Genomic DNA, 110,962 nt, shown 5'->3' with positions numbered 1-110,962 from the left:
CGAGAAGTTTTCGATCGCGCTGCGCGATGTCACCGGGACGATTCCCGCAGAAGATGCCCGGCATCTGCTCGCCGCTGTGACAGCGCTCTGCTCTGCTTCGGGATGGGAGAGCATGAAAGATAACTGGAGCCTGTCGGGCGCTGAAGCCGCGAAGGCCGCGCAATGGGCCGTGCAGGCCCTGATCGACGATGCACGCCGGCGTTCCCGCGGGACCGAGGCCCGCCAGCCGGCAACAATGGAAGGAGACGCGCGATGATTCATCACATGTCGTTCGGCGTGCGCGATCCCGGTCGCGTCGCCCGGGTGCTGGCGGAGCTCATGGAGGCGACCGCGCTGCGGGCGCCGACCCCGCCCTTTCCCCATGACGCCTGGCTCGTCGTATCGGGCGATACGCAAGGCTCCTTCCTCGAAATCCTGCCCGCAACCGCGGTCTTCGATCCGGACGCACCGCTCGGCATCCGCCAGCGCCCGGCGACCTTCGAGCCGGTCACCGCCCACGTGCTGGTCAGCGCCGCGGTAGACGCCGCGTCGATCGAGACTGCCGCCGCCCGCGAAGGCTGGTGCGCCGAGCAGGTGGAAACCGGCCTCTTCCGGATCGTCAAGCTCTGGGTCGAGGACAACGTCCTGGTCGAATTCCTGGCAAAGGGTGAAGCCGATCGTTACATCGAAGCCTTCGGCCCCGCGGGCCTTCCCTCCCTCGACGGCAAATTGCGGGACCTCGAGGCAAAGCTTGGCGATGCCCTCGCGCAGAAGCTGCCGCCTGGCGTGCTGGAAAAAGCGCTGGGACATCCGCAGGCGTAGTCGTTGCCGGACCTGCGTCACGACGGATTGCGGAAGGCAGGCCCCGACATAGTTTTGGCGCCACCGATTTCAACGAGGTTTGATGTAGCAATGAGCAATCCGGATAGCACCGATCTCGCCGCCGCCGGGATAGACGCGATTCGCCAAGCAGCCGAGCAAGGCGATGCGCAAGCACAATTTGAATTGGGCCACATCACCGCACGAGGTGAAGGTGTCACCCGCGATAAAACAGAAGGCGCGGGATGGCTTCAGAAAGCCGCCGAACAAGGTCATGCCGACGCGCAATTCCTCCTGGCGGGCCTCTATCTCATGGGGGACGGAGTTGCACAGAGCGCGCCCGAAGGCTGCGAGTGGCTTGACAAATCCGCCAATCAAGGCCACGCCGACGCGCAATATTTGCTGGGCTTGATGAGAGAAGACGGCGACGGTTGCGATATCGATGCAGCAGACGCTGTCAGATGGTACAGCCAAGCCGCAGATCAGGATCATGCTGGTGCACAGTACAGGCTAGCCCAGTTGAAAGAGCACGGCGTGGGCTGCGAGATCGATCTGACAGAAGCATTCAAATGGTACCGTCGTGCTGCACTTCAGGATTACCCGGATGCAAGGGAAGATCTACTCGGATTATGCCGTGCACATCCAGACCTGCCGCTACCGGTGTCAGAATTGCTCGATGGCAAAGGTCGCTCCTGATACCCAGCTCTTTTTCCCGGGCGGCGCAGCGTCCAGACGTCGTCACCGGCCAACTATCCCCCGCTCTCACAAAGCATCCAGCGGTATCTTCAGATACCGCCGGCCATTCCCCTCCGGCTCGGGCAGCCGTCCGCCGCGGATATTCACCTGCAGCGCGTGCAGCATCAGCTTCGGCTTCGGCAGCGTGCGGTCGCGTGCCTGGCGCAGCGCCACGAAACCGGCCTCGTCGATGCCTGCAATATGCGGATTGGAGCGCTTCTGCGCCGCCACCGTGCTTTCCCAGCGTGGGTGCCGGCCGCCCGGCTGATAATCGTGGCCGGAAAAGAGCCGGGTTTCCTCGGGCAGCGACAGGATGGCCTGGATCGAGTGCCAGAGGGCGGCAGCACTGCCGCCGGGGAAATCCGTACGCGCCGTGCCGGAATCCGGCGTGAACACCGTATCGTGCACGAAGGCGGCGTCACCGATCACATAGGTGATCGAGGCGAGTGTGTGCCCGGGCGAAAACATCACGCGGACTTTAAGCGCACCGATCTCGAACGTGTCGCCATCGGCAAACAGCCGGTCCCATTGCGAACCGTCGGTTTTAAGGGCCGGCCAGTTGTAGATCTCCTTCCAGAGCTTCTGCACGTCGGTGACATGGGCGCCGATCGCCGTCGGCGCGCCGATCTTCTCATGCAGATAATGCGCGGCGGAGAAATGATCGGCATGCGGATGCGTGTCGAGGATCCATTCGACTGTCAGCCCTTCACTTTCGATATGAGCGAGGATGGCGTCGGCATTGGCCGTTCCCGTCGCCCCCGACATCTCGTCGAAATCGAACACCGGGTCGATGATGGCACAGCGTCTCGTCGCCGGGTCGGAAACGACATATTGCACACTGCAGGTGCGGGGCTCGAAGAAGGCCTTCACATGAGGCACCTGCCCTGCCCGCTTCTCGAGAAAGCGGCGCGCGCCGGCAAGATCGAAACCCAGGTTTTGACCGAAGGCTTCGACATCCCCGGGCTTCATCCGCCCATCCAGCACCTCGCCCAGCACATAGAGCATCAGCGCCCGCGTGCCGCTCTTGCAATGGGCGACAACCGGCCCCTTCGCTTGCGCCATCGCCGACTGAAAGGCGCGGATATCGGCTTCGGTGATCTCGGTCCCCTTCACCGGCACGAAACTGTAGGAAAGCCCGACCGCGGAGGCGGAAGCCTTTTCCACCGTATTGCCCGGCTGCTCCGGCTCCTCGCCGTCAGGCCGGGCATTGATGACGGCGGCAAAGCCTTGAGCCGCGAAGGCAGCAAAGCCTGCGGCATCGGGCTGCCCCGCCACCGATATCAGCTCATTGACCTTCACGGATGTCATCGAAGTCCCCGCGCTGCCTTCGTCGGGCATTATCGCATGTATATCGATACAATCTCACAAGTATATTGCCGAGCGCAAGAATAGGCGCTTGGTATTCCTCCGCGCCTGTCGCCGGTCCGCAAAGCCTGACGACGCCGGCGGGAGACGCCGCCCGAACTCCCGCCCATCCCGACGGTGTATCGTCAAAACGACAGCGTTGCAGCACCCTCCTTGATCTCGGCATGCATGGCGCTGGCGCCGACGATGACGACGCCGTCGAGCATGTCCTCCTGCGTGTAACCGCGAGAGGCGACGCAGGGCGGGCAGGCCCAGATCGTGCCGCCGCGCTGCTGGAAATTCTCGATCAGGCTCGACACCGGATCGAGCGGCGGCACATGCGTCATGCGCTGGCCGCCCTTGCGCACCAGGTCGATCCCGGTGCTGGTGAGGAACACAGAAACCTTCAGCCCGGCGGTGATGCCGCCATTGGCAATGGTGAAGGCGACGGAGGACAGTTCGGATTCGATGCCCTTGGTAACAAGCACGACCAGTTTGTCGCTTTGAGTTTGCATAGTATTCTCCCAGTGAGTTGACGTGAACGCTCACTACGAGCGAGCGGGAACACCATAGGAGGGTGCGCGGGGCGCGTATTTGGCCGGAATGCGTGAAGCCTTGTCCGAAAATCCAGACGCTGCGGGTGTTGCGCGCGACGACGTGCTGTCGGCGCTGCTGTCGACGATCCGCCTTTCGGGATCGCTGCAGTTCTGCTTCATGCCGACGGGCGACTGGCAGACCGATGCCGCGCCGTCGCTGGCAAATCTTTCGGCCAAGGCTTCGGGCACGATGCCGTTTCACATCGTCGTGGAGGGCCGCTGCTGGTTGAAAACGGAAGGCGAAGAGAGCGAGCTGGAGGCCGGCGACGTACTGGTCTTCCCCTTCGGCACCGGCCATCAGCTCGGCGCGGGCAGAGACGGCACGCTGGTCCTGCCAACCCGCGACCTTCCGCAGAAGCCATGGCGTGAGATTCCCGTGCTGCGCTATGGTGAGGCGGCTCAAGGGGTGCGGCTGCTCTGCGGCTATCTGCAATGGGACGGGTTGAGCTTTGCGCCGCTGCGTCAAGCGCTGCCCAAGCTGATCCATGTCAGGACACGAGCCGCCAATGACGGCGACTGGCTGCGCGCCACCATCCGCCAGATGGTCGAGGAGGTCGACAGGCCTCGCGCCGGCGGCGTCTCGATGCTGCCGCGGCTGACGGAAATCGTCTTCATCGAGATTCTGCGCCATCAGATCATGATGGCCGAGCCGCGCTCGGTCGGCTGGCTGGCAGCGCTCGCCGACCCGGCGCTGTCGCGCTGCCTCTCCCTCATTCACGACGATCCCAAACGTGACTGGTCGCTGGAGGACCTCGCCGCCGCCGCCGGCCAGTCACGCAGCGCCCTCGCCGACCGCTTCCAGGCAATGCTCGATACCTCGCCGATCCGCTATATCAGGGACTGGCGGCTCTACCTCGCAAGCGTCGCGCTCGCCACCTCAGGCCAGACGATCGCGACGATCGCTTACGAAGCCGGCTATGCCACCGAAGCCGCCTTCAACCGCGCCTTCTCCCGCGCCTTCGCCACCCCGCCGGCAGCATGGCGGGCGATGGCGCGGGCGTAGAGGGTGATCGGCACCCGAGGAGAGCCTCGTTCTGAGGCGCGCCGCAGGAGCCGCGAAAGATGAGGTTGGTTGCAGAATGCCGCGACACTCATGGGTGGAAAGAATCAAAGGATGCGCTAATTAGAAAAACCATCAAATTCTGGAGCGAGCCTTGGATTCCGAATCCCCTAAGCCACTTACAGCTCGCTTTCCTGTCGGTGGCGGGGAAATTGGCCGGCTGATCCAGACCCGCGACTGGAGCAAGACGCCGCTCGGTCCTCTCGACCTCTGGCCGCAAAGTCTGAAGACGGCCACGAATATGCTCCTGCTTTCACCCGTGCCGATCGTTCTTCTCTGGGGCGAAGACGGTGTGATGATCTACAACGACGCCTACTCCGTCTTCGCAGGCAGCCGCCATCCGGATCTTCTCGGTTCCAAGGTCCGCGAGGGCTGGAGCGAAATTGCCGATTTCAATGACAATGTGATGAAAGTCGGACTGTCGGGGAAAACGCTCGCCTACGAGAACCAGGAGCTGACGCTGTTGCGCCATGGCAGTCCGGCTCCCGCTTGGATGAACCTCGACTATTCGCCCGTCCTCGACGAAAGCGGCAAACCCGCCGGCGTCATCGCGATCGTCGTCGAAACGACGAAAAGCGTCCTTGGCCAGCGCCGACTGCGCGAGAGCGAAGAGAGGTTCAGGGCGTTCACGACCGCGACGACCGACATCGTCTATCGTATGAGTGCCGACTGGAAGGAGATGCAGCAGCTCGACGGTCGTAACGTTCTCGCCGACACGGCCGATCCGACTGTCGCGTGGCAGGAGGCCTATTTATTTCCCGAGGACATTCCCGCGATCCAGGCGGTGATCGACGAGGCCATATCAAGCAAGGGTGTTTTCGAATGCGAGCATCGCGTCCGGCGGGCCGACGGCAGCACCGGGTGGGTGCTGTCACGGGCTGTTCCACTCCTGAACGACGCAGGCGCCATCGTCGAATGGTTTGGGGCCGCGACCGATATCACCGAGCGGCGACGCAAACAGCAGCAGTTGGAACTTGTCGTTCATGAGCTCAACCATCGCGTAAAGAACAATCTGGCGATGGTGCAGGCTTTTGCGTACCGCACCTTCCGGGATGCCGAAGACATCCCTCGTGCACTGGACAGTTTCACGGCGCGGCTGGTGTCGCTCGGCCGTGCCAATGATCTGTTGACAGGCGAATTGTGGAGCAGCGCCTCCTTGAAACAGACGCTCGACCAGGCGACCGTTCCACATCGGCCGGACGGCGGGCGGTGGGAGTTGACCGGAGACGAAATCCGGGTTTCCGCAAAGACGGCGCTGGCCCTGACCATGGCCTTTCACGAACTCGGCACGAATGCCGTCCGCCATGGCGCATGGTCGAATGATGGCGGCGCCGTCAGCGTTAAATGTTCCCTCCAAATCATCGACGGAACGCAACGCTACCGCATAGACTGGAACGAACATGGCGGACCGCCTGTCGAACAGCCGAAGCGAAAGGGCTTCGGCACGGTCCTCATCCAGCGCGGCCTTGCCGCGGAGACGGGAGGCAATGTGGAGATTTCGTTTGCCGAAACGGGTTTTTCCTTCAGCCTCGATGCTCCGGCAGACCGTCTTCGGAACGAATGACATGGCCAAGCGTGTTCTTGTCGTCGAAGATGAAATGACCATCGCCATGATGATCGAGGATATGCTCGTCGACCTCGGTCACGAGGTCGTCGCGACAGCCGCGCGTTTGCCTTCGGCGCTGGAGGTTGCCGCCGATGGAAATCTTGATTTCGTCGTTCTCGATGTGAACTTGGCCGGACATCAGTCATTCCCGGTGGCCGCAATCCTTCAGCAGCGCGGTATCCCGTTTGCCTTCGCAACCGGATATGGGCCAGCGGGTATCGATCCCGCCTTTGCCGGCCGACCGGTGCTGACTAAGCCGTTCACAACTGCCGATCTTGCCGCTGTCATCGAAACTGTCGGCTGAGACCCAAGAAGGCCGACGCCCAAGCCCAAGAGCCGCCCGAATGAGAGGTGTTGTGGCGGGCGATGGCGCAGGGCTGAACTGGATCCGATCGACACCCAGATGGACGATCAGCGCGGTTGCGGGCCTGTCAATCCGAGGGCCAGCGTGATGTCGTTGATGATCCCCAGTCGCGCTTCGATCACCGCAATTTTCTCAGGCGTATCGGCACCAAAAGCCTCGATATCGATGAACATTTGCTCGCAGCCGCCTGGCGTGACCGTGCCGAACATCTGGCCGGGTTCGTCGCCTATGTTTCGCCAGCTGTGCGGTACATGTGGCGGCAGAACGACGACGGTTCCCACAGGCGCGTCGAACGCCTCGTCGCCGCATTGGAATCGATAGAGCCCGCGGATGACCCGAAAGACTTCGATCTCCCGCGTATGCGTGTGCGGGGCCGGACCATGACCGGGCGGCGTGAAGGTTTCCCACATCCCGAACGCGCCGCCGGTCTCGGCGGCCGTGGCATGGATGACGATCCTCGCGCCAAAGGGCGTCCTCGCCACGCGTTCCTTGCCGGGTAAAGAGACGACGGCGTTCCTGAAACTCGACATATCTACCTCCCCTCGATTGCAATCTTTGGGCGGAGCCTGCGCCTCACCCTTGCGTCGCCGGCTCATTGAGCATCGCTTCGATATTGTATCCGTCGGGATCGAGAACGAAGCAGGCGTAATAGTTCTCTTCATATTCCGGCCGCGGGCCGGGCGCGCCATTGTCCCGGGCGCCGGCTTCGAGCGCGGCCTGATAAAACGCCTCGACCTCCGCCCTGCTCCGAACCCGGAAGGCAACGTGCAGCCGCGTCAGAGGCGGCTTGTCGTCGGTGTGCTGGATCTCGAACAGGCTGCCGCCGACATCGAAGGCCCAGAACACGCCCTCCTTCCCGAAGGAGAGGCGATAACCCAGAGGTTCGAAAGCGCGCTCATAGAACAACTTGCTCTTCTGCAGGTCACCCACTGCGATGGTGATATGATCGATCATGCCGTGCCCTCCCTATCGTTCCAGCGCCCCATCATAGTTGAATCCCGGCAGCGGAAAAACAGACGACTGATGGCGAAGGGTGAATGCCAAATCAGCGGTCCCTGCCCAGACAGAGCGGACTCGCCCACACCTGCAGCCCACCTGCCCGCCAGACAGCAATAGCCCCGCCAATCATTAACGGGGCTGTGCATGCTGAAAATCGATCGGCATTACATCCTGGGTGGAACGCAAGCCCGGGAAACGATCGCCCGCCTGTGCCTGATGGACCCAGCCCTCCGACTTTCCAATCTCGCCGACGTCCTGCCACCATTCCGGCGACCGGACGATCGCAATGGATATATCGAGGCTCTCAGGATGGCGGGACTACCGGAGTAGCCGCCGCTTCAGCGGCTTCTTCCGAACGAAGGGGTCATGCCGGGCTATTGCCGACCCCCCTATCGGCTAATTGCGAAACGATGCTGCTTCGTGCGAAAATGCCGCGCAATGGATCACACGGGCGAAGTTCTCATTCTCACCGGGCCGCCGGGCTCCGGGAAAACCACGACGGCCGAGGCGCTCGCCCGCGAGCCCGGCTCGCCGAAGGTTCATCTTCATTGCGACGACTTCTGGCACTTCATCAAGAACGGCGCGATCCCGCCCTATCTGCCGGAAGCGCATGAACAGAATGTCGTCGTCGTCGATGTCTTGACCAAGGCGGCGACAGGCTATGCCGGCGGCGGCTACTTCGTCGTCGTGGACGGCATCGTCGGGCCGTGGTTCCTGGAACCGTTCCGGAAAATCGCGGCACCCCTCCACTACGTGATTCTGCGTCCGCCGCTCGATGTTGCCATCCGGCGCTGCCGGGAGCGCGGCGGCGACACGCTGACCGATCCCGGCCCTATTGCGGCGCTCTATCAGCAATTCTCGTCACTTGGCCCGTTCGAACAACATGTCGTCTCGACGGAGGGGCACGACAGGGAAGATACGCTGCGCACGGTGATCGAGGCTATGAGCAGCGGCACGTTTCGCCTGGCGTCATAACGCCAGCCCCTCGGCTTTTGGCGCAAGCGGCAGACACTGCCGGGATTCTCTTACCCGATCCCGGTTCGTCCTCTCCGAGCGAGCCGGGAAATTCATGAGCGGACCTCATAAGTTCATGCCGATATCCCCGGCTAATCGCCTCCGGACTTTGCCCTATCTTGGGATCAAACCTGGGAAGGAGGACTTGAAATGATCAAGCGTAAGCTCGGCCAAAGAGGCCCTGACGTATCGGCGATCGGCTTCGGCTGCATGGGGCTGAATTACCATCGCGGGCCGGCGATGGAGCGAGGCGATGCCATTGCGCTCCTGCGGGCGGCCCACGACGGGGGTGTCACCTTCTTCGACACTGCCGAAGCCTACGGGCCGTTCACCAACGAGGAACTCGTCGGCGAGGCGCTGGCGCCGATCCGTGATGAGGTGGTGATCGCGACGAAATTCGGCTTCAAGGATGGCCGGCCGGAAGTCGGCCTGGATAGCCGGCCGGAACGCATCCGTGTGGTCGTCGAAGAAGCCCTCAAGCGGCTTCGCACCGATCGCATCGATATCTTCTACCAGCATCGGGTCGACCCTGCCGTACCGATCGAAGAGGTGGCAGGCACGGTGAAAGATCTGATCTGCGCCGGCAAAGTGCTGCATTTCGGCCTGTCAGAAGCGGGCGTCGAAGCCATCCGCCGCGCCCATGCCGTCCAGCCGGTCACCGTGTTGCAAAGCGAATATTCGCTGTGGTGGCGCAACCCGGAACGGGAAATCCTGCCCATCGTCGAAGAACTCGGCATCGGCTTCGTGCCCTATAGCCCGCTCGGCCGCGGCTTCCTCACCGGCAAGATGGACGAGAACACCAGTTTCGAAGGCGGCAACGACCACCGCAAGACCAATCCACGCCTTTCGGCCGAAAACCGCAAGGCAAACCAGCCGGTGGTCGATGCGATCGAGGCGATTGCCGCCCGCAGAAATGCAACCGCAGCCCAGATCGCCATCGCCTGGCTGATGGCGCGCAAGCCCTGGATTGTCCCCATTCCCGGCACCACCAAGCTGCACCGGCTGGAAGAAAACATCGCCGCCGCCGACATCGCCTTCACATCGGAGGAACTGGCCGAGATCGACGCGGTCTTCTCAGGCATCGAGATCCACGGCGACCGCTACTCGGGAACGTCGGCAGGCCGCGTCACGCGCTGAGCCGACGCCCCCAGTCGCCGACGTTAAATCCCCATGACAAGGGATCGATCAATTCAGGCGGCGGGAGCATTTCCTTCAGGTCGAGAAGATGGCGTCTCGACGGCGGTGTACGGCCTCCGATTAACCCGCAAAACCGCCCGAGAGACGCGCGCGGCTGCATCATCGTGTGGCACCCGCCTCAAGCGCGGATGATCAGTCCTGCCCCTGCAGGCGGTCCATGACCTGGAGCAGCAGATCGGCGCAGGCCTTCATCGGTTCGTCCTCGGCGCATTTGAGATCGATCCGGGTATTCCCGTCCCCGATCCGGAAATGCGCTGCCTTGGACGGCGGTGGCGGTGGCGGGCGATGACCGCGGAAACCACGGAAGCCCATGTCGCCTCTCCGACCATGCCAGCGGTAATCCGGGCGATCTCCCGGCCTCGCATCCGGCCGGTCCGTCATCTGCTCATCGTTATCAGGAGCGGATGGAGACGGCGGCGGAGGCGGCGAGCCGGGTTCGACCGCGGCGGGCGGAGTCCCGGCGGATGGCGGAGCCGGCGGCTGCTGGGCGAAGGCGGTGCCGGCCAGTGCTGCAAGGGCAAGGCCTGATAGCAGAAGTCGTTGCATGGAAGCGTTCCTTTCGGAGTTATAGAGAGGCGTGTCTGTTAACACCGCAGCGCGGCTTTGGTTCACGCCCGTCACGGCCTGTGATCGAAATCTGCAAATCGTCTGTGCGGCGGACCTTTCGGCGGACGCAGCGCTTCGGTTCGTCCATCCTGACGAACGAGGTAGCTCGCATGCACGAAGCCGTCGTCGAAGCGGCCCTGGACGGTGACGGCTTCATCCTGGGTGACGAGAGCGCCACCCTCGCCGGCCCGGCCGGTTTCAACAAGCGCCTTGCCGCTCTCGTCCTGCAACACGAACTTGTTGCCGTAGATTTCGGCGACCTTGCCCTTGATGGTGACGAGGCTCGATGCCGGCATCGCCGAAATCGCCACCGGCGTCAGCGGCGCCATTTCGGGCGTCGGACGCATCATCTTCACGGCGCTCGCGCCCCCGACCGCACCGATGACAAGCGCCACGGCGGCAGCGATCACGGGGATCGCCAGCCGGCGCCGGCGCTGTCCTTGCGGCACGGGCGTGGCTGCGCCCTCGGTTTGTTCGTTGTCCTGGTCTTCATCAGGCATATATCTGCTCCTTGCTTCAGTAATAGTCGCAATCTAGCCGCCACACCCCCTCGCCTGCCTGAACCTCTCCGTTCAGATTGAGTTAAGCTCGGGCCGATAGTTTTGGCCCGTCCCCAGAGATGCCCTGCGATGAAAGCCCTGCCCCATGCGCGTACTGCTCGTCGAAGATGACGAAGACCTGAGCGGCCGGATCGCCGCCGTGCTGCGATCGGAGAACTTCGTCGTCGATATTGCGCGCAACGGCGAGGACGCCCTCCATGCGGGGCTGACCGAACTCTTCGATGTCGCAATCCTCGACCTCGGCCTGCCGAAGATCGATGGCGTCAGCGTGCTGAAGGGCTGGCGCGAGGGCGAACGCAACCTGCCGGTTCTGGTGCTGACGGCGCGCGACGGCTGGCCGGACAAGGTCTCGAGCTTCAAGGCCGGCGCCGACGATTTCCTTGCCAAACCTTTCAAGGTGGAGGAACTGGTGCTGCGCCTGCGCGCCCTGGTGCGCCGGGCGTCCGGTCACGCCGCCTCGCGGCTTACCTGCGGCGCGCTCGTCTTCGATGCGCAACTCGGCACCTTCGAGCTCGACGGCCTGCCGCTGAAGCTGACGGCGCTGGAGTGGCGGGTGCTCTCCTGCATGATGCTGCGCAAGGAGATGATCGTCGACCGGCGCGAACTCACCGAGCGCGTCTATGACGGCGATGCCGAAGTCGACTCCAATTCCATCGAAGTCATCATCGCTCGCCTGCGCAAGAAGCTCGGGGGTGAACGCATCGAGACGATGCGTGGCCGTATCGAGACGGTGCGCGGCCGCGGCTATATGCTGACGGCAGCGGCGGCATCATGAAAACGCCCTCCCTCAAGCCGAGATCGATCGCCGGCCGGCTGCTGATGTTCTCCGGCATCTTCGTGACTCTGGCGCTTGTCGTCGCCGCCATCGTGCTCTGGCTGGCGCTCAAAACGGTGGTGCGCGAGCAGGTCGACCAGCGTTTGGACATCCAGATCGGCGCTCTTGCCGGCGCGGTGACGCGTGACGCTGAGGGACGGATCGCCCTCTCCGCGCCGCTCGATGCGCCGCCCTTCGATCGCCCTTCATCCGGCTGGTACTGGCAGATCGACGACGGGCAGCAACGCCTGACCTCCCGCTCCCTGATGAACGGCACGATAGACGCGCCGCCGCCCCGGCAGGACCTGCGCCATGTGCTGATGGGCATGCCGACATCAGGCAGCGGCGGTGATCGGGGAAGAGGACCGCTCTACCTGCGCCAGGCCGTACGCAGCATTGACGGCATGACGCTGACGATCACCGCGACGGCGCCGATGATCGCCCTTGTCGGCCCGGCGTTCCGCGCGCTCTTCTGGCTGGTGCCCTGCATGCTGCTGCTCGGTCTTGTGCTGATGGCCGGCACGTTCTGGCAGATCCGCTTCGGCCTGCGCCCGCTGAAATCCATGGCGGCCAATATCGATGCCATCAACCGCGGAGAACGCGCCCGCCTGCCCGACGAGGCGACCAAGGAGCTTGCCCCGCTCGCGCTAAAAACCAACACGCTTCTTGAGACAAACGAAGAGCGGCTCGCCGCAACCCGCATGCAGTTCGCCAACCTCGCCCACGGCCTCAAGACGCCGGTGGCGAGCCTGCTGCTGGCGCTCGACGAGCAAAACGATCCCAAAGGCGCTTTGCGCGGCCTCGCAGCCCGGATCGACAACAGGATCAAACACCACCTCGCCGCTGCCCGCCGGGTGATGGCCTCATCGAACAATGTCGCCAGCACCGATGTGGCGACTTCGGTCGCCGATCTGCACCGGGCGATCGGCCAGATTCATGCCGAACGCAAGATCGCCTTCGACACTGATATATCAGGGGGCCTGCGAGTGGCCTGCGACGAAAGCGATGTCGAGGAAATGCTCGGAAACCTGATCGACAACGCCTTCAAATGGGCCGCCTCCCACGTCACCCTCCGCGCCCACCGCGACGGCCCGACCGCCCGCATCACCATCGAAGACGACGGCCCCGGCATCCCCGCGGACCGCCTTGCTGCCGTGCTACTGCCCGGCGTGCGAGAGGACGAACATGTGCCGGGCAATGGGTTTGGGCTGAGTATCGTGAGCGAGCTGGCGGGGTTGTATGGTGGGTCACTGGTGCTGGAGGCGACTGGGGCGGTGGGGTTGCGGTGTGTGTTATGTTTGCCGGTGGCGGTGGGGTCGGAGCGGTAGGATTTTGGCTGGTTCGATAGAAGGTGAAAGTGCTGCGGAGTGATCACCATCTTTTGGGTTCTCATCATTTGTCACAACGCTCTCCCGACTACGACCTCGTACGGATTACAAATATTCGTGCCTTGCTGCGAGTGACAGGAAGCAAATAGGTGAACCAAGACCGTCAACCATTCCGCCCTGCGACGGAAATACAGACCGTGAAGATGCCGTGTCGATAACCTTTCGGGATTCTCTACGTTGCCAACAAAGTTGTAAACGTCATCACGCGTTCCCATCAAAAGCGCCCGGATATCCGTGGCATCGAAATAATCATCGCCGTATTCGGCCATCGCATAGCAATAGCCAATTTTTGCAATCATCATTGCGAACGGACCAATGATAAACGGAACCCTAGTCCTGACATTTTCGAGGCCGTTGCCCCCCAAGTTGAAGAACGCCACCCGTGGACTAACAAGAGTAGCCCCTCGATCTATTCCAACTAAGAGCCCCGCCTGGCTAAACTGCACTAGCGAGAAGTGTTTCGGGTAGTCCTCTATCGGGAAATCAAGCCGTTTTCCCTCCCCGCCCATCACTGAATCGCCCGCAAAGACCTCAGGCATATGTCGCGCGTCGCGCGGTCCGCTACCTTTCGACTTGCCACGGAGACCTAATAGCACCCTGGGGACTTTAAGGTCGACATTGAGCGCTTGGTTCTCGTATTCTTGATTGGAGCGCGTAGCGCATTCCTTGCAGGAACCGTGGCGTATCACCAAGGAGCCATTGATAGCTTCGGGGATGATGTGCTCGTCAGTGAGTTCTGCCTGCGTAAACGATTTTCGGCAAAAGACACATCTTCCAGATAGTAATTCTGCTTCCGCATTGCCAAAGAGCGCATGCCGCAAGCAATACAACTTATCAGACGATTCTCATAATTGTTGCTTCGTACAAAACGGCCTTTACAGTACTCTCAAGATAGGCTGCGCACCCAATATCCAAATCGTCCCATTGACACCCGTCGATTTTAGGGACCATCGATCCACTTCTTCGAAAAGAGCCCAGAATCAGCCCTACTGACCGTCGCATCCGCCAGCCGGCCGTTTCGGGGACAAGCCGCATTCCCGCAACTGCCGTCAACCCACCACGCCAAACATAGGCCCATACCCGCCATCCAGAAACAGGGCATCGGGGCATTTCAGACGGTCGCGGAAAAGCCGCGCGAAGTCGTGGAAATTCACCCCGTCTTCACTGATCGCGAAGCGAACCGCTCCGTCGCTGCAGGTTCCCACAGCGCTCTGGCGGGTTCGGTCCGTCGAGCCGGGGAATGAAGATCGGGTTCAGCCCGTTGCCGATGACGAGCATCGGGCCGGACTGGGTGGAGAAGCGGGCACTCTGCCTACGCTTCAGAAATTCATCGGTCGGCAGTATCGAAGCGCCCGCGTCACCGATAGAGAATACGCCGTTCTGCTTCTTGTAGAAATTCGGGACCTGGCCGGCGGAGGGCTTGGCCGTATCGGCGTTCTTCCAGAACAATCTGAGGTCGGCTTTGTCAGCGTCTACAGTACAGACGACATATCCCGCCTCTTCGAAGGTTTCCTGCTCGCACTCAGCGGCATCGACCTGACGCAGGGATGTCATCGTTGCCACCAGCATCACGGCCGCGATCAGCAGGCCGTGTTTCAGATAGGTCATCAGTGCCACCCCTCTTCTTCAAACCGCCATCTATCCTGCGTGTTATTGTTGATCAGGGAATCAAAAAATGACCGGTAGCTAAACGTGGCAGAGTCGGAAAAACGTGATGACAAGTACGTGGACATATGCAATCTGGTTTTTGCCGTACCTGGCGCAAAACTGGCTATGGTGGCTGGCCCCCAAATGGGACTGGTGGACCATCGGCCTTATCACTCTCGCGCTGACCGTGATCGCCATCGCCGGTTCCATCTGCATCAACTTGGCGCGGCGGCGCTGGTGGCGTGTCGTGTCGCTCTTGATCACGCCCCTTCCGTGGCTAGTCATTATTTACATCGTTGCTGTTACCGGCATAACGCCCGACAGCGTTCGATTTGCTTTGAACAAGCAAGCGTATCTGGCAGAGATCGAACGAACCGATGTGACGAGCGGTGAGCCGCGATTCAGGACATTTGCATTGGACAGTATGTTCAAGGCGATAACATCCACGACGCTTGTGTACGATGAGAGTGATGAGATTGCCCTGCCCAGCGGCGAGCAATCCGCCGCCTGGCAACAGCGAACCCAAAAATTGTGCTTGGAAAAGAAAGAATGCGTCAATCTCTATCCTGGTTCGGACTGGCCTTTCAGCGTCAGCAAGGTTGGTGAACACTTCTATATCGTGTATCAAAACTTCATTGACGCGTTTCCCTAGCGACCGATCGTCATTGCCGGGATAGGCCCGGCTGTCCTGCGATCGGCGTCCTGCCATCGGCGCTTCTGCGTCTTCCAGTTTTGCGCTTTCCACCGCGGTTAGGCTCGCGATCGCGAGGAAGTCGTCGCAAAGACGCGCGCGAGAACAGCGGTCCGGTTTGCGTAAGGGAGTCCTGTCACGGCCGCCACCTCGCCGATGGGGGCTGGAAACGCACGATAGCGTTTTGTCTCGATGGGATGCCCGCTTTTGGCGCAAGGCTGCTTTCGCGACCTATCCCTGAAGCGTAATTCTCAGCTCCCGGCGTAACACTCCCTCCCTCAAAGCTGCAACCAAGCCCCCTTCCCGATAACCGCTCCCTGCGAGACGTCTTTCGCCTCGCCTCTGCCTTGTTGCTCGCGTATCCTGACGCACGATTCGCCGTCCGCAAACGAGGGTGGGCATGAACGAAGCATCAAAGGAGAGCGCGATGACGGACGCCAAGAGCGGCATTTCGGGACTACGGCCGCATATTACAGTCATTGGCGTCGGTGGCGGTGGCGGCAATGCGATCAACAATATGATCGCGGAAAAGCTGGCGGGCGTCGAATTCGTCGCCGCAAACACCGACGCCCAGGTGCTCGCCACCTCCAAAGCGACGCGCCGCATCCAGCTTGGCGCGAATGTGACGGAGGGTCTCGGCGCCGGTTCGCTGCCTGAGGTCGGCCATGCGGCTGCCGAAGAGTCGCTCGATGAGATCATGGATCACCTGGCCGGCTCGCACATGTGTTTCGTCACCGCCGGCATGGGCGGTGGAACGGGCACGGGTGCTGCACCGGTCATCGCCCGCGCTGCGCGTGCCGCCGGCATCCTGACGGTCGGCGTCGTCACCAAGCCCTTTACCTTCGAAGGCAACCGCCGCATGCGGATGGCGGAAATCGGCATCGAGGCGCTTCGCCAGGCGGCCGATACGGTCATCGTCATTCCCAATCAGAACCTTTTCCGCATCGCCGATGCAAAAACCACCTTCGCCGATGCCTTCATGACGGCCGACCGCGTGCTCTATGCCGGCGTCGGCTGCATTACCGACCTGATCGTCAAGGAAGGCCTGATCAACCTCGATTTCGCCGACGTGAAGTCGGTCATGTCAGGCATGGGCCGCGCCATGATGGGCACTGGCGAAGCCTCCGGTGAAAGCCGCGCGATGAAGGCGGCGGAAGCAGCAATTGCCAACCCGCTTCTGGACGACATCTCGATGCGGGGCGCCAGGGGCGTGCTGATCTCGATTTCCGGTGGTTCGGATATGACGCTGTTCGAAGTGGACGAGGCGGCAAGCCGCATTCGTGACGAAGTGCAGGAAGACGCCGATATCGTCGTCGGCGCGATCTTTGACCGCAGCCTCGACGGAAAGTTCCGTGTCTCAGTGGTGGCAACCGGCCTGGAAGGCAGCCCGCTGCCCGCATCCGCGCCTCACGCCGCCGAGCAGGTTCAGACGCGCACGCTGCAGTAAGCGCAGCGGCGCGACATATCCGAGCACGACAGCCTGCCACGTCTTTTCAGACGCGCGGCGCTGTCGTGCTTCAATGTCCTGCGCCCCGGGAATCGCCGCGATCACCGGTCGTTGATTCGCGATCACCTGTCGTTGATCGTGGGAAGGTGCGTTTCGACCTCTACGCGGCGCTTGTCATCCAACGGCTCAATGTGCTTCTGCCAGAAGGCCTCGGCCTCCGGCGTGTCATCATCCCAGTGGCGGATCTTGACAATATTGTCATCGATCTTGGCCAGCCGTTTACCGCCAAGCCGCAGGTATTCGTCCGCCAGTTGTTTCGATCGGGTCGTTTGCATGTCGTGTTCCTCCATAGGCGAACCGAAAGGCCGATCGTCATTACCGGGTTGGCTGGCAATCGGCATCCCCGTTATCGGCGCTTCCGCGCCTTCCAGTTAAACAGTACGGCGGGATCATGGTTCCAAATCATCGGCCGAAACCGGTCCACGCGGCCGGCTGAAGGCGTCGGCCGCCATCCATGTTCCACACGGCCCGCCGCTCTTGCTGCCGGGACAGCCGGAGACGCCTCGTACTGGCTGAAGAGCGGCCTTGTCCGGAACGGTAAGACTGCATACGTCGGGGCGATCTTCGACCGCAGCCTCGACGGCAAGTTCCGCGTTTCGGTGGTGGCGACCGGTCTGGAAGGCAGCCCTCTGCCTGCATCCGCGCCTCACGCCGCCGAACAGATCCAGACGCGCACGCTGCAGTAAGTGGCCACTGTTATGCTGCTCTGTTCACCACGGCACTGAGTGGATAAACGCCGCCACGCCCTGTGGAAAACGGGCGGGGCGGCGTTGGCATTCGGCCAGCAAAGACCGTCAGGCGAAGAGTATGTCCGAGATATTGTGCACCACGGAGATTTCGTCGATCCCGGTGTTGGTGATGTAGAGATTATCCGCCGCTGAGTCATAGACCACGTTGGTGATCAAGTCGTCTCCCGGTATGGCGATGTTGACGTCGACCGTTGTCTTGACCCCGGTTTCGAAGTCGAAGGCCGTGCCGATATGCTCGCTGCTGGAGGAATCGCCGAAGAAGAACGTGCCGTCGACGGCAAAACCGTAGCCGAGCCCGCCGGCCGCGAAGGTCTTGGATTCGATCGGGCTCAGCGTTTCGGGATCGATTTTGGAGACCTGCCAGGTGGAATCATTGATGCGGCCGACGACGTAGATGCCGGTCGAATCCTGCATCGTATTGACGGCCGTGAATCCACCCCAGTCGAACGTACCCGCCCCGTTCTGGCCGATAAGGCCGGGAATGGAAGCACCCTTCTGATCGAGTGATCCGTCGGCGGCATCCCACTTTGCGAGATAGGTCTGATCCGGGAAAGGGTCTTCCTCGCCTCTCGCCTCGTTGGTTCTTCCGATGATCTCGCCTCCGCGGACCGAAAAATAGGTTCCGCCGATGTCATATTCGCCCTTGTCATAGTCGCCGAGAGAGATGGCGCCGCTGGCGTGGCCGGCCTCGAATGCGGCGGCGTTGTCGTAAATGCTCACCGTGGAATCATCCGGGAAACCATGGCCGGAACTGACGTAAAATTTGCCCGTCAGCGGATCGATCGCCACCCCCTGGAGTTCGTAATGGTCATCGAAGGGGCGCAGGACATCGGCCTGGGCCTCGACATGATCGGTATTCACAGACTTCCCGTCCGTCATGCCGTCGACGGTCAGCGTGCTCACGCCGGAATCCGCGTGACCGGCGCCGTCGGAGACCTTGTACTGGAGCTTCTCCGTGACATGCTCGCCATCATTGAGACCGGCCTTCACGGCCGGATCGAGATCATAGGTGAAGCTTCCGTTCGCCGCGAAATGGAAGATGCCGAATTGCCCGGACACATCGGTCGTCTGCCCCTGCCCGGCAGAAATGTTCGTGCCGTTGACCGAGCGCAGGAAGAGCGTATCCACCTCTCCCGCGTGATCATTGGCAAGCACGTTGCGGGCCATCTCGCTTCCCTCGTGGAAGGAGAAGCCGTCATCGACCGCGACCGGGGGGCTCGTGACGCCATGAATATCGAGCTTGAAGTGACCGACATCCGTATTGCCGGCGCCGTCGGAGATCTTGTAGCCGATCGTCTCCGTCAGCGTCATCCCCTTGATGAAGCCGGCTTTGGAGGCCTCGTTCAGCGTATAGCTGTAGGAGCCGTCGGCCTTGACGTGAAACGTGCCGTGTTCACCCTCGATATCGGTGATCGCGCCATCCTTCTTGGCCAGCACCCGCTCGCCGTCGAAGAAGCTGAGAAACAGGTTTCCGGAGCCCCCGGCCAGATCATTATCCAGCAGATTGCCTGAGATCACCTCATTCTCGGAAGCGCTGCTGACATCATTGACCGTCACAGGTTTTGCAAGCTCTGTCATGGATATCTCCTTCAAGATCCATTCGCCTTGGTCTATCGGGAGGAAAGCAGCTGAAACAGGGCAGGTCAATTAATTTTCTAGCAGGAGTGGTATTTTAGAATTTCACAGCTTTGTCACTCAAGAGAGCCTCATCCTTGCGGAAGCCGAAAGCTGGAGCCCCGAAGGACGAGGCAGACGCCGGCGACGCCTGCTCCCGTCAATCGCCGACGGTGAATCCCCACGATGACGGATCGGTCAATTCCGACGGCGGGATCATCTCCTTGAGCTCGACCGGGCGGCGCTTGATCTCGACGGCGGTGTAGTTTTCCCCATGCCCCATCCCGAGAGGATGTTGATTTCGAGAGGCACGCCATCCGGCGTCAGGCATTCTTGTCTGCCCGCGTCGGCAAGGTCGGGTGTCATGTTGAACCAGGCGCAAGTTTCTCCAAGCGCGCCACCAGTCCGCTTTAAATCAACCTGGCCTGTCTTAAGCTGGAAAGTATTGTATGGGCGCTTGGGATCAAGCGGCGCACGGCCAGCGTGAAGATCATGCATGTCCTTGGAGGATATGATCGAGATTCCCTGGTTTTCGAGTTCGTTCCAAATCGTAAGTTTCAGAGTTCCGCCCTTTTCGCGACGCTCTTCGGATCGCCAGGGATAGTGCCTCAATATCCTGACCTCCGACCAACCCCCGACCATTCTGGCTTCAAAGTCGACGAGAGCTTCGGGCTCCGGATAATCCCGCAGCGGCTTCAGCCAGAACCATGGGTCGAACAGCCTCTTCGGCGGCGATATCTCGGATTCCGCGACGGCTGTTCGATCAAGCCGGACCAATTGCGTGTCGCTCATCGGCTTTCCCACGCGGAACAGAACCTTTTGCGAAACTTCAATGCCGTCAGCCGACAGACAACTGAACCAGAGCGGCGCCATCTCTTCTTTTGTGCGGATGAGTTGCCACCATTTGCAGGCTTCACCAGCCTGGTTGTCGGTCTCCCCGGTTTCCTTCGCCTGTTTCACGCTCAGGTCCAGACTCCGATCGGTCTTTTCAATGCTCATCCAGGCAAAGTCTTCGTTGCCGGTCCTGGTCGTCCGCAACACGGTGTTGTCGAAGTAATTTCCATAGGAGATGGCAGTGTGGTTGCCATTGACCGATTCAACCCGCGTCCATCCCTTGTGATGAACGACCGAACGCAACATTTCCTTCGGCTCACCGGACATGTTCCGAACGATCATCGAGGCGGTGTAGTCCGGAACATTCCGGGTGGCGGCAAAGGGAAGTTCACTTGCATTGCCGGCGCAGGCTGCAAGCACCAAGAGAGACGTCGCGATACGTCTTTTCACAGACTGCACCTCAATGATTGCTGGAAGCGGAACAAGGCTCAATCCAGAGCCTGTACTCTGCTTGACTTCTCGAAAAATTCAATGTTTGTTCAAGCAAAAGTTGAGGGTTTATAGCGAAGAATATTTTTACATATTCGATATTGGCAGTCGCAATGATTTCTCTTTCGAACTGCACGACGACGTCAAATGTCAGACACGATTCTCACCGGATGACGGCGCGCAGCGGCGAAAGGACGTCGGTGCTGCAGAACGCTCACCTCAATGGCGACTGCAAGTTTATTGACTATCCTCGTGTAGATATCGTGGAGCAGCCCAAACATGGGCGCACCGAGATTATCCACCAGCCGATTGTCGTCGATTCCGGCGGCAAGAAGATGAAATGCGACAAAGTCAAAGCGAATGGCGTTGCTGTCTATTACACATCGCACCCAGGCTACGTCGGCAGTGACAAGTTCATTCTCAGGACTCCCGAAGAGCGCGGCAGCATCGTAGAGGGCGTGGCCGAAGTGAAAGTCGTCAAATAGGGGGCGCAATCGGCGCGCCGCTGACACTAAGAATGACCGCTGACCGCTTTTGATGCGGCCACCATTGTCGCGAGATCGAAGGATTTGCGATCGTGATGTTTGCGATCGTGATGTTCATGCCAAGCCGTCTATCGATCAGGCTCATGCGCTCATTGTCTTCAACGGCCGCTCTTGGCATGACAGACTCCATTCTGCTTATTCAAAGCGCGTACGAATGATGGTGACGCACCTCACCCGACCAACCCCTTGATCTTCGCCGCATCCTCCGCCGTCGCCGGATTGTACACCACCATGCTGAGGTCCGGCCGCCCATCCACCTGGAAGGCCGAATATTCGAAGGAGAGCAGCCCGAGCACCGGGTGTTTGATGTGCTTGGCGCCCTCGCCGTGGGTGCGCACGTCGTTGTCGCGCCACATCGCCAGGAATTCGGGGCTCTTGCGACAGAGTTCGTCTACCAGCGGCTCGACCTCAGCCGCAGCCCCGGCACGGGCTGCATCCACGCGGAAAGCGGCGACGACGAAGCGGGCGACACTTTCCCAGTCGTATTGGGCAGCGCGCACGCGCGGATCGAGGAAGATGAAGCGCAGCACGTTGCGCTCCTCAGGCGGCAGCGCACCGTAATCGGTCAGAAGCACGGTTGCCGCCCGGTTCCAACCGACGACGTCCCATATCGCAGTGCGGATCAGCGCCGGGCTCGGGTCCAGCGCATCGAGCACGCCCTGCAACCTCGGCGTCACCCCTTCTTGCCTGTGGTAGTGCACCTCGGGCGGCCGGCCGAGGCCAATGAGGAAGAGATGCTCGCGCTCGACATCGGTCAGCATCAGCGCGCGAGAGATCCGATCGAGCACGTCAGCAGACGGCGCGCCGCCGCGGCCCTGCTCCAGCCAGGTGTACCAGGTCGGGCTGATATTGGCGCGGCTCGCCACCTCCTCGCGCCGCAGGCCTGGGGTGCGTCGCCTCTCCCCTGCAAAACCGAGGGCGGCAGGATCGAGCCTCACACGGCGATCCTTCAGATAGGCGCCGAGCCGGTTGTCCGAGGTGACGAATTCACCCATCCTGTTAGCCTTTATACCATGATAATGTCACTACTTTACCATGATACAGTCACGACGGATATGTGTCTCCAGCAAAAACGGAGATAACACATGCGCGTATTCGTCACTGGAGCCACCGGCTGGGTCGGCTCGGCCGTCGTCAATGAATTGATCGCCGCCGGCCATCAGGTGCTCGGCCTCACCCGCTCGGACAAGGGAGCGGATCAACTGGCAGCCGCCGGTGCCGAAGTCCATCACGGCACGCTCGATGATCTCGAAAGTCTGAAGAGCGGTGCGGCTGAGGCGGATGCCGTGATCCACACGGCCTTCAACCATGATTTCTCGAAATTCGCCGAGAACTGCGCCGCCGACCGGCGCGCCATCGAGGCCCTCGGCGAAGCCCTCCAAGGCTCCGATCGTCCGCTGTTGGTCACAGCCGGCCTCGGCTTTGCCCCCGGCCGCGTCGGCACCGAGAAGGATCCGCCGATGCCTTCGACCGAAACCTATCCCCGTGCCTCCGAAATCACCGCAGTATCGCTTGTCGCCCGCGGCGTGCGCGCTTCCACCGTCCGGCTGCCGCCCTCGGTGCATGGCCATGGGGACCACGGCTTCGTGCCGATCCTGATCGATTTGGCCCGTCGCAAGGGCGTCTCGGCCTATATCGGCGAAGGGCAAAACCGCTGGCCGGCCGTGCACCGGCTCGATGCCGCCCGCGTCTATCGGCTGGCGATCGAGCGCGCCGCCGTCGGCGGCCCGTTTCTGGCAGTCGCGGAAGAGGGAGTTCCCTTCAGGCAGATTGCCGAGGTCGTCGGCCGCCGGCTCGATGTGCCCGCCGTGTCGCTCTCACGGGAAGAAGCGGCCGAGCACTTCGGCTGGTTCGCCATGTTCGCCGGCTTCGATGTGCCCACATCGAGCGAGTACACTCGCGCCCTGCTCGGTTGGCAGCCGCAGCAGCCCGGCCTGCTCGCCGATATCGACCATCCGGCCTATTTCAGTGGGTAAGAACCGTGTCCGCATCTAAAAATGGAGCATTTCCGTGACTGGAGAAAACGGAAATGCCTCCGGGTTGGCTCATAGGAGAACCAGCGACGGCCCGAGCTAGTGCGATCGGCTCTCGTTCCTATCGGCTGGATCGTAATTGATGTCCCAATCCTTCTCAGGCTTTTTCTTGCCGGGCGGGTTCTTGTTCACCGTGGCGTCCTCAGAGCCAGTGATGACGGTCGGTTTGGCGCTGGCGACGCCGCTGCTTTTTCGGTCAGCCTGGGATTTGGCGAACTGGCCGGCTGCGTCTTTTTTGGGATCGGCCATCTCATTCGCCCTTCTGCTTCAGCGCGTCACCGATATTCTTGATCTCGGGATCGCGATTGTTTTCACCATGCGCGTCGCGGTCGCGATCCGGATCATCCTTGGCCTTCATGTAGCCGCGAGGTTTATTTTCCTTCGGCCCTTCCCAGCGGGGAGACTGGTCGGTGGTGCCGGGGGCGCCGTCTTTCGGTGTCGTCATGCCCATCTTCGTTCCTCCTTGGTTGGAACAAGGAAAACCGAAAAGATCAGCAACTGTTCCCGCGGCAATATTTTCGCGCAAAGCGGCTTACCGTAGCGAGGCAAGCGTGGCGCAGCAGAAGGCAAGCAAGGTGATCACGGCATTGACCGCGTGCGAATATTCCCATTGGGTGCGAAGGCTTTCCCAATTCTCCGGCTGCACGGTCCAGCTCTCCGTCGCCGCGTTCGCCGGCTGGGTGATGACCATGAAGATGACGAGCTTGAGCCAATTAGCGCTGCCCCAACCGTCGGACGAGAATATCCGCGCGCGAGCCGCCGCCGCCAGCGCATTCCGAAAGCTCTGCGGCGCATAGAGCAATTCCAGCAAAGTCAGCACCACCCTGCCCGCGCCGATCGATCCATCCACTATTGATCGGCGACACCTCCGCGCTAGCTTCTGTTCGCGGCCGATCGGCCGCAGGGGATACGATCTCTGGGTGAAGGCGGAGGGGCGACGTGGCATCCTATTCGATTGACGAGGCGATCCGGGAACTTGCCCCGGCTCTCGGCAAGGCGCCGGCCGGCGCCGTCAGCGGCGAATGGACCGCCACAACGATGCAGGCAGGGCACTCCTCCCGGACGGGCGGCTACCGCGATGTCGAGGGAAACTATGTCCCGGAGGCATCCAGGCATCCGCTCGATATCATCTCCGATGTCGTTGAAAAGCTCGGTGCATCAGGGATGCCCCGCTTCAATAAGGTGCTGATTCGCTGGAAGAAGCCGAAGTTCCCCTTCATGCGGGGAGAGATCACGCTCGAAACTAGCTATGACCGGACGATCGTGCCGCGAGGGCCCGACGACCCGATCTACGAAACCACCGCCGCTGTCCGGCGCGTCTTCTGGCAGAACCGCGGCAAGGTGCAGGAGGACTTTGCTGCTGAGCGCGAAACGGCCAACATTCATGCCCAGACGAAATGGTTCGGCCCGCATCGCCGTATCCTCGCCATCCATGCGCCGGAAAGGCTGACACTTGCCACCGACGGGCTGTCGACCCCTTGGGCCGGCATATCCGAGCCGGAGAACGGCGTCGAATGCGAGCTCTTCATGGAATTCGACGCCGCGACACTGGATGCGGCCGGGATCGAAAACTGGGCGAACCTGTTGATCAACATCGGAGACCTCGTGGCAGACGGTTATCGTGTCGCCCGCGATGTCGAGAAGCACGGCGCCATCCTGTTCTGCCGGCTGACCGAGGATTACCACCCGATGACCCGCATCATGCTGAGCCGCGACGCCGGGCGCATCGACGGCCTGCCTTTCGGCTCCGTGCCGCTGATCCGGGCAACGCCGATCGCCGAAACCGAAATCGACGGGCAGGACCTTTCCGACGATTGGGGCGCTGCGGCCGCCCGCAACGCCCTGACCAAACGCGGCATGGGGATTGATTGATGTCGCCGATGCCGGGCGATTATCGTCCGTCCTGCGCTATTCCTGGATGTCGGGTTCGACAACCTTGGCGAGGTTTCGCAGTGACTCCTGCCAGCCGAGATAGCAAGCCTCGGGCGGAATGACGTCAGGCACGCCTGCCTGCACGATATCCACCTCTGTACCGACCGAAACCTTCTTCAGCGTCACGGTGACTTCCATTTCGCCCGGCAGGTTGGGGTCGTCGAACCTGTCGGTGTAGCGCAGACGCTCGCCGGGGACGAGCTCGAGATATTCGCCGCCGAAGGCGTGGCTATTGCCCGTCGTGAAGTTGCGGAAGGACATTCTGAACGTTCCGCCGACAACCGGCTCCGAATGATGCACGGTGCAGAGGAAGCCGTTCGGCGGAAGCCACTTGGCAAGCGCGTCCGCCTCCAGGAATGCGCGATAGACTTTCTCCGGGCTGGTCGCCAGAACGCGGTGCAAGCGTATGGTACTCGGCATGGTCGTGATCCTTTCTGGATTTATGGAATGGACGAACCTAGGACGGGCGTGGCTTGGCCGATCCGACACCGGATCGAATTTTTCTTCAAGAAAAATTGCTCCAGAGCATGTCGCGCAAAACTGTGCAGCAGTTTTGCGATAACGATATGCGTGGAAACAAATGGCTAAGCGTCAGAAGCGAATCTGAAAAATTGCGATGCGCTTTAGGGGGCGCGGCTCAACCAGGCATACCGTCGAACTGCGGAAGATCGAGCGGCCTTGCCCAGGCGAGCCGCCGCCTGGTGAACATCTCGACTCCCGGTTTGATCAGTTCGGGCCGGTCGAGGCTGCCGAGCGTCACGAAGACGAGGCCAGGGAAGCTCTCGAGGTTGCTGCTGAACAATCTGGCGCCGCAATCGGGGCAAAAGTTGCGGTCGAGCCCCTTGCCTGAATCGGCGATGTAATGAAACGCCTTCGGGCTGCCGCTGATCACGGCGAAGTCATCCTGGGGTACGGCGAAGAACGTGGCGGCCTCGCCGCCTGTCGCCCTCTTGCAGTCTAGGCAATGGCAGTTGGCGACAAAGTTCGGGTCGGTGTCGAAGGCAAATCTCACCGCGCCGCAGGCGCATTGCCCCGTATATTTCCTGGTCATGTCAGATGCCTCCCATCCCGTGTTCGAACATTTGCGATTGGCTCTGCCTCGCCGTCGTGCCGCAGACGTCGTCGTAGCGCGCCTGCGGCCGGGATCGGCAATAGCCGAATGAGAAGATCTCGGCCTCCCGGCGGCGGCAATCGTGCCCACCGGTCGAAACGCTTAAGCCGCGGCCTGCTTTTTCAAGGCATCGAGGAGCGTCCGGGCGCCCTGCCTGGATGAGGCAGGGTTTTGGCCGGTGATCAGCAGGCCATCCTGGACGACATGCACGCCCCAATCCGCCGTCTTCGAAAACTGGGCGCCCTGCTCTTTCAGCACGTCCTCGAGCAGGTAGGGAACAAACTCGACCAGGTGCATGGCCTCTTCCTCGGAATCGGTGAACCCCGTGACGGCCCGGCCCTTGGCGATGGGCTTTCCATCCGGCGCTTTCACATTCGTGAGGATACCGGGGGCGTGGCAAACGAGCGCCACAGGTTTTCTCGCCGAAAGCATGTCCTCGATGAGCGACAGCGCATTGCGATTGTTCGTCAGGTCCCACAGCGGGCCGTGCCCACCAGGGAAGAACACGCCGTCATAGTCCGCCTGCTTGATTTCGGACAGCATCAGGGTGTTGGCGAGCGCAGCCGTTGCCGCCTGGTCTCGCTCGAACCGTCGCGTGTCTTCCGTCTGGAATGCTGGCTCGTTGCTCTTCGGATCGAGCGGAGGTTGGCCGCCCTTCGGCGAAGCGAGTGTGATCTCCACCCCAGCGTCGCGGAAAACGAAATAAGGAGCAGCAAGCTCCTCGAGCCAGAATCCCGTCTTCTTGCCGGTGTTTCCCAGTTGATCATGCGATGTAAGAACCATGAGAATTTTCATTGCTCAGCTCCTTCAAGCCAGCCGGCGGACAACGCCGTCGGCACCCGGATTTACGGTGAAATACTGCCTGCAATCTCATGCTGAAACGGGAGAGGACATAGAGCGGCTGCGCTGCGAAACAAGCTCTCCCGCGCGGTGTTTGCTAGAATTGCTTTAGCCGAAGCCTAACCAGACAAACGGCGGTCGCCCGCGACATCCGTTCGCTGGGCTGAGCCGGCAGACGCCTCAAGGGCATTTGAAAAGCCTGACCGGCTTTCCCGGCCCGCGCTGGATGATGCGCTTGGCTTCCAGATCCAGTTGAACGGCCTTCAACCACCATCCTGTTCTAAATTAAATAGTTGGAGCATGATGTCGTCCGAAAACCGCTCACACTTTTCGGCATCATGCTCTAGCGCCGCCCGGGAATTCGACCTCGGAGGGATGCGGCAGGATGGCGATGTTTGCCTGTGCTACGGTCAGTCCGGGTGCCTGCTCAGGCAGTGCGGCCAGCGGAGCGTGGCGCATTACCATGTATTTGGCCTTGTTGACCCGCTCCGTATGGTGCGGCGAGGTTATGCTTTCAATGAGGATTTTTTCGTCATCAGGCATCGATAGCTCCTTTGACAGTGATGTCGGGCACTTTGAAGCCCATCGCAATCCACGCGGTGAGAAGTCTGCCATAGAAGCCGGCCGTCGCCAGCGCGCCGGAAGGCACGTCATCGGGCACACTCGCGCGATCGGGCGCATTCTGGGTCATCGTGCGCAATTGAAGGGGCGGAAGCTCGGCCTGCTTCCAGAGATTGCCGTAGAGGCTAAGCCAGTGGCCACCCTTGAACTCCAGGAAAATGGGCGTGTTGCAGCAGGATGCCAGGACACGTCGCGTTGAAGCCTTGGGGCCGAGGCGGAACTCCCGCAGGTTTTCGGTTCCGGCCAAAAGGCTGATCCGATCCTTGCGATAAAGCACGTAGCGCGTACCGCCATGGATCGTCCGGATCGCCTCCGGCAAGGGAAGCGACTCCAGCCTTCCGGCCGCGTCACTGCAGCTCTTGCAATGACATTCCGCGCTGATGATCGGGGCGCCGCGCACATCGAGGTGAAAGGTTCCGCAGGCACAAGTCAGACGGGTTGTCTTGTTGTTCATGACATCGCTCGCTGTTGAGGATCGCTGGATAGTCGCAAAATCAAACTAGACCGTTTAGTTCCATTATAAGAACTAGACGGTTCAGTTTGATCGTGTCAAGTAGGGCTGGAGCGGAGATCGAGAATGTTGATACCGGGTATGGAAGCCGACCTTGCCCAGGGGCGGGCCGGCACTCGTTCGGAGCGCAAACAGGCGGCGATCGTCGGTGCCGCGGCCGAAGTCTTTCTCAGCACCGGTTATGCCGGAGCCAGCATGGACGAGATCGCCAGCCGGTCCGGCGTGTCCAAGCAGACGGTCTACAAGCACTTCTCCAGCAAGGAGGCGCTGTTCGTCGCCGTGCTCACCCAGATGATGGGAGAAGCAGATACCGCCGTTCACACCGGCCTCCCCCAGGTGGAGAACCGCGCTCAGCTGGAAGCCTATCTCCTCGACTACGCCGTCCGCCAGCTCACCATCGTCCTGACGCCGGGGCTGATGCAATTGCGCCGGCTCGTGATTGCGGAGGCGCAACGCTTCCCGGAACTCGCCAAGCTGCTTTACGCGCGCGGCCCTGCACGGGCGATCGAGGTCATAGGCAGCGCTTTCGAACAATTGGCCGGCAAGAAGCTGCTGCAGTTCTCCGATGCAACGGTAGCCGCATCACAGTTCAACTGGCTGGTGATGGCCGACCCCGTCAACCGGGTCATGATGCTGGGCGATGCGGCCATTCCGAGGAAGCTGGAGATTTACCGCCACGCCGAGGCGGCCGTCGCCACGTTCCTGGCGGCATTTCTGCATCCAGATAAGCGATAAACGCCACCGAAAGTCCGGGTATCACAGCGGCAATGACTTGAATTTTCCGCACGTGCCAACAGGCCGGCGGTCACAAAGCCGCCGCTCAATCGTCAGTAAATCGCCCCGTTACCGCCGCACCGTGCCCTCTTAAAGGTTCCATCGTCGCGACCTCGCCCGGCCTTTGAGTGGCTGAGCGATCGACCGAGGCGGTCTTGCTGCCGATAAAATCATGCACTTGAAGAGGAATGAACATGATCACTCGTTACACATCTGTCGCAACATTGAGCGCGGCAGTCTTCAGTCTGCTTGCTTTCAGCCCGGCATCCGCTGTCGACATGGCCCAGGCGCAACAGCAGCCGGCACAAGCGCAGCCCCCGGCACAGGCGCAGCCGCCGATGCAGGGACAGCCCGGCGGCAGCGGTGCGGCCGCCCCCGTCAGCGATCAGAAAATCGAAGCCTTCGCCGTTGCCTATCTGCAGGTCGACAAGGTGAGACAGGAATATTCGGCCAAGATCGGCGCGACGAAGGACGAGGCTGCCAAGCAACAGCTGCAGGAGGAGGCCAAGAAGCAGATGGTCGATACCGTCCAAGCTTCTCCCGACATCTCCGTCGAAGAATATTCGTCGATCCTGACGGCCGCGCAGAGCGACCCGGCTCTGGCCAAGAAGGTACTGGAAAAGATCGGCACGCCGCCGCCGGGCCAGCAACAACAGCAACCGCAGCAATAGGCTGCACGTAGCTTCAAGTCACCACGAATAGGGAGCGGATGTCCTGTCGTTCGCGCCGGCAGCAGTGCCCGCCATTTGCCGGGCTCTGCTGTCCATCTCGGCAGCCGACAAAGAGATCGGCTAGAACAGGATGATTTTAGGCCGGATCGGCCTAAAATCTGAATCCTGTTCTACATCATATAGTTAGAGCAAAACCGCTTACACTTTCGGCATCATGCTCTGGTTCAGTATTGCGACCCGCTCTTGTTGTCCAGGTCGTGCCGTTCGGTGCCCGTCAGCGGCGGGTTGAAGATGCTGACGAGAACGAGATCCTGATCCTTCCCGCCGCGCAGATAATGGCGGTCGTGCTTGTCGAGCACGTAGATATCGCCGGTGCGGATCGGAAAGACATTGCCGTCCATATCCTCCACTTCGCCCTCGCCCTTGATGCAGTAGCAGGCCTCCAGGTGATTGCGGTATTGGAGCAAGGCCTCGCTATTGGCGCGAACGACGGTATGGCACACCGTAAAGCCCATGCCATCGTCTTTGGTCAGCAGCCGGTGGCTCGTGCCGTTGCCCCAATCGACGAAACGCTCGGTGAGCTCCACCTCTTTCAGATTTCTGACGAACATCGCCGATTCCCCTGATAAATTATTGAAGATACGGTGATGATTCATTTTCATCGCCCGCAACAATTAGCTATTGAAATCACTGGCATTTTCAAATGATGATTTCTGCGTCATCTGTGAGGAAATTTTACAAATGCAATTGCCGCCGTTAAACGCTTTGCGCGCTTTCGAAGCCACGGCCCGCCTGATGAGCCTTTCGAAAGCGGGCGACGAGCTGCACGTCACTCATGCGGCGGTCAGCCATCAGATCAAGCATCTGGAAACCTGGCTCGGCCGCAAGCTGCTGCAGAAATCGGGCCGCGGCATTACGCTGACCGCAGCCGGCGGTGAATATTACCGGGCCGTCTCCGGATCGCTGGCGGCGATCGCGCATGCGACCGGCAATATGCGGCGCGATCACGACATGCGCGCCATCACCGTCGGCTGCATTCCCTCAATCGCATCGCGCTGGCTCGTCCCCGCCCTGCCCTCCTTCCAGGAAAGCGCCCCCGATCTCGACGTCAGGATCGTCTATGCCCGCGCCGAAGAACGCTTCGACGACGAGAGCCTCGACGTACTGATCACCATGGGCGAGGATCTGAGCGGCGGCAGGGAAAGCCGCCTGCTCTTCTCCCGCCGCAACCAGCCCGTCACCAGTCGCCATTACCTTGCCAAACGCAACTGGACGATCGACGACGTCTCGATCGCCGGCGCCGATCTGCTGCACGACGAATCCGTCGATGGCTGGAAGGAATGGTTCCGCAAGGCCGGCCAGAAAGCGCAGGAGCCGCTTCGAGGGCCGATATTTCAGGATTTCAACATGCTGGCGACGGCCGTAATCGCCGGCCATGGCGTGGCGCTCTGCCCTGTCGAGGTGTTCCGCCGCGAGATCGAACGCGGCGATCTGCTGGTGCTTTCCGAGATCGCCACGGCAGAGAACCAGGGCTATTACGTCATATCGAACAGCTGGGCGAAAAAGCCGGTCGGCCGCTTCATCGACTGGTTCATGACCGAGTGCGGATCGGGCGCGTGAGATCCCCTGCCCTCAGTTCATCGAAGGGTCGCCGCCGAGGCGATGGATGCAAATGGGTCGCGGTAATAAAGACGTGGCATAAGCCCATCCGTGAGCGAGTTGGGCAGAGGTTGGGGATTGTTAATCAGAAATGCCTAATGTAAATCTTGGCGTGCACAAGTTGTGCGGGGGCTGATTTGCTACAATATCTGGTTATGACATGAGACTAGGGAGGGCCTCGGACATGCGGAAAATTCATGCTGCCCCCTCGGCGCTCGGACAAACAGAGGCAAAAACTTCGAGCTCAATCGACCGGCTTTTGTTCTTTGATCGCGAATTCAATCCCGTCGAGAATTTGCTCGGCAATGAGCTGCCTGCTTCTGTCAAACCAGCAGCGTCGTTTTGGGAGCATTTTCCTGAATTGGACAAATCGGCGATTACACTCGCCCTCCGTTCATTGGGCGACAGTGCCCAACCCTTGCAAATAACGGGGGATCTTGGCGCGCCCGCGTCGCACGGACTGACGATCTATCGGATCGGAGATCTGTTTGCCGTGGTTCGGTCCGAGGAATCTATCGACGATGAGCGCGCAACTCTTTTGCATCTGGCCACCCACGATCCGCTCACTGGACTGCCGAACCGACGCCAGTTCAGCGAGGACCTCGCTGTGTTGTTACGAGAGACCGCAGGCTCGAACGAGACTCTGTCCCTGATGCAACTCGATCTTGACGATTTCAAACCCGTCAACGACACGCTTGGGCATCCGGCAGGCGACAAGCTTCTTCAGCTCGCTGCAAGCCGCATTCAAGGGTGCCTTGCCAGGGACGACAGAGCCTATCGACTGGCGGGTGACGAATTCACCGTCATATCAAGAGGCCCAGGACATCCCGCCAAAGGACACCAGTTAGCAGAAGCTTTGGTTGATGCATTCAAAAAACCCTTCACGATAGATGGCATCGCGCTATTTGTCGGTGCCAGTATCGGCATATCTGCTGCTCCACCGGACGGTACAAGTCCGGAGCAGCTGATGAAGGCGTCCGACGTCGCACTCTACGCCGCGAAGAAGGACGGGCGCGGTCGTGCAAGACCGTTTGATCCCTCAATGCTTGAGTTGCTGGAACAACGCGAACTGCTGCGCCGCAGCCTTCGCATGGCCCTGGTCCAGCAACAATTCTCTATTGAGTACCAACCCATCGCCGAGGGCGGCAGCATTGTCGGCTTCGAAGCATTGCTGAGATGGCACCACCCTCTACTTGGAAAAATCCCACCAACGGCATTTATTCCGATGGCCGAGGCCGATGGAATAATGCCGGAAATAGGGGCATGGGTTTTGGAGCAGGCATGTCGCGAGGCAATGAAGTGGCCGCAGAACTACATCGTCGCGGTCAATTTGTCCGCGGCTGAATTCTTGACAAACGGCCTCACCGATCGCGTATCCCAAACGCTGGACTTGATCGGGTTGCCGCCAGACCGTCTGGAGCTTGAGATAACCGAAAGCGTGCTGCTTGAGCGCACCGTCAACAATATCGACACCTTGAATACGCTCAACGTGCTAGGGATACGAATCTCGCTTGATGATTTCGGGACCGAATATTCTTCGCTCAGCTATCTGAAGACATTCCCGTTCGACACGATCAAAATCGACAAATACTTTATCACCGACCTCGAAAGCGATCTGAAAAGCCAGGCAATCGTCCGCTGCATCGTTAACCTCGCACATGACCTCGACATGCAGGTGACGGCCGAAGGGGTTGAAACGCCAGGTCAGGCGGAATGGTTGCGCAGTGTGGGCTGCGACAGACTTCAAGGCTATTTGATTAGCAGGCCGCTTCCGGTCCAGGCGATTGGCGAATTCATCACCCGGGCGGACACATCCGCAAGCCCAGCGCTACCACAGTGAACAACCGATTTTCGCCGTGCCTTTAGCTATGGCATGCATCACTGACGCCCCAGGCAAAAGAAGGGAGGGTGTATTGGAACAGGAAGCAGCTAGCTTCGATGACCATGCATTTGCGCCGATGGTATCGCTGGAACTGGACGTTGCGATGTTCAAATCCCGATGGCAGTTTTGCGACGGGATTACCGAATATCTCTCAGACATTCTCGGCCAAGGTCACAGCGATCCCGCTCGATATTCCAATTTTCTTTCCGTCGCGACGAACGAGTTCATCGAACTTGCTTTCCGTTCGACGAGCGAGCTGGGAAGGATAAGGTTCAGTCTCTACCGGAATGCGACATTCAATCGGCTGAGAATTGCGTTTCCTTGCGAGGAAGCATTTGGCCGAAAGCACATGGATGCGAGAGCAAGCGAACACCAGCCTGTCCCAGGCGCCGGCTCTGGATTCGTGGTCACGAAGTCCGATGGGACGGTTTTGCTCAGAGATTTGGCAGCAATATTCCGCGCCACGATCCGAATTGAGCAAGACGGCGAACAAGAGATTCAAATCATTGCGGATTTCCCCTCGGTCGAGGACTTCCGATGAGCCTGCTTCCCCTACCCTTCACTGTTCATTTTGATCCGACAAATCAGGAGCTGTTGCTGTCTGGCAAGATGCGGCCTGAAAGCGCCACTGAAATTGCCGATGCCCTCAAGCTGGTGCAGCAAAGTTTGGAAAAATACAGTGGGGTCGTTTACGTCAATGTCAAACGTCTGACGCACATCAACATGACTGCCTTCGCGGCCCTGGCCGATATACTCGCGGCAAGTTGCCGGATCAGACCGGAACGGAAGATCGTCATCATTACGTCGAGCGTGGTGGCATGGTCGACCTCGTTATTCCAAACGCTGGCGGCATCACAACCAAGCCTGTCGGTTGAAGTCTACGATTCGGCATTTTATCCGGGCCAGAGCTTTGTCGAGGATGAGACTTTCATTCCCATTCTGCGCACCCAGACGAAAATGACATGGAGGCACGAACGCGAACTGTTGCCTCGCCACGGCCTGCGCAGCGGTCTTGTCATCGCAGATATCTGTTGCGGAATTGGTGATTTCGCCGCCTTGGTTCAACGGGAATTTAGACCGGCACGCCTTGTCGCGCTGGATCATTCCGTGCGTAGCCTCGAATATGCCCGCAGGGTCGCGGCCGACTTCGATCTGCAGGGAATCGAGTACACCTATGGCGACGCTTCCCAAATGCTGCTGCGAGACAATCAATTTGACTTTGTGACCTGCCGACATTCGCTGCAGATTTTCAACCGTCCCGAGATGCTGCTCAGGGAGCTTTACCGCATCTGCAAGCCTGGCGGCCGTGTCTACATCACCAACGAAAAAAACTCGCATTGTCTGGGCGAGCCACATGCTGAATCCATAAGATGGACTTACGAAGAAGTCGCCAAACTGTTCAGGCACTTCGACATGGATGTCGAGATGGGGCCGAAAAGCCGCCACCTCCTCGCCGACGCGGGGTTCGATAACATCAAGGTCGATTCATTTATGGTCACGAATCTTGATGGGGATCCCCAGGACTTCGCAGACATCATCGAAGCATGGGAAAATGTCTACGCGGGTGAGATGGCCGTTCGACGGGGCGACTCGTCAGATTTCATTCGCAGGTTCCGGCAAGGATTCAAAGATCATATCTTTGCTGCTCTTCACCCCAAGGGTTATGCAGGCTGGCCGATCTGGGCAGCCTCCGGCCGAAAGCCGCTGTGATGGACGGGAAATCGAAGAGACCGGCAAGGCTAGGCTCATTTCGGGCAAAGTTCATTTTGGTCGTCGGTGGAGCTGTCCTCTTTGATCTGCTGGTCAGCGGTGGACTGGCGCTTTGGAATGTTCAGAGGCTGTCGCGCGACGCCACCCTGGAAGTCGGACAGGGTCTGGAAGCGGCAAGCCAGGAATACATCCGCACATATGCCGATTCCACCGCAGCACAGGTGAGTTTGCTCCTGCGGCAGGTTCACAACGACGTCAGCACCTTGGCGGGTGTGCTCCAGGCGCAGATCGACGATCCCGAGCGTAATTCCGATGTCGGCGCGGCGATCGCCCGCACATCTCCCGGCAGCGTCAGCCTGTCCTACGATCAAAAGGCGAACTGGTCTCAGAACGCTCCGGGCTCGGTCTCCGTTGTCAGCGTCTGGAGTTACTTGCTCGGAGAAGATCACAACCCAAGACCCGACGTTCAGACCGATATCCAGACCAGCGCGGTTCTAGACCTTGTCGCACCGAGCTTGCTGCAGCACGGGGCTTCAAAGCTGCAGATGTATTACATCGGATCGAAAGAACGACCAATCTTCAGAACAGCGCCCTATACCGACCAGGCTCAGACCTTCGACCGCCTTTATCCTGGTCATAACGAGGCCAATTTCTGGGACTTCTTTTTTCCCGGACTTTATGAGTCCTGGCAGGGCTGGGCCAAGGATATGAAAACGCGGCCGGTCGCGGACGATATAACCCAGACAGCGCCCTATACGGACGCCATTACCGGGAAACTGATCGTTTCTTTCTTTCAACCACTATGGACAGCCGACAGGAAGGATGTCGCCGGGACGGCTGGCGCGGACATTACGCTCGACCAGCTCGCGCAGACTGTAGAAAATGTGAAAGTGGCCCAGTCCGGCTTTGGATTTCTCGCAATGTCCGACGGAAACGTTGTGGCGATCAACAGCACAGGCGAAAAAACGCTCGGTCTGCGTTCTGCGAGCGATGCGAGCGGAAGCGGAGTGACCGGACTGGAGCGCTCCCTGAAGGGAAGCTCCCAGCCTGCGATAGCAAAACTGGCCCTTGATCGCGAACTGGGCATCCAACATTTGTTGTTGCAGCAGGAGGGTAACGAGGTCCCCTATATCGTTATCGTCAAGAAACTCCCCGCGACCAATCTCTGGTCCAGCGGCCCGGTTCGGCAAGAGGCGATGTCTCTTGGAGTGGTTGTGCCTGAACGAGAAATCCAGGCCTCCCTCTATGCGGCTCAAGCCAAAATTTCGGAAGCTACCAACCGGATCGTGATCTACCAAATCCTGGCGATCCTAATGTCACTGCTTGTTGTGGCTATAGCAGTAATTGCGGCTTCCAAACGAATAACGAGCGGAATCAGTGCACTTGCAGATGCCGCCAAACGGATTCAGGCGAAGGATTATTCAGTCAGGGTGGCCATAACAAGCAAAGATGAGGTCGGCGAGGCTGGTGAAGCATTCAACCGGATGGCCGAACAGATCAGCTATCATACGGAAAATCTCGAGCAGCTTGTCGAAGAGCGAACAGCTCAAATCGAAGATGCAAAGGAAGAGATTTCGACGCTGAATGCACAGCTCCAGCGAGAAAATCGACGTCTCGGAACAGAGCTGGCCGTCGCCGAGAGGATCCAGCTCATGGTTCTTCCGCTGCACCAGGAGCTTGAGGAGTTTCAGGCCCTTGAGATCGCAGCCTATATGAGACCTGCAGAAGAAGTCGGCGGCGACTACTACGACGTATTGAAGAACGGAAGCCGATTGAAGATTGGCATCGGCGACGTCACCGGACACGGGCTCGAAAGCGGCGTGCTGATGTTGATGGTTCAGTCCGTCGCCCGCGCCCTGCAGGAAGCCGGAAACACCGATGCAGTCAAATTTCTCACAGACCTGAACAGCGCCCTGTTCAAAAATATCGTGAGGACCAAAATCGACAAGCATCTCACACTGGCGTTTCTTGACTACGACGGCAAAGAGATGATCCTGTCGGGACAACACGAGGAAGTTGTGGTCGTGCGGGCGAACGGCGAGGTCGAGCGCATAGACACCATGGATCTGGGTATACCGATCGGGCTGGAAGCCGATATTTCTGCCTTCATTAAAACCCGGGAAATAAGCTTCGAGACGGGCGACCTCATACTCCTGCATACGGACGGCGTAACAGAAGCCGAAAACGACGCTGGAGAACTCTTTGGCATCGAACGTCTATGCCGCGAAGCACTGCGCTTGAAGGACCAGAGCGCTGAGAAAGTCGTTGCCGGAATTATAGCGACATTAATGCTCTTCATAGGATCGCAGAAGATTTACGACGACATCACGCTTCTCGCAGTGCGACATAGGTGAGACATGACGCCAACGGTATATGGTATCGAATCTCTGACGGGCATAAGCCTAGATTCAAGCACTCGCCTCACGTTAAGCGACGGACCGCTTCAGCTCGGATGGAAGCACTCAGGAATGACGTCGGACTTTATAGCGGAAGTCATGGCTCTGCGGTATTCACGTTCAAGGAAGGACTATGTGCAGGCGCATCATGACATCGGATATCTCAGCAATGAGTTGATCGAAAATGCCGTCAAGTTTCGACAGCCTGGGGAGATCCTCATTGAAGCCGGCATATTGGACGGTACTTTTTTAATAAGGGTGAAGAACACGATCGATGGCGTGACATCCTCTCGCTTTCAGCAACTGCTGCATCGCCTTCAATCGAGGGACCCCGGGGAACTTCTTCTTGAGCAAATCGAAACCAATGCCATATCGGCAGAAAGCGGTTCGGGCTTGGGGTTGCTGACCCTTCTGAGCGATTACGACGCAAAAATGGCATGGGCATTCGAAGACAATAATGACCAGCGTGTCATCCTGACGACAACTGCAGCCGTGGCAATGCCGCCCTCCTCCAATCTGTGAGCGAAGAATGGAAATCAGCGACGAAAACTTCCGCGTATGGGCTGAGAAAAACGAGGTCTATTTCGATGGCGTATTCCGGCTGGCGGGACCGGATGCCTACGCGCCCATTTACTCATTGATATCAGGCCTGCTTCATGAGGGGCACAAACAGGTCACGTTCAACCTGACGGGTCTCGAGTTCCTCAATTCCTCTGGCATAAATCTCCTGGCCAAGCTGACGATTGAAGCCAGAAAGATGGACGACCTCCTGCTCGTCGTCAAAGGCACCAGCCAATATCCTTGGCAAGCGAAATCGCTGCCGAATCTCAAGAAGTTACACCCGCTTATCGATTTGCGCTTGGCGTGATTCTCTATTGAATTCGGTTTGACGCTCTCGCAAAACCCAGCGAGGCGTCCTCTATCAAGTCCATATCTTTTCGATAACAGGCCAGCGGCTCCCGGATCGGCGAGCTGCTTCCAGTTATGCCCAAGGTATGGCCGACAAACCTGCTGATCGAAAATGGACTGCAAGACTGGAATGTATCGTGCTCGCTCAGCACGTCGTACCAAGGTAATGAAACCGTCACCAACCCATGGAAAATGATTGGTAAGATGACGTCGACTTGATGGAAGGGAGCAGAAGTGGGGTTAAAACCAGCAACGAGGCATGCGGTGTTTGGATATTCATTCAATCGGAAAGAGGTCCATCATGAGAATTTTGTTGCTGTCCGCCACTTTGGTCCTGACGACGTCAACGTTCGCATTTGCAGATGATAACTGCGGCGATAAGACAAATCAGTCAGACATGAACATCTGCGCGCTGAATCCCTGAAGAAGTCGGATGCGGAGATGAACAAGGTCTACAAAGAGATCGAAGGTCGGCTGGAGGATGATGCCGACACGACCAAGCTTCTCGTAGCGACCCAGAAGGCATGGATTGCATTCCGTGATGCCGAGTGCAATTTCCAAAGCTCGACGGTCCAGGGTGGCACCGCCTATCCGTTCGTCAACAGTTCGTGCCACGACGGCCTGACTCAAAGCCGCACGGAGGCGCTCAAGGTTTACCTGAGGTGCAACGACGGGGACCTGGACTGCCCGGTCCCGGGGGCAAATTAAACATCTGAAATATCGAAGTTACGCCTCGGCTCCGCGGTCTCTCGCCTTCCCGTCCCGTCGACCGTTCCCACCAGGAATCGTTAAGTATACGAAGCCGTGTAGGACTATAGACGGGATCGGCATCGGACCTCGGTCCGATGTGCAAGGGGCGATCGACGTCTAACCTCTCCTACCTGCTCAAGCCGTGCATCTGCCCGGCGCTTGATGATCTGGTTCGGAGGAAACGATGCGGACAGCAACCTTAGCGTCCTTGGCCTTGCTCTCGCTGGCTCTTGCAGCAAGCCCGGTAACGATTGCCGGGATCGACATGGCCGCACTGGCAAAGAGCGGGGGAAACGGCGGCGGTAACAGTGGGGGCAATAGCGGCGGCGGTGGTCATGGCGGCGGTGGTGGAAACAGCGGCAACCATGGCAGCAGCAGCCAAGGTAGCGGTTCAACCCATGGCAGCTCCAAATCGCAAGGCGTGAAAGGCAAGTCCAGCGAGGCGGCAAGCAAATCCAAGTCCGTCAAGGCAGACGAGACCAAAGTCAGCACGAAAGAAAAGAACCTGTCGGCGCAACTTGCGGGCCTGAACTCCTTGAAGCGAAACTACAAGGCGTTGATGCATACGTCGGACCCACGCATGACGGCGATCTCGGCCTACGCCATGGCCTATGCCCAGTATGAACTCGACAATGGAATCGAGCCCGCGGCCGATGACCCTCTGTTGGGGGACGAGGCGCTCGAGGACGCATTGGCTTCCGCAACAAAAACCGGTGAAGTCAGTCCGGCGGTTCTGAACCAGGCCAAAACCATTCTCGGGGTTGGCGACGCAAACGGGAAGATTGATCAAATTCGCACCTCGCTGGAGAACGCCGCGCCGGCGACATCAGACGAATAGCCGCGAATTCAGGTGCGAGCAGTGTGGAGCTGACAAGTATAGCTCCGCACTAAATTAAGAGAGCATTTCCGTTTTGTTTGAGTACGGGAATGCTCTTTTTTTGCATATTTTCGAACACAGACCGCTGCGCCAGCGAGCGAGGGTCGATTAGGAGGCTCCCGCCAAGTCGCTGTTCTTTGAAACCATCGACACGCTTGTCGACTGGAGGCGGTCCTGGTTGGACTTGTAGGCGGTGTGGAGGAGCAGCAGCCTTGCTGGGGATGGGAACTATGCGCCAGAAGGGAGACGTCACTGATCATTGTTCACATTCTGTTTTTGACTTCGGCCATATCGGCGGGGTGACTGTTCCATGATCCGCTTGAACGCCGTGCTAAAGGCGTGCTCAGACGAATATCCCAGCGACACCGAAATTTCGGCCATTGTTTCCTCGCCCTGTATCAGTTTCATTCCTGCCGACATCATTCTCCGGCGGGCAACGTAGGAGATCGGCGTTTCGCCGACGCGCCTTGGGAAGTACTGGGCGAAGCTCGTGCGGGACATCCCCGCCTTGCGGGCGAGGTCTTCCAGTGTCCAGACGTGCGATGGCCGGCGATGAAATTGCCATCCGGGGAGATATGTTGCGCAGCAGCGGCTCGCCCACTAAGACATCGCCCAAGATCGCTCAGAAAAGAAGCGAAAGTTCCGTCTTGCCCACTGTCTTCCTGCTATAGTGGAGAAGAGGAGACGGCTCAATGGGCGAGAATCGCAAGCTGGCCGCAATTCTGGCCGCCGACGTGGTCGGATACAGCAGGCTCGCGAGCGCGGACGAAGATCGTATTCTGGCGAGGTTGCGGGCACTGCGTAGCGACCTGATCGATCCAACTATAGCTATGCACAACGGGCGCGTGATCAAGCGCACAGGCGATGGGGCATTGGTCGAATTCCGCAGCGTGGTGGACGCCGTCCGCTGCGCCGTCGAGGTGCAGAATGCCATGGTCGAACGCAATGCCGGCGTGCCCCAAGACCGCCGTATTGAGTTCCGAATCGGCATCCATTTGGGAGATGTGGTCGAGGAAAGCGACGGTGACCTGATGGGCGACGGCGTCAATATCGCGTCGCGCCTGGAGGGCGTCGCAGTGCCGGGCGCCATTTGCCTGTCGGAGGATGCCTATCGCCAAGTCAAGGCGAGGCTCGATCTCTCCGTCACCGATCTCGGCAGCACACAGCTCAAGAACATCGCCGAGCCGATTCGGATCTATTCGCTCCAGGTCGGCGTCGCCGCACTGGCAAAGTCAACAGTGACCGCCTACGCCGCCGCTAGTCGCGTGCCAGCCGCATCGCCGCCGGCGCTCTCGATTGCCGTGCTGCCCTTCGCCAACATGAGCGGTGATGTCGAGCAAGAATACTTCGCCGATGGCATCTCCGAAGACATCATCACTGCTCTGTCGAAGCTGTCGCAGCTGTTCGTCATCGCCCGCAACTCGTCGTTCACCTTCAAGGGCCGGAACGTGAACGTCCAAGAGGTGGGCCGCGGCCTTGGCGTGCGCTACGTGCTGGAGGGCAGTGTCCGCAAATCGGGCAGCAGGGTGCGGATCACCGCACAGCTGATCGACGCGACATCAGGCGGCCATCTGTGGGCGGAGCGTTTCGATCGCGACCTGACCGACATCTTTGCCGTGCAGGACGACGTAACGCAGCAGATTGTCGGCGCACTCGCGCTCAACCTGAGAGAGGGCGACCAGCAGCGGCTGGCTGCGGAGCAGACCGAGAGCCTGGAAGCGTATGACTGCTTCCTTCGGGGCCGTGAACACATGTGGAGGTTGACGAGAGAGCAAAACACGCAGGGCCGGGAACTGTTGCAACGCGCCATCGAGCTTGACCCGAAATTCGTTCCGGCCTACGCGTTCCTCGCCGTCACACATGGGCTGGCCTACATAAATCAGTGGAGCCAATCGCCGTCGAAATCGCTTGATCAGGCGATTGAGGCTGCCACGCGGGCGGTGGCGCTCGACGATCAATATCCCTACGCACATTGGGCGCTCGGCGTCGTCAAACTGCACTCGCGACAGCACGACGCGGCCATCGCCGAGGCCGAACGCGTGATCGCGCTTGCTCCCAATTTTGTCGAGGGGTACGAGAATCTCGGCAACGCACTACACTATGCCGGAAGGTCGGCCGAGGCGCTCGCCTATTTCGAACGGGCAATGGCCCTGAACCCCTATTACCCGGACCTGTTCCTGCACTTCTACGCGCAGGCGATGTTTCAGCTAGGCAGGTACGAGGAGGCCGTCGTCATCCTGAAGCGGCGGCTCGTCCGTAATCCAAACACAGACGTCTCGCGAGTGCTGCTGGCGGCGAGCTATGGTCACTTGGGGCGCTTCGAGGAGGCGCGCGGTGAGTGGGCGGAAGTGTTCCGAATCAATCCCGATTATTCCCTGGAGCACAGGCGCAAAGTACTGCCCTACAAGAACCCTGCCGATTTCGAACGCATTGTGGACGGCCTGCGGCAGGCTGGCCTGACTAGCTGATTGTTTGCCGCCAGCGGCAATGGGCCATAGCTTCTGTGCGGGGTCCACCGATGCATGCTCTCTGGTTTTGGGCCGGATGGTTCGCATCAGATTGTCCGAGAGACGTGCTCATGGGGCGCTAGACCAAGACTACGCCAAAAGCGACCCAACTGCTGAGCCAGCAGCAACCGGTATCGCTCCCACGCCATCCGGGTTACGATGCGCAGCTGAGAACGAGGGCGGGCGCCTCGTCGGACCACCTACGTCAGGAGGGCAGTGTGAAATCGCCAACAGTGAGAGTTATGGCCGCGGCCGAGGAAGATCTGGCGGTCGAAACGGTCATGCTGGCATTTGCAGCGGATCCTATGGCGCGATGGACCTGGCCGCATGCACACCAGTACCTTGCGGCCATGCCGCGAATGATCCGGGCGTTTGGGAGCAACGCATTCTCTAACGGAAGCGCCTTTTGCACCGACGACTACGCCGGGACGGCGCTGTGGCTATCGCCCGGGGTGCATTCCGACGAGGAAGGGCTTGGTGCAGTGCTCGAGAGCACAGTTGCGCGCTCTCTTGCCCCCGAAACCACGGCCATATTCGAGCAGATGGCCGCGTACCACCCGACCGAACCACATTGGTACCTGCCCCTGATCGGCGTCGACCCGGCGCATCAAGGCCAAGGTCACGGCGACGCCTTGATGGCGTACGCACTCGCACGGTGCGATCGCGATCACGCGCCAGCTTATTTGGAATCCTCGAACCCGCGCAACATTCCGTTCTACCGACGCTACGGCTTCGAACCGCTCGGCGCAATCCAGGCCGGTTCGTCGCCGACGCTCGTCCCGATGCTGCGGCGGCCGCGTTGAGCTTCAGTTCGATCAGATAGTTTGTGGCATACGGGCGGCGCAGAGCGCGCGGCACAGCCGCGAAACGAAGATGGAACGGACCGGCGAGAACTTTGCCGGCGGGCGCCTGTCGGGTTATAGGCGATGCCCGCTTTTAGAAGTCGGACGATGTAGCTTTGACGGCCGACATGGCGGCGCAAAGCAGCCCTATCGAACGAAACCTCTCGACGGCCGCACCCGGGTCAAAACTGCCAGCCCGCCGGAACCCAGGCGTAACCCATGTCGGTCTTGAGCATTCGTCCGAGCCCCGGGAACGGGTAATGAAACCCGAGAACAAGGAGCTTATCGGTTGCGGCCATATCGAATATGCGGCGGCGCGACGCGAGCGCGGTATCCTTGTCTCGGTCAGGTCCGGGTCGCCATGGATAGTCGATATTGACGACCGGGTGATAGGCAAGGTCCGCAGTGAGGAGCAGTTGGTCGTTTCCTGAGTGGGCCAGGAATGTTGCCATGCCAGGCGTATGTCCGGGCGCAGCTATCGTAGTGAGGCCCGGCACGATTTCCGCACCTGCCTCGTAGAGCTCGATGTCCTCTGCGATCGGCTCGACACTCCGTTTGATCGCCGCGGCAAACCGGTCACGAAAGTCCTTTGGTACCGGCATGTAGGAGAGATCGGGATTGTTGCGCACAAAAAAATCCCAGTCTGCCCGGGGTGCGTAGACGGTGGCATTGGGAAACGCTTTTTTGCCTTCGGAAGTGCTGAGATTGCCGACGTGATCAGGATGCGTGTGGGACACCACGATCGTGTCGATATCGCCTGCATCGAGACCGATGGCGGCGAGATTGTCGAACACACGCCCCGCATTCGGTCCCATCGTGGCCCCGGCTCCCGCCTCAAGCAATATCCGCCTGTCGCCGACCTCAAGCAGCAGCGTGTTGAGTTGAAGGGTCATGTGATCGGTAGGAAGGAAAGCGCGACGAAGGACCTCCTGCAGTTCGGCCTCCGGAGCATCGTTGGCATAGACCGTCGGTGGGCCGCCGATCACGCCATCGCTCAAAACTGTCGCTTTGATCTGCCCGACCCGAAATCGATAATATCCAACATTACGGGCGTCCGGGCTCTGCACTTGCGCATTGCCTGATCCGGCTGAACCTCCGAGCAGCAGAGCGGCCGTTCCAGCAACCGCGGAAACCATGACCGTTCGCCGGTTCAATGTGAGTCGATCCATTGCTTTTCCTTTCAGTCGACAATCCGCATGTGCGGCTGAGATATTTAGATGACCTCAAATCACTGCGCTGATAAGACGAGCAAATCTACGCAGCTTGATAAGGCAGGCTTCGCAATGGATCAGTTTCGTTTGGATAGCCTGGATGTTTTTGCGGCGATCGTCAGGTGCGGCGGATTCAGGGCCGCCGCCCTGGAGCGAGGCGTTTCATCATCGGCACTCAGCCAGACAATCAACGCTTTGGAAGAGGCGCTCGGCATCCGCCTGCTCAACAGGACAACAAGAAGCGTTTCGCCGACGGCGGCGGGACAGCGTCTGCTGCAGCGCCTCGGTCCAGCTTTGACGGACATCCGTCTCGCAGTCGACGACCTTAACCAGTTAAAGGAAAACCCGTCCGGCACCCTTCGTATCAATGCGCCAGGCCCCGCAATCGATCACCTGCTCTGTCCGGCAATGTTCACCTTTATGGACACATACCCGGATATCAAGGTCGAGCTCATCAGCGACGCAGCCGTCATCGACATCGTCGAGCAAGGCTTTGACGCCGGCGTTCGGTTCGGAAAGCAACTGGCACAAGATATGATCGCAGTACCGCTGGGACCATCGCTTCGATACGCGATCGTGGCGTCGCCGGACTATATTGCAAAGCATGGCCTGCCTTTGACCCCCAATGATCTCGCCGGCCACAACTGCATTCGACGACGATTTCCCGGCGGCACGCTGGTATCCTGGAAATTTGAAAAGGGCGGAGACGCGCTGGAAGTCTTGCCGGAGGGACGATTGACGGTGAGTTCAGCACACAACGAACTGCAGGCCGCTGTCGCCGGATGCGGATTGGCCCATATCTTCGAGGACTACGCCACACCCGACTTGACGAACGGCCGGTTGACGGAGGTTCTGAAGGACTGGAGCCCCCTCTTGCCAAGCTGGTATCTTTATTACCCGAGCAAAAAACACTCCAGCGCCGCCATGCGAGAGCTGGTGAGCTTCTTGCGCTCCTACGATTGGGAGCTGTCCCGGATGCCGGCTTAATTGAACGGTCATGACCTACGCCTGACTCGCTTCGTGAGGACTCTCGCCAACTTGGACCAACGTAGAAAATACGGAAGACTCCTTCATCCGCGGTCTGAACGCGGGAACACTGTCGAGAAGGACGGCGGGTGACCGCAATGGGCCGACTGCGGGGTGTACGCACGCGTTACTCTACTGGATAATGCTGGGGACCGACCGGAGCATCTACAATGGCACCCATTCAGGTCCCGTGATATGGATCCTCGGCTCAAGGCCGAGGACGACGGAGAATGCAGCAGCAGCGCTCGCCACGTTTGGCCTGGCGAGCGCAACTCACCCCGCGAGCTCGATGATCGCGCAGCCGTAGCCTTCGAGATCGAGCCTACCGGCAACCGGCTTTTCGGCATCGAGGAGATCACGGCCAGCGGGAACGCCGCCGATGGCGGCCGGCTGGTCGGTGTAGTTCTGAATGAACAGCAGCCGGCGGTCGTCATTCATCCGCATGGTCACCTCGACGCCCTCGGGAAGGTCGCCGATCAGCGGCTCGATGCCGACGGGTGCAAACAGCCGCTCGGCAAGAGCTGCCGTCAGATCCGGGGTGAGATAGGTGCCGACATAGACCACCTGCCCCTTGCCGAGCTTGCGCGACGTCGCCATCGACTGGCCCTCGGCATAGCGGTTGGACCAGGCCGCAACCACCTCGACATCGCTTGCGATCGCCAGGTTTTCATAGAAATAGCCGCCGACCAGTTCGCGGTTGCCGATCTTGAAGCGGCGTTCGCGGCGGCGCGATTCCGCCGGCTTGTTCGGCGGAATGACAAGCCCGCCCGAACGCTCCATCACATCGAAGAGCCCGTTGGCGCCGGGAGCGGCGAGACGGCCGAAATCCTCGACACGCACGCCTGTGAGCTGCGACAGCGCGGTGCCGGGCGCGGTCTCGCGGATGACGTGATTGTCTTCGTTGCGCGTGCCGGTGCGCGCGCCGATGACGACGGTGCCGCCCTGCTCGGCGAAGGATTTCAGCCTCTCGGTCCATTCGTCCTTCCACATCACCCAATGGGGCACATAGAGCAGCTTCAGCTTGGAAAGATCGTCCTCGGGATGAATGAAACCGCAGGCAATCCCGCGGTCGTAGCAATATTGGTGCAGCAGGATCGCATCGTCCTGCGGGCTCGGCAGGCCGATCGGATAGGTCTTGTGCGCTTCCTGATTGTCGAAATCGGAGCCGGCGATGCCGACATCCATGCGCACATAGGTGCCGAGGATCTTGGGCGCTAGCGCGGTCATCTCGGTTGCGAAGCGCTTCGCCTCGTCATAGCGATGGCGGGCGACATCGTCGTGGTCGATGATGCCCATCCAATAGATCTCGGCGCCGAAATGCGCGGGGCGCCAGCGGAAGAACATCAGGCCGTCGGCGCCGTGGGCGACTGAGGAAAGCGCCATGCGGCGCAGTTCGCCCGGTTCCGGTGTCAGCGTGCAGAAGCCCGGCTGGCTGCCGAAACCCGACTGTTGCTCAGGCACGATGTAGTTGCCGGAGAAGCCGCGGCAGATATCGAGGTGCAGCGCCTGAACCTTGGCGTGATTTCCGAGCCGCTGGAACTCGTCATAGAGCATCGGGTAGATGTCGTAGCCGACGAAATCGAGATCGGTGGTGAACTGGCCGCGAAAGTCGATATCCCGGAGGCCCCCGAGATTGTGGAAGACGAACCAGGAAGGCTTCACGGCGCGCAGGATCTCGACCTGATCGTGCTGGAAGCGCGCTGTCGAAAAGGCCAGGAAACGGTGATAATCCTGCAGATGGCCGGGGCTCGGGAAGGTCGGGCCGAACTCGATCGGTAGCACCACCTGGTCGAAGCTGTCATAGGCCGTCGCCCAGAAATCGCCACCCCACGCCGTGTTGAGCTTGCCGATCTCGCCATATCTGCCGGCGAGGAAGGCCTGGAATTCGGAAAGCGTCGCCTTCGAAAAGCTCTCCGGCATGCTGGTGTTCAGCTCGTTGTCGGTCTGCCAGCCGACGACAAAAGGATTGTCGCGATAGTGCTCGGCCATCGCTTTGGTGATACGCCGGCTATGCTCGCGAAAGACGGGGCTTGCCGTGTCGCAATGCTGGCGCGAGCCATGGCTCATTGGCCGACCCTTGCCGTCGACTCTCAGAATCTCTGGATGCGCCACGGTCAGCCAGCGGGGCGGCGTTGCCGTCGGCGTGCACATGATCGTGTCGATGCCGTAGCGCCCGAGCATGGCGATGGCGCGGTCGAACAGATCGAAATCGAAGGTGCCGAGCTTCTGCTCGAGAATATGCCAGGCGAATTCGGCCATTCTGACCACGTTGAAGCCGGCCTTTGCCATGCGCTCGGCGTCGCGCTCCCAGTAGCTTTCATCGACGTGCTCGGGATAGTGTGGGGCGCCGACGAGGAAGCGGTCGGTCTTGACGGGGTTCCATACGGAGAGGGTCTTGTCGGACACGGTGGAGTTTCCTGTGATTATCTGTCGAGGATGGTTTTGCGGGCACTGATCGTGCGTCCGCCATCGGATGAAAAGAGATAGAGTTCCCGGGCGTCGAGCTTCAGCGCCACGTTCTGCTCGGCGGCAAAGGGCGCCACGTAACTGAGCTGCACCGTGATATTGCCGGTGCCGCTCTCCGAGGCGATGGTCTTGAGATTGCCGGCGTCGACATAGAGGATGGTTTCGCGGCCGAGATGCTCGACGAGCCTGATCTGGCCGTGGATCGCCCCGCCCTCGCCGCCATCGGCGACCATCGATATGTTCTCCGGCCGGACACCGAGCGTCAGGCTGGCGCCCCTCTGCAGCACCGTCGCCTCCGCCAGTTCCACCGTCACCGGCACGAGGCCAGGTGCGGAGACCGTGACATTGCGGCCGGACACGTCGTCGACGGTAACGCCGAGGAAGTTCATCCGCGGGGCGCCGAGAAAGCCCGCGACGAAGAGGTTGTCAGGGTTGCGGTAGAGTTCGAGCGGCGAGCCGACCTGCTCGATCACCCCCTGGTTCAAGACGACGATCCGGCTTGCCATGGTCATTGCCTCCACCTGGTCGTGGGTGACATAGACCATGGTGGCGCCGAGCTCGGCGTGCAGGCTGCTGAGTTCGACACGCATCTGGGTTCGAAGTGCCGCATCGAGGTTCGACAGCGGTTCGTCGAAGAGGAAAACGTCGGGCGAACGGGTGATGGCCCGGCCGATCGCCACGCGCTGCCGCTGCCCGCCGGAAAGCTGCTTCGGCCGTTTCCCCAGCTGGTCGGTGATCCTCAGGATCTTGGCTGCGCGCGCCACCGCCGCCTCGATCTCGGCCTTCGGGCGCTTGGCCATGCGCAAACCGAAGCCCATGTTCTCCGCCACCGTCATATGCGGATAGAGCGCGTAGGACTGGAAGACCATGGCGATGCCGCGATCCCCCGGCTCCTGTTTGCTGACGTCGCGGCCGTTGATCAGGATCTGGCCGGAGGAGATCTCCTCCAGGCCGGCGATCGTCTTCAAAAGCGTGGACTTGCCGCAGCCGGAGGGGCCGACCATGACGATGAACTCGCCTTGCGCTACGGAAAGATCGATGCCGCGCAGCGCGTGATAGGCGCCGTAATTCTTGTTGATCTGTCGGAGTTCGAGACTGGTCATGCGTCCTGGCTCTCTGCTGTTGAAACTTGGAGGTAGAGGAGATCGCTCATCCCTTCACCGCGCCCATCGTCAGGCCGGCGATGAAGTGCCGCTGCATCAGGAAGAACATGATGACGGGCGGCACGGCGACGACGATGGTGCCGGCGGAAATCAGGTTCCAGGCCGAGACCCACTCACCGCGAAGATTGGCAAGGCCGGCGGTCACAGGCTTGACGCTGTCGCTGACGGTCAGCACCACGGCCCAGAAGTAATCGTTCCAGATGAAGGTGAAGATGAGGATGGCGAGTGCGGCAAGCGCCGGCCGCACCAGCGGGATCGCCACATGCCATAGCGTCTGGAAGGGAGACGCCCCCTCGGCGCGCGCAGCCTGGAACAGTTCATCGGGCAATGCCGCAATGAAATTGCGCATGAACAGCGTCGCAAAGCCGGTCTGGAAGGCCACATGGAAGATGATCAGCGCTGCCGTCGTATCGATCAGATCGAGCCGGACCATCAGGTCGCGCACCGGGATCATCATGATCTGGTGCGGCAGGAAATTGCCGCCGACGAACAGCGCGAAGATCAACATGTTGCCGGGAAAGCGATAGCGGGACAGCACATAGCCGGCGAGCGTGGAGAGCACCAGCACGCCGATCACCGAGGGAATGGTGATCGTCAGGCTGTTGAGGAAGTAGCGGGCCATCGGTGTCTGTGTGAAAACATCAGTATAATTGTCGATGACGCCGATGCCGGTCGGCCATCCCCACAGATTGCCGCCCATGACATCCTCAGTCGAGCGGAACGAGGTGAGGATGATCGCAAACAGCGGGCAGAGCCAGAGCAGGAGGACGATGACGACGGCGAGCACATAGAGACGGCGCTGCCAGACGGCGGCATCGGGAATGGGACGAGGATACATCAGCCTCCCCTTTCTTCGGTATGGATGATGCGGCTGAGATACCAGACGATGAAGACGGCCATGATCACGAACAGCACCGAGGCGATCGCCGCGCCGTAACCGAAGCGGTAGGAGAAGATCGACTGCTCGAACATCTGGTAGGCGAGAACCGAGGACGAACCGAACGGGCCGCCGTTCGTCATCACCGACACCATGTCGAAGGAGCGAAGCGCCCCGACGACGGTGACGGCAATGGCGATGAAGGTAACCTGGGTCAGCTGCGGCAGCACGATGTGCCACAACATGTTCCAGCCCCTTGCCCCGTCGACGCGCCCTGCCCCGATCAGCTCTTCGCTCAAATTGTTGAGACCGGCGAGATAGAGCACCATGCAGAAGGTGATCTGCGGCCAGAGTGCTGCAATCACGATGGCGAAAGTGACGAAATGCTCGTCGGAGAGAACCGCCGGCGCCGTCACCCCGAACGCCCTGAAGATCAGCGCGAGCAACCCGAACTCCGGCGTATAGACCCAGGTGAAAACGACGCCGACCGTCACCGAGGCGAGCACCAGCGGAATGAAGAACAGCGACTTCAGGAAGCGCATGCCGCGGATTTTCTGGTTGACCAGCAGCGCGATGGCGAGCCCGAGAGGTGGTGCTGCCATGAACATCACCAGCCAGATCAGGTTGTTCTTCAGCGACACGTAGAATTGCGGATCGCTATAAAGCTCGACGTAATTGCCGAAGCCGATCCACACCATTGGGCCGAAGCCATCCCAGTCGTGCAGGCTGATCCACAGGCTCCTGACCGCCGACAGCAGGATGACCGTGAAGAACAGCACGATCGCGGGCGCGATGAGCAAAGTCGGGGTGAGCCACCAACGCTGGCGGCGCCATAACATCAACATGTCCAGAGCCTCAAATTATTTACAAGAGTGGAGCACAGCTCCGCCCGCAGCTTGTTGGCAAACCTCATTCTTTACTCGGCGTCATCTCGGCCTTGTGCCGAGGATCTGCTGCACCGTCTGCAGATGCTCGGGACAAGCCCGAGCATGACGAAAGACGAGTTGGCCGACTTTGTAAGCGGTCTCAGGAGCGGGCTGACGCCCGCTCCTAGGAGTGGAGGCACGCCCCTACTCCCTGCGTCTCCGGGAGGAGAACTAGATTTTGTAGATGCGCTTGCGCGTGCCTTCGAGGCGCGTCAGGATGGCCTTCCGCCGGTCGGGCTTGGCCATGAACTCCTGGAAGCCGACGAGACCTGCCTGCGCCATGTCGGGGTCGCTGTCGCGGTCGTAATATTGCGACGTGCCCTGCACCGTCTTCATCGTCTCGACAGCGACGTTGACGAGGGGGTCCTTGCTTGGCGGCAGGTCGTGGCGCGGCGGCACGTTGCCGCCCGGCTCCAGATAGGCCGCCAGATTCTCGGGCTTGTAGAAGTAGGCGAGGAATTCGCGCGCGCCCTGCTTGTTCTTGGCCTTGGCGGGAATGTGGATCGAGTTGACCGAGAATTCCTCGTAGTGGCCGACCTTGGCGTCGAGCACCGGGAAAGTCGCATAGGAGAGCTGTGGCAGATCTTCGGCGGTGAAAGCCGAGCGCAGGAAAGCGCCGAGGTTCATCATACCGGCCTTCTTCTGCGCCAAGAGCGCAGCGGCCTCCTGCCAGCCGAAGGACGTATGGTTCTCCGTGAAGAACCCCTTCGAAATCATCGCCTCCCACTGATCGAAAACCGCCGTCAGCGCGGGATCGAGATAGCTCATCTCGCCGTTCATCAGCGCCATATGCTTGTCGAGGCCGTTGATGCGAAGGTTCATCTGGTCGAACCAGCCGGCCGCCGGCCACAATTCCTTGGTGCCGATCGCGACCGGCGTGATGCCCGCGGCCTTGCACTTGTCGCCATAGGCCATGAACTCTTCGGCCGTCTTCGGCACGGTCAGACCATGCTGCTCGAACACATCCTTGCGGTAGAACATGCCCCAGAGCGTGCCGCCGGTGGGAAGGCCGTATTGCTTGCCATCGTCGGTGACGGCCCCTGCCGTCGCGCCGAGCACGTCCTTATATTTCTCTTTCTCGAAAAGGTCGGAGATGTCGTCGAACAGGCCGCGCTTGACGAAGGCGCGCATGCGGTTGCCCGAAAACCAGGAGCAAATGTCAGGCGCACCGGCGACGAGATAGTTGCGAATGGCCGTCTTGTGGGCCTCGTGATCCATATTGTTGATGACGACGTTGACGCCGGCTTCCTTGCTGAAGCCCGCGGCAATCGCCTTCAGCGCATCGAGTGCTGCACCATTGTTTTCGGCGGAGATCATCGTGACCTCCTGGGCCTGCGCGATCGCCGGGATCGGAAAGCTGCCGGTGACCGCTGCGGCGGAGACCATGCCCGCACCCTTTAGAAAGCTCCTGCGGGTGGTTGACGGAAATTGCTTCGAAAATGCCATTGAATTCCTCCCAGTTGATCGATCGACACCGCCTGGCCCAAGCGGCCTCCTCCTTGAAGCGCTCGATCAGGCATTCAACGCGCCGATCCATCCGTCGTCCCAGGGCGTATAATCCGCTTGGCTCAGTTGATCGGCGGCCAAACTTATGCATAGATCGAACCAGCCCGCAATAATTAATTTACAAAATTAAGGAATGCATCGTGAAGTTAAAAGGCGACCAGACCACGGCGAGAGCCATGAACCGACGCCTCATCCTCAATCTTCTCCGGCGCGAGGGGCCAAGGAGCCGCGCCGACATCGCGACGGTGATTGGTTTAAGTCCTGCCGCCGTCACCTTCGTCGTCGCCGACCTTCTGGAGGAAGGCATCGTCATCGAAGGGAAGACCGTGCCCGGCCTCTCCGGCCGCCGCCCGATCCCGGTGGATATCAACTACGAGCACGCGCTCGCCATCGGTTTCAAACTGATGGTCGATTCGGTGGAGTGCGTGGCAACCGACCTTGCCACCAACCCCGTCGCCGCCATGCGGGTAAGCCTCGACGGCCATGACCCGGATAAGGTCGCCGACCTGCTGGCGGGCACCGTTCCCCAACTGGTGAAGCTCGCCGGACGGCCGAACGCGAAGCTCGCCGGCATCGGCATCTCCATGCCCGGCGTTATCAACCACGAACAGACGGCCTGCGTGCGCAGCTACCGATTCAAATGGGACAATGTCCCCCTCGCCTCACTGGTCGCGAGCCGCGTCCATGTGCCGGTCTGGCTGGAGGATGACACTAACGCCTATGCCATCGCCCAGCAGCTCTTCGGGCTCGGCCGCCAGCATCGCAACATGGCGGTTCTCGCCGTCGGCGTCGGCATCAGTTGCGCGCTCGTCATCGACGGCAAACTCTACCGCGGCGCCAATGGTGCTGCCGGCAAATTCGGCCACACGCTCTATGAGGAGAATGGCCGGCTCTGCGAATGCGGCAAGCGCGGCTGTCTGATGGCCTATCACTCCGAAATCTCGATGCTCCGGCGCTGGCGGGAAGCGACCGGCCGCGAGGAACTCGGACTGCCGGAACTGACGGCTGCGCTCGCATCAGGCGATGCCGCCGCCCTCGCTCTCGTTGCCGATTCCGGCCGCGGCATCGGCACCGCCCTTGCCAATCTCGTCAACATCACCGACCCCGAAGTCATCGTCGCCGGCGGCGAAGCCGTCTCCCTCGGCGATCCTTTCCTGACGCCGCTGCGCGAAGCGCTTTCCGCCCGGACCTTCCGAACCGCCCCGCCCCTCTTGCCCGACTGGGAGGACAATTCCTGGGCCCGGGGTGCCGCCGCTCTGGTCACCCAGAAAATATTCGACTTCGAATCCTCCGGCGGCATCACGGACATTGCCAATCTTACCGGCGTCAGACCCGTGGACTCATCGTCGGCCGCCTAATTCAGGCAATGGCGTCACCGACGTTCCCTCATTCCTGTGCTTGTCACAGGAATCCAGCCACGGCGCGTCCGCGCCGTGATTGACTCTGCTGCAAGAACAAGTCTCCCGCGCCCAGAGACCTGGGCGCACTGGATCTCTGTGACGAGCACAGAGATGAGGGAGATTGGGTTGGCGGTCTCGCCAACCCCGCACCGCCTCTAAATAGGACCACGTCAGAGCAGCCTCACGACCGATCGCGCCGCAGATACACTGGCTTACAAAAATGCGGGTTTGCAGACACATCCCTGGTTCAATCATCGACTTAAATCCCGATGCGGCCAACCGGTCGGAAATGGTCAATTCAGGAAGGATGACGACATGAAAATGATCCAGGCTATCGCCCTCGCCCTTGTTCTCGGCGGCGCAGCAACAGCACATGCAGAACAGCCGATACAGCGCACCGATCTCATCAAGAGCGATATCGATGTGCCCGGCCACGAGGTCGTTCAGGTGCGCGTCGATTTGGCTCCAGGCGTTCTCGCCCCCAATCACTCGCATCCCGGCGAGGAAGTCGCCTTCGTCATCGAGGGAACCCTGGAATATCAGCTCCAGGGCAGAAAGCCCGTTACCCTAAACGCCGGCCAATCCCTGTTCATCCCCTCGGGTGTCGTTCACTCGGCGAAGAACGTCGGCAACGGCAAGGCGTCGGAATTGGCAACCTACATCGTTCGCAAAGGCGCGCCGCTCGTCGTGCCTGCCAAGTGAGCCATTCGTAGAAATTTCCGTCCGAATGGGGGCTGCCGCGGCAGGGATCCTCGGATCAAGGTTCCGCCCTCGCATGGCAACTCCCTTCGCCCCGTTCACGGAGAGAGGGTTAGTGCGAAGGGCTCCCCCGAGCCGAATGGCGACGGACAGCCACGCTGCTTGCGTGCGGGCCACCGTTTCGCCCTTGCGGTCGCCTTCCATTCACGGCAGCATGTCCGTGTCCTCAATCATCTGAACCTCTCACATCAGGAGGATTACCATGGCAACGTCGGAGCGCCCCTCCTTTGTCGTCCACTGGAGCGAGATCGAACGGCCTGACGACTCGCATTATGACGATGACGACGAATTGATGAGCATCGGTGCGCCTTTCGGACGCTATTTCGGCCTGGCGAAATTGGGCATTCATCACGAGCGCTTGCCGCCTGGCCGGCGCACATCCTTTCCGCATGCCGAAAGCGCCGAGGAAGAATTCGTCTATGTCATCGAAGGCGCGCCCGACGTCTGGCTCGATGGCCATCTCCATCGGCTGAAGCCCGGCGACGCTGTCGGATTTCCTGCCGGCACCGGGATCGCCCATAGTTTCCTCAACAACACGCAAGCCGAAGTGCATCTCCTCGTCGTCGGCGAGCGCCACAAGGCCGAAAACCGCATTTTCTATCCGCTCCATCCTCACCGCCGACCGCTGCATAATGATTGGTGGGATGACCATCCCACTCACGCCCTCGGTCCGCACGATGGAATGCCGGACCTGGTGCGGGAAGCAAAGGACCGAGGAAGCAGCGAATAGATCAGCCAGGCCGATAGCCGGCCGCAATAGCGGCTTCGCGCAAAGCGGAGACCAACGCTTGGCTGGAACTTCGACAGTTATGGGCTCGCGCCAGCCGATCGCAACAGTTCGGCATTTTCGTTTGCAACGCCTTCCGTCAGCCGGGCGGCGGCAATCGGGGGAAGCCAGGCCAGAATGCCGCTGACCTCCGATCCGGTGACCGAGGGGTAAGCTTCGACATAGCCCATTGCCCGGTGAGGCATCGCATGGTGCAACAGGAGGTATGTTCGGCAGACATCGGCCAGAGGATTGCCACAGCAGGCGTCCAGCCAATCGACGATCATGAACCCCTGCCCCGAGCCGTGAACATTCCAGGGGTGGAAATCGCCGTGACACACTCTGTCGCCATCTGGCAGGGATTCGAGTTGCGCCAGAAGCTGATTTCTGGATGAAGAATCCAAGTGCTCGGCCCGGCGGATCCTGGCGGAAAGCCTCGCCATGAGAGACGGCAACCCGTCGCCCGGCTTTTCGTGAATTCTTCGATGCAGTTGCGCCATGTCTTCAAGCGGCGCTCTTCCTGCCGTCGAGACGAATTGGTCGGCAAAACCGGAACTGGGCGCGCGATCCATCAACACGCCCCAGCGCCCATCGAATTCGGCTACGGCGTGGACCTTTGGCGTCGGCAGCGCGAGCCTCTCAAGGATCGACAGGTTCGCAGCTTCCCTGAATGACGACGTTTTGCTGGCAGTTGGCCGGTATAGCTTGAGCGCCAAGGCACCATATTCGAAGACCTCGGCCTCTTTACCCGAACCAAGGAGCCGACCGATTTCGGTCATTGCAGAGCCTCCATCTGAATTCAGGACAGCTCGCGGCAGAGCTGATCGCGCCATAAAGCGCATTGAGGGCTCCCGTATTGCCCTTGCGTGCCTCTTTCGACATCGCTTGCCAAGCCTGCGCACAATCGCCTTGACGAAGCAGTCTTACCGCCTTTTTGTTCCAGGCCTGCAACTTTTCTTCGTTCGCGGTGGCGACCGCGGGAGACGATACAGGTAACAATCCCGCCATCAGCATCGGGGCTCGCTGCGGCGTACCTATCGCGCTTGCCCAACAACACCAATAACCGGCCTGCGGCATCGTCGGATGGAAGCTATAGCCATTTCGGCACCTCGACGCGCGTATAGCTGCGCAGCTTGTCGATCAGGGCGCTCTCATCCGTGTTGACAGAGATCGATTGCCTGTGTGCGGCCGGCAGGAACTTCGTCTCGACCATATGGTCGATGAAGCCGAGGAAGGCGTCGAAGAAACCGGCGGAGTTCAGGAGGCCCACGGGTTTGTCGATCTCTGAGAGCTGGTTCATGGTCCAGACCTCCATCAGTTCCTCGATGGTGCCGATGCCGCCCGGCAGCGCAATGAAGGCATCGGAAAGCTCGACCATGCGTTCCTTGCGGCTGCGCAGCGTCTCGACGATCTCATGCCTGGTCAGGCCGGCATGCGATTGCCCGCGCTGATGCAGGCTTTCCGTAATGACGCCATGGACGCTGCCGCCGGCTTCCAGGGCGGCATCGGCGACGACGCCCATCAGGCCCTTGACCGTTCCGCCATAGACGATGGTTATCCCCGCCTCCCCCAGCGCCTGGCCGAGGGCGCGGGCGCCGTCGGCAAAGGCCTCCGAAGCGCCGAAATTGGAGCCGCAGAACACCGCGACGGACTTGATTGAACGTATCGTCATCTGAACCTTCTATCTCCTCATAGGCATTTGCATATACCTAGTCGATTCCAAGCTACGAGTGAGCGTAAAGCGAAGAGAAATGCTCCTCCAGCGCCCGACGTGTACCGATCCTGGTTTCCGCTGTGGCATCGGGGCCGGCACCTGTCCCCTGCACGGAGAAGAAGGTCAGGTCGTGCAGCCCGATCGTGGCGAGGATGGCTTTCAGATAAGGCGTCAGGAAATCCGGCTGGCGGGCGCGCTCCCCGGAAAACCGCCCGCCCGAGGCGATGGCGATGAAGACGGGGCGGTCGCGTAGCGTGCCTACTTTTCCGGCCGCGCCGACCGTGAAGGTCCGCCGCGCCCGCACGACATGATCGATCCAGGCCTTCAGCGCCGAGGGTACGGTCAGATTGTGCATCGGCGTTCCGATGACGACGAAGTCCGCAGCCTCCAGCTCGCGGACCAGTTCCTCGGACTGGGCCATCGAGCCCTCACGGGAGACGTCCGCCGCAGAAGCCTGGGAGATCGCATAGGCCGCATCGACATGGGCGATCGTGCCATTGCCGATCACCCTTTCGACCACGATCGCCTCCGGCACCTTTTCCAGGAGAAAGCCGATAATCGCTTGCGAGAGCCGGTAGCTCTCGGCAGCCTGCCCGCGCGGGCTGCTGCTCACATGTAGGATTGTCTTCATTGACCCATTTCCAAGTTCTGTCCAAATCCTGCCGCTCGCGTTTGATGGAGCACGATGCCGATTTGAAGCGTGGACGTGGCAATAGTTCTACAAATCCGATGGTCCATCTCCAAGGTCCATAAAGGAACCTTGGAGATGGGCCATGATTGTGCCAGCCGGGCCGTTATGGCATCATTATCCGACCATCCATCTGAGAGGTTGACCAGCCCATGACCGGCGCCAGGCCTGGCAATATCCCGCCGCTCGATCCAACTGCGGCGACGCCGTTTTACCGGCAGATCTACGATCGCTTCCGTGGCGCCATCGCCAGCGGTCTGTTGAAGCCCGGCGATCGAATACCTTCGGCACGGGCGCTGACCAAGGAATTGGGCCTCGCCCGGGGCACCATCGAGGCCGCCTATTCCCTGCTCGCCGCCGAGGGTTATATCCAGGCCCGCGGCCAGGCCGGCACCATCGTCGCGCCGGATCTCAAACCGCAAATGCCGGCTCCAAGCCCGATCCCGCCGGCCGATAGCGGCATCGCGCCGACGAGTTTTCGTCCCGACTCGATCATGCCCTTCCAGATGGGCCTGCCCGCACTCGATGCCTTTCCCCGCAAGATCTGGGCGCGGCTCGGCGCGCGCTGCGCGCGCGCCATGCAGCCATCAGACATGGTTCACCCCGCCGTCTCCGGCCTGCCGGCGCTGCGTGCTGAGATCGCCGCCTATCTGCAGGTCTCGCGCGGCATCAGTTGTTCGCCGTCTCAGGTGTTCGTCACCTCAGGTTATCGCCATACCATCGCGCTGATCGGGCATGCCTTGCTGAAGCCGGGCGATCGCGTCTGGCTTGAAAACCCGGGATATCCGCCGACGCGGGAGCTGTTCCGGCATATGCAGATCGCGAGCGTTCCCGTGGCGGTCGATCGCGATGGTTTGGTCGTTTCCGACGGTATCAGGCTGGCGCCCCGCGCACGCGCGGCGGTGGTGACACCCGCGCATCAGAGCCCGCTCTGCGTGTCGCTCTCCCTGCCCCGACGTCAGGCGCTGCTCGACTGGGCTGCCGGCAACGACACCTGGATCATCGAGGACGATTACGACGGCGAATATCGCTATGTCAGCCGTCCCCTTCCGGCCTTGAAGAGCCTCGATCGCGATGGACGGGTGCTCTATGCCGGCACCTTCAGCAAAGTGCTGTTTCCGAGCCTCCGGCTTGCCTATCTCGTCGTGCCGGAAGCTGAGGTGGCGCGGTTCGAGGAGATGACCGAGGCGCTGGCCGCCGGCAGTCCTGAGCTGACGCAGGCAATCGTCACCGCCTTCATCACCGAGGGTCATTTCGCCAGGCACATCCAACGTATGCGCAGGCTCTATGCCGAGCGCCGCGAGATGACGGCAGCAGGCCTGGAAAGCGTGCTCGCCGGCCATATGCAGATCGATTCCCAGCCCGGCGGCATGCACCTGATCCTGCGGCTGTTAGGCCGGCAGTCGGACCGGGAGTTCGTGGCACGCATGCGCAAGGAAGGCCTCTATGCGGAGGCACTGACTGACTGGATGATCGAGGGTGACGCCGCCCCGGCCCTGCTTCTCAACTTCACCAATATCGACTCTCAGCGCACAGCCGAAACGCTCGCAAGGCGGATGTCGAAACTGCTTTGAGCGATATCATGGCCTAATCCAGAATGCCATTCATGGACCTTCTGATATAGGCCAAGATGCACGACGATGAAGTCCTTCAATCAGAAAGGAACAATCGTCATGAGCAAACGCATCGACTACGCAAAGGCTTCTCCCGAGGGATACCGGGCTTTTGGCGGCGTCTACGTCGCCATCCAGAAAAGCGTCCTGCCGAAGGAGCTGGTCGATCTCGTCTATCTCAGGGTGTCTGAGATCAACGGCTGCGCCTTCTGCATCGACATGCACTCCCGCGATCTGCTGAAATCAGGCCTGACGGTGGAGAAGCTGGTATTGGTCGCGGTCTGGCGCGATGCCGGCAACCTGTTCAGCCCCCGCGAACGCGCAGCCCTTGCCTGGGCGGAAACGGTCACGCGCGTCGCCGAAACCGGTATTCCCGATGCCGATTACGCCGCTGCTGCTGCCGAATTCGACGACAAGGAACTTGCCGATCTCACCTATGCGATCGGCCTGATGAACGCCTTCAACCGCTTCGGCATCGCCTTCCGCTCGACGCCGGCGGCTGTCGCCAAGGCCTGAAGCTGCCAGGCGGGCGCTCACATATGCGGGCGCCTGCTCCCCTCAGAATAAAGCGCGCCGGCCGCAAGGTTCGGCCCATCAAGGGATTCACAACTATGGCTTGGGCGCTCCTCGGCATCGCCGGCATCCTCGAAATCGGCTTCGCCTTCTTCATGAAATCATCCATGGGCTTTACCCGGTTGATCCCCGCTTTGCTGACCGTTGCCACTGGCCTGTCGAGCGTCTTCCTTCTGTCGATTTCGCTGCGCACCCTGCCCGTCGGCACCGGCTATGCAGTTTGGACCGGCATCGGCGCGGCCGGCACCGCGATCCTCGGAATGGCCGTGCTGGGCGACTCCGTCGCGCCGATGCGGCTCTTCTGCATTGCTCTCATCCTGGCCGGCGTGATCGGCCTTAGGCTAGTCTCGGGCAGTTGATCCGAGCGCCGGCTCGAGAATCGATCCGAGCGGGTGCTGTATCATTAGGGATCGTTGCAGGCTTTAGCCCTTACCACGTCATCGAAGATGTAGCGTCCGGATGTTTGGTCCGAGCAGCGGTCGATGTGGTCGTTCGCGATGAACCCCGACCAAACGATGAGGCTGAAGCCGACGACAAACACCAGCCCCGCCGCAATTCCAATCACCTTGACAATCCGTCGCACCCCTCCCGACACTTTCGCTCCACGCTTCCGCCGTCCCGGCCCCGCCAGGCGCCGGTAGCGGCCTTTGCCTCGTCCTTGCGGCTTGCCGCGACGGCGATTGCCTGGCTCATTGCCTTTATTGGGGGTACTCCATCTATTGGATACCTCCTTAAATTTATCGCCCAAATTCGTGAGGGTAGTTTCAACGATGAAGACCGCGATCATATTCGACTGTGAATTTCTTTGCCTGGAAGGCTCGCAACGCAGATTTTGGTGCGCGGCCCACGATCCCGATCCTGTCATTGCGCAGATCGGAGCCGTCAAGCTTGGCCTGGAAGGCGAGTTTCAGATCCTCGATACCTACAAGTCCTATGTTCGGCCCATCGATCGCTTCGGTAAGAGGTATCCGCTCGATCCTTATTTCACCAAACTAACCGGCATCACCGAGGAGGATATCGACGCTCATGGCGTGGCGTTGGAGGATGCCCTTTCCGGCGTCGACAGCTTCTCGGGCGGCGCCCGGTTTTGGTCCTGGGGCAAGGACGAGCTGAACATGTTGGCCATCAGCTGCTATGTCGCCGGCATTCAGCCTTCCATCCCGGCCCGCCGCTTCGACAACGCCGTCAAGCTGCTCGTCGCTGCGGGGATGCCGATCGAGGATTTGGCAAAGACACCCAGCAACAAACTGGCCGACTACTACGGCGTCGACCATCCTCCATTGCGTGGGCATGATGGGCTCGACGACGCTCTGTCGATTTCATACACGCTGCAACATCTGATGAAGATCGGAAAATTGCAGCCCGAGGTTTTCGACCGAATCTGAGGACAGAGAAAGCGTCACGATCCTCCCCTACCGCGCAAACCTGCGGGCGCCGGCGACGCAGAGGATGACGGCGACCGTGACGGCGAGCATGGCCCAGGTCACGGGCTCGTGCAGCAGGGTGGCAGCAAGCGCCAGACCGAAGAACGGCTGGAGCAGTTGCAATTGCCCGACGGCGGCGATGCCGCCCTGCGACAGGCCGCGATACCAGAAGATGAAGCCGATCAGCATGGAAAACAGTGAGACATAGGCAAGACCGAGCAGCGCCGGCGTTTCGATGCCGGTGAAGGTTGCCGGCCGGTGGAAAAGCGCGACTGCGACCGTCAGTGGCAGCGACAGCACGAGCGCCCAGGAGATCACCTGCCACCCGCCGAGCGTGCGTGCAAGCCTGCCGCCTTCGGCATAGCCGAGGCCGCAAACGACGACTGCCGCCAGCATCAGGAGATCGCCGACCGGCGAGGCCGTCAGCCCTTGCGTCAATGCGAACCCCGCCACCAGCGCGCTGCCGAGAACGGAAAAGAGCCAGAATGCCGGCTTCGGCCGTTCTCCGCCACGGACCACGCCGAAGATCGCCGTTGCGAGCGGCAGCAGGCCGATGAAGACGATCGAATGGGCTGACGTGACATGCTGCAGCGCCAGCGCCGTTAGCAGCGGGAAGCCGACAACGACGCCCAGCGCCACGACGGCCAGGGAGAGAATATCACCTCGGCTCGGCCGCTTCTCTCTGAAAGCAATCAGCAGGCCGAGGGCGAGAAAGCCGGCGATCGCCGCGCGCGCCACGGTGAGGAAGACGGGATCGAACTGCATCACCGCCACGCGGGTGGCCGGCAGCGATCCGCTGAAGATCACCACCCCGATAAAACCATTGATCCATCCCGATGCCATGCGGTCCATGATGCGCTGCACTCCTTCATTCTGCCCCTTATCGGCCAATACGGATGGTTCTGACAGTCACAGTCTGATACAATTTCGCGAAACTGTAATGATGCAGGAAACAATACAGATGAACGAGGGACGCACGCGCGTGGAGATGGTCGCCGCGACGATAAGGCAGCGTATCGCCGCGCGCAGCCTGACGCCGGGCGCAAAGCTACCATCTGTGCGGGGGCTGGCCGCGACGTTGAAGCTCTCGACTTCGACCGTTGTCGACGCCTATGAGCGGTTGGCCGCGGAAGGCGCGATCCTGGCAAGACCAGGCTCGGGATTCTACGTCGCCAACCAGGCAGCGCCCTTTGCGCTTGCCGAGGCTGGGCCGAAGCTCGACCGCGCGGTCGATCCGTTCTGGATATCGCGGCAATCGCTGGAGGCCGGCGCAGCCGACCTGAAGCCCGGCTGCGGCTGGCTGCCGCCCTCCTGGTTGCCAGGAGACGGTATGCGCCGCGGGCTCAGAACACTTGCCCGCGCTGACGGGCCGGCGCTCGCCGACTACGGCTCGCCGCTCGGCTTGCCGCAACTGCGCCAGCTGATTTCCCGCCGCATGGGTGAACGCGGGATCGAAGCGTCCCCGGATCAAATCATGCTGGCCGATTCTGGCACGCAGGCCATCGATCTGCTCTGCCGTTTCCTGCTGGAACCCGGCGACACGGTGCTGGTCGACGATCCTTGCTATTTCAATTTCCATGCGCTGCTACGCGCCCATCGGGCAAAGATCGTCAGCGTGCCCTACACCGCGTCCGGTCCCGATATCGAACTGTTTGCGCAAGTCGTCGCCGATGAGCGTCCGCGGCTCTACATCACCAACTCCGCCATCCACAATCCGACCGGCGCAACACTGTCTCCCGTTACGGCTCACCGGGTTCTAAAACTCGCCGACCAGTTCGACCTGACCATCATCGAGGACGATATCTTCGCCGACTTCGAGCACACGCCGGCGCCCCGCCTTGCGGCTTTCGACGGGCTCGAGCGGGTCATTCACATCGGCAGCTTCTCGAAAACCCTGTCTGCCTCGGCCCGCTGCGGTTTCGTCGTGGCGAAACCGGAATGGATCGACGGCCTGACAGACCTCAAGATCGCCACCTCCTTCGGCGGCGGCCGGCTGACGGCGGAACTGGTGTTGAACGTCTTGAGCGACGGCAGCTATCGCAAACACATGGAAACGCTGAGACACCGCCTCTCCCGGGCGATGAGCGAGGTCTCGGCCAGACTGAAGAATCTCGGCATAACGCCCTGGCTGGAGCCTCAGGCTGGAATGTTCCTCTGGTGCCGGCTGCCTGATGGCATCGATGCAGCTGATGTGGCGCGGGCCGCACTCGAAAAGAGGATCGTTCTGGCTCCCGGAAACGCATTCAGCCTGTCGCAATCGGCAACGAATTTCATGCGCTTCAACGTGTCTCAGACGCTCGATCCGTGCGTATTCGCGGTGCTGGGCGACATCTTGGCTAGAAGAGGATGATGGAAGGTGGGCGGTAGCGGGTCGAGCGCGCTCTTCTTGCTGCGTCCGACCCCTCTTTTGAGGGCGCATCCACCAACGCTGACTGGTTAGGGGCGGCATTCACCAACGACCCTCATCCTGAGGCGCGTAGCCCACGGGGCGAAGCCTCGAAGGACACGCCGCAGCGCTGCTCCTTGCATCCATCTGACGTTTGCGCACCCGCCTCGCCCTTCGAGGCCCCTGCGGGGCATCTCAGGATGAGGCTTCTTGGGTCCCGCCAGCAACCATCAGAACGACCGGTGAACCGCCTTGTCGTTGGCAAGGCGCGTCACGCAGCCTTCGAGCTTGGCGAGCAGCAGATCGAAGTCGAGCGGCTTCGTCAGATAGTCCGCCGCTCCGCCGCGCAGGCCGGCTAGCGTGTTTTCCCGGTCGGTCAGTGCCGTCAGCAGGATGAAGGGAATATTGGAGAGCTCCGGGTGGTTGATCTGAATTTCTGCCAGAAGCTGGTGCCCGTCCATGACCGGCATCGAAATGTCGCTGATGACGATATCGGGCCATTTCGACAGGATCATTTCCAGTCCCTCGGCGCCGTTCGAGGCCTCGAGTGTCTTGTAGCCGGCTTCGCTCAATTCTTCGACGAGGAGGTTCCGGATCTCGACTTCGTCTTCTACGCACAGGACTGTAACCATGAGCTCTTCCTTAAGCTGCGACGTGTTGATCCGACAATAGAAATTCTATTGGCAGAAGCAGGGTGAATGTTGTGCCTTTGCCGAGCTCGCTCGTCACTTCGACGGTGCCGCCATGCAGTTCGACGACCTGCTTGACGACGTTGAGGCCGATGCCGGTTCCGGCAATACCCGTCGCGCTGCGGGCGCGATAATAGGGCTGGAACAGCTTCGGCAGATCCTCCGCATCCATGCCGATGCCGCTGTCGGAGATGGCGATCTCCACCGTCTTCTCGTCGGCCCGGGCGCGAACATGAATGTCGGGCGCGTTGGGCGAATATTTGACGGCGTTCGAAATCAGATTGGTGAAGACCTGTTCCATCGCACTGCGGTCGAACGTCAATACATCCGGTATGGGCTCAAGATCGAGATGGAACACATGCGTGCGGCTGAGATGGCGCTGCCTGTCGCAGCAGGTGACGAGCAGGGCTTTCAGATCGCCTTGGCTGCGCTTCAGTGTGATCTGTCCGGTTTCGAGCCGGCCGCTGGCGAGGATGCTCTCCATCAGGTCGACCATGCGCACGACAGCGCTTCGGATCACGCCGGCTTTTTCGTGAACGTAATCGCCGCTGACGTTGGTCGTCGAGCGGCAGAGCCGCTGGGCAGCGGCGTCGATGATGGCGAGCGGCGTGCGAAACTCGTGCGAAGCCATGGCGACGAACTGGCGCTGGAGCGCATTCACCTGGCGTTCGTGCACCAGCAGGCGGTCCAGTTCCTCTCTCTGCCTTTCGATCTCGGCCGTTCGATCGGCCACCATCTCTTCGAGATGGTTGCGGTGATGGGTGAGCTGCGCCTGGCTGTCCAGCAGGGTCAGCGAGGTCCGATGCAGACCTCGTCCGAGCCAGGACACGACAGCGATCAGCAGCGCCAGGCAGCCGAGCCCCGCCGGCGCGATCTGCCGAAGCAGCATGAATCCGGGCAGGATAGGCGGCCACACGAAATAGCCGATCGTGCCGCCGTCATGGGACGATACAGGCACTTGCGCCCGCTCGTCCTCACCTTTCGAAGGCGCGAAATGCAAGCCTTCGAGCCGCGCATGATGCGCGATACTTTCAGCGGCCTTTCCATCGATGAACTTGACCGAGATGGCGATGAATTCCTGGCCCGCCTCGATCTGCATCCGGGCCGAGCTCGGCAGAATGGGACGCGCGCTTGCTATCGCCGGTCTGTTGCCGATCATGATCGTCCGAACCGCGGCCAGTTGTCCGAGCGCTTCGGCGCCGGGTTTTGCAGCCGGCTCGACGAGAACGGCGCGCATCTCACCGGCGAGAGCGGTCACTTCTCGGCCGTCGTCGTCACCGAGCCGCGGCGGCATGGCATCCGCGCCGTCGCGGAACGCAAACATCAGGCGATTGGTATCGTCGAAGATATAGGTCCTGTCGTGCCCGAAATACCGGCTCGTCCATTGGCCGACATTGTCGAGCAGCCATTCATGGTTCCGCTGCTTGGCATAAAGGAAGGCATCGTCCCATTTGGTGACGCTTTCCTGCTCCCGGGGAAGTGCCGCGATCTGTTCTTCCAGTCCTTGGCGGACGAAGTCAGCCTGCCGGCGCAGGGAGAGATCATCGACCTTCACCGCGGCGAGCCACGCAAATCCGCACAGCAATGCGGCCGCCGCGCAGGTGAGCGTCACCAAGACGAATGTAATGTGGGATGTGAGCCCGACCTTCAATACCTGCAACCCTTTGATGGCGCCCGCTGCCGAGAAATTGACACGCAAAGGTTGACGGACCGTGAATTATGCGCTCCCGTGCAGGTCCGCGGCAGGTCTCCTATGGCATTCGCAATCAGGAGAAGAGTATGGACGCCGCGGCACCGTCGGATATGTCAGGCATCAGGATCAAACCGATCGCTGCCGGCCACATCGATAGCTTTCATTGCTGTCGGTTTTACGCTCATCCGATCAAGTGAAGATTATCTAATGTGGTCTTTGTGGCGTGTATCGCTACTGAGATGATGAGAACCACATGATCGCGGTTCGCTGATTGATCCAAGGACAGCGTCAAGCTGTCCGGAACGTCCTTCCGAATGAATCTTTCTCTCGCCAGAAGTCGATCTGTCGTCACACTCACTGATGAGATCAAGCTATCTTTCTCAAGCAGAACAAAAAAGGGATCTTCGTCCGATGCTGGTGTCTTAGGCAATTGCGATTGACTCGTTGGGATTTGGAGAGCGTCAAACAGCGTCTTGAGCCTGTTATCTATGTCCGTATCGACAATGAGGCCACCAGCTTTGCCCGGTCGCAACATTAGAACGTCTATAGAGCAGTGGGTAAATGTCTCATCACTTACAAGTGGAACCCAACGGTAACCCCATTTGCCATTACGATCGGCGATCCGCTGAAACTCAGGAACGGTTTTATGGTTCGCGTAGTCCATCCATTCATCTAGATTTCCGTCGACTCGCCAGAGCTCTCGGAATTGCTTGTGAAACTCACGGCGAATGTCGTGTTTGTGGGCTGGGCGCTTCGAATTATTACCCGAGGAATGCAACTCACCTTCATAAAACAACCTAAATCTCACTTAGCGCCCCTCCCATCCTATTCATCTTTCGTGAGGCACAACCACTGTGATTTCCTGTATCGACGAAACTGCCAGAGCGCATTTCGATATAATTTAGGCCTCTTTCGCCCGGCCACTCCCCTATCGGGCGAAAGCCTCGAACGGATTGTCGTGGGTCAGGCGCATCAGGGTACCGTCGTCTATGCCGCGCCGTTTCAACTCTGGCAGCAAGACCGTGGAAAGATGGGTGTATGGCTTGGGTATCCCGCCCATCGGCAGCGCCGGATCGAACCAGCCTCGGTCATGGCTCAACAATAAGCGATCGCCGCAGCCCGCCTCCAGCGCCTTGATCACCAGCTCCGCCACCTCGTTGTCCCCGGCCCGGCCGACATGATCATACTCGATCCAGGCGCCTCGCTCGGCGACGGCGACATTATAGGCGAAGTCCTTTTCCTCCTGCGTATGGATCGAGATGAACCTGTCGGCCCTGTAGCCCTCCGCCTCGATGACATCGAGCTGGTCCATGACGACCCGTCCCCTGATCGTATGACTGCCGATGACGGCGTCCGTCTGCGCCGCCGCGCGCGCGGCTGCCCGCAGGATTTTCGTCTCGAGCGCCGTCATCCCGTCATCGCCGGCGCTGAGCTTGATCCAGCCTGCCTGGAACCCGGTCTCGTCGATCTGCTCCGTCAGCTCCCGGAGCATCCATCCCTCCAGCTCCTTCTCGGAAGCATGGCGGACCCATTCGGGAATCCAGGGCTCACGGTAATTGCCGGTGGGCACGACGATCGGAAAATCCGTCGCAATGGACACCGCAAGATCGATATCCGCACGGCGTCCGACGCCGCCCGTCGAGCATTCGACCAATGCCGTCACCCCGAGCTTCTTGATCCGCTCGATCTCGGGGGCCATCAGCCGAACGACGTCGTCGGCCACTGCTTCGGCATAACCGGGCTGGTCCGGCGTCCTGAGGTCGACGAAGACGTGCTCGTGCGGGAGGATCATCCCAAGTTCGGATTTGCTCTTAGGCCCGAGCGTCGTGCGCAGATATTTCAAAGTCTCTCCCCCTACAGCCGCACCGGCTTTGCGTGCAGCCCTCGACCGACACCGAAGCATCGACACTGCCGCGAAAGTAGATCGTTACATGATGAAATCAATTGCTCGCTCGATGGAAATTCTGACAACCTGACCCTTGATGTCGACTTCCGACCTGGCGCCCTCCGGCAGCCATCCCGCTACCACTTCACGCTGAACCTGACCTTGGCGCCGAAGGCGTTGCTGTCGCCGAAGTCCTTGAGGCTGGTGCGGGCGAAGGCCTCGCCGTAGGCCACGTATCGGTCGTCCGCCCAGCTGAGCGAGCCGCCCATGCCAACGCCGGCCCAGAGCGCCTGGTTCTCACTGATAAGCTTGGTCCCCGAGACATCGACATCCGAGCCGTCGAGGAAGTCGTAGTAGAGATTGGCGATGCCGTAGAGCTTCGAGCGACTGATCTTTCCGGAAGCATCCTTCCAGTCGCTGTCATAATCGGCTGAGATGCCGAGACGGCCGGTCAGGCTGTCGCCATCGTCGAGCGAGGCAGCGGCGCCATAGGCATCGGTGAAGTCATCGAAACGCACGGAGGAATAAGCAAGCTGCGCCTGCGGCGTCAGCGACCATCGGTTCGTCAGCGCGATCTTCTGGCCGGCTTCGACGCTGAGCCCATAGCCGAAGCCATCATTGTCGTCAGCCAGTGTGGTGTGAAGCGTCGAGGATTTGAGATCGCTGCTGTACCAGGTCACGCCAGCCTGCGTGTCGATGTAGAACCCGCTGTTGCCGTACCAGGTCAAGGTGCCGTCGAAGCCGTAGCCTGTGGCGTCGATGTCGCCCTTGCCGAAGCGCGAAGAGACGTCTGCGGAGGCCGTATCCACGTGAAAGCTGAGCCCGCCGATCAGCACGCCCGCCCCGCCTTCATGCAGCATTCCGTCGACGCCCACCTGCAGCGTCCAGCTGTTGACGTCATATTCGGTGCCGGACGTCGAGGTTTCCGGCTCGAAATGCGAATGCGTCCCGTCGATGCGGGTCCAGATCGCCTTGCCCTGATCGTTGACCTCATCGTTCCCGGCGTCGGCAGCGGATTGACCATCGTCCACCTCACGCCCGCCGGTGCGCTGGCGCAGCGTCCCGAACTCATTGAGGCTCTGCAGCACGCCGGCATAGGCCTCGTAGAGCGGCACGGCAGGCGCATATAATGGCCCGGTCGAGGTGCCTGCGGCATCGAGAACGGCTGAGCGCAGATACCAGTCGCCATCGGCAGGCGTGCTGACACCCCCTTGGTAAAGTCGATAGGCATAGGCGCCGCCGACCACGGCCTGGTCGCCTTCGAACACATAGTCGCCGAGGAGCGAGAAGGTGCCGGCCGACGTACCGGCGACATCGACGATTTTGATGCCTTCGACGGTTTGCGCGCCACCGCCTCCGAGGTTGGTCACCTTGACATCGGTGGTGCCTGATGTGTTGCCGGTGACGACGAGGCGGTCGGTCGCGGATGTATCGTCGCCGAGCACGCTCTCGATCTCCAGAGTGCCGCCGCTGCCAATATAGTTGCCCGATATCGTCAGCGTACCGATCGAATTGCCCGGCGCCAACACGCCGGCATTGGTCACATCGCCGAAGATCGTGCCGGTGCCGCCGAGAATACCGGTCCCCGATGTCGTGACCGGGCTGGTGATCGAGCCGTTGACGGCGAGCCGGCCGCCGCTCACCGTCGTGGCGCCCGTATAGGTGTTGACGCCCAAAAGCGTTTGTCTGCCGCCGGTGACCGTCAGCCCGCCCGTGCCGGCGATGACGCCCGCGAACGTGTCGTTGGCATTGGCGATCGTCAGGGTTTGCGCCCCGATCTGCACGAGGCCGCTGCCGGCCAGGCTCTGGATGGTCGGGGCCGCTGCCCCCGAAACGTCAAGAGCGCCATCCGCGACAACCCGGCTGGAATTGGCGATGGCGCCGGCGCCGGAAAGGGCGAGGCTGCTGCCGAAGTCGATCTGCGTCTCGCCGGTATAGATGCTGTTCGCCAATAGGCTGAAGACGCCGCCACCGGTAACGGTCAGGCCGCCCACGCCGGTAAACCCCGACGCCGCGTCGGTTCCCACAGCAAAGCCGGCGGTATCAATCGTCAGCCCGCCGGACAGCAGATTGAGCTCGGTGCCGGAAAATAAGCTTATGAAGGCTGAGTTAGCGGCCGTCGCGCGCAAAATGCCATTGTCGAAATTGGCTTGGCTCACGCCAGGCCCGCCCCGCAAGGATAGGGTCTGCAATGTGCCGCCGCCGGTGATGTTGAGCGTGCCCGAAGATGCGGCGATGCCGCCGAGTACCGTATTGGCTCCCGCTGTGAGCTGTCCGCCGTTCTCAATGTTGAGTGTGCCAGTACCCAAAAAACCCACATGAAAAGTCCCCGCGGGTATGTTCCACTGCGATCCCGGGCCGGTGACGGTGACGGTGCCTGTGGTTCCAGCCGCACTCGCGAGCCGCGACGAGCCCGTGCTTGTCAGGGTGCTACCATTCTGTATCGTCAGGACGCCGTGCGCTGGTCCGCCTTGGCCGACTTGTATTGCCCCCACCGAGACGCTGATCGGCCCAGTGACACCGAGGACGGTAGGCCCCTGGGACGGTACGCCAATTGTACTGATGTTAACGGTTGCACCGGCACCGGGAGCAACGCCGCCCGTCCAATTGCTCCCGTCAGTCCAGTCACTGCTTGTTGTTCCGGTCCAATTTTGGGCCGAGGCCGCCCCGGCGGATAGGGCCATAAGCACCACCCCACATACTGTCAGGAGGACAAGGTGCCGTCCTTTGAACTCCCGATGCTTTCCCGCGCTTCTTGAAATGGGCGTTGCGAGCGAACAGCCGAGGCTCAGTGCCGCGAAGCAGATCCGTGAAAGAAGCTTCTGTTTCCTGGTCCTGCGAAACACAGAGCTTGCCCGCATGATGCCGCCCCACAAAATGCTCTTAAAGATTGATTTAAAATAGGTTTTATCGAATCGGCAACTAAACCGCGATTAAAATTGACGAGTGTTAAGAAATCATGACGGCCTGGGCGCTAAAGCTGGCCACGAAGAAAAGCCGCAGATCGGTCACCCGACTGAAGGCAGCCGAAACATCGCAGCACTTTGCTTTCCTTGATGCGGCTGGCCGTCCCCCGCCCACGCCGCATCGATAACTCGCCTTCCATCCTTGCCTCTCCCAGCCCTTCGCATAGCTCAGGGCGTTCGGCCCTGTGATCGATCCACTGGATCGATCACTCCCGCTTTGCGGGACCAGGCACCCGCCCCGGCCGGCTGATCGCGCGGACCTTGCCGCTGGCGCCGCCACCGCAAAAGAAGCAGTCGGCGCCATCGGATTCGAGGCCGGAGACCCCGGTGCCCTCGGGCATCTCCAGCCGCTCCAGCACCTCGCCGGTTTCGGGGTCGATGCGTCTGACGTCGCTGTCATCGCCCTCCCAGGTGCCGTGCCAGAGCTGGCCGTCGACCCAGGTGACACCTGTCACGACGCGGTTGGATTCGATGGTGCGGAGGATCTTGCCGGTTTCCGGGTCGATCTGATGGATCCTGCGGCCGCGGTGCTGGCCGACCCAGAGCGAGCCTTCGGCCCAGGCAAGGCCGGAATCGCCGCCATTGCCGGGCGCCGGGATGGTGGAAACGATTCGTCCGGTCTTCGGGTCGATCTTGTGAATAACGTCCTCGGCGATCTGATAGAGGAACTCGCCATCGAAAGCCGTACCGGCATGGGACGCAACCTCAATCGAGCGCACCACCTCGCCACTTGCGGGATCGAGCGCGTTCAGCCTGTCGCCCGAGGCGAACCAGACATGCTCACCATCGAAGGTGACGCCGTTGACGCGCTCGGCGCCTGGAAAGGGTCCATATTCACGGATAATCGTCGCAGCCGACTTTTTCATCTCTTCCATCCTGTTTGCCCGTTGACCAGGGCCATCTTCATCAGTCAGGCCATACTAGTCGCTTGGCAAAGGTCCCGGGAGTAACAAGATCGTCGGGAAACCGGGCAGCGGCGGGCTCATCCAGCGCCGCGCCCGCCCGCGCCCGAAAGATTGCACCTTGCTCTCCTCCGCAAGTGAATCCAGCGCCCGCTGCACGGTGCGCGGGCTGGCGCCGAGCGCAATCGCCAGCGCCGAACTTGACCACGCCTCGCCATCGGCGAGAAAGGCGAGCACCGCCCCATGCTGGCCTTCGACCAGCGGCGCCAGCACGGCGGTCTCTCCGGCACGGCGCGGCGAGAGCGCAAAGCCGCGTTTCGTCGCCGAGACCTCGGCGAGCGCCAGCAGCTCGGCACGCAGCCGGCCGATCTCGACGCGCAGCCGGGCACGGTGCGATTCATCGGCATGTTTGCCGCGGAAGGCACGCGCGATGAGTGTGCCGCGTGCCACATCCGCCGGCCAAGCTTCGGCAAGCGTCCGGGCGAGCGTGAAGAGCACCGGCCGCGTTGCCAGCGACACCGAAAGCTGATCGTCGCGCACGACATGGCGGCAGGCATCGACGACGAGCGTGCCAGAACCTAGCAGCTCTTCCACCTCCTCGAGCAGCAGCGGGCTTTCCCGCCAGCGCGAGATCAGCCGCGCCACGGGCGCGCTGAGCACGCCGGCAGCATTTTCCACCTCCGCCGTCAATACCGGCATACCGGCCTCGCGCGCCGCCTGCCTCGCCCGGTCAAGCGCCGCACGCGCCCCTTTCGTCTGCAGGCGCCGGATCGCTATACCCGCGACCACCAGCTCATGGGCAGCCCTTGCCGCCGGCGGCAGCGGCGTCGGGTCGAGTGTTTCGAGCGCCCGCTCGGCCTCGTCGAGCCGACCGACCAGTACCAACCGGCGAAGCTCGACATTCCTGGCATGGGCGGCATTGACCCTGTCGCCATGCGCTTCGAGCACCTTGCGCGCCGCCTCCAGCGCTTTGGGCGGCCAGGTGAGATCGCGCGACACCAGCGCGATCTCGGCCTCGGCGACCACGCAGCGGGCCCGCGCCATCGCCTCCCTCGGGCCGAAAGCACGCGCCGCACTCTTCAACAGCGCCTTGGCGCGGACGAGATCGCCGAGCTGCGCCATCGCAATCCCGCGCAATGCCAGCGCCGGCGCATCGTCGCGCAGCGCCACCCGCTTCAGCGCGCCGAGCGCATCTCCTGTTGCCAGCGCTCGCGCCGCCGCCGTGATCAGCGAGTCCATTCAAATCCCGTCACACTTGTCACTCCCGCCATTTCCCCACTCGGCCTTAGATTTGTCGTCGACCGGCAAGCAAGCCTGCGCCGGATGCTACGACGAGAGACAGGCAAAGGAGAAGACCCATGACGGCACAGCTGAACGCAACACGCCAGCAGTGGCTGGCGGCAAGGCTCGATCTGCTCGAGGAGGAGAAGGAACTGACCCGGCAGAGCGACGCGCTGGCGATCAAGCGCCAGCAATTGCCGCGTGTCAGGATCGACAAGCAATACCGCTTCGACACCGACGACGGCAACGTCTCGCTGAAGGATCTCTTCGGCGGGCGCTCGCAGCTTCTCGTCTATCACTTCATGTTCGGACCGGATTATAGCGCAGGATGCCCGTCCTGCTCCTCGATCGCCGACGGTTTCAACGGCGTCTTCGTCCATCTTGAAAACCACGATGTCGCCTTTTGGGCGGTCTCGCGCGCGCCGCTCGCAAAGCTCCAAGCGTTCAAGCGGCGGATGGACTGGAGCTTTCCCTGGGCCTCCTCCTTCGGCAGCGACTTCAACGGCGATTTCAGCGTCTGGTTCTCTGCCGAGCAGCAGCACCAGGGCGATGTAGACTATAATTACCGCCGCGAACCGCTCCCAGGCAGGACTGTCCAGGAATGGCAGCCGCGCGACAGCGAGGCCCCGATCGCTCAGATCGCCGCCATGACCGGCACCGACGTTCCCACCTATACCCGCGACCGCCCAGGTGTCAGCGCCTTCGAGCTTATCGACGGCGCCGTCTACCATAGCTATTCCAGCTATGCGCGCGGGCTGGACGGGCTCTGGGGCATGTACCAATGGCTCGACCGCGCACCGAAGGGCCGCAACGAAACCGGCATCTGGTGGCGCCACCACGACCGGTACGGCAAGGAGTGACGTCGATGCTGCTCTCCGCCCACATCCCAAAGCGAGGCGACGGAAACGCCGCTCTCAACGCCGCCGAATGGCTCTCGCTGGCTGCCGCCGCAGATGGATCAGCTGGCAAGCCGAGCGATGGCATGGCGAGTCCAGGCGGCCGGATCGCCGCCCGCGTCGCCGATTGGCTGTCGCTTGCCGCCGCCCCGACATTCGCGATCATGGCGCTGCTGACAGCCGCGACCGGCAACGCCGACATGATCTGCATGACGACGCCGGACGCGTTCCCGATCGGCGGAATGGTGCCCATGTACCTGCTGATGAGCGGCTTCCACCTGGCGCCCTGGCTGCGGCTCGCCGCCGGCTGGCGGGGCCTGAGTCGTCAGTGACGTGCTAAATGCCGCCACATCTCTCCTCCGTCATTCCTGTGCTTGTCACAGGAATCCAGTGCGCCCAAGTCCTTGGGCGTGGGAGAACGACTTCCTTCTGGGAGTCATTCACGGCGCCGACGCGCCGTGGCTGGATTCCTGTGACAAGCACAGGAATGACGGAGATTGGGGTGGCGTCTCGCCAAACTTTCTGCTGACGAGTCATGGCGGGGCGATAGGCCTCCCCCGCTCCGCAATGCTCCCACTCCGCCATCTCCGGCTTCATACCCTTACCGACACGCCCAAGTTCATGCGCTCACCTTAATAAAGTCGATCGGCCCGCCGGCAATATCGTCATCGAACACCGCACAGGAAAGCTTGCCGCCGAAGACGCAGCCGCTGTCGATGTTGGTGCGGTTTCCTGTCGTCACCGGGTTAGACAGCGACGGTGTATGGCCGTGAACCAGGTGCTTGCCCCAATAGTCGCTGGACTCACCGGGAGGGAACCGTAACCAGAGAAGATCGTGCTCGCTCTGCTGCTCCAGCGGAAATGCTGGATCGACGCCCGCATGGACGAAGATGCGATATCGATCAATGTGCATGAGGGGAAGATCGGCCGCCCATTGCAGATGCTGGGGCAGAACTCTGCCGCCATAGGACATTTCGGTTTCAAATCCGCCGATGCCCATGCCGATCCATACGTCTCTGCTGTCGCTATCGGCATAGGCAGCGACCATCAGGTCCTCATGATTACCTTTCAGGCAGATCCATCGCCACGGGTCCGATGGACCCGCGATGATCCGGTCGAGGACACTTTTGCCGTCAGGCCCGCGATCGATATAATCGCCAAGGAAGACGACCGTCCCTTCAGGCGCACAAGCCTCGATCCGATCGATCATCCTGTTCAGCGGATCGATACAGCCGTGGATATCACCTATGGCGAACGTGTAGCGCATGCTTCATTTTTAGCGCCTGTCGGGGGCCAGGTGAAGTCCGGATCGTGCGGCGGATCTCAATACTACCGACAGAAAATCCGACTCATTTCCCGGCACTTACGGCAATTGCCTCGCCTTTGGCTTGAGTTCGCATATTGATCGCCGCATCGGCCATCGAGGACCTCTCCTCCGTCATTCCTGTGCTCGTCACAGGAATCCAGTGCGCTCGAGTCCTTGAGCGCGGGAGAAGGGCTTGGTCATATGAGAGTCCCTCACGGCGTGGACACGCCGTGGCTGGATTCCTGTGACGAGCACAGGAATGACGGAGATTGGGGTGGCGCTCTCGCCTGAGATCGCGTCGGCACACTAGGAACAGCACGCCGAATGCTGGATGACTGTATGGCTGGAATGGCGCGTCGCAAGCCGCGGCGCGCCAGAGCGTCGTGCCAAAGCACAACCGCCATCACCCTTCCACAAAAATACGGCGGATCACTTCCCAACTCTCGGCATCCGGCGCCAACAGCAACCTTCCCCTGGTCATTGCCGGGCGATAGGCTTCACCGCTGAGCAATGCCCCATAGCCGCCGGCTTCGCGGTGGATCAGCACGCCGGCGGCGTGGTCCCAGGGTTTGAGCTCGACGTTGAGCGAAAAGCTCATAGCGCCTGTTGCCACCGCCCGGTATTCATAGGCCGAGCAGCGCCATGTGGTGGTGCGGGCAAAGTGCAGCATGCTCTGAGCGTAGACCGACTGCTCCTCGGCGGGGAACATATGCAGCGGCAGGAAGCCGTGCATTTCCCCGATCGGCCCTGGCGGCGCAACGCCGAGGCGGGTCTGCGTGCCGTCGCGGGCGATGTGCCATGCGCCCTCCCCCAGCCGGGCGGCGAGGAAATCGCCGGTCACGGGATAGTGGATCAGCCCGGCCACCGTCTCGCCGCCGGAGACGATCGCCACGATCATGCCGAACAGCGGCAGGCCGTGAGCGAAATTCCAGGTGCCGTCGACAGGATCGATGATGACGGCGAGATCGGCGTCGCCAAGCCGCGTCAGAATCGACGGATCGGCTGAGACCGCCTCCTCGCCGACGAGCAGCGCCTCGGGAAAGTGCGCCGACAGCGCTTCGGTGAGCCGCCGCTCGGCGCCGAGATCGGCATCGGTCACCAGATCGTCGGGCGCGGTCTTGGTGCGGATGCCCTCGGCGGTGACGCCGAGGAAGCGGGGCAGGATCTCCGCCTCCGCCGCCCGGCGCATATCCTCCATCACGGCGGAGAATATGTCGTCCGACACTTCCCTCATGCGCGGCGCGCCTCGATATAGGCCTTGAGCGCCGCCGGCTGGTCGGTCTGGATGACGCTGATGCCGGCCGCCATCATCCGTCCCCAGATTGCATCCGGATCTTCAAGCGCCGCACTGTCGGTCAAACCGCAGCAGGAGACCGGATCGAGCGTGTTGACCCAGAGCGAAATCCCGGCTTCCTGCAGACGATCGTACTGACCGGCGAGCGTCTCCAGCTGGTCGAACTTGGCTTCGCACATGAATGGGCTGACCGAGATTATGCCCTCGGCGGTCTCGTCTGCGTTTTCCTTTCTGAAGAACGCCTTGCCCATGAACGGGACGCCGTCGATGCCGGTCTTCCCGGCGATCCACGCCCGCTGCTCCCTGGTGCCGGCATCGGCCTTGAGATCGACCTGATCGGCCACGCCCATCTCCTTGACCTTGGCCGCGACGATATCCATCATCTCGGGGTCCTTGAGATCGAGATCGACGAAGATGCGGCCGCGCACGGTTTCGAGCACCTGTTCGAGCGTCGGAATGGTCTGCGTCGTGAACGGCTGGTCCGGCCCGCCATCGGCCATGCGGAGCCGCAGGCTGGTGATCTCGGCAATCGTCATCTCCTCGGGGACGCGGTCGATGCCGGCCATGCGTTCGAGCGTGTCATCATGCAGGATGAACAAGTGGCCGTCGGCGCTCTGGCGGATATCCACCTCGACGATGTCGTAGCCGGCGGCAATCGCGTTCTCGATCGCGGCAAGGCTGTTCTCCGGAGCCTGATGCCAGGCGCCGCGATGGGCAACGATGGCGCAGGAACGCGACGGGTCGGCAATGTGGTCGATGTATTTCATGGGACTTCCTTTAGTTTGCGCTGAGGGCGCCGGGTATGGCCCTGCCGCTCGCTGCATCGAAGAGATGCAGACGGGAAGCCGGGAGATTGAGAAAGAGTTGGCTGCGGTCCGATATTTCGACGCCGAAGGGTGTAGCGATCCTCACGACCGACCCGCCGAGTTCGGCCGCCAGGATCGAATGTGAGCCGAGGTCCTCGCGAAAACGCAGAGCTGATGTGACGACATGCTCCCCTCCCTTGCTGTCTGGCTTGCTACCGACAAGGATATCTTCCGGCCGGATGCCGAGTTGGTAGGCGCCTGTGAGCCGCGCTTGCGCCACCACCTGCCCGTCGGCGAGCCGGAGCACCGAGCCGTCGCCGGTGACCGGCAGGATGTTCATCGGCGGTGCGCCGATGAATTTGGCGACGAAGACCGAGGCCGGATGGTGGTAGATCGCCTTCGGCGTATCGAATTGTTCGATCCGGCCCTTGTTGAGAATGAGGATACGGTCGGCAAGCGTCATCGCCTCCACCTGGTCATGGGTGACGAAGACGGTGGTGGCGCCGATGCGCCGGTGCAGGTCGGCCAGCTCGACGCGCATGTCGTGGCGGAGCTGGGCATCGAGGTTGGAGAGCGGCTCGTCGAACAACAATACGCCCGGCTCGCGCACGATGGCCCGGCCGATCGCCACGCGCTGGCGCTGGCCGCCGGAAAGCTGTCCGGGCTTGCGGCCGAGATAGTCGGAAAGGCCGAGCATCTTCGCCACCGTCCCGACCCGCTCGATGCGCTCGGCCTTCTGCATGCCTGATACCTTGAGGCTGTAGGCGATGTTGTCGAAGACGCTCATATGCGGATAGAGCGCGTAGTTCTGGAACACCATGGCGCAGCCGCGATGTTTCGGCTCCAGATCCTGCACCTCGCGGGCACCGATGACGATCTTACCGCCGCTCACGCGCTCGAGGCCGGCGATCATCTGCAACAGCGTGGACTTGCCGCAGCCCGACGGGCCGAGGACGACGGTGAATTCGCCGGCCCTGAGCTCGACATCCATCGGCGGAATGACGACGGTCTCGGCGTCATAGGCCTTGCTGACGCCTGAGAGCCTGATGTTTGCCGCAGCGGCGCGGATGGTCATGTCGATGGCGTTCATGGCTATTTCTCCGTGAGAACCAAGCCCTGGACGAGGTAGCGCTGCAGCAGCGCAATCATCGCGAGCGGAATGATGGAAACGATGATGGCGCCGGCCATGATCATCGGGAAATCGGGGATCTCTCCATCCGAATCCGGCACAAGCCGCGCCAGCCCGACAACGGCGGTTTGCATGTCCGGCGTCGAGGCGGCTACGAGCGGCCAGAGATATTGCGTCCAGCCGCTGAGGAAGGTCAGCACGAAGAGTGCTGCGAAGCTGGTGCGCGACAGCGGCAGCAGGATGTCGAACAGGAAACGGATCGGCCCTGCCCCGTCCATGCGCGCCGCCTTGAAAAGATCCCTCGGCAAGGTGAGGAAGAACTGGCGGAACAGGAAGGTGCCGGTGCCATGCGCGACAAGCGGCGCGATCAGGCCGAAATGCGTGTTCAGCACGCTCCATTCGAGCCTGACCGGCGCGCCGAAGTACTGGGCGATCAGCCCGTTCAGACCGGTGACATCGAGCAGCGCATTGACCGGCGAAAACACGTTCGACGCCACCTGGTAGGTGGTAATGACGCGGATCTCGATCGGCAGCATGATGGTCGCCAGGATCAGTGCAAAAGCCACGCCCGCCCAGCGAACACGAAAATAGACGATGGCATAGGCCGACAGAAGCGACAGCACGCAGGTCGCGAATGCATCGCCGAAGGCGACCACCAGACTGTTGAGCATCTGGACCGGGATGTGTGTCTCGGTGAAGATGCGCGTCGCATTGGCGAAAAACTGGTCGCCGGGATACCAGGCGAGCCCGTTGCGCAGCACGAACTCGTAGGATTGCGAGGCGGTGGCAAGCGTCAGGTAGAGCGGCCCGAGGATATAGACGATGCCAACGATGAGGACGAGGCTGGCTGCGATGTTGAGGGAACGTGCGTTTTCGATCATGGGTCACCGCTCGTAGTTGATGCGTCGGCCGAGGAAGAGGAACTGGGCGCCGGTGAGGAGGACGACGAAGACCATCAGGATCGCCGTCTGGGTCGAGGCGCCGGAAAGGTCGTAGCCACTGAAACCGTCGGTGTAGATCTTGTAGACCAGCAGCGTGGTGGCGCCGCCGGGGCCGCCATGGGTGATCGTATCGATCAGCGCGAAGGCCGAGGTGATGCTTTCGGTGAACTCCAGCACCAGCGTCAGGAAGAGCTGCGGCGCAATCAGCGGCAGCTGGACGTCGAAGATGCGACGCCACGGCCCTGCCCCGTCCATCGCCGCTGCCTGCTGCATGGTCTTCGGGATCGACTGCAGGCCGGCGAGCAGGATGACGAAATTGAACGGGATGCCGCTCCAGACATGCGCGGCAATCAGCGTGATGAAGGCATCCGTGCCGTTGATGCCGGGCGCCCAGATGCCGGGAAAGGCCGCGTTGAGTGGCGCCAGGATGCCGACGAAAGGATTGAAGATGAAGGCGAAGACGACACCGATCGAGGCGCCTGCGACGCCCTTCGGCCAGACCAGCACGTTGCGCGCCGGCAGCGACAGGCGGATCTTCCGGTCGGCCGCGACCGCAAGGATCAGCGGGATCACCACTGCCAGCGAGGAAGCGGTGACCATGAAGACGATGGTGCGCCAGCAGCCTTCCCAGAACTCGGGATCGGCAAGCACGCGGGCGAAATTATCCCAGCCGACGAACATTGAGCCGCCGCCGAAGGGGCGCTCGAGGAAGAACGACCAGTAGAAGGCCTGGAAGATCGGCACATAGAAGAAGAGCACGTTCAGCAGCATGAGCGGCGCCACCAGGAGAAGCGGCAGCCAGCGGTGGCTGAAAAGCGAAGATTCCGAGGTCATGAAGAAGCCCTGCATTGGAAGACAGGCACGGCGCGCGGGACGCGCTCCGTGCCTGGCGGTTGGATCAGGGCAGCTTCACGCCCTTGTAGGTCTGCTCGAAGCGGCGCAGCAGCTCGTCGCCGCGTTTCTTGGAATTGTCGAGCGCCACCTGCATGGTCTCCTGGCCGGCAAAGGCCTTCTGGGTCTCTTCCATGAACACCTGGCGGAACTGCACATAGAAGCCGAGGCGAATGCCGCGGGTATCGGGCGTGCGCGGCTGGTTCATTGATTCGATGCCAACGGCGGCCGTCGCATATTTCGGCGCGTTCGCCTCGCCGCTTTTCGCGATCGCATCCATCACGTCGTTGGTGACGGGCACGTAGCCGGTGGCCGCGGTCATGAACATCTGCTGTTCGGGACGGCGAAGGAAATCGAGGAAGGCCTTGGCGCCTTCGACTTCAGCCTTGTCGCGGCCCTTCATGATGTAGATGGAGGCGCCGCCGACGAAGGTGTTATGGCGCTCGTAACCCTTGTACATCGGCGCCATGCCGACGGTGATCTCATACTTGCCTTCGAAGGCCTTGGCCGAGGCGGTATAGGAGCCCGAGGAGTTCTCGATCATGGCGCATTCGCCAGTGTTGAAGGCGGCGGTGTAATTGCCGGCCTTGGTGTCGCTCGCCAGCTTGACGAGGCCTTCCTTGCGCCATTCGATCAGGTTCTGCAGATGCTTGGCGACGAAGGTGGTGTTGAAGACATATTCGGCGTCGAGACCGTCATAGCCATTGTGCTCGGAAGCGATCGGCAGGCCGTGGCGGGCGGAGAACTGCTCGAACATCGACCAGGGTTCGCCATTGGTGACGTAAGGGCATTCATGGCCTGAAGCCTTCAGCTTGCGGGCGGTGTCGATGATCTCTTCCCAGGTCTCGGGCGTCTTGGTGATGCCGGCTTTCTCCAGCTCGGTCTTGTTGGTGTAGAACAGCAGCGTCGAGGAATTGTAGGGCTGGGCGAAAAGCTTGCCGGCGGAGGTTTCGTAATAGGCGCGGGCGCCGGCAATATAATTATCCCACTTGACGTCGGGCAGCACGTCCTGGACCGGAACGACGGCATCCGACAGCATCAGGTCGAGCGTGCCGGCGTCGAAGAACTGCATGAGGACGGGATGCTTGTTGGCGCGGAAGGCCGCAATCGCCTTCTGCATCGACACCTCATAGCTTCCCTGGCCGACGCAGGTGATGTGATGCTCGGATTGCGCGGCATTGAAAGCGGCGCACTGGTCCTGGATCGCCTTTTCGACGACGCCCGTATTGCCGTACCAGAATTCGATATTGGCGGCCTGCGCAGAACACGCGCCCGCCATCAGCGCGGCAGCTGCCGCCAGCATGGAAATCTTCATCTTGCCCTCGCCTGTTTTGATAGCCGGGTTCGAACCCGGCTTTGTGACGGCGCATTTATTACACATTGCGTGTAACAATTTAGTGACGAGTGCGTGACACTTGAAGCGAAGAGAGCCCTCTGATATAGGGCGAACGATCCCGATAACCGGAAGCGCTATTAAATTATTACTACACCTCTGTAGTAATTTTTAACGAGGGAGGTGTTGATATGGCCTACTTTCCGGAGACACTGATCGCGACGCGCTTCCTGCGCGAAGGCGGCGGCGTCGTCTCGCCGAACGAACGCGACCTGCTAAAGCTGATCTGGCGTCATCCCGGCCTTTCCCGATCGGAAGTCACCGCCCACACCGATCTCACCCAGCAATCCGTCTACCGCATCATCGACCAGTTGGAGGAACGTGGTATCGTCTCCTTCGGCTCGCCGAAACCCGGCACCGGCCGCGGCCAGCCGAGCCCGACACTCCGGCTCGACGGCCGCTACGCCTATTCCTGCGGCATCTCGGTCAATACCGACATCATCGGCATCTGCTTGATGGATATATCAGGCAATGTGCTCGCCGAAAGCAGCGTCACCTTGCGCGAACGCACCATGGCCCAGTCGCTCGATCTGGTTCGCGAGCAGCTGATCGAACACCAGAGGGTGAACAATCTTTCCGAAGAGGCCTTCTTCGGTATCGGCTTTGCCATTGCCGGCTTTCACATCAGTGGCACACGCTACAATGCGCCCCTCCCGCTGCATGAATGGTCGCTGATCGAGCTCGGCCCGCTGCTCACGGAATTTTTCGGCAAGCCCGCCTGGGTGCGCAATGGCGGCAAGACGGGAACCATCGCCGAATCCATGTTCGGCGTCGGTCGCTATATCAAGCACTTTGCCTATCTGAGCTTCAACTACGGCTTTGGCGGCGGCCTGATCAGCGACGGCGAACTGCTGCTGGGCGGCATCGGCAATGCCGGCGAATTCTCGGGGATGTACGACGCCGAGGAGAGCAAACGCCGGCCGGCCTTGCAGTGGCTGATCGAAAAACTCAACCGCAACGGCGTCGACGTTCCCTCGATCAGCTATATGCGCAAGCATTTCGACCCGAAATGGCCAGGTGTCGCGGAATGGGTGGACGAGGTCACGCCCGCCTATAGCCGCCTGATCAATGCGATCTGGGCCGTTTTCGATCCGCAGGCAATCGTCTTCGGCGGCCAGGTTCCCACCGCTCTGGCACAGATGCTGATCGACCGGACCGAGAATTTCGATCGGCCACGCTACGGCGTGCAGCGCCCGCGTCCGAAGCTGATCATCTCCGAGATCTCAAGCGACGCCTCGGCCATGGGCGCGGCAATCACCCCGTTCAAGTCGGCCTATTATTGATTTCGGGCGCTTCGACGGCTCCGCCGAGCCAGAAACTGACTCCCGCTCAGCCGCTTACGGCTATTCCCTCTCCTTCCGCTTGAAGCTGCGCGATAAGGACCTCCCGTGCTTCGCTCGCGGGCCTCACGCATGGCCCGCGGGACCTTGCTCCGTTGGTCTGGTTTTATCATACTGCCCGGCATGAGCGGATATGAGAGCCCTGTCGATTTCTACACGCGCCCCGGCCAGATGACATCGGCCGGGCCGCATGCCCCCGCCCTTGCAGCGCTCAAGGGCGTCGAAACCGTTGCTGCGGCTGTGCAAGGCGCAGTGCTGCATGAGGCCTGGGCTCCGCGCTACAATCAACGGCTCACCCCGGCGCGAAGGGTGCAGTCACACACGAGGCCGGCGCGAGAAATACTTGATACGATCATGGAGATCGATCCCGCCCCGCTCGACATCCCGCGCCCACCGGAGAAGCGCAGCATCGGCGTGTGCCGCCATTTCACCGTGCTCGCCTGCGCGGCACTCAAGGCCCAGGGCGTCCCGGCACTGCCCGCTGCGGCTTCGGCATGTATTTCGAGGCCGGCAAGGGCATCGATCACTGGATCGCCGAATATTGGGACGGAGAGCGCTGGGTCTCTGCGGACTTCCAGATCGACGATCTCCAGCGCGCCGCCTTGAAACTCGATTTTGATCCCCTCGACCAACCACCGGGCAAATTCCTCAGCGCCGGCGAAACCTGGCAGCGCTGCCGTGCCGGCACCGCCGACCCCGGCAAATTCGGTATCTTCGACGAGTCCGGTTTCTGGTTCATTGCCATGAACCTCGTGCGCGACTTCGCCGCCCTCAACAACATGGAGATGCTTCCCTGGGACAATTGGGGAGCGATGCCGCAGCCCGAGGAAGAAATATCTCCGGATGGCTTGGCGCGCTTCGATCGTCTCGCCGCGCTGACGATCGACGCAGACCAACGCTTCGGCGAGCTGCAGGCCCTCTATCAGGACGATGCCGGACTGCGCGTGCCGGCGCAGGTCTTCAACGGCGTGCGGCAGCAGATGGAGAATGTTGGCGGCGGGTGATCTTGAGATGGCTGAGATCGCCGCTTGTTCCCTTTGGTTCCCCTCTTCTCGTGTCTTGTCAGATCAGCTTGATTTCGCCCCAGACAATCCTGGTGCGTACGACAAAGCTCAACCGATCATCATTCGAATAGGCGCGTAGCAATTCAGAGAGTTCCGTGTCGAAGATAGCGATACGATCGCCAAGTTTCGAAGGTGCGAAGGTGTCGCGCGAATGCTGGCAGGAGACGAAATCCTCGACGCTCTGCTCGAAGGGATGCTCCGATATGAAGTCCTCGCTGCCATGCAGGTCAAGATAGCTCTGGTAGCTTCGCATGCCCTCGGACCATCTGCTGTGATCGAAAGGCTGGCCGGTCACCTCAGGAACCCACTTCCCCAGAAATGAATGCCAATCCGATAGCCACGCAGGCTCGAACGGGTCGTCGCCGGAAACCACCGCCATAACGTGACCTGGCGCGGCACTCGCCAGAAGATGCGGAAACAGCCTGGCATGATCCATCCAGTGAATACTGGCTGCTGCGACCGTCAGATCGAAGCGCTGGCCATCGGTCGGGAAATTCTCGGCGAAACTGTCTATCCAGCGGATATTCTCAGCGCCGCCACCCGGCAGCGATCTGCCCAGCACAATCATATGCGCGGAGGGATCGACCGCTGTGACACTCGCAAACGAACCTGACAGCGGGCGGGAGATTTTTCCCGGTCCGCAACCGATATCCAGCAGATGCTCCGCCCGCGGAGCTATCGCCAGAAGCTTTCGAAAGACGGCATCGGGATAAGGCGGACGATACCGGTAATTTGCGACGACGTCGATTTCCTCGAATGAGGAGCCCCTGCGCTGGTCCATCAAAACTCCATGCTCACGCCGCAGCCGGCGGAGGCTGTAACACGCGTTTATGTCAGGGGTTTAGCGCGGCCGTAACAATCTCTCTGTCGGTTATAGCGGCGGATGGCAGGCCAATGCCGCAGAAGTGATACGCCGAACTCATCCGGTTCCGATTGTCTTTCGGGCCGAAATTGTGCGATGACCCATCGACCCCAGACACAACGGATCAAGGTGCGGCATCGGTATGAAGAAGATCGGTTTCCTCTCGTTCGGGCACTGGACGCCCTCGCCCCAATCGCAGACGCGCTCCGCCGGCGATGCGCTGCTGCAGTCGATCGAGCTTGCGGTGGCGGCCGAGGAGCTCGGGGCTGACGGGGCGTATTTTCGCGTGCATCATTTCGCCCGACAGCTGGCCGCACCCTTCCCGCTGCTATCCGCCGTCGGTGCCCGAACCAACCGGATCGAGATCGGCACCGCCGTCATCGACATGCGCTACGAGAACCCGCTTTATATGGCCGAGGATGCCGGTGCGGCCGACCTCATCGCCGGCGGCCGCCTGCAGCTCGGCATCAGCCGCGGTTCGCCCGAACAGGTGATCGATGGCTGGCGCCATTTCGGCTACGCCCCGCCCGAAGGCCAGAGCGAGGCCGACATGGCTCGCCACCATGCCGAAGTCTTCCTGGAGGTGCTGCGCGGCGAAGGATTTGCCAAGCCGAACCCACGGCCGATGTTTCCCAATCCGCCCGGCCTCTTGCGCCTCGAGCCGCATTCCGAGGGCCTGCGCGAGCGGATATGGTGGGGCGCGAGCTCGAATGCCACCGCCGTCTGGGCGGCCAAGCTCGGCATGAACCTGCAGAGTTCAACGTTGAAGGACGATGAGACGGGCGAGCCCTTCCACGTCCAGCAGGCCGACCAGATCCGGGCATACCGCGCGGCCTGGAAAGAAGCCAGCCACACGCGCCAGCCGCGCATCTCGGTCAGCCGCAGCATTTTTGCCCTCGTCGACGACCGCGACCGCGCCTATTTCGGCTACGGCAACGACGGTGAGGACAAGATCGGCTTCATCGATGAGAAGACCCGCGCAATCTTCGGTCGCAGCTATGCCGCCGAACCCGATGCCCTGATCAAGCAGCTCGCCGAAGACGAGGCGATCGCCGAGGCCGACACGCTGCTGCTCACCGTCCCCAACCAGCTCGGCGTCGAATACAACGCCCATGTCATCGAAGCGATCCTGACCCACGTCGCGCCTGCGATGGGTTGGCGCTAATGTCCCGGGCAAGCCGTCTTCGTCGGCAAAGCTCCAGCACTCTAAAGCGCGTCGCGACGCGCTTTAGATCTTCGTTTATATGCATGTCGTTGTCCCAATACCGCTGCACACTTTTAGGCGACATGCATTAGGGCTCATGCGCCGTTCGGTATGCCGCGGCCAATTTCCCCGTGGCGTGCTGGATAGCCGAGAAAAACAGGGCCGTTGTGATCCCGAACATCATGAGCCCATTGGCTGCCTGCAGCGGCCCAAGCAGCCGGATACGGCCGTCAAGCACCACATCGCCATAACCAAGCGACGTGAAGGTGACGCCGGAAAAATACATGGCCGTCTCGAAGTCCTCGAAGGCGCCGAGCGCACGATATAAAAGCGCCCAGAAAACGACCTGGAAGATATTGCCCAGCATGAGCACGATCATCAGAACCGAGAATTGCAGGAAGATCCTTCGCCAGGGCTTTCGGCCCATCGGTTGCGTGCGCGCGCGAGCAAAATAACGCGCGGCCAGCACTGAAGCCAGTGCCTGCAGTGCGAGGCATATCGACATCGCAAGCAAGCCGAGGCTAATAACTGTAATCATGGGGCCGGACCTTCGATCCGGGGTCCGTCCTCGGCCGGGCGCTGATGCAGCCATTCCATCAGCAACACGAAGCCGACGGCCAGCAGCACGGGGCCAACAAATATACCGAGAAGGCCGTCGGCTATCATCCCTCCGATGACACCGACCAAAATGACCGGCATTGGCACGTCCGATCCACGGCCGAGCATCAAGGGTTTGAGCAAATTGTCGCTCAGCCCGGCGATCAAGGACCATATGGCGAAGATGATTCCCGGTGTTGTTGCCTCCGTGGCAAAGACATAGGCCATGACGGGCAGCGTCAGCAGCAGCGGCGGTATCTGCACGACTGCCAAGAGAAACGTGACGAGCGTTAGAGCGGCGGCCGCCGGAACACCAATCGCAAAGAAGCCAATGCCAACGAGCATCGACTGGATCACTGCCACGCCGACCACGCCGACCGCCACTCCCCGGATCGTTGTGGCAGTCAGATGGATGAGCCGGGCACCCCGCGCCTTACTGTTGGTGACGAGCTCCAGCAGACTGAGGGCAAAGGCCGCAGCACCCTTGGCATAGGCGACAAGCACGGCGGCGATCGCGATGGAAAGAACGAAGGATAGGCCACCGGCGGCGAGGCCTCCGGCGAAAGATGCGAGCCAGGCGGCAGGTTTGCTCAGCATCTGACCGTATTGACGGAGCGCCGAGGGCAGGTTGGCGGCAGTGAGCGACCAGCCCTCCGAGAGCTTCACCCCGACCACCGGCAGGTCGGCAAGCCACGTGGGAGGCGGCGGAATTGTCAGGCTGTGGTTCTGCAAGCCGGAAACAAGCGAATAAATGGAAGATCCAAGCGATGTGACGACGACGAACATCGGCACCAGCACGACGGCAACGCCGACCATCCCGATGAGAAATGCCGACCAGCGATTGCCGATCCGGCCGGACAGGCGCAGATGCAAGGGATGAAGCATGACCGCCAGGATCACCGACCAAAGCAGAATGCCCATGAAGGGCAACATGACCCTGGCACAGACATAGACCAGAAGGGCGACAAGTCCCAATTGAACCGCAGCATGGACGATGGACGGTCTCGACGGCGCAAGATCGGCGTTCGATGCGCTGGACGTCATTTTCCCCTCCCCGCCCGGAGCTTCGCGAATGAGCGAAGCCGGATTCATGCATTGGACAACGAAACCACCCGGTATCGGACCTGCAATTGGTGGTGCGGCGAAATTTCCCCTACGCGATGAAAGATCGTCTCTAACGCCCCATTATCATACATGACTTCGTGAACACGGGATACGCCAGCCAAGCGTCTGGGGCAGCCGCCATCTTCGCGCTGGTCGACGACCGCGACCGCGCCCATTTCGGCACGGCAACGACGAGGGTGACAAGATCGGCTTCATCGACGAGAAAACTCATCGAAGCGAGCCTGACCCACATCGCCCCGGCGCTCGGCTGGCGCTGCACCCCGGCCACGGTTGTCGGCTCTCAAACCCGCGGATATCTCGCACGGAATTCGCGAGGGCTGCAGCCCTCACGTTCGTGAAAGACCCGCGAAAAATAAAACGGGTCATCCAGGCCGATCATGGCGGCCACCGTTTCGATCTTTTCGTCGGTGGTTGCCAGTAGTTGTTTGGCATGGTCCATGCGCACCCGAAGCTGAAATGCCTTGGGAGGCAGTCCGGTTTCGAGCGTGAACCGCCTGCGCAGCGTGGCCGGAGACATGCCGTGCTCGGCGGCAAAGGCTGCGAGGTCCAACGGTTGCATCGCCCGCCGCCGTAGCGTTTCCACGATGTCGGCCATATCTAGCCTTTCCTGGCGTCGATCAGCCGCGCCGCTTGCCTGTCTGGCGGCTGATATGACGATGCGATGCAGCATCAATGCCGCCGACGCCTGCCCGAGGTTGGTGTCGTCAAGCAGATCGGCATGAAGCTTGCCGAAGAGCCGCACCACCTCGTCGAGATGATGCAGGGCCACAACGGGATGTCGCTCCGCGATGATCCTCAGCCTCACGAAATCCCGCGTGAACGACCCTTCGAAAAGCGCCCAGCGCTCGTCCCAGCCGCCTTCGTCGGGGCCATAGGAATGCACGCGGTTGGGAAACAGCCAGAACAGTGCAGGTCCGGTCAGGCTCATGCGGCCGGTGGCGGCGGTATCTAGCCAACCCTGTCCCCGCTCCACCAGGACGACGGCGAAACTCGGTAGTTTCCGGTCCGTCACCGCACGGCGGGCATGCTGCCTGCCGCTGCCGGTGACTGCCAGTCCGCCGGCCGCACCGAGCGGCGTTCTATAGATGGCCTCGGCGTCTCTCATGGTGAGCGAAAAGTCCAGCTATAAATTTTCTCTATGTCGGTTGGCATGCCGGATCAGGTAATTGATGACAAGTCAACTCAAACGACGGAGGAGTGAAATGTCAATTGCTGCGGAGGTCATGCAAGCTCGCAAGATGGAATTTCCTCTTGCCGCAAATGGCAGAAGCTTGCCCGCGGAGCGGATCGGTTGGCTCGCGCCGACCGATCCCGGCATCGGCATCGACGCCATCCGCCGCCGCTACCAGGACGATGGCTATGTCTGGCTGAAAGGCCTTCTGCCGCGGGCCGATGTGATCGATTTCCGCCGCTGGGTCTTCGAACGCCTCGCCGAAACCGGGCTGGTCGAGCCTGGAAGCGATTTTTCGCTGGGCTTGGCGTCTGCCGGTGGCTTCGACAAAAGCCTGGCGGACAGGCGCCTGATGTCGCTCGTCCGCTCCGCCGCCTATGAAGGCTTCTGCGCGCAACCGCCACTCGCCCGCTTCATGGACGATTTCCTGCAGGGTATCTCCTATCTCCACAAGCGCAAGATCATGCGTTTCGTCCAGCCGGGATCGCCGACGGCCACACCCGCCCACTACGATCTCGTCTATCTCCGTGGCGGCACCAGCCGCCTGGTAACGGCCTGGATTCCGATCGGCGATATCCCCGCCGAGATGGGTGGCCTGGTCTACCTCGAAGGTTCGCACGCCCTGGGCGTCAAGATGGAAGCCGAGTTCAAGGCCACAAGCGGCGATCTTTCTGCGGAAGAGCGGGTCAGCGCCTATAACCACCACATGGCCGAAGGCGGCTGGATCTCGAAGGATCTGCCCGATATGGCGGCGCGCTTCGACACCCGCTGGCTCGCCGCTGATTACGAGGCCGGCGACGTGGTGCTTCACTCGCCCTACATGATCCACGCCTCGACCACCAACCAGGACCGCAGCCGGCGGCTGCGCCTCTCCACCGACATAAGATATCAGAATGTCGACGACGAGATCGACGTCCGATGGAACAACCATTGGAGTCTCGGCGATATGCTGTAGTCCGGCTTTCCAGGGCCCATCTTCAACCTGCGATCCGGTGCGATGGCTGCTATAGCAGGTTGATTGGCGAAGGGACGTCTACATAGAAGCGAAGCGTGGGGACCTTACTGCCGCGATGGGCGTTGATGGTCCGAACCTTGAACGATCCCATGACTGACCGACTTATGGCTGTAGCCGAACCGCTCGAGTTGCCTGATGCCGCGTACCAACCTGAACGATATTCTGATCTTCATGGCCGTCGTCGATGCCGGAAGCTTTATCGCCGGCGGCCAGGCCATGGGCCTGTCGCGTTCGGCGGCAGGCAAGGCTGTCATCCGCCTTGAAGACCGGCTCGGCGCGCGCCTGCTCAACCGCACGACGAGGACGTTGAGCCTGACCGACGAAGGCCGGATGTTCTACGAGCGCGGGCTGCAGATTCTGGCATCGGTCGACGAGGCGGAGGCGAGCGTTGCTGGGCAGAACAGCACGCCGCGAGGCGTTCTCCGGCTTGCCGTTCCCGATGCTTTCGGGCGGCTCGTCGTGCTGCCTTTGCTTGAAAAATATCTTCGGGCCTGGCCCGACATCCAGGTCGAAGTGAGCTTCACTGATCGCCTGGCCGACATTGTCGAGGAAGGCTTCGATCTGGCGATCCGGATCGGCGCGACGGCGACGGTGTCGGACACCCGCCTGGTCTCGCGCGTGATCGCCACCTACAAGGCGCGCCTCTGCGCCTCACCGTCCTACCTTGCCGAGCGCGGCGAGCCCCGCGATATCGACGATCTCGCGGTCCATGACTGCTTGATCTTCGCCGGCCGCAATCAAAGGCAGGGCTGGCGCTTTCGCGGGAAAGGCGGTTCCTGGATCAAGGCGCAAGGCCGCAGCCGCCTGAGGCTCGACAGCGGCGAGGCGATACGCGACGCCGCCCTGGCGGGGTTGGGCATCGCGCTGCTACCCGATTTTCTCGTCACCGACGATCTCGCTGCCGGCCGCCTTCGGCAGATCCTGGCCGACCTCGAAACCGACGACGCAAAGATCGTCACGCTCTATCCCGACAAGCGCCTGCTGGAACCCCGTGTCCGCCGCTTCATCGACCTGATGGTTGAGGAGCTTGGCCACGGCTAGAGCTGGACGCTTCAGGCGAGGCCCTGTCAAACCCGCGAAAGCTCTTCAGCGCAAGCGGCGCAAGCGTTGCCGCGAGATAGGCAATCCCCATCAGGAACAGCGCCGCAGCAAGGCCGAGCCCGCTGATCAGCGCGCCGCCGGCGAGGCCGCCGAAGGGGATGAGGGCGAAGCAGAGGGCTGTGTTCAATGCGGTGACGCGGCCAGTCAGCGGCTTGGGGATGCGCTCGAAGATGACCGCCGACAGGATCGGGTTGAGGAAGCCCGACGCGAATCCTGCGATGGCGAGCGTCGCAAAGACGAGGCCGATGGGCGCGTCCAGCGCCGGAACGAGAAAGCGCGGAAAGCCGGTCAGGAGGAAGGCCACCGTATAGACCATCAGTCGCGGCATGCGCTCGCCGATCGCCGCGGCAATCGCCGCGCCTGCGATCGAGGCGCCGGCGAAGGCGGCGAACATCGCACCGAGCAGCTCCGGGCCATGGCCGGCATCCCGTGTCCAGACCGGCAGCAGCACGGCATGATAGGCCTGGTCGAAGAGATTGGTGACCGCCACCATAGCGACGATGCTGACGAGCACGGCATCGCCGCGCAGAAAGCGCCAGCCTTCGCGTAGATCCTCGAGATAGGACGCCCGTTCGACCGGTCGAGTTTCGGGCGCAGGCGCGCGTCGCGTCCCGGGTATGCCCGCGGCAACGATCAGCGCAGCGGCGGCGAAGGTGGCGGCATTGACGAGCAGCGCCTGGCCCGGGCCGATCAGCCCGATCAAAGCGCCGGCGCCGGCCGCGCCCGCCGTCGAGGCCAGCCGCTCGATGGCGCTCGCAACGCCGGTCACTCGTTCGAGCGGTACATTGGCGAGTGTGGCGATATCGGGAACCATCGCCTGCTTGGCCGCATCGGAGGGGCCGCGCAGCACGCCCATGGCAAAGACGAGCGGCAGCAGCACCGGCATGCCAAGCATGCCGAAGAGATCGAGAAGCGGCACCAGAGCGACCACGAGCACCGAAGCCGTGTCGCAGATGATGGCGATGCTCTTGGCGCCGGCGCGGTCGATCAGCGGTCCGCCGAGCGCCTTGGCGATGACATAGGGCAGCATCTCCATCATTGCCGTCAGGCCTGTCAGCACCGGGCTGCCAGTCGTGCTCAGCACCAGCCAGGGAATAGCGATGGTCGAAAGCCGCGTGCCGGAGAGCGAGAATGTCTCGGCAGCCGCGAGCGCCAGGAACGGCCCGCCCCGTCTCACGGCTTATCCTCCCCTTCGCGATGCGGAACGCGGCCCGGATAGGGAAAGGCGTGCAACATAACATAGAAGGGAACCATGCCGGATTCCTGCGACGCCGCCTCCCCGAGCGGCGGGGCCGCCCGCATCGCCTCCAGGATGATGTCGCTCAGCCGTTTCGTCAGGGCCTCGGCCTGTGCCGCCGTCATCGGGATTATGATGTCGTCGGCAGCCGTCGCCTTGCGCCATTCAGCCGGCAGCTCAGCATATTCCTCCAGCGCCTGCTGCATCTGGCCGACCTGCAGCGAGAGTGCAGCCTGGTTGAAGGCGATGTCGAGATCGAGCGCTTCACCCTCGGCCTCGCTTGCCGGCACCGAGGTGAGCTCGTGGCTGGCGCGCCACCAGCGGTCGCGCCGTGAAGCATGCGGCGCTTCCTCGATGAAACCGTATTGGGCAAGCTGGCGGAGGTGATAGCTGGTCGCGCCGCTGTTTAAGCCCAGCCGCACTGCCAGCTGCGTCGCCGTGGCAGGCCCATCGATCCTGAGCATGCCGAGCATGCTCAGCCGGACAGGATGCGTCAGCGCTTTCAGCGCGGTCGGATCGGGCACGACCCGGCTGAGGGTGCGGGGTGCGGTGACTAAGTGGGCAGGCTGCGGGCGCGGATTTTTCATGCCGGCAGCCTACTATTGCAAACATATCTTTGCAAAGATTTCTTTGCGTAAACGAAGGCCGCTCACGGCACCCAGCCTTGCGGCTCAATTCTCCGGCAAGGTGAAGACCGCGCAAGGCTGGGCAATGCCTCGCAACCTGTGCTCTCCGAGCGGCATCAGGGCCGTCGCCGTATTCGCTGCAACCGCGCCCGAGATCAGCACGCTTCGGCCGAGCGGTTTGCAGAGCCCTTCCAGCCGGCTGACGAGATTGACGGCGGGGCCGATGGCGGTAAAGTCCAGCCGGTCGGCTGCGCCGATATTGCCCCACAGGATCTCGCCGAAATGCAGCGCCGCGCCGAAGGGCAGCGGCGCCAGCCCCTGCGACTGGCGTATCTGGTCGAGATGGACCATGCCGGCACGGCTGGCAGCAACCGCCCTGAGGGCTGCCTCGCAGGCTTCTCGGTCTCCGTGGCTTATCCTTCCCGCGTCGTCGGAAGCGCCCGTGACCGGAAAGATCGCCAGCACGCCGTCGCCCATGAATTTCAGCACCTCGCCGCTGAAGGCCTGCACCGCGCCTGCGATGCGGTCGAACCATGCGTTGAGCGTCGCGATCATCGCGTGCGGCTCCGTCACCTCCGAAAGCGCGGTGAAATCGCGCAGATCTGCGCAGAGAAGAGCAGCGCGTATGGTCTCGCCGGTGCCGCGGGCAAGCTCGCCGGCCTGCACCCGGGCGGCACTACGGCGGCCGAGATAGGCTTCGAGCAGGGCTGCCCGCGCCTCCCGCGCCGCCAGCGCTGCGAGCGGTGCAGCGGCAAAACGCGCAACCTCGCGCAGCCGGTCGGCTTCGACCGGAGCGAATGCGCCGCCCCCTGCCCCGTTGTCGATACCCGCCCAGCCGAGCATGGGACTATCCTGCGAAGGCCCTATTGGCTCCTCCCATACCGGCCCGAGCGCGGTCAGCCAGTCGCGCCCGGCCTCGCTCTGCGGAGCCGCGGCAAAGGCCAGCGCCTCGATGACAGCACCGGTCTCGGCCCGCCACAGCCAGGTGCGCCGCGCAATGATCGGATGCGGCACCGAAAGCGTCAGCGTGCCGCCGGAAAGCGGCAGTCCGTCGGCCAGCAGCCGGCGCCCGAGTTCGGCCAGAAACCGTTCGGGACCAGGCGAGGCTCCAGCCTCGTCAACCAGCCAGGCAAGGGGAGATGGCAGATCCATCGCTTAACATCGCACGCCCACGTGGACGTCCGCAAGGACATCCCCGGAGTGATCGCGAGGACGTTTCCAGCGACTCAGCCTGTCGCCCGCAAAGGCCGTCCGCATCCCTGTCGAAAACCATTCACCGCGGTGGAAAACGAAAAATAAACACTTTAAACTTGCACGGCTTTGATTCCATTATAAGGTCGGTCGTCATCGTGTGATTGAGGGGTGCGATGGGTACGATTTTCTGGCCGAAAGATCCGCTGGATGGGAATGACATGACGCTGCTGACGTCGATCCTTCGGCGATGGTGCGAAAGATATCAGGTCGAGCTGACGGCAGAGGAGAGCAGCCGCAAGGCGAAGGAACTCGTCGAATGGTTCGAATTCGGCGTCAAGGATCCCGTCGAACTCGAGGAGCTGATCGACGACAAGTACTGGCTCGTCAGCAGGATCTGACCGTATCGAACAAATCGGGAGGACGCTGCCGGTCAGCGTCGGCGAACCTGTCTCATCAGAAAAGGCCGGGCGAAAATCGCTCCGGCCTTCGTCCATCTAAGCGAGACCCTTAGTCATCATCCCGCCAACGGCGGTCGCGATCCCAACGCCGCTCATGGCGCCAGCGCGGGCCATCCCAATGCCGGTGACGCCGTTCCCAGCCCCCTCGCGGCGGGCCACCGTAAAAAGCGACCGGCGGCGGGCGGCGCCAGTTTCGCCGGCATTCGCCCCAGCGCGTCAGATGCCAGCCGCGACCGCACGCGTAGTCGACCGTTGTGATATTGCTCTGGACATTGATTGTCCCCATCGGCATCGCCTGCGCTGTGCCGAACGAGAGGCTGCCAGCGAGCAAGGCAGCCGCGATAGAAAGTGCCTTCATCGAGAACTCCATTTCAATCCAGCCGTCCACAGCTTATGACCGCCAAATTGAACTGGAGATGAACTGCGCGTTCATGTTTGCGGGAGAAAAAGAAGCGCTTCCGCACGGCCGGTCTGAGCGCTCGCCGACCGCTGTTGTCGCAACGCCAAGCGCCTTCAGAGACGCCCCCGCCGCCCGCAAGAATTGTTCATGTCCTGCCGTAAAAAGGGTCGGGACCCGGATCACCCCCGGCAGCAACCTCGGTCAGCCGTCCGAGATAATGTGCCCAGCCCTCCGCATGGCCGGCGCATTGCTCGGCGCTCGGCAGGCCGCTATGGGTGAGCCGCAGCAGCGTTCCGCCTCCCTGCTCGATCAGATCGATCTCGACCAGGCTCGACCCCGGCGGCACCACCTCGCTGCCGTCCCAGCCGAAGCTGTAGGCAAGGCGATGAACCGGCACCACCTCACGAAACGAGCCGCGTGCAAAGCGGGCACCGGTAACGTTGACGAGATAGAGCCCGCCGGGCTGCGGCTCGACCTGCGCCTCCGTTCCCATCCAGCGCAGGATCTTTTCCGGGTCGGTCATCAACGCGAACACCGCGGCCGGCGGCGCCGCGATATGCGCCTCGCGGCGGACGACGAAGGGGTCTTGCATCTCTCTCTCCCATAGTTGCCACGGCCCTGCCCGCCTCCGGTGGAGCGGCGCATCCTGTCCTGCCGTGCTATTCTGACGTGAATGTCCTCAATGGGAGCATGTAGGCGCGAGCCCATCCTCCGCAAGTGGCTTGCCCGTCGCGATCGACGAACAAGCGAAATCGCCGCGTCGGGAGCCCTGATCCAGCTCCCGCCGCGAATGCATTTCGACCTATTGCCAGCCCGTCACCTTCCCCCTATTGTTCGCGCCGTTCTCAGGGCGGGGTGAAAGTCCCTACCGGCGGTATGCAATTTTGATTGCGAGCCCGCGAGCGCCTTCTCAGGAAGGGTCAGCAGATCAGGTGAGATGCCTGAGCCGACGGTCATAGTCCGGATGAAAGAGAACGTGCGTTCCTGCCGCCCTTGCGGCTGTCGGGAACGTTCGTGATCGCCTTGGGTGATGTGTCTGTTCGCCAAAGGAGATTACCGTGACACCCACCCGCTACGCCTTCGTCAAAGCCAGCTGGCACGCCGACATCGTCGACCGCGCCCTTGAGGGCTTCTACCAGCTCGTTCCGCCCGAGCAGGTCGACGTGTTCGATGTTCCCGGCGCATTCGAAATGCCGCTGCTTTCCCGCGATCTTGCCGCAACTGGGCGCTACGGCGCCGTCATTGCCGCGGCCTTCGTCGTCGACGGCGGAATTTACCGCCACGAATTCGTCGCCCAGGCCGTCGTCGATGGGCTGATGCGCGCCGGCATGGATACCGGTGTGCCGGTACTGTCGGTTTCGCTGACGCCGCATCAGTATCAGGAAACCGAGCACCATAAGCAGATCTACCGCTCACATTTCGTCGAGAAAGGGCGCGAGGCAGCAAAGGCGGCACTGACGATCGGCAAAACCCGCGCCGCTCTCGCTGCGTGAAAGCGGCTCGACGAGCAGAACAACAACAGCCGATGAAGACGGCGGGCCAATCCCGCCGTCGACCACTCAGATCGACATGACCTTGCCAACCCCCGCGGATCGGGAGCGGCGCGCCTAGCGTCGCCGCGGAATCCGCCAATACCGGTCAAATCAGACAGAATAATTGATTCGACGGCCTCACCGCGCCGTGGTCAACTTCGGTCGTCACGCGTCAGCAATTCTCAAGGCATCCAAAACCCCAAGGAGCTTAAGATGAGCAATGCACTGCGCAGCGAAACCCCCATGCAGACCCCGAAAACACATCCCGTCGACACCAAGCTCGAGGTCGTCGTCATCCCTGTTTCCGATGTCGACCGCGCCAAGCGCTTTTACGACGGCCTGGGTTGGCGGCTCGACGCCGACTTCGCCAATGATGCCGATTTTCGGGTGATCCAATTTACGCCGCCGGGCTCCGGCTGCGCGATCATCTTCGGCAAGAACGTCACGGCCGCCGCCCCCGGTTCCGCCCAGGGGCTCTATCTTATCGTCTCCGACATCGAGGCCGCCCGCCGCGATCTCATCGCCCGCGGCGTCGAGGTCAGCGAAGTGTTCCATGACGCGGCCGGCGTCTATGCCGGCAAGGACGAACCCTATCTGTTCGGGCGGCTCCGCATTGCCGGCCGCGATCCCGATCACCGCAGCTACCGTTCTTTCGCCTCCTTCAAGGATCCCGATGGCAACGGCTGGCTGTTCCAGGAAGTCACCACGCGCCTGCCAGGACGCATCGACGCCGACGGGACGACATTCACCAACTCAACCGATCTCGCGTCAGCCATGCGCCGTGCGGCGACCGCGCACGGTGAACACGAGAAGCGAAACGGCGGCAAACACGACGAGAACTGGCCGGACTGGTACGCCGAATACATGGTCAGCGAACAGGCCGGCAAGCAGCTGCCCTTATAGGCAAGGGCGGCGGCATCACGCAGACGGTGACATTTGAGAAGCGTCTCGGCGGCAACGGCGCGGCGCTTCATCGCGCCTTCTTGGTGCACAGCGGTCACCATACCGTCGAGCCGGTCCCGCTGATCGTCGATCGTCGAATTGGGCGTGGCACTGGCCAGCTCGTTGCCGGCGTGGCGATCTGCGTCTCCTGAGTCAGGCCCGAACGCGGCCGCCTGACAGATCTTCGAGAAGCCAAACATTTGACATCGAACGCGGCGGGATCTCAGCCGCCATACCACATCCGCCGCAGCAGGTGATCGCCGCGGACAAACTGGTGATAGAGCGCGGCACCGGCATGGAAGACCAGCAGGCCGACAAGCAGGAAGGCGCCGAACCCATGCGGGCCACGCGGCGGATAGGCGGTGAAATCAGGCAGCGTGGCGCCGGCTGCCTCGAAGATGGCGGGAGCAGCGCCACTGAGGATCATCATCCCGATGCCGCTGGCGACCATGCCGAGAATGAAAATGTAGAAGGCGACGTGAACAAAGCCCGCAAGGCGCTCCTGCCAGCGAGGCGATGCCGGCACCGGCGCAGGCTTACGATCGAAACGCCACCACCAGACAATGCGAAGAGCCGTTAGAAGCAGGACGACGATCGCCATCGGAATGTGGAAACGCAACAGCCCGGCCTTGGTCGCGGCGTCCATGGCGTTGGCAGCCCGGAAGCCGGAGCCGAGCAGTGCCAGGATCAGAACCGCACTCAGCCAGTGGATCGAGACCGCTATTGCGCCATAGCGATCAGGCCTGCTCTTCAACATCTCCATGTCCTTCCAGTTTGTTGCGCAGCGCCTTCATGACGGCATGCGTGGTTTTGAGATCCTCGACCTGAAGCCCTTCCGAGAGCATGTCGACCCACGGGGCCTGCAGGCGCATGGCGATTTCATATGCCTGGTTTCCCTTGTCCGTCAGCACGACGAGTTGTGCCCGTCGGTGGTGCGGGTTGGGTTGGAACGCCAGAAGCCCCTCCTTCTCCAGATCGTTGACGATACGCTGAACGTTCTGGCGGTTGGCGCCCATGTCGCGCGCCAGCCACGCGACCGGCTGCGGCCGGCCTGCCGTGGCGACGGTGCCGAGGACATGCCAGCGGGCGCTGGTCAGGCCGAGCCCGTCGACGAGCTTGTCGCCCGCGTTGATCATCCGGTTGTTGAGCCGGAAGAGATCCAGAATGAGGTCGGTCAAAGCTGTTCCGGCCGGGGTGCGTTGGGGTTCGTGCATTTGTCACCATATAGCTATATTGACATCATAGTGTCAAATTGAATATGTATCCGTATCACCAGATTGACATCATGTAACCAAATCAGATGGAGTCGCTCATGCGCCCGATGGACCCCGCCTTCCCGATCGATCGCCAAATCGCGATCGATGCCTCCGCGATCGTCCTCATCAACCTTTTCACGCTCGACAAGGCCGACGAGCAGGCCTTCCTTGATGCCTGGCAGGCCGATGCGGCCTTCATGAAACGGCAGCCTGGCTTCGTCTCGACCCAGATGCATCGCGCCATCGGCGAAAGTCCTGCTTATCTCAATTATGCCGTCTGGGAATCGACCGCCGACTTCCGGGCCGCATTCTCGCATCCGGAGTTTCGGGCGAAGCTCTCGGACTATCCGTCCTCGGCGGTCGCCTCCCCGCATCTCTTCCAGAAGGTCGCCGTGCCAGGCATCTGTGTGGCGTAAGCAAAGCGGCGGTGGTGGAGCATGTCGGAGGAGCTCCCTTGACCAACGGGCTGAAGGGCACGAGCCTCGACGGCCAAGTCCTTGAGCGTCGGGATGATCTCGGCCTCCGGCTCGCCGGAAGCCGTCATTGCGATGCGGGAGACATCTGCGACGTTATCCAATCGGAAAATGCGAGCATGGCCGCTGTTGGCGGCCTCGATTGCAGTCGGGTTAGCCAGTAGCTCCCCAACGATATGGTTGTAGGAAAAGGTTGCCTTATAGCCCCCGAGGATAGATGTCTGGAAAACATCGACGGCGGCGCCAGAGCGATCCCCAGTCCTTGCAGGGCCGCCTCCATCATGGCGAGGGAAGAGTCGAAGACGATACCTGCGTTTATCTGCGCCGCCGGAGGAATGTTCGCTGCCGCAAACCAGGTGCTCCATTCGTCCGCCCTGTAGCTCCGCAAAAGCGTCGCCTCGACCAGGTCTGCAGGCGACCTCAAACGCTCGGCCAATTTGGGCGTGCACAGAGGAGAGAGCGGAGCGTCGAACAGACGTAGCGCCTCTGTGCCGTGCCAGGAGCCGCTGCCGAAGCGAATGGCAAAGTCCAGTCCCTCGGCCGCCATATCGACGCGATTATTGTTTGTCGAAACGCGCACATCGATGAACGGGTGCTGCTGTTGAAAATCCGAAAGCCTTGGCAATAACCAGCCGACGGCAAACGTCCCGACCACACCCAGGAACAGCAATTCCCGAACCTGCCCGGCTTCAATCCGGTCCAGTGTGATCGCCATCTGATCGAAGGAATTGGTCAAGGTCGGCAAAAGAGCTTCGCCTTCAGCGGTGATTTTCAAGCCTCTTGGGAGACGCTGAAAAAGGGCAGCCCCCAATCGTTTCTCCAGGCTTTTGACCTGTTGGCTTACAGCGGCCTGGGTAACGCAAAGCTCGATCGCGGCCCGGGTGAAGCTGAGATGTCTTGCCGATGCTTCGAAGGCCCTCAAGCCATTTAAAGGGAGGAATTGCCGAACCATCTTAGCCCTAGATTTTCTTGGATCTCCTCCGAGATATCATCGTTTGCTGCCGTAAAACAGTGCCCTTAAATGCCGTCCTCATGCGCCTTTGCGCTGATGAAGCTGCTTTTAGAGGATGAAGAAATGAAGCGTGATTGGATAGGAATTCTATCGGCCGCATTGGTCTCGACATGCATTTCCACAAATGGCTTTGCGGCTGACGAGCTGAAACTAAAAGCCATCTCGGACGCCGCGATAAAACCAATCATGGATAAATACGGCATTCCGGGCATTGCCGTTGCCATCACCGCTGACGGACAGAACCACATCTTCAACTACGGCGTCGAGTCGAAGGACACTGACAGGCCCGTCACCCCGGCGACCATGTTCGAACTGGGATCGATCAGCAAAACGTTGACAGTCACCCTCACCTCCTACGCGGACGTGACCGGCCGACTTTCGCTGTCGGACAAGGCAAGCAAATATCTTCCGTCGATGAAAGGAAAGCCGTTCGGCGATGTCGTTCTGATGGATTTGGGCACCCATACGGCTGGTGGATTTCCGCTGCAATTTCCCGACGAAGTAAAAACCGAAAAGCAGCTGATGGAGTATCTCGCAACCTGGAAACCATCATTTGCCGCCGGAACGCACCGAACATACGCCAATCCAAGCATCGGCGCGCTCGGATATATAACGGCAAAAAGCATGGGCAAAGACTTCGCAGCTCTTATGGAAGACCAATTGTTTCCCTCCCTTGGATTCAAAAGCACGTTTATTGATATGCCGAAATCGCGGATGGTCGACTATGCCCAAGGCTACAAGCGAAGCGGTGAGCCGGCTCGGATGACACCTGCCATTCTTTCGTCCGAGGCCTATGGAGTGAAATCCACAGCAAGCGACATGATCCGGTTCATCGACGCGAACATGGGTCTGGTCGAGCTGGACGATAAGCTGCAGCAGGCGATCACGAATACGCACAAGGGATACTTCGATGTCGGCGCGATGACCCAAGACCTTATTTGGGAACAGTATTCCTATCCCGCGACATTGACGACGTTGATTGACAACAATTCCAGCGCGATGCTCAAGACCATTCCCGTCAAGCAACTGATGCCCGCAATGAAACCGCGTGACGATGTGTGGATCAATAAAACCGGTTCCACGAATGGTTTCGGCGCATATGTCGCGTTCATCCCGAAAGAGCGAGTTGGTATCGTCATTCTGGCCAACAAAAACTATCCCAACGAGGATCGCGTCTCTGCCGCCTACCAGATACTGACCGATATAACTTCGGCGCGCTGACCCGGTAGAGCATGATGCCGAAGAGTGTGCGCGGTTTTCGGACGACATCATGCTCTAACTATGTAATTCAGGACAGGATTGAGATTTTAGGCCGACCCGGCCTAAAATCATCCTGTTCTGGCATCAACGGTCGAAGATGTCCCGCCATTGCTTCTCACCGATCAGGCAGTCGGCACCCGTCTCGGCGCCGGCTGTTTTCTGCATCGTCGCCGGCGGGGAAATGCCGCTGATCTCCAGCACCAGCTTGCGGCGCACGGCAACGGCAAAATCTTCGATTTTGCGGACCGGCAGCACGAAGGCGCCGGGACCGCCGATCACGCAATCCGCATAATATTTATCGAGCCCGCTGGGTGCATCGGAGGGCCGCAGCATGATGGCGAGGCCATTGATGATCATGCCGGCTTCCACCGCCCTGTCGCGGGCGGGCGTCACGGGATTGCCGGAATTGTTCGGGCCGTCGCCGGAAACGTCGATCACCTCGCGCCGGCCCCGAAAGGGGCTGGCGATGATCATGCTGGTGCCCTGGGCGATAGCGGTGGAGATCGATGTGCGCCGCTGCGTGGCAATCGGCCTGGCTTCGAGTTTATCTGCAAAAGCAATCGCATCCTCTTCCGTCTCGATCACCTGCCAGTCGATGACGGAATCCTGGACGACATAGCCTGCCCATTCGAAATAGCTGATGGCAATGCGGCCGGTCAGCCCGCCCTTGACCGCGTCGATGAATTCCTTGTGCTTGAGCGCTTCGACATAACCCTCGCGCTGGATGCCGATCTCCTCGAAGTCCATCGACCGCGAGGTGTCGACGGCAAGCACGAGGGCCACATCGACCTCGCTTCCACCCGCCTGCGCGATGGGGACGAGGCCGGAAAGACCCATAAGCACCGCAAGTGTCGTCAGCATTGGCAATCCAATCCCTGCGCCATCCAAGCCAGCGAACTCTAACACAGCTTGGCCGAGGGAGGATGCTCGCCCACGCGCACGGCTTCAATTTTCGGTGATGGAATCGGAAGCCTTCAATGCAAGGGAAGCCACAAGGGGGTCTTCCATGCTTTCAGCGCCTCGAGAAAGACCTGCAATCGGGAGGGCAGGAAGCGGCGCGTGGGATAGACGGCGTGCACGAAAATTTCCTCGGACGACCAGTCCGGCAGCAGGCGGACGAGTTCGCCTCTTCTGATCTGTTCGTCGCAATAAGTCGAAGGCAGCAGGCCGATGCCATGTCCGCGATAGGTGAAGGCGCTCACCGCGTCGAAATCCCGGCTCGATACCGACCCCGACACATGCAGGCGAACCGATTTGCGACGGCTCACGAGATGCCATTCCGCCTCGCCGTTGCGGCCGTTCAAGAGCACGCACTGATGGTCCTTCAGGTCTTCCGGCTTTGAGGGAGGCGCCCTGCCCTTCAGATAGTCCGGCGCGGCAACCAGATAACGCACGCTCTTGCCGAGCCGCTGCGCGACGATGGAGGAATCCTTAAGTTCGCCGAAGCGGATGCCGAGATCGATATTCTCAGCGATCAGATCGAGAAACAGGTTGGTGACGAAGAGATCGACCTGGATATCGGGATAGGTCTTCAGGAAGGATGAGATGAATTCGTAGAACACCTCCTGCCCGAAGATGACAGGCACCGAGATCTTCAGCAGACCTTCCGGTTTTCTCTGTGTCTCGGTGAGCGCCTGCTCGGCGTCAAGGAGATGGGCGAGCGGTTCGCTGCACCTGTTGTAAAAGGCCCGGCCCTGCGCGGTCAGGCTCAGCTTGCGGGTCGTCCGCTGCATAAGCGTCACGCCGAGCTGCTCCTCCAGCGACGTCACCTTCCGGCTGACGGTCGATACCGGCATGCCGAGGGAATGGGCAGCGCGGCTGAAGCTGCCGTACTGCGCCACCTTTACGAAAACGGCGATGTCGTTCAGATCGGCCATGCACTAATTTTTGCATGGATGCAAAAGAGAATCCAGATATTTCCATCTAATCGGGTAATGGAGTTTTCGCCATATTCACCTTGCGAAAACAACCACAACCCGATGGAGGCGCATTCGCAGCAGCCCCATCTCGAGCGACCCCGCCTTTGCAGCCGCAAGGCCCGCGTTGCCCGAACCAGATTATGGAGATCAGCATGACTACGAGAAAAACAGTCATCGTCACGGGCGCCTCCCAGGGTATCGGAGCCGGCCTCGTCAATGCCTTCGTCGAGCGCGGCTATAATGTCGTCGCCACCTCGCGCCAGGTCAGTACCTCAGAGGCTTTTGAGGCCTCGGACAGGCTGGCGCTCGTCGATGGCGACATCGGCGATGCCGAAACCGCAGCGCGGGTGGCAAGGACCGCAATCGATCGCTTCGGCTCGATCGACGCGCTCGTCAACAATGCCGGCATTTTTCTAGCCAAGCCGTTCGTCGAGTTCACGATGGCCGACTTCCAGAAATTGTCCTCGACCAATCTCGAAGGCTTCATCCACCTGACCCAACAGGTCGTCAGGCAGATGCTCGCGCAGAAAACGGGCGGCAGCGTCGTCAGTATCACCACCCCATTGACCGATCATCCGATCGCCGGCTTCTCCGCCTCAGTCTCGATGATGACAAAGGGCGGCATCAACGCCATCTCCAAGAACCTGGCGATGGAATATGCGAACGAGGCAATTCGCTTCAATATCGTCGCTCCCGGTGTAGTGGACACGCCTTTGCACAAGGACAACCCGAAGGACTTCCTGAAGACGTTGTCGCCGATGGCAGGCATTTCCAACGTCGAGGAGATCGCCGATGCCGTCGTCTTCCTCACCGAAGCGCCGCGCGTAACCGGGGAGGTGCTGCACGTCGACGGCGGCGCACATCTAGGCAAATGGTAGACCATACGAAAGCTGAGGCAGCCGGCGCGGAACGTCGGCTGCAGGAACTCGGCATCACGCTTCCTCCGCCGCCGACGCCCTTCGGGGCCTATGTCGAAGCGACAAGGACCGGCAATCTGGTCTTTTTCAGCGGAATGCTGCCCGTCGTCGGCCATGAGCCCCGCTATATCGGCCGCGTCGGCGGTGCCTTGACGGCCGAAGACGGCAGGAAGGCCGCCGAAACGGCAACGCTGAGCGCGCTCGCGGCCGCCAGCGATTATCTAGGCTCGCTGGACAGCGTCGTCAGGGTCGTCAAGCTCGGCGTCTACATCGCCACCGAAGGCGATTTCCGCGACCATCCGAAGGTCGCGGACGGAGCATCCGAAATGCTGCTTGCGGTCTTCGGCGAGGAAAAGCTTTCTGGCCGCGTCGTGCTCGGCGTCGCTAGCCTGCCTTTAGGTGTGCCGATCGAACTTGAACTTGTCCTCGAAGTCGAGGGTTAAAACGACGGGCGCGCCAACGGCGCGCCCGCAGCTCCCAGACCTATATTATCCTCTTCATTCTTGCACTCGCCAGCGACGAACGCCTTGAGCGGCAAGCGACAGGCAAATGAGGGTGTTAACAACCCGTCACACCGCCACCAACAGCAGCACATAGGCGATCACACTCACCATCAACCCGCGGAATGCGAAGGTGACGCAGCGGTATTTGCTGCGGGCGATGGCGGAGAGGATGTTGGCATTTTCGACATATTGGTCGAAGAGATAGCGCTCGTCGCGCCGCAGTGCCGCCTCGAAGAACAGGTCGCGGTGGTTCAGCCAGGCGCCCCAGAACAGCGAGGTTGATGTGTCGAGACGGCGCGGCAGCACGACGAGGATTGCCGACAGGATGGAAAAGACCGAAGCGGCGGCAAGCAGGCCCGAAAACAGCATGCTCCCAGGTGCCCCGCTCGCGTAGCGCGCCGGGCTGAAGACTGCCCTCACCTCGCTGGAACTCACCAGGAAGGCCAGCATGAAAGTAAAGATATAGGCAGCCTTCTGATCGGAAATCTTGATCTGATCGTAGAATATGTCGTTGATTTTCTTGATATGGTCGAAATACCCGGCGCCGATATCACCTGTCGACGGTTCGCTTGGCATAAGTTCAGTTGCACTTTCGAATTCGCTCACGTGAATACTCCACCACTAAAGTGTATCCCTGATAGTACACTTTGGAACGAAAGCAAGAACACGTGTGCAACGCGCTTGACTTTTCCACTCTACACGGACAAAGGGGAAGTGGGGTATGGGGTCGAGGACATGCGGAGTTATTCCAGTAACATCTGTCGCGCCGGCATGGCGCTGGCGCTTGCTTTGCCCGGTTTCGCGCCGTCGGCAATGGCCGACCCGGTGCAGCGTGCAACACCGGTCGCCGGTTCCGTCATCGCCCGCAAGACCGGCGAGGAAGTCCGCTTCATCGACGTGTCGAACTGGCGTGTCGTCGACATCAATCAGGATCTCCTGACCGGCGACGTGTTGCGCACCAACGCCAATGGCCAGCTCGCCATCGTCTTTTCCGATCACACCCAGGTTCGCCTTGGCCGCAATTCCTCGCTGCAGGTCAAGAAGATGGCTGCGAGCGGCGACACGACGCTGGAGCTGCAATCGGGAACGATCTGGGCGCGCGCCGAACGCGGCGGCCAGGGCCTGACGGTGGAAACGCCTGCGGCCGCAGCCGCCATCCGCGGCACCGACTGGACCATGACTGTCGAGGGCAACAAGACTTCGATGATTGTGCTCGAAGGCCGCGTGGCGCTCAGCAACCCGCAGGGCAGCGTTGAGGTGAACGAGGGCGAAGGGGCGGTGGCGACCATCGGCCAGGCGCCGAGCAAGATCATCAGCGTCAATCCTGACGACCGCGAACAGATGCTCTTCTATCTGGACCTGCGCGACGGCTTCGACCTGATGCCGACTTCGCCGCTACGGGCAGACCGCATGGCGACCGAACGCCGTCGCCTGCTGGCCCTGCCGCCGGAGCGCCGCACCACCGAAGACTGGCTGGAACTCGCCGAAGTGCAGAGCGCCTTCGATGGACGCCAGGCTGCAACCGCAACGCTGCAGAATATCCGCGGCCGCAAACTGACGACAGCCCAGCAGGCGCGCGTCAATTTGATCGACGCCACCATCGCCGGCTCCGAAAAGCGCTATGGCGATGCCGCCAAGCTCTTCCAGAAGGCCCTGCCGCATCTCGACCCGACACGCCGCAACATGGCCCAATATGGCGGCTATTTCGCCCGTTCGCTGGCCGACCCCGCCCATGCCGAACAGCCGCCGGCCAACGCCACCGGCCCCTATGGCGCGATCATGGAGGCCTATACGACAGGCTTCCTAAAAAACCCGCGCGCAGCGCTCGAGATCATCAAGAAAGCGGAGCAGCGCTATCCCGATGATCCGACCCTGCCGGCGGTCCGCGCCCAGTTGGCGGAGCTCATCGACGACCCTGAGCAGATGAAGGAAGCGATAGAACGCTCGCTGTCGCTCGACCCCGATCATCCGATGGCGCTCTCCGCCCGTGCAGGCTACAAGGCAAGCTATGAAAGCGATATCAACGGCGCGCTTGCGGACCTGAACCGCGCCATCGCGCTTGCCCCCGGCGCATCAGGCACGCTGAATTCTCTCGGCCTGCTGCAGAGCTCGCGCGATGCCAATGGCGAAGCGGAAAAGGCCTTCAAGAAGGCGATCGAGCTCGATCCGCAGGACCCGCTGCTGCACGCCAACCTTGCGATCCTCTATCTCGATCAGGCGCGCATGAAGGAAGCCAAGCGCGAAATCGACACCGCGATCGCGCTTGATCCGTCCTTCGATCATGCCCTGCTTGCGCGCGGCCGCTATTACCTGCAGTCCGGCGAGCGCGACAAGGCGCTGCAAGATCTGCTTGCCGCCAGCACCGCCAATCCCGCGCATTCGCAATCCCAGTTCATGCTTGCAGCCGCACATTACGAAAAGGGCGACCGGCTTCCCTCCGAACAGGCGCTCGAAAATGCCAACCGCCTCGACGATGACGATCCGGTCATCTCGTCCTTCCGCACCGCTATCGATATCGACGACTATGATGCAGATGGCGCGATCCGCAACGCGCAGGAATTCCTGCGCCGCTCGCGCGCCCGCGGCGGCGATTACAGCGGCCTCGGCGCAAATGCGAGCGCCGGCTCGACTCTGAACGACGCCTTCCGCCTGCAGGGTCTGGATGCCTGGGGCCGCTATTACGGCGATGCCGTCTTCGATCCTTTCAACGGCACCGGTTATATCGATCAGTCGATCAAGGGCAGCATCTTTCCTTTCGTCAACGCGACCAGCTTCAGCGACGACAATATCATCCAGAACCGCGGCAACGCGTCGAGCTACTCATCCTTCATCCAGGGCCTGTTGCTTTCGCCGCACATGCTTTCCGGCCGCTCGCGCTCGGTAACGCTGTTCGATGTGCCCTTCATCGAAGGCTCGCTCGGCGGCGGCATCAACAGCGTCGACGGCCATACGAGGCGCATCGGCGAAGCCGATATCCAAGGCTATTCGAACGAGACCATTCCGATCAGCTTCTATGGCAACCTGACCTGGGAAGAGCTGGCGCTCGACCGCGACTATCGGGATTTCGGCGGTGTCCAGACGGATAACAAGCTGCTGAGTGCCAACGGTTATCTGACGGCAACGGTCACGCCAGATGATCGCGTGGTAGCCTTCGTCAACCACGGGAAGAATGACGGAACTCTAAACGCGTTATCGTCAAACACCGGGTTCATGGAACTCCTGTTCCGTGTGCCTATCCCGCTGCCTCTCTACACAACAGAGGAGACTGTACGAGAAAGCACATATGCCGGCATCGGCTGGAGCCACACGTTTGCCTATGAAAACGTGTTGAATGGAGCACTGCTTTATTCAGGAAGCAAATCGAATACGAACAGCGCGCTTGATGTCGACCTGGACCCAGTGTTTATCGGCAGAGGGGTTCCCTTCATCATACCCTTTACCAACGTCACTCAGGAGACCGAATCCCAAACCTACATCGGCGCTTTGAGCCATTCCATAGGTACCGGACCGTTGACATTTCGCTACGGCATCGAAGGCGGCTGGATGGATGCCAGCAGCACCGTCGATGCGACGCTCCTAGGCTTGACAGCTCCTACCGATCGCACCGAGAACACCATCGATATCGGCCGCGGCTATATCGATGTGCTGCATGAGATCACGCCGGACCTCAAGGGCGAATACGCCTTGTTCGCCACGCGCCTGGAGGGCGACGGCATCGATATCAGCCGGCTGGAGCCGCGCTTCGGCCTCGCCTGGGCGCCGGTTCAAAACCACTGGCTGCGTGCTGCCTTCATGCGTCAAAGCTTTGATATTGGGATTCCGACCCTTGCCCCCATCGGCGTCCTCGGGCTGCAAACCAACCAGTTTTCCACCAATCCGCGAGGTTACACGGATACGGTCGCCCTGCAGTGGGATGCCGAATGGACCGATCGATTCTTCACCTCGGTCGAGTATCAGCACCAGGAACTGCATGATTTCTCGATCGATTTTCCGCTGATCTCGCTTCCCTCAGACACCAGCCTGCCGATCTCGCGCGGCAGCATCGATCGCGCTGCCGTCACAGCTAACGTCGCTCTCGGCCATGGTTTCGGCCTTTCGGCTACCTATGCCTATATGGATTCGGAAAACAGGGATCCGCTTGAGCCGATCTATGGAGGCCCTCTTCCCTTCATACCGCAGAATTCCGGGCAGATTGCGCTGACCTGGGTCAACGAAGCCAAGGTCAAGGCGACGGTCGCCGCCAACTATATCGGCGAGCGCGACGGCGATCGGTTTGGCACCAAGCTCGACGATTACTGGAGCCTTGACGCCCACCTGGTCTGGGAACCGTTCGACAAGCGCATCGAGCTGGAGGCTGCCGCCTATAACCTGCTCGACGAGGACTTCGAGATCACCCCTGGTGTGCCCGGCTGGGGCCGCGCCTTCAAGGGCACGCTCAAAGTTCGCTTCTGATGCGGGTGCGGGAGAAACCTCGGCAGGCCAGGCAGATCAGGAGCCGCCATCTCAGGCTCCTGGTGCTGTCGCTGACGACGCTGATCGCCATCTCGCTGCTGTCGCGCCTGCCCGCCTGGTCGCTGCTGGAGCTCCGAAGCTTCGACTATCTCTCGACCGTCGACGATCCCCGTCCGCCACCCGGCGGACCCGTCATCGTCGCGATCGACGAACCCTCGCTTGCCGATATCAACGCGCAATGGCCTTGGCCGCGCAGCCTTCATGCCCAGCTCGTCACCCAGCTGCGCGCCGCCGGCGCCCGCGTCATTGGCCTCGACATCATCCTGGCCGAACCGTCGACCCCGGAGAACGACAACGCGATCACCGGCGCTGTCGGCCCGGATGTCGTCCTTGCCGGCGACGAGACGTTGATCGAGACGCCGCAGGCCTCGCAACTGATCCGTGCGACACCGCTGCCGCAGCTGACCGAGGCAGGTGCCGTGACTGGCATCGCCTCCGTCGAACTCAGCGGCGACGGCACCTTCCGGCGCATTCCGGGCTATGAGGACGGCTTTGCCGCCATGCTAGCCAAGATCGCCGGCGTGGCCCCCGAGACTTTGCCCGCCGGCCGGCTCATCCAGTCCTTCGGCCCGGCCCGCAGCTATCCCACTGTCTCCTACTACCAGGCGCTCGACCCGAAGAACCTGCTGCCGCCGGATTATTTCAAGGACCGTGTCGTGCTGGTCGGTCTCAGCCTGCAGAATGCGCCAGCGATCGACAAGGGTGGCGTCGATGCCTTTGCGACGCCCTACACCGTTCATACCGGCAAGCTCGTCTCCGGCGTCGAGATCCAGGCGACGATCTACGATAATATCCGCAGCGGCCTGTCGTTCGCGGAAGCCCGTCTGCCGACGGTCGCTGCCTGCATCCTGATATCGGTGCTGCTGGCCGCCACCACCGTCTGGCGCTCGACGGGATGGCTGACGATCGTGACGAGCGCGGCGGCCCTCCTTGCCTTCGCCGCCGTCAGTGCCGCCGGTATGCGGCTAGCCCATATCTTCGTCTCGCCGCTTGGCCCGACGGTCGCCTATATCTCTGTCGTCTTCGGCCAGGCCGCCTTCGATTTTGCCGAGGAGCGCCGCAACAAGCGCCAAATCACCCGCGCCTTTGCCCAATATATCTCGCCCGATCTCGTCAAGCGCCTGTCGAGCGATCCCTCGCAACTGAAGCTCGGCGGCGAGCGGCGCACCCTCTCGGTGCTTTTCTCAGACGTACGCGGCTTCACCACCATTGCCGAGACGCTGAAGGACGACCCAGAGCAGCTGACCGGCCTGATCAACCGCTTGCTGACGCCGCTTTCCGACGTGGTGATGGACCATGGCGGGACGATCGACAAATATATGGGCGATTGCATCATGGCCTTCTGGAACGCGCCGCTCGACGATCCCGATCATGCCCTGCACGCCGTCAAAGCCTCTCTTGCCATGCAGGCGGCGATATCGAGCCTCAACCGCGAGCTGGAGCGAGAGGCGGCGATGCGCGGCGGCAGGCCGCATGTGTTGAAGATGGGC

General features: G+C 61.1%; 112 protein-coding genes, 5 pseudogenes and 1 riboswitch (2 of these 118 only partly in view). Of the genes and pseudogenes, 55 read left to right on the top strand and 62 right to left on the bottom strand.

What is annotated here, in order from left to right; genetic code table 11:
• The 3 genes from HX899_RS20605 to HX899_RS20595 form a co-directional block, all read left to right on the top strand.
• On the top strand, window positions 1-256 hold the 3' portion of the coding sequence (locus tag HX899_RS20605; protein WP_171598294.1) for a TetR/AcrR family transcriptional regulator. It extends 311 nt beyond the left edge of the window; the window shows 256 of its 567 coding nt (coding positions 312-567); the start codon falls outside the window, past its left edge; its stop codon occupies window positions 254-256.
• Window positions 253-801, top strand: coding sequence for a hypothetical protein (locus HX899_RS20600; RefSeq protein WP_138387313.1), 549 nt, complete (start codon window positions 253-255; stop codon window positions 799-801). Before HX899_RS20605 ends, HX899_RS20600 begins: the two co-directional genes overlap by 4 nt.
• A gap of 90 nt (window positions 802-891) precedes the next feature.
• Window positions 892-1,494 (top strand): tetratricopeptide repeat protein, encoded by a 603-nt coding sequence (locus tag HX899_RS20595; protein WP_181293249.1) that lies wholly within the window; start codon window positions 892-894, stop codon window positions 1,492-1,494.
• A 66-nt stretch (window positions 1,495-1,560) separates the two neighbouring features.
• Here the strand turns inward: HX899_RS20595 and blh are convergent, their stop codons facing one another.
• Entirely contained in the window at window positions 1,561-2,841 is a 1,281-nt protein-coding gene (gene blh, locus HX899_RS20590) for a bifunctional sulfur transferase/dioxygenase Blh (RefSeq protein ID WP_181293248.1), read from the bottom strand.
• Window positions 2,842-3,023: 182 nt separating this feature from the next.
• Window positions 3,024-3,392 (bottom strand): DsrE family protein, encoded by a 369-nt coding sequence (locus HX899_RS20585; RefSeq protein WP_181293247.1) that lies wholly within the window; start codon window positions 3,390-3,392, stop codon window positions 3,024-3,026.
• Window positions 3,393-3,480: 88 nt separating this feature from the next.
• Between HX899_RS20585 and HX899_RS20580 the strand changes: the two genes are divergently transcribed.
• From HX899_RS20580 to HX899_RS20570, 3 genes are all read left to right on the top strand, one after another.
• Window positions 3,481-4,476, top strand: coding sequence for an AraC family transcriptional regulator (locus HX899_RS20580; protein WP_171598326.1), 996 nt, complete (start codon window positions 3,481-3,483; stop codon window positions 4,474-4,476).
• A gap of 151 nt (window positions 4,477-4,627) precedes the next feature.
• A complete protein-coding gene (locus HX899_RS20575) occupies window positions 4,628-6,097 on the top strand; it encodes a sensor histidine kinase (protein WP_180193883.1) in 1,470 nt (489 codons plus the stop codon).
• Window position 6,098: 1 nt separating this feature from the next.
• Window positions 6,099-6,443 (top strand): response regulator, encoded by a 345-nt coding sequence (locus HX899_RS20570; RefSeq protein WP_029870493.1) that lies wholly within the window; start codon window positions 6,099-6,101, stop codon window positions 6,441-6,443.
• Window positions 6,444-6,550: 107 nt separating this feature from the next.
• Here HX899_RS20570 and HX899_RS20565 read toward each other — a convergent pair whose 3' ends face one another.
• Window positions 6,551-7,033, bottom strand: a complete 483-nt coding sequence (locus tag HX899_RS20565) for a cupin domain-containing protein (RefSeq protein ID WP_181293246.1) — start codon at window positions 7,031-7,033, stop codon at window positions 6,551-6,553.
• Between the two features lie 43 nt (window positions 7,034-7,076).
• Window positions 7,077-7,457, bottom strand: a complete 381-nt coding sequence (locus HX899_RS20560) for a VOC family protein (RefSeq protein ID WP_171598300.1) — start codon at window positions 7,455-7,457, stop codon at window positions 7,077-7,079.
• Between the two features lie 483 nt (window positions 7,458-7,940).
• Between HX899_RS20560 and HX899_RS20555 the strand changes: the two genes are divergently transcribed.
• Window positions 7,941-8,477 carry an AAA family ATPase gene (locus HX899_RS20555; protein ID WP_181293245.1) on the top strand — a complete coding sequence of 179 codons (537 nt, stop codon included), beginning with the start codon at window positions 7,941-7,943 and terminating at the stop codon, window positions 8,475-8,477.
• Window positions 8,478-8,666: 189 nt separating this feature from the next.
• Window positions 8,667-9,653, top strand: coding sequence for an aldo/keto reductase (locus HX899_RS20550; RefSeq protein WP_181293244.1), 987 nt, complete (start codon window positions 8,667-8,669; stop codon window positions 9,651-9,653).
• 192 nt (window positions 9,654-9,845) lie between these two features.
• Here the strand turns inward: HX899_RS20550 and HX899_RS20545 are convergent, their stop codons facing one another.
• Together HX899_RS20545 and HX899_RS20540 are read right to left on the bottom strand one after the other, a co-directional pair.
• The gene (locus tag HX899_RS20545) at window positions 9,846-10,259 is read right to left on the bottom strand and encodes a hypothetical protein (protein ID WP_181293243.1); all 414 of its coding nucleotides are present in this window, start codon (window positions 10,257-10,259) and stop codon (window positions 9,846-9,848) included.
• Window positions 10,260-10,330: 71 nt separating this feature from the next.
• Entirely contained in the window at window positions 10,331-10,819 is a 489-nt protein-coding gene (locus HX899_RS20540) for a hypothetical protein (RefSeq protein WP_181293242.1), read from the bottom strand.
• A 145-nt stretch (window positions 10,820-10,964) separates the two neighbouring features.
• Between HX899_RS20540 and HX899_RS20535 the strand changes: the two genes are divergently transcribed.
• Both HX899_RS20535 and HX899_RS20530 read left to right on the top strand, forming a co-directional pair.
• Window positions 10,965-11,654 carry a response regulator transcription factor gene (locus tag HX899_RS20535; RefSeq protein WP_181293241.1) on the top strand — a complete coding sequence of 230 codons (690 nt, stop codon included), beginning with the start codon at window positions 10,965-10,967 and terminating at the stop codon, window positions 11,652-11,654.
• Entirely contained in the window at window positions 11,651-13,021 is a 1,371-nt protein-coding gene (locus tag HX899_RS20530) for a HAMP domain-containing sensor histidine kinase (RefSeq protein WP_181293240.1), read from the top strand. Before HX899_RS20535 ends, HX899_RS20530 begins: the two co-directional genes overlap by 4 nt.
• 71 nt (window positions 13,022-13,092) lie before the next feature.
• Here HX899_RS20530 and HX899_RS20525 read toward each other — a convergent pair whose 3' ends face one another.
• On the bottom strand, window positions 13,093-13,902 hold the full coding sequence (locus HX899_RS20525) for an HNH endonuclease (protein WP_246697152.1): 810 nt from the start codon (window positions 13,900-13,902) through the stop codon (window positions 13,093-13,095).
• A gap of 228 nt (window positions 13,903-14,130) precedes the next feature.
• A pseudogene (locus tag HX899_RS20520) lies at window positions 14,131-14,689 on the bottom strand (phosphodiester glycosidase family protein).
• A gap of 106 nt (window positions 14,690-14,795) precedes the next feature.
• On the opposite strand from HX899_RS20520, the gene HX899_RS20515 reads away from it, so the two are divergent.
• Complete coding sequence (locus HX899_RS20515; RefSeq protein WP_246697151.1) at window positions 14,796-15,380, top strand: hypothetical protein; 585 nt, start codon at window positions 14,796-14,798, stop codon at window positions 15,378-15,380.
• A 466-nt stretch (window positions 15,381-15,846) separates the two neighbouring features.
• Window positions 15,847-16,866, top strand: a complete 1,020-nt coding sequence (gene ftsZ, locus HX899_RS20510) for a cell division protein FtsZ (RefSeq protein WP_003560594.1) — start codon at window positions 15,847-15,849, stop codon at window positions 16,864-16,866.
• Window positions 16,867-16,988: 122 nt separating this feature from the next.
• Here the strand turns inward: ftsZ and HX899_RS20505 are convergent, their stop codons facing one another.
• Window positions 16,989-17,267, bottom strand: a complete 279-nt coding sequence (locus HX899_RS20505) for a hypothetical protein (RefSeq protein WP_138334815.1) — start codon at window positions 17,265-17,267, stop codon at window positions 16,989-16,991.
• A gap of 210 nt (window positions 17,268-17,477) precedes the next feature.
• On the opposite strand from HX899_RS20505, the pseudogene HX899_RS20500 reads away from it, so the two are divergent.
• A pseudogene (locus HX899_RS20500) lies at window positions 17,478-17,612 on the top strand (cell division protein FtsZ); the annotation flags it as partial.
• A 108-nt stretch (window positions 17,613-17,720) separates the two neighbouring features.
• Here the strand turns inward: HX899_RS20500 and HX899_RS20495 are convergent.
• A complete protein-coding gene (locus HX899_RS20495) occupies window positions 17,721-19,253 on the bottom strand; it encodes an Ig-like domain-containing protein (protein WP_138387295.1) in 1,533 nt (510 codons plus the stop codon).
• A gap of 252 nt (window positions 19,254-19,505) precedes the next feature.
• Window positions 19,506-20,573: a hypothetical protein gene (locus HX899_RS20490; protein ID WP_246697150.1), complete on the bottom strand. Its 1,068-nt coding sequence runs from the start codon at window positions 20,571-20,573 to the stop codon at window positions 19,506-19,508.
• 152 nt (window positions 20,574-20,725) lie between these two features.
• Here HX899_RS20490 and HX899_RS20485 point away from each other — a divergent pair, with 152 nt between their 5' ends.
• Window positions 20,726-21,097 carry a hypothetical protein gene (locus tag HX899_RS20485; protein ID WP_246697149.1) on the top strand — a complete coding sequence of 124 codons (372 nt, stop codon included), beginning with the start codon at window positions 20,726-20,728 and terminating at the stop codon, window positions 21,095-21,097.
• On the opposite strand, the gene HX899_RS20480 is transcribed toward HX899_RS20485, so the two are convergent.
• Window positions 21,090-21,275: a hypothetical protein gene (locus HX899_RS20480; protein WP_138334817.1), complete on the bottom strand. Its 186-nt coding sequence runs from the start codon at window positions 21,273-21,275 to the stop codon at window positions 21,090-21,092. The genes HX899_RS20485 and HX899_RS20480 overlap by 8 nt on opposite strands.
• 52 nt (window positions 21,276-21,327) lie before the next feature.
• Entirely contained in the window at window positions 21,328-22,152 is an 825-nt protein-coding gene (locus HX899_RS20475) for a helix-turn-helix transcriptional regulator (protein WP_138334818.1), read from the bottom strand.
• Window positions 22,153-22,242: 90 nt separating this feature from the next.
• Here HX899_RS20475 and HX899_RS20470 point away from each other — a divergent pair, with 90 nt between their 5' ends.
• The gene (locus tag HX899_RS20470) at window positions 22,243-23,133 is read left to right on the top strand and encodes an SDR family oxidoreductase (protein ID WP_181293239.1); all 891 of its coding nucleotides are present in this window, start codon (window positions 22,243-22,245) and stop codon (window positions 23,131-23,133) included.
• A gap of 96 nt (window positions 23,134-23,229) precedes the next feature.
• On the opposite strand, the gene HX899_RS20465 is transcribed toward HX899_RS20470, so the two are convergent.
• From HX899_RS20465 to HX899_RS20455, 3 genes are all read right to left on the bottom strand, one after another.
• Complete coding sequence (locus tag HX899_RS20465) at window positions 23,230-23,439, bottom strand: hypothetical protein (RefSeq protein ID WP_181293238.1); 210 nt, start codon at window positions 23,437-23,439, stop codon at window positions 23,230-23,232.
• Window position 23,440: 1 nt separating this feature from the next.
• On the bottom strand, window positions 23,441-23,641 hold the full coding sequence (locus HX899_RS20460; protein WP_181293237.1) for a hypothetical protein: 201 nt from the start codon (window positions 23,639-23,641) through the stop codon (window positions 23,441-23,443).
• 81 nt (window positions 23,642-23,722) lie between these two features.
• Window positions 23,723-24,040: a hypothetical protein gene (locus HX899_RS20455; protein WP_181293549.1), complete on the bottom strand. Its 318-nt coding sequence runs from the start codon at window positions 24,038-24,040 to the stop codon at window positions 23,723-23,725.
• A gap of 89 nt (window positions 24,041-24,129) precedes the next feature.
• On the opposite strand from HX899_RS20455, the gene HX899_RS20450 reads away from it, so the two are divergent.
• Complete coding sequence (locus tag HX899_RS20450) at window positions 24,130-25,062, top strand: hypothetical protein (RefSeq protein WP_181293236.1); 933 nt, start codon at window positions 24,130-24,132, stop codon at window positions 25,060-25,062.
• A gap of 36 nt (window positions 25,063-25,098) precedes the next feature.
• On the opposite strand, the gene HX899_RS20445 is transcribed toward HX899_RS20450, so the two are convergent.
• The 5 genes and pseudogenes from HX899_RS20445 to HX899_RS20425 all read right to left on the bottom strand — a co-directional run bounded on the left by HX899_RS20445 (window position 25,099) and on the right by HX899_RS20425 (window position 28,148).
• On the bottom strand, window positions 25,099-25,542 hold the full coding sequence (locus HX899_RS20445; protein ID WP_012758081.1) for an SRPBCC family protein: 444 nt from the start codon (window positions 25,540-25,542) through the stop codon (window positions 25,099-25,101).
• A gap of 217 nt (window positions 25,543-25,759) precedes the next feature.
• Window positions 25,760-26,173: a GFA family protein gene (locus HX899_RS20440; protein WP_138334823.1), complete on the bottom strand. Its 414-nt coding sequence runs from the start codon at window positions 26,171-26,173 to the stop codon at window positions 25,760-25,762.
• 162 nt (window positions 26,174-26,335) lie between these two features.
• Complete coding sequence (locus HX899_RS20435; protein ID WP_181293235.1) at window positions 26,336-27,028, bottom strand: type 1 glutamine amidotransferase domain-containing protein; 693 nt, start codon at window positions 27,026-27,028, stop codon at window positions 26,336-26,338.
• Between the two features lie 225 nt (window positions 27,029-27,253).
• A pseudogene (locus tag HX899_RS35675) lies at window positions 27,254-27,616 on the bottom strand (DUF6958 family protein).
• The gene (locus HX899_RS20425; protein ID WP_181293233.1) at window positions 27,609-28,148 is read right to left on the bottom strand and encodes a GFA family protein; all 540 of its coding nucleotides are present in this window, start codon (window positions 28,146-28,148) and stop codon (window positions 27,609-27,611) included. Before HX899_RS20425 ends, HX899_RS35675 begins: the two are co-directional and overlap by 8 nt.
• 123 nt (window positions 28,149-28,271) lie before the next feature.
• Here HX899_RS20425 and HX899_RS20420 point away from each other — a divergent pair, with 123 nt between their 5' ends.
• Window positions 28,272-28,940: a TetR/AcrR family transcriptional regulator gene (locus tag HX899_RS20420; RefSeq protein WP_181293232.1), complete on the top strand. Its 669-nt coding sequence runs from the start codon at window positions 28,272-28,274 to the stop codon at window positions 28,938-28,940.
• A gap of 227 nt (window positions 28,941-29,167) precedes the next feature.
• Window positions 29,168-29,650, top strand: coding sequence for a DUF4168 domain-containing protein (locus tag HX899_RS20415; RefSeq protein WP_171598318.1), 483 nt, complete (start codon window positions 29,168-29,170; stop codon window positions 29,648-29,650).
• Between the two features lie 224 nt (window positions 29,651-29,874).
• On the opposite strand, the gene HX899_RS20410 is transcribed toward HX899_RS20415, so the two are convergent.
• Window positions 29,875-30,261, bottom strand: coding sequence for an ectoine synthase (locus tag HX899_RS20410; protein ID WP_138387292.1), 387 nt, complete (start codon window positions 30,259-30,261; stop codon window positions 29,875-29,877).
• Window positions 30,262-30,391: 130 nt separating this feature from the next.
• Here HX899_RS20410 and HX899_RS20405 point away from each other — a divergent pair, with 130 nt between their 5' ends.
• From HX899_RS20405 to HX899_RS20365, 9 genes are all read left to right on the top strand, one after another.
• A complete protein-coding gene (locus HX899_RS20405) occupies window positions 30,392-31,270 on the top strand; it encodes a LysR substrate-binding domain-containing protein (RefSeq protein ID WP_181293231.1) in 879 nt (292 codons plus the stop codon).
• A 223-nt stretch (window positions 31,271-31,493) separates the two neighbouring features.
• Window positions 31,494-33,149, top strand: a complete 1,656-nt coding sequence (locus HX899_RS20400; protein ID WP_181293230.1) for a bifunctional diguanylate cyclase/phosphodiesterase — start codon at window positions 31,494-31,496, stop codon at window positions 33,147-33,149.
• Between the two features lie 73 nt (window positions 33,150-33,222).
• Window positions 33,223-33,732 carry a hypothetical protein gene (locus tag HX899_RS20395; protein ID WP_138334832.1) on the top strand — a complete coding sequence of 170 codons (510 nt, stop codon included), beginning with the start codon at window positions 33,223-33,225 and terminating at the stop codon, window positions 33,730-33,732.
• A complete protein-coding gene (locus HX899_RS20390; RefSeq protein ID WP_138334833.1) occupies window positions 33,729-34,901 on the top strand; it encodes a class I SAM-dependent methyltransferase in 1,173 nt (390 codons plus the stop codon). Before HX899_RS20395 ends, HX899_RS20390 begins: the two co-directional genes overlap by 4 nt.
• The gene (locus HX899_RS20385; RefSeq protein WP_181293229.1) at window positions 34,898-37,255 is read left to right on the top strand and encodes a SpoIIE family protein phosphatase; all 2,358 of its coding nucleotides are present in this window, start codon (window positions 34,898-34,900) and stop codon (window positions 37,253-37,255) included. Before HX899_RS20390 ends, HX899_RS20385 begins: the two co-directional genes overlap by 4 nt.
• Before the next feature lie 3 nt (window positions 37,256-37,258).
• The gene (locus tag HX899_RS20380; RefSeq protein ID WP_138334835.1) at window positions 37,259-37,819 is read left to right on the top strand and encodes a slr1658 superfamily regulator; all 561 of its coding nucleotides are present in this window, start codon (window positions 37,259-37,261) and stop codon (window positions 37,817-37,819) included.
• A gap of 7 nt (window positions 37,820-37,826) precedes the next feature.
• Window positions 37,827-38,165 (top strand): slr1659 superfamily regulator, encoded by a 339-nt coding sequence (locus HX899_RS20375; RefSeq protein WP_138334836.1) that lies wholly within the window; start codon window positions 37,827-37,829, stop codon window positions 38,163-38,165.
• A 482-nt stretch (window positions 38,166-38,647) separates the two neighbouring features.
• Complete coding sequence (locus tag HX899_RS20370; RefSeq protein ID WP_246697148.1) at window positions 38,648-38,914, top strand: lysozyme inhibitor LprI family protein; 267 nt, start codon at window positions 38,648-38,650, stop codon at window positions 38,912-38,914.
• A gap of 226 nt (window positions 38,915-39,140) precedes the next feature.
• Window positions 39,141-39,794 (top strand): hypothetical protein, encoded by a 654-nt coding sequence (locus HX899_RS20365; protein ID WP_138334838.1) that lies wholly within the window; start codon window positions 39,141-39,143, stop codon window positions 39,792-39,794.
• Between the two features lie 288 nt (window positions 39,795-40,082).
• Here HX899_RS20365 and HX899_RS20360 read toward each other — a convergent pair.
• Window positions 40,083-40,364 (bottom strand): annotated as a pseudogene (locus HX899_RS20360) (helix-turn-helix domain-containing protein); the annotation flags it as partial.
• A 161-nt stretch (window positions 40,365-40,525) separates the two neighbouring features.
• Between HX899_RS20360 and HX899_RS20355 the strand changes: the two are divergent.
• Window positions 40,526-42,301, top strand: coding sequence for an adenylate/guanylate cyclase domain-containing protein (locus HX899_RS20355; RefSeq protein ID WP_181293227.1), 1,776 nt, complete (start codon window positions 40,526-40,528; stop codon window positions 42,299-42,301).
• A 257-nt stretch (window positions 42,302-42,558) separates the two neighbouring features.
• The gene (locus HX899_RS20350; protein ID WP_181293226.1) at window positions 42,559-43,143 is read left to right on the top strand and encodes a GNAT family N-acetyltransferase; all 585 of its coding nucleotides are present in this window, start codon (window positions 42,559-42,561) and stop codon (window positions 43,141-43,143) included.
• Window positions 43,144-43,364: 221 nt separating this feature from the next.
• Here the strand turns inward: HX899_RS20350 and HX899_RS20345 are convergent, their stop codons facing one another.
• Window positions 43,365-44,351: an MBL fold metallo-hydrolase gene (locus HX899_RS20345; RefSeq protein WP_181293225.1), complete on the bottom strand. Its 987-nt coding sequence runs from the start codon at window positions 44,349-44,351 to the stop codon at window positions 43,365-43,367.
• 48 nt (window positions 44,352-44,399) lie between these two features.
• Here HX899_RS20345 and HX899_RS20340 point away from each other — a divergent pair, with 48 nt between their 5' ends.
• On the top strand, window positions 44,400-45,380 hold the full coding sequence (locus HX899_RS20340) for a LysR family transcriptional regulator (protein ID WP_181293224.1): 981 nt from the start codon (window positions 44,400-44,402) through the stop codon (window positions 45,378-45,380).
• A 312-nt stretch (window positions 45,381-45,692) separates the two neighbouring features.
• Here HX899_RS20340 and HX899_RS20335 read toward each other — a convergent pair whose 3' ends face one another.
• The 5 genes from HX899_RS20335 to HX899_RS20315 all read right to left on the bottom strand — a co-directional run bounded on the left by HX899_RS20335 (window position 45,693) and on the right by HX899_RS20315 (window position 52,297).
• Window positions 45,693-47,825, bottom strand: a complete 2,133-nt coding sequence (locus HX899_RS20335; RefSeq protein WP_181293223.1) for a beta-galactosidase — start codon at window positions 47,823-47,825, stop codon at window positions 45,693-45,695.
• 17 nt (window positions 47,826-47,842) lie between these two features.
• Window positions 47,843-48,988, bottom strand: a complete 1,146-nt coding sequence (locus tag HX899_RS20330) for an ABC transporter ATP-binding protein (RefSeq protein WP_138387282.1) — start codon at window positions 48,986-48,988, stop codon at window positions 47,843-47,845.
• A 46-nt stretch (window positions 48,989-49,034) separates the two neighbouring features.
• Entirely contained in the window at window positions 49,035-49,886 is an 852-nt protein-coding gene (locus tag HX899_RS20325) for a carbohydrate ABC transporter permease (protein WP_138387281.1), read from the bottom strand.
• Window positions 49,886-50,770 carry a carbohydrate ABC transporter permease gene (locus tag HX899_RS20320; protein ID WP_181293222.1) on the bottom strand — a complete coding sequence of 295 codons (885 nt, stop codon included), beginning with the start codon at window positions 50,768-50,770 and terminating at the stop codon, window positions 49,886-49,888. The genes HX899_RS20325 and HX899_RS20320 overlap by 1 nt, the downstream gene beginning before the upstream one ends.
• 252 nt (window positions 50,771-51,022) lie before the next feature.
• Window positions 51,023-52,297 carry an ABC transporter substrate-binding protein gene (locus HX899_RS20315; RefSeq protein WP_181293221.1) on the bottom strand — a complete coding sequence of 425 codons (1,275 nt, stop codon included), beginning with the start codon at window positions 52,295-52,297 and terminating at the stop codon, window positions 51,023-51,025.
• A gap of 200 nt (window positions 52,298-52,497) precedes the next feature.
• On the opposite strand from HX899_RS20315, the gene HX899_RS20310 reads away from it, so the two are divergent.
• From HX899_RS20310 to HX899_RS20300, 3 genes are all read left to right on the top strand, one after another.
• Window positions 52,498-53,715, top strand: coding sequence for an ROK family protein (locus HX899_RS20310; protein WP_181293220.1), 1,218 nt, complete (start codon window positions 52,498-52,500; stop codon window positions 53,713-53,715).
• A gap of 357 nt (window positions 53,716-54,072) precedes the next feature.
• Window positions 54,073-54,459 (top strand): cupin domain-containing protein, encoded by a 387-nt coding sequence (locus HX899_RS20305; RefSeq protein ID WP_181293219.1) that lies wholly within the window; start codon window positions 54,073-54,075, stop codon window positions 54,457-54,459.
• 259 nt (window positions 54,460-54,718) lie between these two features.
• Complete coding sequence (locus HX899_RS20300) at window positions 54,719-55,246, top strand: cupin domain-containing protein (RefSeq protein WP_181293218.1); 528 nt, start codon at window positions 54,719-54,721, stop codon at window positions 55,244-55,246.
• A 77-nt stretch (window positions 55,247-55,323) separates the two neighbouring features.
• Here the strand turns inward: HX899_RS20300 and HX899_RS20295 are convergent, their stop codons facing one another.
• The 3 genes from HX899_RS20295 to HX899_RS20285 form a co-directional block, all read right to left on the bottom strand.
• Entirely contained in the window at window positions 55,324-56,061 is a 738-nt protein-coding gene (locus HX899_RS20295; protein WP_181293217.1) for a phosphotransferase family protein, read from the bottom strand.
• A 311-nt stretch (window positions 56,062-56,372) separates the two neighbouring features.
• Window positions 56,373-56,954, bottom strand: coding sequence for a TIGR00730 family Rossman fold protein (locus HX899_RS20290; RefSeq protein ID WP_181293216.1), 582 nt, complete (start codon window positions 56,952-56,954; stop codon window positions 56,373-56,375).
• Window positions 56,955-57,006: 52 nt separating this feature from the next.
• The gene (locus HX899_RS20285; RefSeq protein WP_138334852.1) at window positions 57,007-57,627 is read right to left on the bottom strand and encodes an FMN-dependent NADH-azoreductase; all 621 of its coding nucleotides are present in this window, start codon (window positions 57,625-57,627) and stop codon (window positions 57,007-57,009) included.
• A 209-nt stretch (window positions 57,628-57,836) separates the two neighbouring features.
• On the opposite strand from HX899_RS20285, the gene HX899_RS20280 reads away from it, so the two are divergent.
• The 4 genes from HX899_RS20280 to HX899_RS20260 all read left to right on the top strand — a co-directional run bounded on the left by HX899_RS20280 (window position 57,837) and on the right by HX899_RS20260 (window position 61,255).
• Entirely contained in the window at window positions 57,837-59,258 is a 1,422-nt protein-coding gene (locus HX899_RS20280) for a PLP-dependent aminotransferase family protein (RefSeq protein ID WP_181293215.1), read from the top strand.
• A 99-nt stretch (window positions 59,259-59,357) separates the two neighbouring features.
• Window positions 59,358-59,813, top strand: a complete 456-nt coding sequence (locus HX899_RS20275; protein ID WP_138334854.1) for a carboxymuconolactone decarboxylase family protein — start codon at window positions 59,358-59,360, stop codon at window positions 59,811-59,813.
• 95 nt (window positions 59,814-59,908) lie between these two features.
• A complete protein-coding gene (locus tag HX899_RS20270) occupies window positions 59,909-60,229 on the top strand; it encodes a multidrug efflux SMR transporter (RefSeq protein ID WP_181293214.1) in 321 nt (106 codons plus the stop codon).
• 411 nt (window positions 60,230-60,640) lie between these two features.
• A complete protein-coding gene (locus tag HX899_RS20260; RefSeq protein ID WP_181293212.1) occupies window positions 60,641-61,255 on the top strand; it encodes a 3'-5' exonuclease in 615 nt (204 codons plus the stop codon).
• A 27-nt stretch (window positions 61,256-61,282) separates the two neighbouring features.
• Here HX899_RS20260 and HX899_RS20255 read toward each other — a convergent pair whose 3' ends face one another.
• Window positions 61,283-62,146 carry a DMT family transporter gene (locus HX899_RS20255; protein ID WP_181293211.1) on the bottom strand — a complete coding sequence of 288 codons (864 nt, stop codon included), beginning with the start codon at window positions 62,144-62,146 and terminating at the stop codon, window positions 61,283-61,285.
• 88 nt (window positions 62,147-62,234) lie between these two features.
• Between HX899_RS20255 and HX899_RS20250 the strand changes: the two genes are divergently transcribed.
• Window positions 62,235-63,644, top strand: coding sequence for a PLP-dependent aminotransferase family protein (locus HX899_RS20250; RefSeq protein WP_181293210.1), 1,410 nt, complete (start codon window positions 62,235-62,237; stop codon window positions 63,642-63,644).
• Window positions 63,645-63,910: 266 nt separating this feature from the next.
• Here HX899_RS20250 and HX899_RS20245 read toward each other — a convergent pair whose 3' ends face one another.
• The 7 genes from HX899_RS20245 to HX899_RS20215 all read right to left on the bottom strand — a co-directional run bounded on the left by HX899_RS20245 (window position 63,911) and on the right by HX899_RS20215 (window position 73,054).
• Window positions 63,911-64,312 (bottom strand): PleD family two-component system response regulator, encoded by a 402-nt coding sequence (locus HX899_RS20245; protein WP_138330662.1) that lies wholly within the window; start codon window positions 64,310-64,312, stop codon window positions 63,911-63,913.
• A gap of 10 nt (window positions 64,313-64,322) precedes the next feature.
• Entirely contained in the window at window positions 64,323-66,068 is a 1,746-nt protein-coding gene (locus tag HX899_RS20240; protein ID WP_181293209.1) for an ATP-binding protein, read from the bottom strand.
• A 175-nt stretch (window positions 66,069-66,243) separates the two neighbouring features.
• The gene (locus HX899_RS20235; RefSeq protein WP_181293208.1) at window positions 66,244-66,726 is read right to left on the bottom strand and encodes a hypothetical protein; all 483 of its coding nucleotides are present in this window, start codon (window positions 66,724-66,726) and stop codon (window positions 66,244-66,246) included.
• A gap of 264 nt (window positions 66,727-66,990) precedes the next feature.
• Entirely contained in the window at window positions 66,991-67,905 is a 915-nt protein-coding gene (locus HX899_RS20230) for a phosphotriesterase (RefSeq protein ID WP_181293207.1), read from the bottom strand.
• Window positions 67,906-68,084: 179 nt separating this feature from the next.
• Complete coding sequence (locus HX899_RS20225) at window positions 68,085-70,397, bottom strand: autotransporter outer membrane beta-barrel domain-containing protein (RefSeq protein ID WP_181293534.1); 2,313 nt, start codon at window positions 70,395-70,397, stop codon at window positions 68,085-68,087.
• A gap of 722 nt (window positions 70,398-71,119) precedes the next feature.
• Window positions 71,120-71,779 carry a PQQ-binding-like beta-propeller repeat protein gene (locus tag HX899_RS20220; protein WP_181293206.1) on the bottom strand — a complete coding sequence of 220 codons (660 nt, stop codon included), beginning with the start codon at window positions 71,777-71,779 and terminating at the stop codon, window positions 71,120-71,122.
• Between the two features lie 54 nt (window positions 71,780-71,833).
• The gene (locus HX899_RS20215; RefSeq protein ID WP_180193844.1) at window positions 71,834-73,054 is read right to left on the bottom strand and encodes a helix-turn-helix domain-containing protein; all 1,221 of its coding nucleotides are present in this window, start codon (window positions 73,052-73,054) and stop codon (window positions 71,834-71,836) included.
• Window positions 73,055-73,173: 119 nt separating this feature from the next.
• On the opposite strand from HX899_RS20215, the gene HX899_RS20210 reads away from it, so the two are divergent.
• On the top strand, window positions 73,174-73,956 hold the full coding sequence (locus HX899_RS20210) for a DUF899 family protein (RefSeq protein WP_181293205.1): 783 nt from the start codon (window positions 73,174-73,176) through the stop codon (window positions 73,954-73,956).
• A 5-nt stretch (window positions 73,957-73,961) separates the two neighbouring features.
• Entirely contained in the window at window positions 73,962-74,324 is a 363-nt protein-coding gene (locus HX899_RS20205) for a hypothetical protein (protein WP_181293204.1), read from the top strand.
• Window positions 74,325-74,611: 287 nt separating this feature from the next.
• Here the strand turns inward: HX899_RS20205 and HX899_RS20200 are convergent, their stop codons facing one another.
• The 7 genes from HX899_RS20200 to HX899_RS20170 form a co-directional block, all read right to left on the bottom strand.
• Complete coding sequence (locus HX899_RS20200) at window positions 74,612-75,259, bottom strand: metallophosphoesterase family protein (RefSeq protein ID WP_181293203.1); 648 nt, start codon at window positions 75,257-75,259, stop codon at window positions 74,612-74,614.
• 442 nt (window positions 75,260-75,701) lie between these two features.
• Window positions 75,702-76,532, bottom strand: coding sequence for an inositol monophosphatase (locus tag HX899_RS20195; protein ID WP_181293202.1), 831 nt, complete (start codon window positions 76,530-76,532; stop codon window positions 75,702-75,704).
• The gene (locus HX899_RS20190; RefSeq protein WP_181293201.1) at window positions 76,529-77,359 is read right to left on the bottom strand and encodes a glycerophosphodiester phosphodiesterase family protein; all 831 of its coding nucleotides are present in this window, start codon (window positions 77,357-77,359) and stop codon (window positions 76,529-76,531) included. The genes HX899_RS20195 and HX899_RS20190 overlap by 4 nt, the downstream gene beginning before the upstream one ends.
• A 10-nt stretch (window positions 77,360-77,369) precedes the next feature.
• A complete protein-coding gene (locus HX899_RS20185) occupies window positions 77,370-78,488 on the bottom strand; it encodes an ABC transporter ATP-binding protein (protein WP_181293200.1) in 1,119 nt (372 codons plus the stop codon).
• Between the two features lie 2 nt (window positions 78,489-78,490).
• On the bottom strand, window positions 78,491-79,408 hold the full coding sequence (locus HX899_RS20180) for an ABC transporter permease subunit (protein ID WP_181293199.1): 918 nt from the start codon (window positions 79,406-79,408) through the stop codon (window positions 78,491-78,493).
• A 3-nt stretch (window positions 79,409-79,411) separates the two neighbouring features.
• The gene (locus tag HX899_RS20175) at window positions 79,412-80,302 is read right to left on the bottom strand and encodes a carbohydrate ABC transporter permease (RefSeq protein ID WP_181293198.1); all 891 of its coding nucleotides are present in this window, start codon (window positions 80,300-80,302) and stop codon (window positions 79,412-79,414) included.
• A 64-nt stretch (window positions 80,303-80,366) separates the two neighbouring features.
• Window positions 80,367-81,674, bottom strand: a complete 1,308-nt coding sequence (locus HX899_RS20170; RefSeq protein WP_181293197.1) for an extracellular solute-binding protein — start codon at window positions 81,672-81,674, stop codon at window positions 80,367-80,369.
• A gap of 209 nt (window positions 81,675-81,883) precedes the next feature.
• Here HX899_RS20170 and HX899_RS20165 point away from each other — a divergent pair, with 209 nt between their 5' ends.
• On the top strand, window positions 81,884-83,035 hold the full coding sequence (locus HX899_RS20165; RefSeq protein ID WP_181293196.1) for an ROK family transcriptional regulator: 1,152 nt from the start codon (window positions 81,884-81,886) through the stop codon (window positions 83,033-83,035).
• 180 nt (window positions 83,036-83,215) lie between these two features.
• Window positions 83,216-84,096 (top strand): annotated as a pseudogene (locus HX899_RS20160) (transglutaminase domain-containing protein).
• A 58-nt stretch (window positions 84,097-84,154) separates the two neighbouring features.
• Here the strand turns inward: HX899_RS20160 and HX899_RS20155 are convergent.
• Window positions 84,155-84,937, bottom strand: coding sequence for a trans-aconitate 2-methyltransferase (locus HX899_RS20155; protein ID WP_181293195.1), 783 nt, complete (start codon window positions 84,935-84,937; stop codon window positions 84,155-84,157).
• 223 nt (window positions 84,938-85,160) lie between these two features.
• Here HX899_RS20155 and HX899_RS20150 point away from each other — a divergent pair, with 223 nt between their 5' ends.
• Window positions 85,161-86,183, top strand: coding sequence for an LLM class flavin-dependent oxidoreductase (locus HX899_RS20150; protein ID WP_180193834.1), 1,023 nt, complete (start codon window positions 85,161-85,163; stop codon window positions 86,181-86,183).
• A gap of 127 nt (window positions 86,184-86,310) precedes the next feature.
• On the opposite strand, the gene HX899_RS20145 is transcribed toward HX899_RS20150, so the two are convergent.
• From HX899_RS20145 to HX899_RS20135, 3 genes are all read right to left on the bottom strand, one after another.
• Window positions 86,311-86,760 (bottom strand): potassium channel family protein, encoded by a 450-nt coding sequence (locus tag HX899_RS20145; protein WP_181293194.1) that lies wholly within the window; start codon window positions 86,758-86,760, stop codon window positions 86,311-86,313.
• Window positions 86,757-87,863: an AI-2E family transporter gene (locus HX899_RS20140; protein WP_181293193.1), complete on the bottom strand. Its 1,107-nt coding sequence runs from the start codon at window positions 87,861-87,863 to the stop codon at window positions 86,757-86,759. The genes HX899_RS20145 and HX899_RS20140 overlap by 4 nt, the downstream gene beginning before the upstream one ends.
• A 361-nt stretch (window positions 87,864-88,224) precedes the next feature.
• Window positions 88,225-89,049: an AraC family transcriptional regulator gene (locus tag HX899_RS20135; protein WP_138387254.1), complete on the bottom strand. Its 825-nt coding sequence runs from the start codon at window positions 89,047-89,049 to the stop codon at window positions 88,225-88,227.
• Between the two features lie 97 nt (window positions 89,050-89,146).
• Here HX899_RS20135 and HX899_RS20130 point away from each other — a divergent pair, with 97 nt between their 5' ends.
• Window positions 89,147-90,070, top strand: a complete 924-nt coding sequence (locus HX899_RS20130; protein ID WP_181293192.1) for a phytanoyl-CoA dioxygenase family protein — start codon at window positions 89,147-89,149, stop codon at window positions 90,068-90,070.
• Window positions 90,071-90,265: 195 nt separating this feature from the next.
• Complete coding sequence (locus HX899_RS20125; RefSeq protein ID WP_181293191.1) at window positions 90,266-91,171, top strand: LysR family transcriptional regulator; 906 nt, start codon at window positions 90,266-90,268, stop codon at window positions 91,169-91,171.
• On the opposite strand, the gene HX899_RS20120 is transcribed toward HX899_RS20125, so the two are convergent.
• From HX899_RS20120 to HX899_RS20110, 3 genes are all read right to left on the bottom strand, one after another.
• Entirely contained in the window at window positions 91,134-92,408 is a 1,275-nt protein-coding gene (locus HX899_RS20120) for an MFS transporter (protein WP_138330641.1), read from the bottom strand. The genes HX899_RS20125 and HX899_RS20120 overlap by 38 nt on opposite strands.
• Complete coding sequence (locus HX899_RS20115; RefSeq protein WP_181293190.1) at window positions 92,405-93,055, bottom strand: helix-turn-helix domain-containing protein; 651 nt, start codon at window positions 93,053-93,055, stop codon at window positions 92,405-92,407. The genes HX899_RS20120 and HX899_RS20115 overlap by 4 nt, the downstream gene beginning before the upstream one ends.
• 84 nt (window positions 93,056-93,139) lie before the next feature.
• Entirely contained in the window at window positions 93,140-94,246 is a 1,107-nt protein-coding gene (locus tag HX899_RS20110; protein ID WP_181293189.1) for an adenylate/guanylate cyclase domain-containing protein, read from the bottom strand.
• A gap of 215 nt (window positions 94,247-94,461) precedes the next feature.
• Between HX899_RS20110 and HX899_RS20105 the strand changes: the two genes are divergently transcribed.
• Window positions 94,462-94,686 carry a hypothetical protein gene (locus HX899_RS20105; RefSeq protein ID WP_003541104.1) on the top strand — a complete coding sequence of 75 codons (225 nt, stop codon included), beginning with the start codon at window positions 94,462-94,464 and terminating at the stop codon, window positions 94,684-94,686.
• Between the two features lie 109 nt (window positions 94,687-94,795).
• On the opposite strand, the gene HX899_RS20100 is transcribed toward HX899_RS20105, so the two are convergent.
• Together HX899_RS20100 and HX899_RS20095 are read right to left on the bottom strand one after the other, a co-directional pair.
• Window positions 94,796-95,104: a GCG_CRPN prefix-to-repeats domain-containing protein gene (locus HX899_RS20100; RefSeq protein WP_138330638.1), complete on the bottom strand. Its 309-nt coding sequence runs from the start codon at window positions 95,102-95,104 to the stop codon at window positions 94,796-94,798.
• Between the two features lie 187 nt (window positions 95,105-95,291).
• Window positions 95,292-95,738 (bottom strand): SRPBCC domain-containing protein, encoded by a 447-nt coding sequence (locus HX899_RS20095; RefSeq protein WP_138387248.1) that lies wholly within the window; start codon window positions 95,736-95,738, stop codon window positions 95,292-95,294.
• A gap of 245 nt (window positions 95,739-95,983) precedes the next feature.
• Window positions 95,984-96,126, top strand: a riboswitch (FMN riboswitch).
• 78 nt (window positions 96,127-96,204) lie between these two features.
• On the opposite strand from HX899_RS20095, the gene HX899_RS20090 reads away from it, so the two are divergent.
• The 3 genes from HX899_RS20090 to HX899_RS20080 all read left to right on the top strand — a co-directional run bounded on the left by HX899_RS20090 (window position 96,205) and on the right by HX899_RS20080 (window position 97,772).
• Window positions 96,205-96,639 (top strand): 6,7-dimethyl-8-ribityllumazine synthase, encoded by a 435-nt coding sequence (locus HX899_RS20090; RefSeq protein WP_181293188.1) that lies wholly within the window; start codon window positions 96,205-96,207, stop codon window positions 96,637-96,639.
• A 252-nt stretch (window positions 96,640-96,891) separates the two neighbouring features.
• Complete coding sequence (locus HX899_RS20085; RefSeq protein ID WP_180193827.1) at window positions 96,892-97,581, top strand: VOC family protein; 690 nt, start codon at window positions 96,892-96,894, stop codon at window positions 97,579-97,581.
• Window positions 97,582-97,607: 26 nt separating this feature from the next.
• Window positions 97,608-97,772, top strand: coding sequence for a hypothetical protein (locus HX899_RS20080; protein ID WP_173883624.1), 165 nt, complete (start codon window positions 97,608-97,610; stop codon window positions 97,770-97,772).
• 71 nt (window positions 97,773-97,843) lie between these two features.
• Here HX899_RS20080 and HX899_RS20075 read toward each other — a convergent pair whose 3' ends face one another.
• Window positions 97,844-98,377: a cytochrome b gene (locus HX899_RS20075; protein ID WP_138330635.1), complete on the bottom strand. Its 534-nt coding sequence runs from the start codon at window positions 98,375-98,377 to the stop codon at window positions 97,844-97,846.
• Window positions 98,358-98,834 (bottom strand): MarR family winged helix-turn-helix transcriptional regulator, encoded by a 477-nt coding sequence (locus HX899_RS20070; protein WP_181293187.1) that lies wholly within the window; start codon window positions 98,832-98,834, stop codon window positions 98,358-98,360. Before HX899_RS20070 ends, HX899_RS20075 begins: the two co-directional genes overlap by 20 nt.
• Before the next feature lie 98 nt (window positions 98,835-98,932).
• Between HX899_RS20070 and HX899_RS20065 the strand changes: the two genes are divergently transcribed.
• Window positions 98,933-99,292 (top strand): antibiotic biosynthesis monooxygenase family protein, encoded by a 360-nt coding sequence (locus HX899_RS20065; RefSeq protein ID WP_407073933.1) that lies wholly within the window; start codon window positions 98,933-98,935, stop codon window positions 99,290-99,292.
• Window positions 99,293-99,416: 124 nt separating this feature from the next.
• Here HX899_RS20065 and HX899_RS20060 read toward each other — a convergent pair whose 3' ends face one another.
• On the bottom strand, window positions 99,417-100,301 hold the full coding sequence (locus HX899_RS20060; RefSeq protein WP_181293185.1) for a LysR family transcriptional regulator: 885 nt from the start codon (window positions 100,299-100,301) through the stop codon (window positions 99,417-99,419).
• Between the two features lie 123 nt (window positions 100,302-100,424).
• Here HX899_RS20060 and ampC point away from each other — a divergent pair, with 123 nt between their 5' ends.
• Window positions 100,425-101,582, top strand: coding sequence for a class C beta-lactamase (gene ampC, locus HX899_RS20055; RefSeq protein WP_181293184.1), 1,158 nt, complete (start codon window positions 100,425-100,427; stop codon window positions 101,580-101,582).
• 123 nt (window positions 101,583-101,705) lie between these two features.
• Here the strand turns inward: ampC and HX899_RS20050 are convergent, their stop codons facing one another.
• Window positions 101,706-102,482 (bottom strand): DUF1194 domain-containing protein, encoded by a 777-nt coding sequence (locus tag HX899_RS20050; protein ID WP_181293183.1) that lies wholly within the window; start codon window positions 102,480-102,482, stop codon window positions 101,706-101,708.
• Window positions 102,483-102,595: 113 nt separating this feature from the next.
• Entirely contained in the window at window positions 102,596-103,498 is a 903-nt protein-coding gene (locus HX899_RS20045; RefSeq protein ID WP_181293182.1) for a LysR family transcriptional regulator, read from the bottom strand.
• Between the two features lie 194 nt (window positions 103,499-103,692).
• Here HX899_RS20045 and HX899_RS20040 point away from each other — a divergent pair, with 194 nt between their 5' ends.
• Window positions 103,693-104,418 (top strand): SDR family NAD(P)-dependent oxidoreductase, encoded by a 726-nt coding sequence (locus HX899_RS20040; RefSeq protein ID WP_181293181.1) that lies wholly within the window; start codon window positions 103,693-103,695, stop codon window positions 104,416-104,418.
• A complete protein-coding gene (locus HX899_RS20035) occupies window positions 104,412-104,900 on the top strand; it encodes a RidA family protein (protein WP_181293180.1) in 489 nt (162 codons plus the stop codon). Before HX899_RS20040 ends, HX899_RS20035 begins: the two co-directional genes overlap by 7 nt.
• Before the next feature lie 126 nt (window positions 104,901-105,026).
• Here the strand turns inward: HX899_RS20035 and HX899_RS20030 are convergent, their stop codons facing one another.
• Entirely contained in the window at window positions 105,027-105,566 is a 540-nt protein-coding gene (locus HX899_RS20030; RefSeq protein ID WP_181293179.1) for a Pycsar system effector family protein, read from the bottom strand.
• A gap of 129 nt (window positions 105,567-105,695) precedes the next feature.
• Here HX899_RS20030 and HX899_RS20025 point away from each other — a divergent pair, with 129 nt between their 5' ends.
• Together HX899_RS20025 and HX899_RS20020 are read left to right on the top strand one after the other, a co-directional pair.
• The gene (locus HX899_RS20025; protein ID WP_181293178.1) at window positions 105,696-109,412 is read left to right on the top strand and encodes a FecR domain-containing protein; all 3,717 of its coding nucleotides are present in this window, start codon (window positions 105,696-105,698) and stop codon (window positions 109,410-109,412) included.
• Window positions 109,412-110,962, top strand: the 5' portion of a protein-coding gene (locus HX899_RS20020; protein WP_138330624.1) for a CHASE2 domain-containing protein. It continues 420 nt past the right edge of the window; 1,551 of the gene's 1,971 nt are visible here — the first part of the coding sequence; its start codon is at window positions 109,412-109,414; its stop codon lies off the right edge, out of view. The genes HX899_RS20025 and HX899_RS20020 overlap by 1 nt, the downstream gene beginning before the upstream one ends.

The organism is Rhizobium sp. WYCCWR 11146 (assembly GCF_013591995.1).
Taxonomy (GTDB): Bacteria; Pseudomonadota; Alphaproteobacteria; order Rhizobiales; family Rhizobiaceae; genus Rhizobium; species Rhizobium indicum.
This window is presented reverse-complemented; position numbering and strand designations above follow the sequence as displayed.

Excerpts from the sequence above, each read along its gene's own strand:
- HX899_RS20435 (WP_181293235.1), bottom strand. The coding sequence starts at position 27,028 with ATGAAAATTCTCATGGTTCTTACATCGCATGATCAACTGGGAAACACC.
- HX899_RS20390 (WP_138334833.1), top strand. The coding sequence starts at position 33,729 with ATGAGCCTGCTTCCCCTACCCTTCACTGTTCATTTTGATCCGACAAAT.
- HX899_RS20135 (WP_138387254.1), bottom strand. The coding sequence starts at position 89,049 with ATGAGAGACGCCGAGGCCATCTATAGAACGCCGCTCGGTGCGGCCGGC.
- HX899_RS20250 (WP_181293210.1), top strand. The coding sequence starts at position 62,235 with ATGATGCAGGAAACAATACAGATGAACGAGGGACGCACGCGCGTGGAG.
- HX899_RS20145 (WP_181293194.1), bottom strand. The coding sequence starts at position 86,760 with ATGATTACAGTTATTAGCCTCGGCTTGCTTGCGATGTCGATATGCCTC.
- HX899_RS20130 (WP_181293192.1), top strand. The coding sequence starts at position 89,147 with ATGTCAATTGCTGCGGAGGTCATGCAAGCTCGCAAGATGGAATTTCCT.
- HX899_RS20415 (WP_171598318.1), top strand. The coding sequence starts at position 29,168 with ATGAACATGATCACTCGTTACACATCTGTCGCAACATTGAGCGCGGCA.
- HX899_RS20105 (WP_003541104.1), top strand. The coding sequence starts at position 94,462 with ATGGGTACGATTTTCTGGCCGAAAGATCCGCTGGATGGGAATGACATG.
- HX899_RS20375 (WP_138334836.1), top strand. The coding sequence starts at position 37,827 with ATGGAAATCAGCGACGAAAACTTCCGCGTATGGGCTGAGAAAAACGAG.
- HX899_RS20425 (WP_181293233.1), bottom strand. The coding sequence starts at position 28,148 with ATGAACAACAAGACAACCCGTCTGACTTGTGCCTGCGGAACCTTTCAC.
- ftsZ (WP_003560594.1), top strand. The coding sequence starts at position 15,847 with ATGACGGACGCCAAGAGCGGCATTTCGGGACTACGGCCGCATATTACA.
- HX899_RS20180 (WP_181293199.1), bottom strand. The coding sequence starts at position 79,408 with ATGATCGAAAACGCACGTTCCCTCAACATCGCAGCCAGCCTCGTCCTC.
- HX899_RS20405 (WP_181293231.1), top strand. The coding sequence starts at position 30,392 with ATGCAATTGCCGCCGTTAAACGCTTTGCGCGCTTTCGAAGCCACGGCC.
- HX899_RS20110 (WP_181293189.1), bottom strand. The coding sequence starts at position 94,246 with ATGGATCTGCCATCTCCCCTTGCCTGGCTGGTTGACGAGGCTGGAGCC.
- HX899_RS20125 (WP_181293191.1), top strand. The coding sequence starts at position 90,266 with ATGCCGCGTACCAACCTGAACGATATTCTGATCTTCATGGCCGTCGTC.
- HX899_RS20085 (WP_180193827.1), top strand. The coding sequence starts at position 96,892 with ATGAGCAATGCACTGCGCAGCGAAACCCCCATGCAGACCCCGAAAACA.
- HX899_RS20245 (WP_138330662.1), bottom strand. The coding sequence starts at position 64,312 with ATGGTTACAGTCCTGTGCGTAGAAGACGAAGTCGAGATCCGGAACCTC.
- HX899_RS20165 (WP_181293196.1), top strand. The coding sequence starts at position 81,884 with ATGGCCTACTTTCCGGAGACACTGATCGCGACGCGCTTCCTGCGCGAA.
- HX899_RS20050 (WP_181293183.1), bottom strand. The coding sequence starts at position 102,482 with ATGCTGACGACACTTGCGGTGCTTATGGGTCTTTCCGGCCTCGTCCCC.
- HX899_RS20560 (WP_171598300.1), bottom strand. The coding sequence starts at position 7,457 with ATGATCGATCATATCACCATCGCAGTGGGTGACCTGCAGAAGAGCAAG.
- HX899_RS20380 (WP_138334835.1), top strand. The coding sequence starts at position 37,259 with ATGACGCCAACGGTATATGGTATCGAATCTCTGACGGGCATAAGCCTA.
- HX899_RS20215 (WP_180193844.1), bottom strand. The coding sequence starts at position 73,054 with ATGGACTCGCTGATCACGGCGGCGGCGCGAGCGCTGGCAACAGGAGAT.
- HX899_RS20045 (WP_181293182.1), bottom strand. The coding sequence starts at position 103,498 with ATGGCCGATCTGAACGACATCGCCGTTTTCGTAAAGGTGGCGCAGTAC.
- HX899_RS20320 (WP_181293222.1), bottom strand. The coding sequence starts at position 50,770 with ATGTTGATGTTATGGCGCCGCCAGCGTTGGTGGCTCACCCCGACTTTG.
- HX899_RS20190 (WP_181293201.1), bottom strand. The coding sequence starts at position 77,359 with ATGAAATACATCGACCACATTGCCGACCCGTCGCGTTCCTGCGCCATC.
- HX899_RS20270 (WP_181293214.1), top strand. The coding sequence starts at position 59,909 with ATGGCTTGGGCGCTCCTCGGCATCGCCGGCATCCTCGAAATCGGCTTC.
- HX899_RS20325 (WP_138387281.1), bottom strand. The coding sequence starts at position 49,886 with ATGTATCCTCGTCCCATTCCCGATGCCGCCGTCTGGCAGCGCCGTCTC.
- HX899_RS20305 (WP_181293219.1), top strand. The coding sequence starts at position 54,073 with ATGAAAATGATCCAGGCTATCGCCCTCGCCCTTGTTCTCGGCGGCGCA.
- HX899_RS20100 (WP_138330638.1), bottom strand. The coding sequence starts at position 95,104 with ATGAAGGCACTTTCTATCGCGGCTGCCTTGCTCGCTGGCAGCCTCTCG.
- HX899_RS20475 (WP_138334818.1), bottom strand. The coding sequence starts at position 22,152 with ATGGGTGAATTCGTCACCTCGGACAACCGGCTCGGCGCCTATCTGAAG.
- HX899_RS20480 (WP_138334817.1), bottom strand. The coding sequence starts at position 21,275 with ATGCCAAGAGCGGCCGTTGAAGACAATGAGCGCATGAGCCTGATCGAT.
- HX899_RS20440 (WP_138334823.1), bottom strand. The coding sequence starts at position 26,173 with ATGACCAGGAAATATACGGGGCAATGCGCCTGCGGCGCGGTGAGATTT.
- HX899_RS20295 (WP_181293217.1), bottom strand. The coding sequence starts at position 56,061 with ATGACCGAAATCGGTCGGCTCCTTGGTTCGGGTAAAGAGGCCGAGGTC.
- HX899_RS20495 (WP_138387295.1), bottom strand. The coding sequence starts at position 19,253 with ATGACAGAGCTTGCAAAACCTGTGACGGTCAATGATGTCAGCAGCGCT.
- HX899_RS20195 (WP_181293202.1), bottom strand. The coding sequence starts at position 76,532 with ATGAGGGAAGTGTCGGACGACATATTCTCCGCCGTGATGGAGGATATG.
- HX899_RS20570 (WP_029870493.1), top strand. The coding sequence starts at position 6,099 with ATGGCCAAGCGTGTTCTTGTCGTCGAAGATGAAATGACCATCGCCATG.
- HX899_RS20535 (WP_181293241.1), top strand. The coding sequence starts at position 10,965 with ATGCGCGTACTGCTCGTCGAAGATGACGAAGACCTGAGCGGCCGGATC.
- HX899_RS20170 (WP_181293197.1), bottom strand. The coding sequence starts at position 81,674 with ATGAAGATTTCCATGCTGGCGGCAGCTGCCGCGCTGATGGCGGGCGCG.
- HX899_RS20285 (WP_138334852.1), bottom strand. The coding sequence starts at position 57,627 with ATGAAGACAATCCTACATGTGAGCAGCAGCCCGCGCGGGCAGGCTGCC.
- HX899_RS20035 (WP_181293180.1), top strand. The coding sequence starts at position 104,412 with ATGGTAGACCATACGAAAGCTGAGGCAGCCGGCGCGGAACGTCGGCTG.
- HX899_RS20155 (WP_181293195.1), bottom strand. The coding sequence starts at position 84,937 with ATGGACCAGCGCAGGGGCTCCTCATTCGAGGAAATCGACGTCGTCGCA.
- HX899_RS20365 (WP_138334838.1), top strand. The coding sequence starts at position 39,141 with ATGCGGACAGCAACCTTAGCGTCCTTGGCCTTGCTCTCGCTGGCTCTT.
- HX899_RS20470 (WP_181293239.1), top strand. The coding sequence starts at position 22,243 with ATGCGCGTATTCGTCACTGGAGCCACCGGCTGGGTCGGCTCGGCCGTC.
- HX899_RS20255 (WP_181293211.1), bottom strand. The coding sequence starts at position 62,146 with ATGGACCGCATGGCATCGGGATGGATCAATGGTTTTATCGGGGTGGTG.
- HX899_RS20595 (WP_181293249.1), top strand. The coding sequence starts at position 892 with ATGAGCAATCCGGATAGCACCGATCTCGCCGCCGCCGGGATAGACGCG.
- HX899_RS20550 (WP_181293244.1), top strand. The coding sequence starts at position 8,667 with ATGATCAAGCGTAAGCTCGGCCAAAGAGGCCCTGACGTATCGGCGATC.
- ampC (WP_181293184.1), top strand. The coding sequence starts at position 100,425 with ATGAAGCGTGATTGGATAGGAATTCTATCGGCCGCATTGGTCTCGACA.
- HX899_RS20280 (WP_181293215.1), top strand. The coding sequence starts at position 57,837 with ATGACCGGCGCCAGGCCTGGCAATATCCCGCCGCTCGATCCAACTGCG.
- HX899_RS20115 (WP_181293190.1), bottom strand. The coding sequence starts at position 93,055 with ATGAAAAATCCGCGCCCGCAGCCTGCCCACTTAGTCACCGCACCCCGC.
- HX899_RS20420 (WP_181293232.1), top strand. The coding sequence starts at position 28,272 with ATGTTGATACCGGGTATGGAAGCCGACCTTGCCCAGGGGCGGGCCGGC.
- HX899_RS20600 (WP_138387313.1), top strand. The coding sequence starts at position 253 with ATGATTCATCACATGTCGTTCGGCGTGCGCGATCCCGGTCGCGTCGCC.
- HX899_RS20095 (WP_138387248.1), bottom strand. The coding sequence starts at position 95,738 with ATGCAAGACCCCTTCGTCGTCCGCCGCGAGGCGCATATCGCGGCGCCG.
- HX899_RS20235 (WP_181293208.1), bottom strand. The coding sequence starts at position 66,726 with ATGGACTACGCGAACCATAAAACCGTTCCTGAGTTTCAGCGGATCGCC.
- HX899_RS20065 (WP_407073933.1), top strand. The coding sequence starts at position 98,933 with ATGCGCCCGATGGACCCCGCCTTCCCGATCGATCGCCAAATCGCGATC.
- HX899_RS20025 (WP_181293178.1), top strand. The coding sequence starts at position 105,696 with ATGCGGAGTTATTCCAGTAACATCTGTCGCGCCGGCATGGCGCTGGCG.
- HX899_RS20140 (WP_181293193.1), bottom strand. The coding sequence starts at position 87,863 with ATGACGTCCAGCGCATCGAACGCCGATCTTGCGCCGTCGAGACCGTCC.
- HX899_RS20400 (WP_181293230.1), top strand. The coding sequence starts at position 31,494 with ATGCGGAAAATTCATGCTGCCCCCTCGGCGCTCGGACAAACAGAGGCA.
- HX899_RS20220 (WP_181293206.1), bottom strand. The coding sequence starts at position 71,779 with ATGAAAAAGTCGGCTGCGACGATTATCCGTGAATATGGACCCTTTCCA.
- HX899_RS20540 (WP_181293242.1), bottom strand. The coding sequence starts at position 10,819 with ATGCCTGATGAAGACCAGGACAACGAACAAACCGAGGGCGCAGCCACG.
- HX899_RS20460 (WP_181293237.1), bottom strand. The coding sequence starts at position 23,641 with ATGGGCATGACGACACCGAAAGACGGCGCCCCCGGCACCACCGACCAG.
- HX899_RS20585 (WP_181293247.1), bottom strand. The coding sequence starts at position 3,392 with ATGCAAACTCAAAGCGACAAACTGGTCGTGCTTGTTACCAAGGGCATC.
- HX899_RS20410 (WP_138387292.1), bottom strand. The coding sequence starts at position 30,261 with ATGTTCGTCAGAAATCTGAAAGAGGTGGAGCTCACCGAGCGTTTCGTC.
- HX899_RS20340 (WP_181293224.1), top strand. The coding sequence starts at position 44,400 with ATGACCTCAAATCACTGCGCTGATAAGACGAGCAAATCTACGCAGCTT.
- HX899_RS20210 (WP_181293205.1), top strand. The coding sequence starts at position 73,174 with ATGACGGCACAGCTGAACGCAACACGCCAGCAGTGGCTGGCGGCAAGG.
- HX899_RS20185 (WP_181293200.1), bottom strand. The coding sequence starts at position 78,488 with ATGAACGCCATCGACATGACCATCCGCGCCGCTGCGGCAAACATCAGG.
- HX899_RS20445 (WP_012758081.1), bottom strand. The coding sequence starts at position 25,542 with ATGCCGAGTACCATACGCTTGCACCGCGTTCTGGCGACCAGCCCGGAG.
- HX899_RS20290 (WP_181293216.1), bottom strand. The coding sequence starts at position 56,954 with ATGACGATACGTTCAATCAAGTCCGTCGCGGTGTTCTGCGGCTCCAAT.
- HX899_RS20565 (WP_181293246.1), bottom strand. The coding sequence starts at position 7,033 with ATGTCGAGTTTCAGGAACGCCGTCGTCTCTTTACCCGGCAAGGAACGC.
- blh (WP_181293248.1), bottom strand. The coding sequence starts at position 2,841 with ATGACATCCGTGAAGGTCAATGAGCTGATATCGGTGGCGGGGCAGCCC.
- HX899_RS20330 (WP_138387282.1), bottom strand. The coding sequence starts at position 48,988 with ATGACCAGTCTCGAACTCCGACAGATCAACAAGAATTACGGCGCCTAT.
- HX899_RS20060 (WP_181293185.1), bottom strand. The coding sequence starts at position 100,301 with ATGGTTCGGCAATTCCTCCCTTTAAATGGCTTGAGGGCCTTCGAAGCA.
- HX899_RS20345 (WP_181293225.1), bottom strand. The coding sequence starts at position 44,351 with ATGGATCGACTCACATTGAACCGGCGAACGGTCATGGTTTCCGCGGTT.
- HX899_RS20505 (WP_138334815.1), bottom strand. The coding sequence starts at position 17,267 with ATGCCGATTGCCAGCCAACCCGGTAATGACGATCGGCCTTTCGGTTCG.
- HX899_RS20200 (WP_181293203.1), bottom strand. The coding sequence starts at position 75,259 with ATGCGCTACACGTTCGCCATAGGTGATATCCACGGCTGTATCGATCCG.
- HX899_RS20205 (WP_181293204.1), top strand. The coding sequence starts at position 73,962 with ATGCTGCTCTCCGCCCACATCCCAAAGCGAGGCGACGGAAACGCCGCT.
- HX899_RS20175 (WP_181293198.1), bottom strand. The coding sequence starts at position 80,302 with ATGACCTCGGAATCTTCGCTTTTCAGCCACCGCTGGCTGCCGCTTCTC.
- HX899_RS20070 (WP_181293187.1), bottom strand. The coding sequence starts at position 98,834 with ATGCACGAACCCCAACGCACCCCGGCCGGAACAGCTTTGACCGACCTC.
- HX899_RS20260 (WP_181293212.1), top strand. The coding sequence starts at position 60,641 with ATGAAGACCGCGATCATATTCGACTGTGAATTTCTTTGCCTGGAAGGC.
- HX899_RS20485 (WP_246697149.1), top strand. The coding sequence starts at position 20,726 with ATGATTTCTCTTTCGAACTGCACGACGACGTCAAATGTCAGACACGAT.
- HX899_RS20275 (WP_138334854.1), top strand. The coding sequence starts at position 59,358 with ATGAGCAAACGCATCGACTACGCAAAGGCTTCTCCCGAGGGATACCGG.
- HX899_RS20315 (WP_181293221.1), bottom strand. The coding sequence starts at position 52,297 with ATGGCATTTTCGAAGCAATTTCCGTCAACCACCCGCAGGAGCTTTCTA.
- HX899_RS20355 (WP_181293227.1), top strand. The coding sequence starts at position 40,526 with ATGGGCGAGAATCGCAAGCTGGCCGCAATTCTGGCCGCCGACGTGGTC.
- HX899_RS20530 (WP_181293240.1), top strand. The coding sequence starts at position 11,651 with ATGAAAACGCCCTCCCTCAAGCCGAGATCGATCGCCGGCCGGCTGCTG.
- HX899_RS20150 (WP_180193834.1), top strand. The coding sequence starts at position 85,161 with ATGAAGAAGATCGGTTTCCTCTCGTTCGGGCACTGGACGCCCTCGCCC.
- HX899_RS20555 (WP_181293245.1), top strand. The coding sequence starts at position 7,941 with ATGGATCACACGGGCGAAGTTCTCATTCTCACCGGGCCGCCGGGCTCC.
- HX899_RS20580 (WP_171598326.1), top strand. The coding sequence starts at position 3,481 with ATGCGTGAAGCCTTGTCCGAAAATCCAGACGCTGCGGGTGTTGCGCGC.
- HX899_RS20040 (WP_181293181.1), top strand. The coding sequence starts at position 103,693 with ATGACTACGAGAAAAACAGTCATCGTCACGGGCGCCTCCCAGGGTATC.
- HX899_RS20075 (WP_138330635.1), bottom strand. The coding sequence starts at position 98,377 with ATGTTGAAGAGCAGGCCTGATCGCTATGGCGCAATAGCGGTCTCGATC.
- HX899_RS20545 (WP_181293243.1), bottom strand. The coding sequence starts at position 10,259 with ATGCAACGACTTCTGCTATCAGGCCTTGCCCTTGCAGCACTGGCCGGC.
- HX899_RS20300 (WP_181293218.1), top strand. The coding sequence starts at position 54,719 with ATGGCAACGTCGGAGCGCCCCTCCTTTGTCGTCCACTGGAGCGAGATC.
- HX899_RS20515 (WP_246697151.1), top strand. The coding sequence starts at position 14,796 with ATGACAAGTACGTGGACATATGCAATCTGGTTTTTGCCGTACCTGGCG.
- HX899_RS20465 (WP_181293238.1), bottom strand. The coding sequence starts at position 23,439 with ATGGCCGATCCCAAAAAAGACGCAGCCGGCCAGTTCGCCAAATCCCAG.
- HX899_RS20370 (WP_246697148.1), top strand. The coding sequence starts at position 38,648 with ATGAACAAGGTCTACAAAGAGATCGAAGGTCGGCTGGAGGATGATGCC.